Source organism: Alloprevotella rava (genome assembly GCF_014195585.1).
Classification (GTDB): Bacteria; Bacteroidota; Bacteroidia; order Bacteroidales; family Bacteroidaceae; genus Alloprevotella; species Alloprevotella rava.
Genome location: NZ_JACICA010000005.1, coordinates 1 through 115343 on the forward strand (window position 1 = coordinate 1; position 115343 = coordinate 115343).

The window sequence follows — 115343 nt, forward strand, 5'->3', positions numbered from 1 at the left end:
ATTCTTTCAAAGATCACAGTTGACAACCACAAGGAATAACCCCCGTTTCTCGGTTGCGGATGCAAAAGTACTACGAGATTTTGGAATAGCAAAGAGTACGCAGCACTTTTTTTTGAAAAAAGTTTTAGAGTGGAGGATTTAAGGGAGAAAATGACGAGGAGATGTGGTTGGACTGATTGGGCGGAGCGGAGGCGGCGGGAGGCGAAGAGGAGCTACGGAAGGAAAGGTACAGAAGGATTGAGGGGCAGAGTGGAGATGGTGAGAACTCCTATTATATAATAGGAGTGGTGGGTAGCTTTTCTTGATGGATAGATTAGATTTTATCAAGGAAATTCTTACTTTTCGCCGTTGGAGATGGGCGCAAAATTGGAAAGGCGCATGATTTAGGGAGAAATCGAAGGGGCTTGGGCGTCATTACAATAAGGATGTCGGCGGACGCAATAAGGATGTGAGCTGACAGGCTTATGGGAGCCGCGGATACAATAAGGAAAATGACGAAGAAACGAGGAGGCGTTTTTAGGGAAAATAGTGCAGAAAAGGAAGAATCATGTTGTAAATTGCGGTTTTTATGGTGGTTTTGCAAACTTTCTGTCGACTGTGGATGGCGAGAAAGTTTGGATTTTTAGGAAGAAGCAGGATGTTTTGTATTTTCTAGACTGCAACCAGCAGCAAGATTCTGTCAAGTTTTGAGACGGTTGGATAGAATTTAAAAGAAGAGGATAGATTCTTTTCGATACTAGGATGAGCCAGACCAAACAGATTTGTCGGACAAATCAGAAGGAAGTAATGATACAAGAAAGAACACAGAAGAGGAATAAAACGCGTTGATAAAAAGAAAAAATAGAGAAAAGAGATTAAGTAGGTAAACAAAAAAGGTGAGAAGAGACACTTTAGCCAATTCCCACCTTTCCTATTATATATTATGAATAGAGACAGAGATTATTTTCGAAGTTTGCCAAGCAAGCCTCTTCCTAGTTTTTGCTCTTTACGCTCTTTGGTGTAGCCGTAGCCATAACCATAACCGTATTGGCCATAGCCATAGCCATATCCATAACCGTAGCCATAACCTGTTTTACGTGACTTAACATCAGAATCATTAAGCACAAGGCAAAGATTGCGCATCTTCTTATCCTGATACATTTTTTCGAGTTCAGGAAGGAAAGCTTTCTCCTGCACTCCGACACGCAGCACATAGAGAGTAAGATCTGCCACACGATCAACTATGCTCGCATCTGCAACGCCAAAAATTGGAGTAGTATCAAAAATTATAAAATCATACTGCTCACGAGCGATTGCCACCAACTCCTCCAAGCGTCCACTCATCAGCAATTCGGCAGGATTAGGCGGCAGAATACCCGCAGGCAGAAAGTCAACACCCTTCGTAAGACCATCCTTCACAACTATATCCTCAAGACATGTCTGACCATCTTCATCTACAAGCCAAGAAGTCAATCCCGCAGTACGACCAAAATCTCCCGAAAGCGTACGTTTACGAATGTCTGCATCAATTAAGAGGACTCGTTTGTTTGCCATGGCAAAAACTACGGAGAGATTACGTGAAATAAAACTCTTACCGTGGTGCGGTGTAGTAGAAGTAACAACTATCACCTTAGCCGTACGACGAACAAAACTCAGACTAAAGCGCAACATACGGAAAGCCTCCACAATGGGGTCATTTGCCGCACAATGAGTGATAAGAGCATCCTCCGAAGGCGAATCCCAACGAGGTAGCTCACCCACAACGGGTGCTGTAACAATACCTTCGACATCCTGACGACCAGAAATAGTGATATCAAAAAGTTCGCGCACCCAAAGGATCACCGCAGGTATTATCAAACCAACAAGGAAGGCAATAAACATAATTACCACCTTGCGCGGCGACACTGGAGACGAAGATCCCAGCGGATTTTCCACCATGCGAACATTGGCCTCATTGATGGCTAGTTGAAGAGCCACCTCTTCACGCTTATTTAACAAGTAAGTATAAAGAGTTTCTTTGAGGTTTTGTTGACGCTGAATATCGAGTGCTTCCTTAGCAGCCTGAGGAGCATGACCAACTTGCCCCATCAACGATTTTTCATTACTCCGCGCTGCATTAACCTGCATTTCAATTGAGCGCACATAACTACGAACTGAAGAAAGAATACTAGTGCGTTGCGCCGCCAATTGTTTATCAAGATCACGCACAAGAGGTGACTGTCCACTGGAGTTTGCCGCATTTTTATTGCGTTCGTTCATCAGCTGATTATAAGTATCTATCTGTCCGTTAAAGGTAGCCTTCTCCAAATTGATAGCAGGGATAATTTGGTGCTCGTTAGAATTATTCTGAAGAAACTCTTGCAGATAACGCGCCACAGAAAGTTGCGTTTCAAGCTGTAAAGCCTGTTGACGAGCATCAGCACTCTGCGCCGTAACAGTTCCCGCTGCTTGCTGAAAATCTATCACACGATTTTGCTGTTTGAACGATGCCAAGCGATTTTCCACCTGCGTCAGCTCCTGCCCTATAAGGGCTACACGCCGATCAATAAAGTTGGCCGTACTTGAAGCCACTCTATTTTTATTGTCAACAACATCATGCTTGTACGCCTCATAAACAGTATTGAGCAAGTCCTCAGCCCGGGCAGTATTTATATCTTGTGCCGAAAGCACCACAAGAGAAGTCTCTTTATCGTAAGCACTTGCCTTTATCTTTTCTTGATAAATTTTAGCCGCCATCTCAATTGGCAAGTGATGGATCTGAATAGTTTTACCAACGGGAAAACGAGAGAAAAACGTAGTTTTATTAATTGCCAGATCCCCTATAGGCGTTTTTACCATAACACCTGGGCGTACACTAAGATGTTCCTTAAAAATCTTCTTTTTCCCTGTCGATCTATTGTAACAAAGAAAGTCTGAAAGTTTCACAGTACCATCGGCCTGAATCTTCGCCTCAAAGCGCACAAGATTTTCCGCCTTCTGCTGAAAAGCAATCTCAAAAGGACGATCCGTATAAAGCGCTACGGAATGAAGTCCCGCACTCGTTGTGTAATCCACATCAAGTCCCAGACTATCTACAACGCGTGTCATGAGTCGTTCAGAGGTAAGAATAAACATCTCATTCTTGAGATTATCTCCAACACTGATACCATTGAGCTGCATCAATGTATTGAGTCCGTTGTTACGCGCACTGCGCGACATTCCCCCACCACTTCCGCTCTCGTTATCCTCGAAAAGAATGACAGCTTGACGTTGGTAAACGCGCGACTGGCGAGCCTGATAAAGATATCCTAACACCAAGCAAAGTATCACAGAGAGAATAAACCATTTAAGGTTAGCAAGGAACAGTGCCCAGCACATTTTGAACAAAGGAATAAGCTGAATATCCTCTTCCTTATTCGTATTTTGAACGCTTCCAGACATTATTTATAGTTTTCTTTAGAAAAAAATACATTTACAGGTTTGAGCTACAAAAATAAATAAAGGTTTCCACCCACACAAAAATATCTCTTGTATTTTCCCTCTTTCATGACAAGAGACAGGGTATGAAACGAAAAAACACCACAAAAAGACAGAATACACGCCCAAATAGAAATACTCGCAAACTCCACCAAACTACGATCTTCCTTATTGAAAGAAAAGCCCGAATTTGTCATATTATAAATTATTTAGTATGTTTGCTCCATAAAATACGCATTTTATGACCTCTATTTTGATTATTTACACCGGCGGAACTATCGGAATGATAGAAAACCCCGTAACGGGCGCATTAGAAAACTTCGGATTTGACCGCTTCCAAAAGATGGTGCCAGAAGTGAACCGTATGGACTATTGCGTGAAGGCTTTTTCCTTCGACCCGCCTATCGATTCCAGTGACATGGACCCCAAGAATTGGATTGAGATAGCGAAAATAATCGACAAATACTACAACGACTTCGACGGCTTTGTTGTGCTCCACGGCACAGACACGATGGCCTATACCGCCTCGGCTCTGAGCTTCTTGCTGGAGGACCTGTCCAAACCTGTCATTATCACCGGCTCACAGTTGCCTATCGGACAGTTGCGCACGGACGGCAAAGAAAATCTCTTGACAAGCATAGAGATTGCCGCAGCCAAGAACCCCGACAGCACGCCCATAGTTCCCGAAGTCTGCATCTATTTCGACAGCCGACTGATGCGCGGCAACCGCACGACAAAGATAAACGCAGAAGGATTCAATGCCTTCCGCTCCTTCAACTATCCCTCACTGGCTCATGCGGGCATCAATATCAAATACGAGCCACGTCTGATCATGCCGCGCGATTTCTCCCGCCCCCTCAAGCCGCACTACTTGATGGACAACCACGTTATGATTCTGACAATTTTCCCAGGCATACGTAAAGAATTCGTAGAGCATTTTCTCAGCGTCCCCAACCTTCGCGGCGTGGTGTTGAAGACTTTTGGCGCGGGCAATGCCCCACAAAAGCCATGGCTCATTGATTGTCTAAAAAAATTGGACGATCAAGGCGTTGTACTAACCAATATCACACAATGTTCCGAAGGTCGTGTAGAGATGCACCGCTACGAAACTGGCTTGCAACTCCTGCAAGCTGGCGTGATAAATGGCTACGACTCCACGCCCGAATCAATGCTAACGAAGCTCATGTTCCTCCTGGGACACAACTACGACCGCGACACCATCCACAAGCTTATGAACACGAGCCTTTGCGGGGAAATCTCCATCTAATTATTAGTGATGAAAAACCACATACAACAGCAATATTCTCACACAAAAAGGGCGCGCCGCCACGCATGGAACGCCCTCTTCGCCTTATTCGTTCTCCTTTCCTATCCCCTACTCACGAGCTGCGCTGGCAAGCAAGCCGAGACCATCCAAGGGGCAAAAGACGGCGGCATCCAGTACGCCCAACTCCTCAAGATAGAACACGCGGACAGCTTCACCATTTGCGATGTTATGGACGCATGGAATAAAGGACGAACACTCCATCGCTACATTCTCATCCCGCGCTCTTCTCCAACGCCCTCTCAATGTCCCAAAGGCACGATTGTACGTACGCCACTGGAGCGCGCCGTTGCGTTCACGAGCGTCCACGGGAGCTTGCTCTGCGACCTTGGTGCAATGAAGCAGCTCTGCGGCGTGTGCGACTACGACTATATCATGCGCCCCGAACTGCGTCTGGCGGTGACCAACGGAAAGCTCGCAAACATGGGGATGTCCACCCAACCCGATCTGGAAAAGATGATAGCGAGCCATGCAGACGCTCTGCTTGTTTCGCCCTTTCAGAACGCCAGCTACGGCGGTATTGAAAAACTCAACATTCCCCTGATAGAGTGCGCCGACTATATGGAAGCCACGCCGCTAGGGCGGGCGGAATGGATGCGCTTCTTCGGACTGCTCTTTGGGCAGGAGGCCACGGCCGACAGCTTGTTCCAAATCGTGGAAAAGAACTACACCGAGCTAACTGCAACGGTTCAAAAAACCACCACACGCCCCACGCTGCTCATCGACCAAAAGCAAGGCGGCGCGTGGTACGTTCCTGGCGGTAAGAGCTATTTAGGTAGTCTCTACAAGGATGCAGGGGCCAACTATTGCTTCGCCGACAATGCCGAGAGCGGCTCTGTGTCTCTCTCGTTCGAAACCGTCTTTCAGAAAGCACATGCTGCCGATCTCTGGCTCATCAAGAGCGGCGGACCAACGGATTTGACCTACGCACAGTTGCAACAGGACTTCGCGCCCAACGCTCAGTTCAAGGCGTTCCGCGAACGCCACATTTGGTACTGCAACTCTATGAAAGTGCCCTATTTCGAGGAAGCTCCGTTCCGCCCCGACTTTCTGCTGAAAGACTTCATTAAAATTTTCCATCCGGAAATACTGCCCGACTATCAAACGCGGTATTTCTTCCCGATGAAATAACCCTCTTTTTCTTCACCACTTATGCTCGAACAACCGACGCGCACCGCCGACAGCACGTCCCCACAAAGAGACCTCCACGCTCGCAGAATGCGCACCCTCTGGAATGCCGCAAGCGTGGGCCTACTCCTATTGCTCACCGCCGCCAATCTCTTGTATGGCAGCATCGACCTACCGGCGGGTGAAGTCTGGCAGGCTCTGACGGGCAACGACACTACAAGCGCCACGGCTTTCATCGTTTTGCAATCGCGCCTACCGGCTTTGCTCACCGCCGCGATGGCAGGTGCTGCGCTGGCCGTGGCAGGCTTGTTGTTGCAAACTATTTTTGCCAATCCGCTGGCCGACCCGAGTATTCTGGGCGTCAATAGTGGCGCAGGATTGGGCGTTGCCATCGCCATGCTTTTGCTGGGCGGCACGTTCACTGCCGGCGAACTCACACTGAGCGGCTTCTTGCTCACCGTGGTGGCTGCCTTCATAGGAGCCGCCATAGTCATTGTGCTGCTGCTCATCTTTAGTAGGCGGATGCCCGGAACGCTCACACTGCTCATTGCGGGCGTAATGATTAGTTTCATCACCTCTTCGCTCATTTCGCTTCTCAGCTTCTACGCCACAGCACAAGGCGTGCAGAGTTTCATGATTTGGGGACTGGGCAACTTCAGTGGGGTCACGCTGGAGCGACTCCCTCTCTTCGCCACCGTCCTCCTGCTGACGCTCGCCGCCACCATCTTTATGGCTAAACCGCTCAACGCCCTATTGTTGGGCGACAACTACGCGCAAAACCTGGGAACAAACGTAGCAAGCAGTCGCACCATCGTGTTGCTGCTCACGGGCCTTCTAACGGCTGTTGTCACGGCCCTTTGCGGCCCTATCTCGTTCATCGGATTGGCCGTACCCCACGCCGCGCGCCTCACATTGCGCACAAGCGACCACCATCGCCTTTTGCCCGCCACCATGATTTGGGGTGCCAACGTGGCTCTGCTTTGCAATGTCGTGAGTCTGCTACCTGGCGACCGCGGCACACTGCCTCTGAACACGCTCACGCCGTTGCTCGGTGTCCCGATGGTGTTCTATCTGCTGATGAGAAGGAGGTAATGTGCTAATGAGGGCGGCGAAGCGCCGGAATGTGCTAATGTGCTAATGAGCAGAATAAAGCAAACCAACAGCATTCTGAAATTGTAAAAGGATTTCTTACTTTACGCGACGAATACTCGCATGAAAATCAAAAACAAAACAGAGATAGCGAAGAACGTCTCCTCTCAAACAATCTAAAAAAGGGCTCTATCTGTAAATACAATAAGGCTATCGGTCAGCTTCCTTATTGCGTCAGCTGGCAGCCTTATTGCGCCAGTCGACACAATAAGGAAAAACACGAAAAGAACGATGCCTTTCAAGCGCACTTCAATGCGCTTTTTCAAAAACTTCCTTATTCCGCCGGCCACAATAGTAAAAATTGAACATTTTTGTGGGTTCATTTTTTCTCTTCTCCTTCATATTTTCTCGTAAAAACATTTTGCAGCACGCTATTCCCATAATCTCTATTGTCAAGAATAAGGGCAGTAAATAATTCATACAAACACATCCAAAAACAACCTAAATGCAGCCTTCAATCCAGCAAAGACAGCGAGAAACAGAAGAACACAAAAAGAAAAATAAAAGAAGGCAGATGATACCCACAGCAGGAAGTGGAGACTAACTAAAAAGGATAAAAAAAGAGTAGGACGTAAATTTGTATATACCATATTAAATAAGTAAATTTGCAATCTAATAGCTTCATAAGGATACAGAACTTCTCCGGGAAGCGATGTTCCTACTATATGAGCACTAAATAAATTACACCGTGATAGAACCTTTTTTCCAAACACATGAGTACCTCGTCAGTCATTTGAAAACAGTAGTTCGTCGCACATTGATGGACAATATCGACTGGAGTTACCGCATGATAGCCATCCGTGGGCCACGAGGTGTTGGACGAACGAGCTTCTTACTCGAGTATGCCAAGGAATTTTTCGACCCTCAACTACATCAAGCTCTCTATATCAGTGCCAATAATTTCTATTTCCAAGGTCGTGGCCTGCAAGAGCTCGTTCGCGATTTTGTAGACCGCGGCGGCCAGGTTCTGATTATAGACCAAGCTTTCAAACTTCCCAACTGGAAGGACCAGCTGGTGGAGATATACCACGCCTACCCTTATCTGCGCGTTGTTTTCTCAACAACGAGCGTACATGGCGAAGGCGCAAATGCCAACCACGAGCTGGATCGCATCACACGCAGTTATGTGCTCCACGGATTCTCTTTCCGCGAATACATCAACCAGCAGACGGGACTCGAATTGGGTACTTACACCCTACCGCAGATTTTGGAAGAACATGAGCAAATCCTCAAGGCTATCCTCCCCAAAGTACGCCCGCAGGAACATTTTCAGGACTATCTGCACCACGGTTACTACCCCTTCTACCTCGAAAACCGCAATTTCACCGAGGCCCTGCTAAAGGCGATGAACAACATGATTGAAGTGGATGTTCTCTTCCGCAAGCAAGTGGAGTTGAGCTACCTATCGAAAATCAAGAAGTTGCTCTATCTCCTGGCAGCCAACGGCGAGAACAACGCCCCCAACGTGTCGAAGCTGGCAGAGGAGATCCAAACGAGCCGTGCCACAGTGATGAACTATATCGAGTATCTCGAAGAAGCGCGCCTCATCAACACGATTTATCGCGAAGGCAGCGAATATCCCAAAAAGCCTGCCGCCATCTATCTCCACGACTCCAATCTGGTGTATGGTATGCAAGCGCCGGGCATCACAACGCAGAACGTGATGGAAACATTCTTTGTGAACGTGATGTGGCGGCACCACAAAATCAACAGCACCCGCCGCAACGGCGTCTTCCTTATTGATGGCACTACGAACATTTGCGTATGCGATCGTTCACGCCGCGTGAAGAGCGCGCCAAACACATATCTTGCCCGCTATCAGACAGAAGTGGGCCGCGACAACGAAATCCCCATTTGGTTGTTCGGCTTTCTCTATTAGTCTGTACCCATACAGCGAGCCGAGCCTCTTGTGCTCGGCTCGCTAACTCATACATGGCAGTCAGTCTGCCAAACAAACGACAATTCACAATTTATATTTTCTATAACTTATGGCAAAAGAAAAGAAATTTATCACTTGTGACGGTAACCAAGCTGCAGCACATATCGCATATATGTTCTCCGAGGTTGCTGCCATCTATCCCATCACGCCGTCTAGCCCGATGGCTGAGCACGTTGATGAATGGGCCGCACAAGACCGCAAGAACCTTTTCGGCGACACCGTTTCCGTTCAGGAAATGCAGTCCGAAGGAGGTGCAGCAGGTGCCGTACACGGTTCACTCCAAGCTGGTGCACTGACCACTACATTTACAGCTTCTCAGGGTTTGCTCCTGATGATCCCGAATATGTACAAAATTGCTGGCGAATTACTGCCATGCGTTTTCCACGTATCCGCCCGTACGCTGGCCACTCACTCCCTCTGTATCTTCGGCGACCATAGCGACGTCATGGCTTGCCGCCAGACAGGTTTCGCTATGCTCTGCGAAGGCAGTGTGCAGGAGGTGATGGACTTGAGCGCCGTTGCCCACCTGGCAACCCTCGAAGCCCGCGTACCGTTCATCAACTTCTTTGACGGCTTCCGCACCTCTCACGAATATCAGAAGATCGAGGTGATGGATCAAGAAGAGCTCCGTCCGCTCGTAAATCAGAAGGCTCTCTCTGAATTCCGCGCCCGCGCACTCAGCCCTGAACGCCCCGTGGCACGCGGTATGGCCGAGAACCCCGAAACCTTCTTTGCACATCGCGAAGCTTCCAATAAGTTCTACGCTGCCATCCCAGGCATCGTTGAGAAATACATGAAGGAAGTGAGCCGCATCACAGGTCGTGAATACAAACTCTTCAGCTACTACGGTGCAGAAGATGCTACGGATGTTATCATCTGTATGGGATCAGTGACCGAAGCAGCTCGCGAAGCCATCGACCACCTCATGGCACAAGGCCGCAAGGTGGGTCTCATCAGCGTACACCTCTATCGTCCGTTTAGCAAGAAGCACCTCCTTGCAGCAGTCCCCAAGACTTGCAAACGCATCGCTGTGCTCGATCGCACGAAAGAACCTGGAGCAGAAGGCGAACCGCTCTATCTTGACGTGAAGGAAGCCTTCTACGATCAGGAGAATCGCCCTCTCATCGTTGGCGGCCGCTATGGTCTCGGCTCTTCCGACACCACCCCGACAATGATTATCAGCGTTTACGACAACCTCGCTCTGCCTGAACCTAAGAACCACTTTAGCTTGGGCATCGTGGACGACGTCACCTTCGAATCACTGCCTTTGGAGAAAGAACAAGCTCTCGGCGGCAAAGGCATCTTTGAAGCCAAATTCTACGGTCTGGGTGCAGACGGTACGGTTGGTGCAAACAAGAATTCCGTTAAGATCATTGGTGACAACACGAACAAGTATTGCCAGGCCTACTTCAGCTACGACTCTAAGAAATCGGGCGGTTTCACCTGCTCTCACCTGCGCTTCGGCGACACGCCCATCCGCAGCACCTATCAGATCAAGACGCCTAACTTCGTGGCTTGTCACGTTCAGGCATACCTCCGTATGTACCACGTGCTCGAAGGTTTGCGCGACAACGGTACGTTCCTCCTCAACACGATCCATGAGGGACAAGAGCTGGTAGACTTCTTGCCAAACAACATCAAGAAGTACTTTGCTGAACACAACATCACCGTCTACTACATCAACGCTACGAAGATTGCACAAGAAATTGGCCTCGGCAACCGCACGAACACCATCTTGCAGTCTGCTTTCTTCCGCATCACAAACGTGATCCCCGTTGACCTCGCAGTGGAACAGATGAAGAAATTCATCGTTAAGTCCTACGGCCGTAAGGGTGAAGACGTTGTTAATAAGAACTATCAGGCTGTTGACCGCGGTAGCGAATACCAGCAGCTCACAATAGATCCCGCATGGGCAAATCTCCCTGCCGACGCTGAAGAGGTACGCGACGAACCAGCATTCATCAGCAAGATTGTGCGCCCCATCAATGCACAGCAGGGCGACAAACTCCCCGTTAGTGCTTACGAAAGCAGCGTAGACGGTACTTGGGAACAAGGCACTGCTGCTTACGACAAGCGTGGTGTGGCAGCTTTCGTCCCCGTTTGGAAAGCAGAAAACTGTATCCAGTGTAATAAGTGTGCCTTCGTTTGTCCTCACGCAACTATCCGTCCGTTCGTCCTCAACGAGGAAGAGCTCAACGGCTTTAAGGGTACGACGATCGACATCAAGGCTCCGGCAGCTCTGAAGGGTATGCACTTCGTTCAGCAGGTGAACGTGCTCGACTGTCTCGGTTGCGGCAACTGTGCCGATGTTTGTCCAGGTATGCGCGGTAATAAGGCACTCGAAATGGTTCCGTTCGACAGTCAGCTTGACCAGATCGACAACTGGAACTACTGCGAGAAGAACGTAACGTCTAAGCAAAACCTTGTAGACATCAAACAAAGCCCGAAGAACAGCCAGTTTGCTACTCCGCTCTTCGAGTTCTCTGGTGCTTGCTCAGGTTGTGGTGAAACGCCTTACGTTAAGTTGATTTCTCAACTCTTTGGCGACCGTGAAATGGTGGCTAACGCAACAGGTTGTTCTTCTATCTACTCTGGCTCTATTCCTTCAACTCCGTACACAACCAACGAAAAGGGTCAAGGTCCAGCTTGGGCTAACTCACTCTTCGAGGACTTCTGCGAATTTGGTATGGGTATGGTGCTCGCCAACAAGAAGATGCGCGCTCGCATCTCTACCCTCTTGGCTCAGGCTTGCGACGGCGCACCTGAAGAGTTCAAGGCAGCAGCACAGGAATGGGAAGCAGGCAAGGACGATGCAGTAGCAAGTCGCGCAGCAGCCGATAAGCTCCTCCCGTTCATCAAGGCAGGTAAGGAACACGGTTGCCCAGGTTGCGAACAGCTCGATGAGCTCAGCCATTTCCTCACGAAGCGCAGCCAGTGGATCATCGGTGGTGACGGTGCTTCTTATGACATCGGTTACGGCGGTCTTGACCACGTACTCGCTTCTGGCGAAGATGTCAACATCCTCGTACTCGACACCGAGGTTTACTCCAACACTGGTGGTCAGTCATCTAAGTCTACACCTATCGGCGCTATCGCACAGTTCGCAGCAGCAGGTAAGCGCATCACGAAGAAAGACCTCGGCTTGATGCAAGCAACTTACGGCTACGTCTATGTGGCTCAGGTGGCAATGGGTGCCGACCAGGCACAGTGCCTCAAAGCCTTCCGCGAAGCAGAAGCATACCCCGGACCTTCACTCATCATTGCTTACTCTCCGTGTATCAACCATGGCTTGAAGGTGAAGGGCGGTATGGGTCGCAGCCAGGCAGAAGAAGCTCGCGCCGTTGAATGTGGCTACTGGCATCTCTGGCGCTTCAATCCCGAATTGGCTAATGAAGGCAAGAATCCGTTCACGCTCGACTCTAAGCAGCCTAACTGGGACAACTTCCAAGACTTTCTCGACAACGAGGTTCGCTTCTTGTCACTGCGCAAAGCTCTCCCCGCACAGGCCGATGAGCTTTATGCCGAAACGAAGAAAGCCGCTCAGCGCCGCTACGCTGCCTATGTCCGCAAGACTCAAGAGGACTGGAGCAACGAAATCTAATTGACACTCATTCATCCCTTTTATAAAAAGGCGCACCCCTTTATGGGCTGCGCCTTTTTCTTTTTTACATATTTTGTTTCTTGAAAAATATCTTTATTTTTGCGTTTATAAAAGTTCTAGACTTATACCTCTAAGTTAATCTTCTTACTACAATGAAAATACCCAATACTATCTCACATATTCGCACACTAAACAATTCTTTTGAATTCCAAAGCAACGAAGAGCACCAACAAGGTGTTGCTAAAATGGCTGCCGAGTTTGCCGATGCTTTTGGCATGAAGAAATACGGGGAACTCCTTGGACTCTTACACGACAAGGGAAAAGAACAAGAAAGCTTTCAACAACACATCAAGAAAGAAAGTGGCTTTCAACCCAACATCAAAGTGAACGGCAATTATCATCATGCCTATGTGGGAGCACTCCTACTAAAGAAACACTTCTCACGAGTTGCTCCACTCCTCACAAACTGCATTGCAGGACATCATCGCGGTTTATATGACGCTGGCGATGAGAAAGAATTGCTCAAAAACTTGATTCCGCAGGATGTCACGGATGAGGTTCCACAAATAGATATACAACTGCCACAAATCAAACTAGAAGTTGCAGATTTACACCACCTCGAGCGAATGCTGTTCAGTTGCCTTGTTGATGCGGATTATTTGGACACAGAAAACTTTATGCAGCCTGATCAAACACGTTTGAGAGGAACAAAAGCATCTATGTCTGAATTACTCCAGAAATTACAGCTATGGCTCGATACTCTAAAAGAAAAATCAGAAGATACTCCCGTCAATCACATCCGCAATTATGTGCAAGAACAATGCGTTAGTGCCAGCAATGCGGAAGCAGGAGTTTTCAGTTTGACCGTCCCCACAGGTGGCGGAAAGACACTCTCCTCTGTACTTTGGGCCCTGCATCATGCTGTCCGTAACAATCTGCAACGAATCATTATCGCCATACCTTACACAAGCATTATAGTTCAAACGGCTCATGTTCTAAAAAACATTTTTGGAGAAGAAAATGTTTTGGAACACCATTCTAATATTGACTACAGCAACAATAAAGATTCAGAATTAACAAACCGCTTACTGCTGGCAACAGAGAATTGGGACTATCCCATCATCGTTACAACCAACGTACAACTCTTTGAATCATTATTCAGCAATAGGCCCTCCGCGTGCAGAAAACTACACAACATAGCCAAGAGCGTACTGATTCTAGACGAGGTACAAACTTTACCCATCGATTTTCTCCGCCCCATCGTTGACTCTCTCAAGACGCTAAATCGAGTGTTTGGCACATCCATTCTTTTTACTACTGCCAGCCAACCCGTTTTAACAGGAGAGCTCGAAGGAGAAAACACACTCATCAAAATCAAAGGATTCTCTCATATCAAAGAAATAGTCCCTTCGGATGCTAAACTTTATGACAAGCTGCGCAGAGTAGATCTCAAGATTGACGATTCGGCACAAGATTATGAGGAGATTGCAACCCAACTCTCCCAGCACAAACGGGTGCTCTGTATCGTTAATACGCGCAAAGACGCAAAAGAGATTTTTGAACGCCTACCTAAAGAAGGTATTACACTACATCTTTCCCGCATGATGTGCCCCCAGCACATCCGAGAAACAATTGAGCAGATAAAAAAAGCGCTAACGAATGAAGAAAACGAAATTATTCGTGTCGTTGCAACTCAGCTGATAGAAGCTGGCGTTGATATAGACTTCCCCATTGTTTTCCGCCAACAAGCAGGACTCGATTCTATCCTCCAAGCGGCTGGCCGCTGCAATCGGGAAGGGAAAATCAAACGCGGAATTACACATGTATTCAGTCTACAAAAAATCAGTAACTTGCCACGAGGTTTTATTTCTAGAACCAATAGTGCCCGTATGGCTTTAGCGAAAGACTCTGACTGGTTTTCTCCTGAAACTATGCAACAGTACTTTCGCCAACTCTACTCACGCACACAAACATTTGATAGTAAAGATATAAAAAGCCTGCTCTACAACTTCTATTATATGCAGTTTGAAACAGCAGCAAAGGCATTCCAACTCATTGAGGACAATACTATTCCCATCATCATAAATTGGAAAGACAGTCTCAGCCTTATTGACGATGCTGAGAGGTTCACGCCAAGCTATTCACTCATGAAACAACTAGCACAATACACAGTCAGCGTTCGCCAACAAGATTTCAAAAAACTGAAAGAAGCTGGAGCTATAGAAGAACTTTTCCAAAACATTTTTGTTGTTAGAGATAAACTGTTCTATGACGAAAAAGTAGGCCTTATCACCACAAACCACTGGATTGAAGAAATACTAATAAAATAAATAATATGGAATATCACGACAAAGAATTTTGTCTGGAAGTATGGGGACCACTTGCCTGCTTCACGCGCCCAGAACTGAAAGTAGAGCGCGTGAGCTACGATGTAATTACGCCCTCTGCTGCCAGAGCTATTTTCGAAGCTATCTTTTGGAAACCTGCCATCCGTTGGCAAATCACTCGAATAGAAGTGCTCAACCCTATCAAATGGATCAACATTCGACGCAACGAAGTGGGAGCTGTCGCTTCTGCAAAGAAGAATGCTTCCCCTATCTTCATTGAAGAGAAGAGACAACAAAAAAACTCGCTGATGCTGAGAGATGTTCGATACCGACTCTACGCTAAATTAGTTTTTATTCCCAAGCAGAATAGAAAATATCTGGACACACGCAATCCCGAAATAGATAGAGAAGAAGCAGAACTTCTCCACAAAGACGAGAACCCTGGGAAATACAATGCCATGTTTGAAAGACGTGCAAGTAAGGGACAATGCTTTAATCAACCCTATCTCGGCACTCGAGAGTGTGCAGCTTCCTTCCGCCTCGTCCTCCCGGAGTCGGAACAACTCACACCCCCTATTAATGAAACGAGAGACTTAGGATTGATGGTCTATGATAAGGATTTCGAAAACAATCCAGAAGATCCCAATGCTATGTTTTATCGTGCTCGCATGGAAAATGGCGTAATAAATGTTCCACTAAAAGATAGTGAGGAGGTACTAAAATGATTCTAAAAGCTTTATACGACTATTACCAACGAAAATCGGAAGAACTTCCCCCCTTCGGTACCATTTTTCAACAAATCCATTTTATTCTTGTCATCGACAAGGATGGCAATTTTCTTCGCTTTGAAGATAGACGTCTCAATAAAAACGAAGCGTCACAATTTTTAGTAAAGAGAACAGGACAACGGACAAGTGGGATTGTTGCAAAACATTTTTACGACAATATCTCATATGTTCTTGGAAGTTCGATAAAAAAAGAAAAAAAGAATTCAGAAAACAACAAAGCTTTTAGATCTCTTGTAGAGGAGGTTTACAAAAAACTTCCTGAAAATGTAGCAGTAAAAGCTGTATGGAATTTCTACAAAAGAATAGATAACAACCTCAAGAACATCCAAAGAGATCCTTTATGGGTAGATATCATCCAAAATACTCAGCTAGAAAATTTTATTTTTTCATTTTTACTAGAAGGAGACACTAAAATAATTGCTTCTCAAAGTAGTATTATTCAATGTGACATTGGGAATATTGCAACTGACGATAAAGAACAAGTGTGCCTTATTACAGGAAAACGTTGTTTTCCTGTAATAACAACTTCTCTTTCTCCATTGGCAGGTGGGACGGCAAAATTAGTTTCCTTCCAAAAAGACTCTGGTTATGACTCTTACGGGAAAGAGCAAGGAGCAAATGCGCCTATAAGTGTAGAGGCCGAATTTGCATATTCTACTGCACTTAATCACTTGCTAGCTAAAGACTCAAAAAATAAATTTTCCATTGGAGAGCAAACATATATCTTCTGGGGGTCTTCTAGCAGCAATGGTTGTAAAGAAACAGAAGAAAGTTTCTTTACAATGTCTAATCTCAACAACATAGAAGAAGATCCTAACACTCGTATTCTACAAGTTCATAAAGTTTTTACAGGTATTTATTCAGGTTCTATACAAACAGACTTGGATGACAGGTTCTACATAGCAGGACTTGCACCAGGCAAAGCACGCATAGCCGTTGTTTATTGGGCTGGGCTCCCCTTAAAAGATTTTGCTCATACCATACTCCGACATTTCGAAGATATGGAAATTGTTGATGCGCGAAAAGAGAAAAAGCCATACTTAACCCTCAAATCCATCTTGGCCACAGTGACTTTAGGAGGGAAGCTCAAGGATGTAACTAAAAATCTCCCAAACGCAGTAATCAAAAGTATCTTCCAAGGCCTCCCCTATCCTGATACTCTTTACCATAGCTGTCTTCGCAGAATTCGAGCACAACAGTCTGAGCACGATTACCAAAAGACCCATGTTGAGAGCGATAGCTGTCTTCGCAGAATTCGGAAAAAACAGGCTGTAAGCATCACACAAGCTGCAATCCTCAAGGCATACTTAAACCGAAAATACACAAATCAAAAACCTATACAAATTATGTTAGACAAAGAGAACACCAACCAAGGCTACTTATGCGGCCGCTTGTTTGCAGTCATTGACAAACTACAAAATGATGCAAACCACATCCACTCCATCCGAGAGCGCTACATGAATGCTGCAAGCTCCACCCCCGCAACGGTTTTTGCAACCATTCTTAACCTCTCGGCTATTCATGCAAACAACTTAAACAATGAAGGAATTCGTATTTTCTATGACAAACTCAAGCAAGAAATCATCTCTAAGATAGACGCTGATGGTTTCCCAGTCCATCTTGACTTACAAGACCAAGGACGCTTCTTTGTGGGCTACTACCAGCAAATGCAGTCCTTCTTCTTAACAGAAACAAAACAAACTGAAGAATAAACCTAAAACAACTATATAATTATGTCAGAATTAAAAAACAGAATTGATTTCGTTTACATCTTTGATGTACAAGACGGCAACCCTAATGGTGACCCTGATGCAGGCAACCTGCCTCGAATAGATGCTGAAACAAGTTGCGGTATCGTAACAGACGTTTGCCTGAAACGAAAGGTGCGCAACTATGTTCAACTATCAAAGAACTGCACGCAAGGATATGATATTTTCATCAAAGAGAAAGCAGTGCTCAACACACTGATTGATGCTTCCCATGAAGATGAAACAGTTAAAACAGCTGATGCGAAAAGCAAGACAGCAGCAGCTCGGGACGTGATGTGCAGCAAATACTACGACATTCGCACTTTTGGAGCCGTAATGTCTACAGGAAAAAATGCCGGACAAGTTCGTGGCCCTATCCAATTCACTTTTGCACGTTCCGTAGATCCCATTGTTCCAGCAGAACACTCTATTACGAGAATGGCTGTTGCTACAGAGAAAGAAGCTGAAAAGCAAAATGGCGATAACCGCACCATGGGGCGCAAAGCCACAATTCCCTATGGTCTCTATATTTGTCATGGTTTCGTATCGGCCAGTTTGGCAAAACAAACAGGCTTCTCGGAAGAAGACTTCACTCTCTTTATTGACGCGCTCAAAGGAATGTTCGATTGCGACCGCTCTGCCGCACGTGGTTTGATGAGCGCACAGAAACTCATTCTCTTCCGCCACGATTCTGTTTTAGGTAATGCTCCTGCTAACAAACTCTTCGATTTGGTCAAAGTGGAAAGAACCACGGACAATGTTCCTCGCTCGTTCTCTGACTACCAAGTAACGATAGATAAGACTCAACTCCCAGCAGGAGTTAGCATCGAAGAAGTCATCTAAATATATGTACGCAGAAGACGATATGCTCATGTTGTCGGGGATACAGCACTTCAAGTTCTGTCCCCGACAATGGGCTTTAATCCATTTAGAACAACAATGGGAGGACAATCGTCTGACAACAGAAGGAAGCTTGATGCACCGAAATGTGGACGATCCGTTCTACCGGCAGAAATGCGGAGATAACATTTGCTTACGCTCTGTTCATATCGCCTCCAAAGAACTGGGACTATACGGAATAGCAGATGTAATCGAACTTCATCCTACATTCAATGAAACTAACAGCATACAACATCCCAAATATCCTGGACTGTGGACACCGTTTCCTATTGAATATAAACACGGCAAACCCAAAAGAGACGAAACTGATGAGGTACAGCTAACAGCACAAGTGATGTGCATAGAAGAAATGTACCATATTCAGCTACATCAAGCGTACTTCTTCTATGGAGCTATAAAACATCGGCAGGAAATCGAAATAACAGAGCATTTACGAACCATCGTAAGAGAGATAGCAGAAAAGATGCATCACATCTTCAATGAAAAACGCCTCCCAGCTATCAACCTCCAACACCATTGCCAGAATTGCTCACTCAAAAATAATTGTATGCCAAGTTCTGCTAAAGCTACAAAAGTTGCAACCTATCTCAATAAATATCTCTATGAGAAAACTCCTTAACACACTCTATATCACTACGCCAGAGGCCTACCTTAGCAAAGACAGCGAGAATATTGTAGTATCTGTCAAGCAAGAAGAAGTTTTCAGAATTCCCATTATCAATATAGAGAGCATCGTCACTTTTGGCTATATGGGAGCCAGTCCTGGACTCATGTCTCTTTGTGCAGAAAAAGGAGTATCACTCACTTTCCTTTCCCCTGCAGGTCGCTTTATAGGACATTTTCAAGGTCCAACACGGGGGAATGTCCTGCTCCGAAAAGCACAATATCAAAATGCAAACGACGAAGAATGGTCGCTACAAATCTCTCGACTACTCATCGCTGCCAAAATACGAAACTATCGCAACATTGTGCAACGCTGCATACGTGACTATGGCTCATTTCCAGAGATAGAACAAATTTCAAAGACTCTCAACTTCAGGAAAAATGAAGCTCTACAAGCTGATAACAAAGACACACTAAGAGGCATAGAAGGTATTGCAGCTAACGAATACTTTTCCATCTTCCCCAATCTAATTACACAACAAAATGCAGATTTCCCTTTTAACGGCCGAAATAGACGCCCTCCAAAAGATCCAGTTAACACCTTACTTTCTTTTGCATACACTCTTATCGCCAATGACATAAAAGCAGCTTTAGAAAGCGTAGGTCTTGACCCTTACGTCGGTTTCTTCCATGCGCTACGCCCTGGACGAGCAACCTTAGCATTAGACTTAATGGAAGAACTTAGAGCCTATCTTGGTGATCGATTCGTCCTATCTCTCATCAATCGCAAACAAATCACTCGGACCGACTTCCTCCAACAAGGAGAGAATGGTATCCTACTTACCGACAAAGGACGCAAAGTGTTTCTTACAGCATGGCAAAGTCGAAAGCGAGAAACAATCATACATCCGTATCTGAACGAGAAAATAGAAATCGGTTTAATTCCCCATGCCCAAGCTATGCTCCTTGCACGATACATACGCCACGACATCGATAACTACCCCGTTTTCTTAATTCCCTAACACCATGAAACTTCTCATAACCTACGATGTTGAAACAATCACAAAAGAAGGACAGAAAAGACTCCGCCTTGTAGCAAAAGCTTGTAAAGATTTTGGACAACGCGTTCAAAATTCAGTTTTCGAATGCGACGTTGATGAATCCCAATTCGTACTTCTGAAAAATAAACTCGAAAATATAATAGACAAAGAATCTGATAGCATCCGAATCTATCATCTAAAAAATAATTCACAACAAAGCACAATAATTATAGGTAAAATCACGTCTTATAACATAGAAAGTCTCTTGATGATCTAAAATGCGAACCTTATGCTCTACATAAATCATCGCAGTTTCGCAGTCTCAGATTATCAACTACTTAACTTAAAGGAAAAGTCAGAAAGTTTATTCAAAGGAAATCCACACCAATACGTTCGCAAAACGTACCACATATTACCCTGACTTTCAGCCCTTTCCTTTTTATACAGTCGCACCCCGCCTGGGGTGCGTGGATTGAAACTTCACATCGGAGCGCTTTAATTTGGCAACGTCTGTCGCACCCCGCCTGGGGTGCGTGGATTGAAACCAGAACATATCACCTAGGTCAACTATAATATCGCGTCGCACCCCGCCTGGGGTGCGTGGATTGAAACATACCCATGCCCATGCACCCCAATGCTATTCCGAGTCGCACCCCGCCTGGGGTGCGTGGATTGAAACTATTACCCTGCTGCTTCGCTGTGCAACGCGTACCGTCGCACCCCGCCTGGGGTGCGTGGATTGAAACAGTTTTTTGTTTTACTTCCTCATCATTTAGATGTAGTCGCACCCCGCCTGGGGTGCGTGGATTGAAACGACATACTGAAGGGCTGTGAGCGAGCAAGTGAGCGTCGCACCCCGCCTGGGGTGCGTGGATTGAAACTTATACTGGAGCACGACCCCGCACTGGCCGGGAGGTCGCACCCCGCCTGGGGTGCGTGGATTGAAACGGATCAGGGAGGGGCACCAGATGAGAGAGGTGATGGTCGCACCCCGCCTGGGGTGCGTGGATTGAAACAAGAGCCCGGCAATCCGCTTGGTCCCGGCAAGTCGTCGCACCCCGCCTGGGGTGCGTGGATTGAAACTGCGAGATGTCGTAGTAGACAAAGCCCCGTTCCCGTCGCACCCCGCCTGGGGTGCGTGGATTGAAACATGTCCGTGATTTGCTCCAGGAAGAAGCGGGGGAGGTCGCACCCCGCCTGGGGTGCGTGGATTGAAACGAAAAGTACAGTCCTAACGGTGATGACGAGGGAGTCGCACCCCGCTTGGGGTGCGTGGATTGAAACTTCTGTCAGCTTCCAGGTATCCTCAAACGATGTGGTTGCACCCCGCCTGGGGTGCGTGGATTGAAACGAAAAGTACAGTCCTAACGGTGATGACGAGGGAGTCGCACCCCGCCTGGGGTGCGTGGATTGAAACATCATAAATCACACTTTTATCGAAAATAATCACGGTCGCACCCCGCCTGGGGTGCGTGGATTGAAACTTTGACGTACTTAAGAAATACCTTGTCAATCAGTGTCGCACCCCGCCTGGGGTGCGTGGATTGAGGATTCTGGTAGTAGTTTTTATTTCAACTGTGGAGCATTGAAGTATTAGAGAATCTGTATATCATTCCTATGAGCTATCATAAAGATTAGATACTCTGCCAGAAAAACATAGTGCCACTTTACCATGAGTGGCCGCTGTAAGGTTCATATTTCTATTCATTTTCTTGAAAAAATCCCAGAGGCAAAAAAGTATATTATAGATTTCTTCGTCCATATCCTTATTGCGTTTGAGAATACAATAAGGCTGTCAGCTGACATCCTTATTGCGTCAGCCGACGCCCTTATTGTAGCGGAGCAGACAGTAAGGAAGACCGAAGCGAAGAGGATACACCCTCTCCTCCTGTTTTGTTTTCGTGTTGTCACGTCGTCACGTTGTCACGTTTTTGCTATAATGAATTGGAAATGTGCGTATTGTGAGCGTGATAACAGTGTGACAACAAAATCAATAGCGAAATTCATTGTCACGCATTTAAGCAATTATATATCAGCGTGTTTACTTCATACTGACAACGTGACAACAAAATCGGACAGTTTCTCTCGTGGAAGAAAACGTGCTCATATTCCGCAACGCATTCTGTATCATCCCTTCGCTACACACATTCGGTTCGAATTGTAAATTTATGGGGTAAAAAAGAGATAAAAGAGGGTATGGGAGGGGAAGAGATAAAGTTTTTTACGATTTTATCATAGATTTTGTCAACTTTACTTGGCATAATGAAATATAGTATATATATTTGCCTATCCCAACTAAGGTTAACATCTACACAACTACTTAAATCATGCAAACAAAACCGATGCTTTCGTTTCCGAAAGCAGTAAAAAAGGCATTCCGCGACTACGCCATCTTCAGTGGACGCTCGCGCCGCTCGGAATTCTGGTGGTTCGCACTATTCAACACTATTGTGACCATGGGTTTGCAGTTTGCATTTTTCACTATCTCTATTATCACGGGACTTGTTTGGGTAAAATTCCTTGTTTATCTCTATTCTTTGGCAACACTCATCCCTTCCCTTGCCGTTGCGGTGCGCCGCTTACACGACACGGGACGGAGCGGCGGTTGGATTGTCGATCTTTTCTTGTCGACACTTCCAATGATACCTACACTCCCGCTAGCCGTATGGGACGGTCGCATATGGGCGATAGTGATTCTCTCGCTTTGCGCTCTGATCAGCTTTGCGCTCAGTATCACCATCTTGGTGTTCTGCACCAACGATTCGAGTACGTACAGCAATAAGTATGGGCCTTCGCCCAAGTACATAGACTGAACAGTTTTCTCATAATTGTAAGTTTCAGAAAGAGGGGTGCAACGTTTTTTTTCCTACGTTGTGCCCCTCATATTTATCCTAAGAGTGGCAAAAAATGGAGAGAAGAAAAGAACGAGAAAAAACTGACAAAAGAACAAGAGAAAAGAGCTTTTATATGTCAAAATAGTCGGAGAAATACGTTTCAGCGGGAATTCGCGCGCTTTGCACCTAAAATTCTTTAATTCCGCAAAGCAACCACTTTTTTGATGTATTTTTGCGTAAGACTTAACACACACCGAATGTTTCACAGACTTTTTCTATACCTCCCCGCCCTACTGCTAACACTCACCAGTTGCAGCAGTGGCAAAAATCAGCACAATAAAAATAATCTGCAAAGCTCTGCTGACACGGTGGTGGACGATGCGCTCCGCCAGCAGCTGGCCGACTATGTGGAGCAAAAACGGCAAGGTGAGCATTTGGGACTTTATGTCTACGATCTCACGGCCGACAAACCCGTTTTCGGCTATCGCGAACAAGCCCCAATGCCGCCGGCTTCGTGCATGAAACTCATCAGTGGCGTGGCAGCTCTGCACCTGCTCACGGACAAATACCTCTACCGCACAACGCTCTACGTGAAGGGGCGCATCCGCAACGGCGTATTGCAGGGTGATGTAGTGCTGCAAGGCAGTCTCGACCCGCAACTCTACGCTCCCGACCTCGTCATGTTCACCAACGCCTTGAAGCGGCACGGCATCCTGGAGGTGGAGGGCAACGTCCTTTTCTCGCCCGTCCACGATGAAGTACCCACACCCGAGCAACACTGGGGCCCTGGCGATGTGGTGCTACCCCAGTACGGACTCTTCTACCAACCGCGCCCCATCATCTTGCGCCAACTCCACAACGCCCTGCAGCGCGCCGGTATCAGAGTGAGTGCCGAGCGCGTGGGCATAGGCACAGTACCCCATGGAGCGCGCCGAATCTTCCGCTTCAACCGCCAAATGGGCCTCGTCCTTGGGCGGGCATGGCACAACAGTAGTAACACGCAAAGCAGCGGCCTCCTCTACACCCTCGGCTTAGAGTCGTCGCCCAGCGCGTCCGCAAGCCCCGACCGCCACGACCTGCGCCAGCGCGGCGTGGACTATATCCATCGCTTCGTGCGCGAGCAGCTCGACAGCACCGGAACGAATGTCATCCACGACGCCTGCGGCCTCTGCTCCGAAAACCGCGTGACGGCCGAACTCCTCGTTAAGACCCTGCGCTACGCCTATCAGCGGCCCCAGATCTTCCGCATGATGCGTGCCCACCTCCCCATCTCAGGCACCAGCGGCTCTTTCCTCCACATGATGGAACGCAGCACGGCGCGCGGTAAGATTCAGGCCAAAACCGGCACACTCACTCGCCCCTACGGCATCTCCACGCTGTCGGGCTTTTGCCGCGGTCGCAACGGCCATCTCTTGGCTTTCGCCATCCTCAATAGCCAGATGTCCATCCTCGATGCCCGCCCCATTCAGCAACGGCTCTGTGAAATCATGATCCAGTAGGGAGAAGCGAGAAAACGCACAGAGCAGAGGAGCAGTCCCATGGACTGTGCCTAAAAATCCGCCCGCACTGCCGATAGGCTTATTTGGCGTTTTTATCACAATATCGTATTTTTGCAGTCAAACCAATCATTATGTTCGAAATAGAAAAAATAGAGAACCACGTGGAAAAGGCGGTGCTCGTTGCGCTCATCACCAAAACGCAGGACGAACGCCAAGCTAACGAATACCTCGACGAGTTAGCTTTTCTGGCCGAGACGGCTGGCGCGGAATGCGTTAAACGCTTCACGCAGAAGCTCGATGGGCCTCATTCCGTCACGTATGTGGGCAAGGGAAAGCTCGAAGAGATGCGCCGCTGGATCGAGTCCGAACTCGAAGCGGAGCGGGACGTAGACATGGTGGTCTTTGACGACGAGCTCAGCGCAAAGCAGATCCGCAACATTGAGAACGAGCTGAAAGTGCGCGTCATCGACCGAACGCAACTCATCCTCGACATCTTTGCCATGCGTGCCCAGACGGCGAACGCCAAAACGCAGGTGGAGCTGGCTCAATACAAATATATGCTGCCGCGCTTACAGCGAATGTGGACTCACCTCGAACGCCAGGGCGGCGGCTCTGGCTCGGGCGGCGGAAAAGGTTCAGTAGGACTTCGCGGTCCGGGTGAGACGCAGCTCGAGATGGACCGCCGAATCATCCTCAACCGCATGGCATTGCTCAAAAGTCGCTTGTCGGAAATCGACAAACAAAAGCGCACGCAGCGTTCCAACCGCGGCCGCATGATTCGCGTGGCTTTAGTGGGCTATACAAACGTGGGAAAATCCACGCTCCTCAACCTCATGGCCAAGACGGAGGTGTTCGCAGAGAACAAACTCTTCGCCACGCTCGACACAACAGTTCGAAAGGTAGTCATCGACAATCTGCCGTTCCTCCTCTCCGACACCGTCGGCTTCATCCGCAAGATTCCCACCGACCTCGTTGATTCGTTCAAATCCACCCTTGATGAGGTGCGCGAGGCCGACCTCCTGCTCCACGTTGTCGATATTTCGCACCCCGATTTCGAGGAGCAAATCGATGTAGTCAACCGCACACTGGCCGACTTGGGCTGTGCAGAGAAACCTGTCATTATCGTGTTCAACAAAGTGGACGCTTACACCTGGACGGAGAAGGAGGCTGACGACCTCACGCCGGCAGGTAGCGAGAACGTGAGCTTGGTAGAGCTGCAACAAACTTGGATGAACAAGATGGGCGAGAACTGTATTTTCATCTCCGCCCGAGAGCGCCTCAACATCGACGAACTCCGCGACTTGCTCTATAATCGTGTGCGCCAGCTTCACGTTCAGAAATATCCCTACAACGATTTTCTTTTCAATCAGTACGACAGCGAAGGCCGTCCGCTCTGATTCATTCTCTCATATCCCTAAAAGCCGAGCCAGTTTGCAGCACCTTCTCTCGTTTCCGTGCTGCCGCGGCTCGGCCTTTTCCCACCCATTATGCAAGAACAACATTCTCGAACCCAACTCCTCTTAGGTCGTCCAGCCATCGATACGCTCGAAGGTAGCAGCGTGGCGGTTTTCGGTGTGGGCGGCGTAGGCGGCTATGTTGTGGAAGTACTCGCCCGCAGCGGCGTGGGCGAACTCGCCCTTTTCGACAACGACCGCGTGTGTCTCTCCAATGTGAACCGACAAATCGTAGCCCTTCATTCCACTGTGGGGCAATACAAAGTGGATGCGGCCGAGGCACGTATCCGCGACATCAACCCGCATTGCATTGTCCATAAATATCCCACTTTTTATCTTCCCTCAAATGCCGACGACTACGACTTGAGCCAGTACGACTATGTGGTGGATTGCATCGACACGGTCACGGCAAAAATCGAACTCATCAAGCGTTGCCACCAGCTTCATGTGCCTATCCTTTCGTGTATGGGCGCAGCCAATAAAATGGATGCAACAGCCTTTCGCGTGATGGATATTACCAAGACGACAATGGACCCTCTGGCGAAAGTTATCCGCAAGAAACTTCGCACTCTGCGCATACCTCATCTCAAAGTGGTGTATAGCGAGGAGCAGCCGCTCCGTCCGCTCATCGAGGAGATGCCGGTTGCTGCTGTTCAGAACTCCTCCGACACCTCCCCCTGCCTCTCGACAGATGCGGAGATGCCCACCCCCACGGAGCGGCGTACCGTTCCTGCCAGCAACGCTTTCGTACCTGCTGCTGCGGGTCTCATCGCGGGCGGCGAAGTGGTGAAGGATCTCCTCCGTTTGGCCGAAACCTATCGCATCGCGCCTGCCGACATGGCCAACAGCCCTGCTGCCCAAGCTGCAGCCGAACGGGCCAAAGCCCATCGCGAACGTGTCAGCAAAATCCACAACAAAGGAGAATAAAAAAAGCAGCCTGCTTCTCCGACCAGTCTGACTAATCCGACCAGTCGGACCTATCCGACCCGTCTGACAAGTCCGACCCGTCCGACAAGTCCAATTCTTCAAAGCACCAGCTATTCAATAGAAAGCCCCGAGCATTCAGCGAATGTTCGGGGCTAAAATTATGGAGTTGTCAGGGATTACTTGCAGCTGCCGCAAGTGGGCTTGATTTGCTTGAAGAAATCGTTGCCCTTATCGTCGACGAGGATAAAGGCGGGGAAATCTTCCACGCGAATCTTCCACACAGCTTCCATACCGAGTTCGGGATATTCCACACACTCGATACTCTTTATATTATTATAGGAGAGAATAGCTGCTGGGCCGCCAATCGAACCGAGGTAGAAACCGCCGTGCTTCTTGCAAGCGTCGGTCACCATCTGCGTGCGGTTGCCCTTGGCAATCATCACCATCGAACCGCCCATACTCTGGAAGAGGTCTACATAGGGGTCCATGCGGTTGGCAGTTGTCGGACCCATAGAGCCGCAGGCCATACCCTTCGGTGTCTTTGCCGGACCAGCGTAGAGCACGGGGTGGTTCTTCAAATAATCAGGGATACCCTCGCCGGCATCAATGCGCGCCTTGATCTTAGCGTGGGCAATGTCGCGCGCCACAATGATAGTGCCGCTCATGCTCAAGCGCGTGCTTACGGGATATTTAGTGAGTTCTTTGAGCACTTCTTCCATCGGTTGGTCGAGGTCGATTTTCACACCGCCGCCTTCGCCTGCGTTGCGGAGTTCCTCCGGAATCCAACGCGTAGGATTATCGTCGAGTTTCTCAATCCAAACACCGTCCTTATTGATCTTACACTTAATGTTACGGTCGGCCGAGCAACTCACGCCGATGCCTACAGGCAGACTTGCGCCGTGGCGGGGCAAACGAACCACACGAATATCATGGGCAAAATATTTACCGCCAAACTGAGCCCCAAGTCCTATCTTATAGGCCTCTTCGAGCAACTGTTTCTCCAGTTCGAGGTCGCGGAAAGCGCGGCCGGTCTCGTCGCCTGTAGTGGGGAGGTTATCGTAGTAGTGAGTAGAAGCCAGTTTCACGGTCATTAAGTTCTTCTCCGCACTCGTACCACCGATGGCGATACCGATATGGTAAGGCGGACAGGCAGCCGTACCGAGGCTCTTCATCTTTTCAATGAGGAACGGAATGAGCGTAGGCTCGTTGAGAATGGCTTTCGTTTCCTGGAAGAGATACGTCTTATTGGCCGAACCGCCACCCTTCATCACGCAGAGGAATTTATACTCGTCGCCTTCCTCAGCTTCGATATCGATTTGTGCGGGCAGGTTGCAGCGCGTGTTCACCTCCTCAAACATAGAGAGCGGCGCATTCTGTGAGTAGCGGAGATTCTCCTCCGTATAAGTTTTATAGACACCGTGTGCGATAGCCTCAGCATCGTCGAAATCAGTCCAAACGCGCTGTCCCTTTTCTCCGTGAACGATGGCCGTACCCGTATCTTGGCAGATGGGGAGCTGACCCTTCGCTGCGATTTCTGCATTGCGCAGGAACGTGAGTGCCACGTATTTGTCGTTGTCAGAAGCCTCTGGATCGCTCAGAATCTTGGCCACTTGTGCGTTGTGGGCGGGGCGGAGCAGGAAAGCCACATCGCGGAAAGCCTGATTGGTCATGCGTGTCAGAGCTTCGGGTGTTACTTTCAGAATTGTCTTACCTTCGAACTCGCTGGTGCTGACGCCTTCTTTCGTCAGCAGATAGTACTCCGTGTCGTCCTTGCCGAGCTGGAACATAGGAGCATACTTGAATTCCGGTGTTTGTGCCATAATGCTATGAGTTATTTAATGATTATGTTGCTGCGAAATTAAGTATTATAATTCAAATAGGAAAGATGGCGCGGAGAAAAGAGGCAGAAACGCGCAAGTGTACACACAGTAAAGACAATCCGGCAGAAACAACACATCTGTAAAGGCTTTCCCTTATTGTATTTCTGCTTCTCTGAAAATTTTGTATCTTCGCCACCATAATTCATTTAACAAATTACTAAACACCAACAATCTATGAGAAAATTGTTACTCTTGCTGCTTGTTTTGCTGGGCGTCAGCTCGATGCAAGCGCAGGTTTTGCCGTCGTTCTCTACGGCCGACAATCCAGTTTGGTACCACGTTCAGTTTAAGACGGGTTCCAACTGCTTGGCAGACCAAGGGCGCGGCAACGCACTCAAAACTGCGACAAAAGCAAATGTCGATGCACAGAAATGGGCTTTTATTGGCACGAAGGACAACTTCGTGTTGCTCTCCAAGAAAGGCAACTACGTTAATTTCAATAGCTCAAACTTCACCACCTCCGCTACTGGCGTTGCGCTGAAGATGATAGAGAGCACCAACGCTGCGGCTTCCGACTGCTGGGAGATACAGCGCAAGACGTCGTCACAAAGCATGAACCAATGGGGCGGTACGTCGGCTGGCGTGAACCTCGGTGAGTGGACCGCTGGCGACAACAACAATCCCGTTCGTTTTGTGGCTACTGAGGCCAAACTGCCTGTGTTTAGCACCGAAACATCCTCTACTTCCTATTTTGTAAAGTTCTGCCAAGGCGGTGGCTATTTGGCCGACCAGGGTGCAGGCCAGAGCGTGCAAATAGCAGCTGCCGACCCCATACCAACGCAGAAATGGAAACTCGTGGGCACTCAAAGCAACTTCCAACTCGTCAACGAGGCCGGACTCTACGCCTATGTGGACGGAACGGGCAATGCCGCACGCATCAAAACGCGCACCACGCCCGACGCCAACGGCTTCTCTCTGGTCACAACAGGTGTGGCAGCATTTAGCCCCAACTGGGAAATCCATGCCAACGGTATCAGTGGCAACAACGCTTTCAACCAATGGGGCGGTGCGCAACTGGGACATGAGATTGGTTTGTGGGCGGCTAACGATGTGAACAACCCCGTGGAATTTATCCTACCTAAGGACATGACCTACGCTGACTACAAGGTGGAGGGCATCGACCCTGCATCTGTGAGCGGATTGTCCAAACTCACGCTTTGGTACACACAGCCCGCTACGCTCGGCGGAACGTCGAACAACTGGATGGAATACTCTCTGCCCATCGGTAATGGCCAGTTGGGCGCGAGCCTCTTCAATGGCACGTACAAGGACGAAGTACAATTCAACGAGAAAACCCTCTGGAGTGGTTCGAGCACGGACAACGGTAGTTCCTACGGGGCATACCAGAACTTCGGTTCCCTCTTTGCCGAAGATTTGAGCGGAGATTTCGATTTCGGCTCAGATAAGAAAGTGAAAAACTATTATCGTGCGCTCGACTTGACCCGCGCCATTGGTTCTACACACTTTACCAATGCTGACGGCAGCAAGACTTACGACCGCACCTACCTTGCCAGCTTCCCCGACCGCGTTATTGCAGTGCGCTACGCTTGCAACCAACCGGGAAGTCTCTCCCTGCGCTTCACTCTCAAACCGGGCGTAAAGGCCACTCCCTCCTATGCCGACGGCGAAGGAACGTTTAGCGGCAAACTCACCACTGTGACATTCAACGCTCGCATGAAGGTGGTACCCGTTGGCGGTACGATGACCACGGATGCCAACGGCGTGGAGGTGCGCAATGCTGATGAGATTTGCGTGTATCTCGCTGCTGGTACTGATTTCGATGCTTACAAGACTACATATATCAGTAACACCGCTGCTCTTCCCAGCACGATGAAAGAGCGCGTGGACGCTGCCGCACAGAAAGGTATGGCTGCCATCATGACGGATCATATGGCCGACTATCGCAACTACTTCGACCGTGTGGATTTCTCCCTCGAAGGTTCGGAGAATGCTATACCTACCAACAAACTGGTGGATGCTTACTCAGCCGACGCTACTGGCGTGAAGGGTTCTTCTCTCATGCTCGAACAGCTCTACTTTGCTTACGGCCGCTACCTCGAGATTGCTTCTTCACGCGGTGTGGATCTGCCCAGCAACTTGCAGGGTATTTGGAACAACAGCAACACTCCGCCTTGGGCTTCGGATATTCACTCCAATATCAACGTGCAGATGAACTACTGGCCGGCAGAACCTACCAACCTAAGCGAAATGCACCTGCCGTTCCTCAATTATATCACCAACATGGCCATGAATCACAGTCAATGGCAGAAGTATGCCAAAGATGCTGGCCAAACGAAGGGTTGGACATGCTATACTGAGAACAATATCTTCGGCGGTGTAGGTGGTTTCATGCATAATTATGTCATCGCCAACGCTTGGTATGCCACTCATCTCTGGCAGCACTATCGCTACACGCTCGACCGCGACTTCTTGCTCAGCGCCTTCCCCACAATGTGGAGTGCTTCACAGTTCTGGATTGAGCGCCTGAGATTAGCAGCCGACGGCACTTACGAATGCCCCAGCGAATACTCTCCCGAACAAGGTCCTACGGAAAATGCCGTAGCTCATGCGCAGCAACTCGTGGTTGAGCTCTTGCAGAACACCAAAGACGCTGCCGACATTCTGGGCAACGATGCTAATATCTCCGCTGCTGATAAAGCAAAATTGGAAGACCGCTTGGAGAAGGCCGATAAAGGTCTCGCCATCGAAAAATATACGGGCAAATGGGGTTCTCCTCACCACGGCGTGAGCAACGGTCAAGACCTTCTGCGCGAATGGAAATATAGCTCCTACACGCGCGGCGAAGATGGCCACCGCCACCAGAGCCATCTGATGTGTCTCTATCCTTTCAATCAGGTGACACCTGGTAGCCCTTACTTCAAGGCTGCTGTCAACTCTCTGAAACTTCGTTCCGACGAATCAACAGGTTGGTCTATGGGCTGGCGCATCAACCTCTGGGCGCGCGCTCAAGACGGCGACCACGCTCGCGTGATTCTCCACCGCGCTCTGCGCCATGCTACATCGTTCGGCACAAACCAGTACGCTGGCGGTATCTACTACAATCTCTACGACGCACATGCTCCGTTCCAGATCGATGGTAACTTCGGTGCTTGTGCAGGTATTGCAGAGATGCTCATGCAGAGCGCAACGGACACCATCGTAGTGCTCCCCGCTCTCCCCTCTGTTTGGAAGGCTGGTCATATCAAGGGCCTCAAAGCCATTGGTAACTACACGGTCGACATTGCATGGAAGGCAGGCAAGGCCACTCGCATCACGGTGACGAATGTGAAGGGACAAGCCGGAACCGTGAAGTATCCCGGCATTGGTCAAGCCAACTGCTACATCGACGGCACAAAGCAGCCCGCTGGCACAAACAGCAACACCGCTGCTATCCCTGCTCGCCAGGGTGCCGTAGTAGTGTTCGACATCGACGGCAGCTACCAACCCACCGGCGTCAGGCAAGTCACAGAAAATGCGCCGCTCTTCACGGTCGAAGGCCGCACGGTGACCCTCAAAGGTACTGACGTTGAAAGCGTGAGCGTTTACGACCTCCAAGGTCGCAAGTTTGTGCAGACCGCTAAGCGCACATTCACCATTCCGGCCGCAGCAGGCAACACCGTTGTCCTCCAACTGGGCAACCATTCCTATAAGGTGGCTCTCTAAGAGCATCCCACCTCTCAACGCAAAGAGCGAACCCGCCCCACAGCAGGTTCGCTCTTTTTCTATGACAAATGTCCACACGCCATTCTCCATTATGGTTGCTCCACAAAACGCCATCAAGCAGTGCGTGAATATCCTTATTGCTTTGGAAAATACAATAAGCCTGTCAGGCAGCATCCTTATTGCGTCAGCTGACAGCATTATTCTGTCAGTCAGCATCCTTATTGCGTTTGCAGCAATCATTGAAAAGGACGCTTTCTTTTCAAAACAAAAAATCCGCAATACCTGATATAGGCATTGCGGACAAGAAGCTAAGAAGAAATTCTACTCCATCGCCAACACTGTTTTCCCTGAAGAACTGGAGGTAGCTATATGCTGCAAAGCATCATTCGCCTGCTCCAAAGTGAACACCTTATCTATGGTGGGGCGAAGACCCGTTGTCTCGATCAACGCCGTAATTCTTTGGAGTTGTGCACCATTCGACTGGACAAATAGAAAGCTATAAGTAGCTCCTCGGCGCTTGGCCTTTCTGTCCAAACCTGCCCCCACGAGCGCGAACAGCCATTGTTTCCATTTGGGCAAGCCAAAGGCGCGTGCAAAACTGCCGTTGGGCAATCCCCGCAACGATACGATGTGGCCGCCCGTGCGGAGCAGTCCTATCTGCTTATCCAGTTCGCGCCCACCCACACTATCGAGCACATAATCCACACCTTTCAGCTCCACAGCATAGTTCTCCTTGCGATAGTCGAAATACTTGTCAGCACCAAGCGCCAAAACGCGTTCCCTACTGGCAGCATTACCACTGGTATAGACGATTAGTCCCATGGCTTTTGCCAAAGGTATGGCCATCGCTCCAAGGCCGCCAGAGCCACCCGAGATAAAAATTTCTTTCCCCGCCTCAACATGCATCAGCTCCAGAGCTTGATAGGCCGTGAGCGCAGTGAGAGGCACAGCCGCCGCCTCGGTAAAAGTCAGCCCTTGAGGCATTCGAGCCAGCGCATCGGCTGGCACGGCTACCCATCGGGCAAAAGCTCCGATATGCTCTATCGGCATACGGGCATAAACATTATCGCCAACAGTGAAGCCTTCCACCTTTTCGCCGACAGCTTCCACGACACCTGCCAACTCATTTCCCATGGTTAGAGGAAAATGATAAGGAGTCACCATTTTCACTTCCCCGCGGGTGATCAAATTATCCAAAGGATTCACACCCGCCGCCTTGACGCACACGAGCACTTCATTGGACTGTATCGAGGGCTTAGCAAGCTCCACGGTTTCGGTACGTAGGTTGTGCTTGTTATATTTGAATATCTGAATCGCTTTCATCGTTCTTCTATTTTACATTTATCTATCTGCTAAATAAAACGCTATTGCCTGACTCGCAAACAATTCGGCTTTCTGAAAAATTGCCCCATGTCCAGCTCCCTCGTATATGCTAAGTGTGGCATTGGGCAAACGCTCTGCCATGTCGTGGCTTCCTGTTGTGGGAATTGCCATAGAAACAAAAAGTCTCCCTACCGCACAAAGTTCGATATTTCCTTACAAACGATGCAACAAAGGGAAAAACATTTTCAGCGGTCTTAGCTACCGATGGCTCTGTTTATCCGCACCGTGAATATCCTCATTGCTTTGGAAAATACAATAAGGCTGTCAGCTGGCTTCCTTATTGCGTCAGCTGACAGCCTTATTCTGTCAGCCAGCATCCTTATTGTATTTTCGACGGTAATAAATGGGCTGAAAATTCCGCGAAATCTCCCGCGCAATGCTTGTGGTTTCAGTTACGGGTAAGATAGTGAGCTTCCGCTGGAGGCGAGATTTCCACCTTCAAACTACTAATTTATGATGATATAGATGAAGGATTTGGGATGTTCCTTTGGTGGAAAACAGAATTATGACGTATTTTTGCAAACAAACGATAAGAGCCTTGAACAACGAAAGGGGTTCGAGGCTTTATTTTTTAATCGGTAGTATTTCCTAAATACAATGAAACAGCTTTTTATCACCCTTCTACTCCTGACCTGCACAGTGACGGGCTGGAGCAAGACCTTCAAAACCATCAAAACGCCCAAGGTGACGGCTTGCGCAATCCCATTCAAAGAAAAAATCACTGTGCGAGAAGTGGTCTTGACAGATACGGCCACCACGCTTCACCTTTGCATCGAATCGCCCGCGGGAGATCCGTTCATTCTCAACAAGAGCAGTTATCTGAAAGATGAAAGCGGCCACCGATATCCCTTGCGCTCGGCCGAGGGGGTCATGCTCGACCAACCGATTTCTTCTCCTAAAAATGGCCCGACTCAATTCGCCCTACATTTTGCCCCCATGCCGCAACGCGTCGGTATGTTCGACTTCATAGGGGGAGACGACTTCTATTCGTTTATGCTCCTCGGCATCCACGACAAAAACACCCCACTCACCACGCCCAGGCTCGAAGCACTCGCCGAGAGCCATCCCTATGTGCTGCCAACGGAGTGGTTCAAGAACGATTCCATCACCATTCGTGGGCGCATCATGGACTATGATGCCGCAAAATTTGGTTTCAACCACTTAGAATGTTACTACGAAAACATTTTTGAGAAGGAGCAGGGACTACTCATGCTCAATATTGCGCCGGATGGGACTTTCGAGAAAAAATTCCCCGCGTGCTATCCCGTGAGAGAGGCTTTCTTCGCGGGCAATTCCAATATAGCGTTCAGCGAGATACCTTTCTTTGCCCGCCCTGGCGAGACCATCGATGTGACGGTGCAAAAGAACGCGCGCGGACAATATGAGTGCCAGTACAACAACGGGAGTTGCAAAGATGCGGAACGATGGCTCAAAGCGAAACTCCCTTTCAATGGCATCATGAATGCCCTGCGCTATTTCAATGGGCCGTTTAGCCAAGCGCAGCCCCTTGCGGAAACGCTCTGGAAAAATGCGCTAACGCTACTGGCACTTACGAGCGAGCGCGACGGATTCACTCCGATGGAAGAGCAGTTGGCCTTGGCTGATTTGCAAGTGAGCTTTGCCAGTGCATTGATTGAATATGCCATGAACCGTGAGGATGATTTTTCAAAAAAAGCAGAAGCCAACGGACAGAAGGAACCTTCTGGAGCGGACAAAGCCGAAATGGATGCGCTGAACGATCCCAGCAATTTCAAACTCTTATCGCGCATTCCTTTCGACAATCCTATGCTGACGGCCAGTAGCAGCTTCCCCGTCCTCATCAACCGCCTGCGCTTCGCCCCTCCCGTATTTTCAGGGCAGTTTGCCTCCCTCGGAAAAATGGACAGCGTCAAGATAACGGCCAATATTCAGCAGAAAATTCTCAACAACAAGCGCGCGGCACTGAAAAAACTAATGGGTTGCAACGACAGCAACCTGATACTGCAAATCTGCATCTACAAAGACATTCAGGAAAACTTCAAAGAGTGGCGCAACAATGAGGCGCTCATCCTTGGAATACTGGCCGACACAAGCCTCACAGAACAAGAACGCTTGGCCGAGGCGGAAAGCCTGCCCGCGCTCAACAATATGCTATCGCCCTACTTGGAAGTTCTTTCCTCCCCCTTCATCCGTCAACAAGCCGATCTCTTCTGTTCGGCAGCCATGATGGAACAAGACATCGCTACGCCTCTCCCCGCCAACAACGCAGCGGCCGAAAGGATCCGCCAACTATCGGCGCGCTTCCCGGGCCGCTATCTCCTCATCGATTTCTGGGGAATGGGCTGCTCTCCCTGCCGTGCCGCTATCCAGAAGAGTAAGGATTTGCGCGCCAGCATTGCGCAACGCAAGGATGTGAAGCTCATCTTCATCGCTGCAGAGAACACGCCGCAGGGCAGTGAGGCATATAGGAAATATGTGAAAGAATGGCTCGCCGATGAGGAGTGTATCTGTCTTTCGCCAGCAGAATACAACCAACTGTGCGAACTCTTCCGCTTCAACGCCATTCCGCACTACGAAACCATCACCCCTGAGGGCGGTCGCGTTAGAGAAGACCTCAGCATCAACGGCTTCCACAATTTCGACGATGAGTTTGCACGCCTCCAACAACAAGCCCAATCCGCTCAACCCGCCGCTATCGGCGTGCCAGCAGATGCAGTAGAGGGAATGATTATCAACTTCAATGAGAAATAGGATAACTCAAAAAAAGACAACAAGAAAAGGCTTCACCCCGAACGGAGGTGAAGCCTTTTTGTGAGCGGTCTCTGAAGAGTCCGCTTAGAGAATAGAGGTCTCGCTTAGAAGCTTACGCGGAAGCCGAGCTGCATGTGCCAGCGGCTGAGGATATCGCTCTTTGTGAGACGTGGGTTGTTATACTGATAAACCGGCGTATAGTTGCCATCAGCACCCTTCGTCATCTTAGAAACCATCAGCGGAGTTACGTTGTAGACGTTGCTATACTGAGCGCCCCACTTCTTGTTGAGACAGTTGGCGAAGTTCATGATATCGAAGGTGAACTCAAAGTTGCAGATGTTCTTCCAGTAAATCTTCTGACCGAAGTGGAGATCAATCTGGTGTTCCCATTCTGTCATGTTAGAATTACGTTCAGCATATTGTCCGCGGTGGTTCTTAGCGTAGCTGTCGCTTTCGATCCATTTTTCAAAAGCTGCACGGTTTTGATCAGCATCCATAATCACTTTACCCTTCACAATAGTTGGCGCGAAGTTCATCAGCGCGAGTTCGTCCTTCGTTGGGATGTAGAGGAGGTTGTTACCCTTCTGTCCGTCGCCGTTGAAGTCTTCGCTCTCGTTCATTGAGAGACTGTAGCGGCCACCATTAGAACCGTTGTAAACGATACCGATCTGCGTGCTGGTCCAGCCGTTGAGGTATTTGGGAGAAGTCCAGCCCACACGTACCATCACGCGGTGAGGAATGTCGAACTTAGAATAGCCAAGCTCACCCTTACCGTTGGTGTCGCGAGAATAGTTGTACTTCCAGTTAGAATAAGCAACAGAGCTTGTACCATCGTTCACACTCTTAGAGTGTCCAAAGGTGTAGCTTGCTGCGAGGTCAAGGCCGAAGTTGAAAGTCTTTTCAAAGAGCGCGCTGAGGGCGTAGCTGTAGCCGCGGTTCGTATTCTTCAGATTGATGATGCTGTAGTAGTCAGACTTTTCACTGTTGTAGTAAGGAGCAGCAGAGTTCTCTTTGCCAGGCACAGCATAGGTCTTTGCCACTTGATTGATGGCAAGGTTCTCGAAGAAGACGTTGTTCATCGTCTTGCTATAGATGGCCTCGAGCGTCATCTTCACGTCGCCGGGCAGCGTGTGTTCGAGAGCGAGGTTAGAGCGGAAAACCTGTGGGTACTTAAACTTCTTGCTCACTACAGCAATGTCGGGTTTCTGGCTCGTAGCGCTGGCTTTGGCCACATCAGTGAGAACCTGCTGGTAGTTGTTCATACCGGGCACGCTCGTAGAGATAGTGGTAGATTTCATTTCTACACCATTACTATTGAAGGCGTTGCTGAGCCATACGAAAGGCACACGACCGGTGAAGATACCCGTACCACCGCGCAGGAGCGTCTTGTGGTCCGGAGTGAGGTACCAGTTGAAGCCGAGACGCGGACTAACCATGAGTTTCGTACTCGGAACGATACCTACTTGAGCATCCAGATTCTTGCTCTTAGCGTATTGGTTGAAAGTTTCGTTAGCCGTTGGTTTGTTGAACACAGCAGGCAGATCGATACGCAAACCATAAGTCACATTGAAGTTGGAAGTAGCGTTCCATTTGTCCTGAGCATAGAAGCCAAACTGGCCTGCCTTGATGGCTGGAGCAAACTTCGTATCACCGCCGGTGAGAGATGGGTCGGTGTACTTATAGTTGAATCTGTTGGGCTTATCGTTGAGGAAATTGTCAAGACCATCGAAAGTCCAAGAACCATTAGCAGCCTGAATGAAGAGGTTAGAAACCTTGTAGATTTCGTTGTGTGTACCGAAAGTCAGCGTATGGCTACCCAAGTACCAGCTAAGGTTGTCCTCCAGCGTGTAGATGTCTTGGTTCAGCGCATTGGCTGCAGAGCTATATTCTGTACCGATGTTGAGCGTGATACGGGTTGAATTGTCCGCGCTATACACGTTCTGAATCATTGCCGTTGGACCTTGGTAGGGTGACTCGCGGTGGTCGCGCACGAAGCTTGCACTGGCGCGCAACTCATTGTAGAAACTATCACTGATGCGGTTTGTCCATTCTGCAACAATGTCGTTGGTCTTGTTGTTATAGCGGTAGCCCGAATTAGCGAAAAAATAGCTGGTGGCACCAACAGCATAGCCGTCTTTGTAGCTATTATTGTGCTGATAGCGCAGTGTGAGGTGGTTGGTCTCGTTGATATTCCAGTCGATGCGGCTCGTAATGCCGAGGCTGTGGCTCTCAACGTTGCGTGGGCCGAAACTATCACGAATGCCCGTCAGCGCATAGTAGCGGTCCACTACCTGCTGTGCCACATCCGTTGAGATGTATTTCTCGCTATAGCCGGGGTAGATGTTGTTGGGATAGCTCTTTCTCTTGTTTTCTACAGAAGCGAAGAAGAAGAGTTTGTTCTTGATGATCGGACCGCCGAGCGTTCCACCGAAGGTGCGCTCAAACTGATCGGTGAGGGGCACCTTGGCATAGTCGCGCACAGCACTGTACTTGCCATACATGCTCTGGTTGTTGAAGTAGGAGTACGCACTTCCGTGGAAATCGTTCGTACCCGACTTTGTCACTACATTGATACCGCCACCCGTGAAGCCACCTTGACGAACATCATAAGGAGCGATAACCACCTGGAGTTCCTGAACGGCATCCATGGAGATGGGGTTTGCACCCGTTTGTCCGCCGTTGGTACCATCGGCACTCAAACCAAACACGTCGTTGGCCACAACACCGTCGATCTGGAAACTGTTGTAGCGATTGTTAGAACCTACGAAGGAGATACCGCCACTCTTGGATGAAACGGCCATCGGCGTGTTCTTCACAATGCTTGCCACTGAACGATCAATCGTTGGGATGTTCTGCATTTTTTGCAGCGTGAAGTTCTCGCCTGCTCCCGTACGTGTCTTGCGATTGGCCACTACCGTTGCTTCGCCCAAGTCAGTAGATTTTGGCGACAATGAAGCGTCGAGCGGGAACATATTGCCGAGCTCGAGATTGATGTTCTCAAACTTCTCTGCATTGTAACCCAGGTAGTGGATAGCTACGGTGTAAGGGCCGCCCGGACGCATACCCTGAATGGTATAACGGCCATTGGCGTTGGTCACTGCGCTGTAGGTCGTTCCTGAAGGGACGTGAGTGGCCTTTACCACTACTCCTGCAACTGGTTGGTTGGACTCATTCAGGATCTGACCGCCCAATGAGGACGTAGTCACCTGTGCCTGAACGCAAACTGCAACTGCAGGCGTCAAGGCTGCCAACAATACTCTTTGATAGTATTCCATAAGAAATAGAAAAGATTTAGAATGTCCTTTAAAACTTAGAGGGGAAAGGAATTAAGCCTCTCTTGCAGCGGGTTGCTCGAACCTGCCACTTTTCCACGCCGCGAAGTTACGCGTTTTTGTCAGAAATTAAATTCTTTTTGGGCTTTTAACAGAGAAAAAGAGAATAAAGATGCTATTCTTACCCATCAGACAAGTCGGAAACTTACAAATTGTCTGATGCAGTTTGCAGTTTTAAGGGTTTTTTCACTCTTCTGTGACTTTTTGCGCATCCTGCCATTCGATGATGCCGCCTTGGAGGTTGACAACGGTGAACTTTGCTTTGTTTAGGATTTCAGCACCGCGCATACTGCGTTTGCCCGAACGACAATAGATGCCCACGATGCGTTTGCGCGAGAGAGCTGCTTGTGCTTTTTCGAGAAAGTCGGGCTGCTGCACATCTATATTAGTGGCCCCTGGAATGTGGCCTTGAGCAAACTCTTCAGCCGTGCGAACATCCAAAAGCTGTAAGTCGCCGTTTTGCATGAGTTTTTCAAACTCGTTAGCACCAACGCTTTTGACACCTGGAACAGAGACGCTGCAAGATGTGAGAGAGAGAAGCAGCCCCGCGGCTGCAAGAAAGATTTTCATAAATAGCAACAGTTTTTTTGCGCCTCCTATCGGCCGTGCCAATGGTGCGCGTAAGTTTATTAGAGCAAAGATACGGGCTTTTCCTAAATGCTGCCAATTTTTGAGGAAGAAAAGCCGGAGAAACCGTTTACCCCGTCTCCGCGATTAAACATATAACATTAGAAATCAACAGATTAAACACACCCGTCAGCACAATAAGGATGTCAGCTGACACAATAAGGATGTCAGCTGACGCCCTTATTGTATCAGCTGACGCAATAAGGATATTTTTGCCCCTGATATTTCTGCCCACGAAGGCCCACAAAATAAGCGAAAGAGCACAAAAGATATTGAGGGATTTAGCCCTCGAACTTCCAGAAGTGTCCAACTCGTTCTCCCTTCCGATAAGCTCATCAATGGACCATCCGTCACTTTTTTGTGCGCCTTCGCCTTCTTCGCGCCCTTTCGTGGGCTCAATCATACGAGGTCGTTGATCAATATTTTGCTTCAGCAGTACTCCAAGTTCTCTTGGCGTACATAGTCGTCCAGGCGTTTACCGCCGTCGATGGAAGCGATACCTTGAGCAAAGACGCGGACAGAGAAATTGCGCTTCACGAGGTTTTTCAGCGTTTCCAACACACAGTAGTCGCCCGCCACGCCGCAAATGGCCATGGGCCTGTTGGTCGTAATCACCTCGTCGGTCATAGTGGCCAGGCGATACTTGCCGTGGGAGAGTTCGAGGATATATTGGAATGCACCATACTCTTCGGTTTCCTTCACCTCCCCTTTGCGTATCACCTGATAGGGTATGTCGCGCTCCAAGCAGGCTTGCACAAGGCGTGGGTCGATCTGCGCGCCTTGTGAGAAACGTATGCAATGAGGCGGCCACGGCCCGCCTTGCGGAGCGAAGGAGTCGTCTTTGGCTTGGTGCCAGTCAACGGTAAATATCACTTCCGCGATGTTGTTCGCCGTCGAGATAAAGTGGAGGATATGTTCCACCGCTGTTTCCGCCCCTTTCACATAGAGCGTGCCCGCGGGATGGCAGAAATCGTGTTGGCAGTCCACGACCACCAGTGTGATAGGTTCTTCCATTTCTTATTATGTAAGGATTTTTTTCGCCTGCAAATATAGTGGGATATATTCACTTAAACGCCCCAAGGGCTCAAAGTAATGCATAAAAAAGACGACACAAGGATGTCGCCGTATAAAGTAAAGGAAAGGAATCTCTTACAGTATCTCCCGCGCGATGGCAGCACAGGCTTCAGCATCGGCCAAGGCATGGTGATGGTTTTGAAGGTCGTAGCCACAGCGAGCCGCGATGAGATCGAGGGTGTGAGAGCCTTCGGGCCACACTTGTCGGGAGCGCGCGAGGGTGCAATAGAAAGGATAATCGGGGTAGTCCATCTGATAGCAGCGGAATACGGCTTTCAGGCAACTTTCGTCGAAGGCCTTGTTGTGCGCCACAAGCGGCAGCCCCTCTATGCGGGGCGCAATCTCGGCCCACACCTCGGGGAAGAGCGGTGCGTTCTGCGTGTCGGCCTCCGTGAGACCATGCACCTGCGTGCAGAAGTAGTTGTAAACTTCGGGCTCGGGCTTAATGAGCGAATAGAACTGGTCCACTTGAACGCCATTTCTATAAATGACTACGCCCACGCTACACACGCTCGTGCGCTGGTTGTTGGCCGTTTCGAAATCAATAGCTGCGAAGTTTTCCATACGGTCGTTGTCGTTATTCTTCCGTTTTCTGTCCGTCCTCCCAGGCCTGCCATTCGCGCATCGCCTCCTGCCAGTCGGTGGCTTCTCCCGTGTCCACAGCGTCCTGCATTTGCTCGGCCTCCCTTTGTGCCTTGTCGCGCGCGCGTTTCGCCTTCATCGCTTCGATGGTAGCATCGTCGAGCACCTGGATTGCCCCGCGGTCTACGGCAGCCTGCAAATCCTCCTCGCCAAACGCCTTGCCCGGCTCGTTGAAGTCGGAGATGTTGAATTCGTAGTCCACACGCAACTGATGGCGTATGAGCTTCTGCTGATAGCGGTTGCCAGCATTCTTTCTGCGCAACAGCTTACTGATAGCCTTTATTTCCTTTGCTGAAAATTTGTTTCTTCCCATAATTTTTGAATACCATGTTTGGAGCGTTGAGCAGCCCTATCGGAGGGACGGAGAAAAGGCACTTGTCCAAAGTTCTGAGCCACCGTTCTACCAACAAAATACTAAAAAGTCCCAACCGCCCCACACGAGGTGATTGGGAACTTCCGTGCCCGAAGCGGGACTCGAACCCGCACAGCCATTACTGACCAAGGGATTTTAAGTCCCTCGTGTCTACCATTCCACCATTCGGGCAGAACCGGGTGCAAAGATAAGCTATGATTCGGAAACTGACAAATTTTCGGGAGGTAAATTGAGATAACCGTATCTTTATATGATAAATAAGAGGAAAAGGAGTTCTCTTTTCGCTTCTGTTCTAAAATTATCAGAAAAAAGAAAGTAGCCCACTATATGGTTATGGCTACTTTCCTCTTTTACATCAGTTCAGTGAATGGAAAAGCCCATTCATTGCTTGCTCCTTGTCTTTAATGTTGTTCCATTTTGTAGTTCAATAGTAACTTCTACGGGTGGAAGTACAAGAGCAGGATTTGCTGTATAATAGAAATGCAAGAACGAATCATCCCACATCTTTTCTAACACTTGATTTGCTGATAACTTTAGAATCTGCTCTTGATTCATACGCATAAACTTGCTGTCATAATGGTGCTTAAAATAGTCATTGAGTGGAACACTTTTCACTGTCAGTACATCATTGAGCGAACTACCAGCAGGATGTGCTGCGTCCATATTGTCAAGTGCTACGACATTGATACTGCGAATGGGTGTTCCCAATGCTTCCTGTCGGAAGTGTCTTATCTCCTTATTGTATGCCGTATCACCATTAACTTTTGCAATCTGAAGAAAGCCGGGATCATACGTACCGGCGAAATGACTCAGAACAACCCCATCAAAGCGTACTTTCAAACCTTCAGGCGTACCCTTTACAGTCTTAGCAGGTTCTACAACCATGGTGTTGGGCAGCACGTATGAATTAACATAATGCTTACTCTCAGTGTAATCATCCAAATAGAAAAAATCTTTGCAGCCGCTGAATAATACTATCGCTAAAGGAAGTACAATTAAAAGAAATATCTTTTTCATAATTATAAGAATTTAAATGAATAAAAGGAGTTATATATTCACTTAACTTCGAAAGTTAAAGATGAACTTTCGTTATTGAAAGCTTATGGGCTTATACATACTTCAAAAAACGCTGTATATAGTTACCTTTTTGCGAAGGTAGATATTATATGTGTATGTTGCAACATCTGTAATACTTTTTTGTTTATAATCTTAATGTTCTGAAAAATAAAAAGCTATACCCCAAGAATAGAGTATAGCTTTTCAGTAAGTTATTCTACTGATTTATAGATTGTGTATCACAAAGTAAACCCATTAAGTTTTTGCTCAAAATGTCAGTTGGTAATAATCATCGCATTATTGCCGTATTGGATGTGATATTGATAAAGTTTCTTATCCCTGTCACTCTGCGCATTTTCCACCACAATACCTTCGTTGGCAAGGCTGTAGATGCGGTGGCACCTACTGCAATGGACGAGGGTGGCATCTTGCGTGGAAAATTCTAAGGAACGTTGGATGAAAGAAGATGCGTAGCAGTTGGGACATACGAGGTCGTAGGCCACAAGTCCTTTGCCAGAGAGCGTTGCCGTGGGAAGCTGACCCACGATAAAGCCGGCGATAAACTGAGGCATACCGTAGGATTTGTCAGCTGCCGAGAGATTCAGGCGCGACCGCTCGCCCGCGGTGTTCGCATAGTCCACGTAGCTCATACTTCCCGCAAAACGGATGGTGCAGAACACCCCGCTGTTGGGAGCTAAGGCGTGCATCAGAGCGGGAGCTGCTGCCACGTTCGTACAACGATAGAAGGCACGCACGCGAGCATACTCCGGCGTGGACGAACAAGCCGAGAGTAAAAAGAGGACCGCAAGCGTCACCGCCCAACTCCAATGGCGCATCATGGCAGTACGCTCAAGATGTTGGCCAACCCATCGGCAGCCTGCTGGAGAGGCTTTGCCACCATGCCTTTCATAAACATATTGACTTCCGCCCCTACGGTGACGCGGAGTTTGCTGGAGTAAGCATCCGTTGGGAGCATCTGAATCCAGATTGTCAAGGGGATGGGACTGCCTTCGCTCCCCATCTTGACGAGTTTGGGCTCTTCGCGCTCCACCACGCGGAAGGTGATTTTTCCCACAGGCGTTGTGAGCAAGATGGCGTCCTCCGTAAATTCTACGTTCTGAAACTGCTGGCGAGCCTGCTCCAACTTGTCGGCGGGCAACTCTGCCGCCATGCGCTCTTGTACGGCGGGATCGGAGAGACGCTCTTTGATGCCCTCCAGATTGCGTAGGTTGCTGAAACGTTCGTATAGTTGCTGCTGCGGCTGTGCCACATGTTTCACTTCGCTTTCATATTTGCTTAATCCCATATTCTTATTGTGTTTGTTGGGCGGCAAAGATAATAAAAAGATACGAGGAATAAGGAAACGGACACAATAAGCCCCTTCCGCCACTCCATAAGAGCGCGCGGAAGGGGCTATATGACGATAAAGAATTACTCACTCCTCGGGCGAGCCTACCCCGTGGGAGGGGCGGACATCAGAATCTTTCCCGACGAAAGAATGAGGCTGCAATTTATTTCTTGCCCCAGTTGGCGGGGTCTTTGCGCCAATCGTGGAGCAGGGGAACTTGCTGCTCGCTGATATATCCTGTTTGGAGAGCCGTTTCCACCACTGCTTCGTAGTTGGTCAGCGTGGTGAGTTCGACATTAGCCTCCTCGAACGCCTTGCGAGCCACCTCGAAACCGTAGGTATAGCTGGCCACCATGCCGAGCACCTCGCAACCGTGGTCGCGCAAAGCCTGCACAGCCTTCAAACTACTGCCGCCCGTGGAAATCAAGTCCTCCACCACGACAACTTTAGCACCAGGAGCCACTTGTCCCTCAATGAGATTCTGCATTCCATGGTCTTTGGGTTTTGAACGGACATAGCTGAAGGGGAGTCCCAGTTCGTCGGCCACCAGTGCCCCTTGCGCGATAGCCCCCGTAGCCACGCCAGCCACGGCCTCAGCTTCAGGATAAGTTTCGAGGATGAGGCGACACAGTTCGAGTTTGACGAAAGAGCGCACGTCAGGGAAGGCGAGCACTTTGCGGTTGTCGCAATAGAACGGAGAGAGCCAGCCGCTGGCCCAAGTGAAGGGAGCTTCGGGTTGCAGTTTGATAGCCTCAACCTGAAGCAATTTCTGAGCAAAAAGATGTGCGAGTTTTTGCATAACGGATAGTGTTATTAGTGATGTTGAGGCAAAGTTACACAATTTTTCTTAGGAGAGCAGAATATCAGCCTAAGGTGGCGATTCTCTTTTATGGAAACTCCGACGATTCGGATCAGTCGGACGAGTTGGGAGAAACTTTTTCAGAGAAGACAGATGGGGCGGACTATTGGGCGTTTCTCTTTTCTCTCAACGCCTTGACCATGTCCTGAGCAGCGTGTTCGGGAGCGCCGGGTTGCCCGAGAATCTTGGCCATTCGCTCATAGCCCTGCAACTGTGCTTCGCGGCAACTGCCGTTGGGGAGGATAGACTCCAGTTGGTGGCGAACATTCCTAACGTTCATTTCATCGGCTATGAGTTCGGGCACAATCTCTTCGCCGCCCACGAGATTGACCAAAGAGACAAAAGGAACTTTCAAAAAGAGGCGACGCAGTAGGCGGAAGAGCGGGCCTAACTTGATGTAGTAGCACACCACTTGCGGAACGCGGAACAGAGCCGTTTCGAGCGTGGCTGTCCCAGAGGTGACGAGGGCTGCCATCGAGCGCGACAGTAGGGCATAAGTCTGATTCTCTACCAGTTTTACCCTGCTGTGCTCCACGCCCGACGCACTGATGATGCGCTCATAGAAATCGAGCGGCAAAGCCGGAGCAACGGCAATCTCAGCTTGCATATCGCGCTCCGCGAGCACAGGAGCTACCGCCAAGAGCATACGCGAGAGATTGTCCGCCACCTCCTGCCGTCTGCTGCCAGGCAGCAAGGCGAGGGTGCGTCCGTTGGGAGCAGGCTGTCCGTGCTGACGGACAAAAGCATCCACCTCATCCATGGTGGGATTGCCTACATAAGTAATGGGATAGTTGTGTTTCCGTTTGAAATAGTCCACCTCAAACGGCAGGATAGAATAAAGGCGGTCGACATCGCGACGAATGTTCTTGATGCGCCGCTCCTTCCAAGCCCAGATTTTGGGGGAGATATAATAGAAGACAGGGCAGATTTGCTCCGCGTGAACAAAGCGCGCGATGGAGAGATTAAAACCAGGATAGTCCACCAAAATAACCACATCCGGCCGATAAGCTCTAATCTGCTCTTTGCACTGTCGCATCCCGCGCAAGATAGTGCGAGCGTGGAGCAATACAGGAATAAAGCCCATATAAGCCAAGTCCTCGTAGTGGCGCAAGCACCCTGGCGCAACGGCCTGCATATTGTTTCCACCATAATATTGAAACTCGGCTTCGGGATCTTCAGCCTGCAGAGCTTTCATCAAATGAGCCGCGTGTAAATCTCCGCTGGCCTCACCAGCAATAAGGAAGTAGCGCATAAGGGATTTCTTGTTTTCTCGGACAGGTCCGACGGGTCCGACCAGTCCGACGAGTCCGAGGGAAGTTAGAACAGACTTTTCAGCATCGGCATCAAGCGTGTGGCTGTGTTGTCGAGGGTTGTCGGCGTAATAGCTACATAGCCGTGGGAGAGCGCCCAGCGGTCAGTGTCGGTCGCATCAGGCTCTAATTCTTGGCAGTCGCCTACGAGCCAATACCAGTTGCCACTACGCCCAGCATTGTCTAAATCTTTGATATCTTTTTCCCAACGACTTCGCGCCATCCTACAAATGCGAACTCCCTCAAATTTAGGACATTTGGGGAAGTTTACATTCAAACAAGTGAATTCTGGCAGACCCGCCATGAGAGCCTTCATCGTGATGTCGATCAAATAAGGGCGCAAAGGCGTGAAATCAGCTTTTGCACTCATATCACAAAGCGAGAAAGCCACAGCAGGGAGACCCTGCATGGCAGCTTCCTGCACCACGCCCATAGTGCCCGAATAATGAGCGTTTACACTGGAATTGTCACCATGATTTATACCACCTATAACGAGATCTGGGCGGCGTTCGATGTAGCGATTAAGAGCCAGTTTGACACAGTCCGTTGGCGTGCCAGAACAAGCATAAACCGTTAGGCCCGGTTCCTTGCGAATGAGGGCGGCATGAATGGGGTGGGCCGATGTGATGGCAGTGCTGAATCCCGACCGCGGGCCGTCGGGAGCTACCACTAACAAATCGGCCACCGCCTTGAGCGTGTCGATCAAAAAGTTAATGCCACCAGCTTGGTAGCCATCATCGTTGGAGATAAGAATATAGGGTCTATTTTCTGTCATAAAAAAAGAAACAAATCCCGTAAGCGAACCGACGGGCGAAAGGTTATCGTTCCACAAAAAAACGTTGCAAAAATACTAAAAAAGGCTATTATCCATGAGTGTTCCACGATTATTTGTTATTTTTGCGACCTAAATAACGAATTGGAACCCATGGGAAAAATCATCGCAATAGCGAACCAAAAAGGCGGTGTTGGAAAGACCACCTCTTCGATGAATCTGGCTGCCTCTCTGGCAACGCTCGAAAAGAAAGTTCTCCTCATCGACGCTGACCCGCAAGCCAACGCCTCTTCCGGCTTAGGTGTTAACCTCAACGAGATTGACACGTCTATCTACGAGTGTATTGTGAATCGCGGCGACATACGCGAAGCCATTTACACAACCGAAATTGAGGGTCTGGATGTGGTTCCTTCCCATATCAATTTGGTAGGGGCTGAAGTGGAGATGCTCAACTTCAAAAAACGCGAGTTCATTATCTCCGAACTTCTCAATCCTATCAAAGACCTCTACGATTATATTCTCATCGATTGTAGTCCTTCGTTAGGACTGATCACGGTCAACTGTCTCACAGCAGCGGACTCTGTCATCATTCCCGTACAGTGCGAATACTTTGCATTGGAGGGAATCAGCAAATTGCTGAACACAATCCGCATCATCAAGAAGAAACTCAATCCCAGATTGGAGATAGAGGGCTTCCTGCTAACGATGTACGACAGCCGCCTGCGTTTGGCCAACCAGATCTACGACGAAGTGAAGCGCCACTTCCAGGAACTGGTCTTCAAGACTGTTATCCAGCGCAACGTGAAGCTCTCCGAAGCTCCCAGCCATGGTTTGCCCGCCATTCTCTACGATGCAGAATCCACTGGCTCAAAGAACCATTTGTCGCTGGCTCGCGAACTCATCGAGCGAGAGAAACAAACGAGCGAGAACTAATGTTTCCTAAGAAAAAGGCTTATCGGGGCTGTCTGCCTCTTTAGGTCAGTCCGAGATTTGAACAATAAAAAAACAAATGCCAGTACACAAAAAATTTCCCGCATTGGGTCGAGGCCTCGACGCCTTGATTGATACGGCCGACGAAATACACACCAGCGGCAGTTCGTCCATTAACGAAATCCCCGTTGATAAGATTATCCCCAACCCCAACCAGCCTCGCCATGAGTTTGACGAAGATGCGCTGGAGGAGTTGGCAGAAAGCATCCGCCAGTTGGGCATCGTTCAGCCCATCACACTGCGACAGATGGACGACGAAAGCTATGAGATTATCGCCGGTGAGCGGCGTTGGCGCGCTTCAAAGTTGGCAGGTCTTACAACAGTTCCCGCCTACGTTCGCACCGCTAACGACGAAAATATGATGCAAATGGCGCTGGTGGAGAACATCCAGCGCGAAGACCTCAACGCCATTGAGGTGGCGTTGGCTTATCAAAAGCTCATCGAGCAGTACCACCTCACGCAGGAGGAACTGAGCGAGAAAGTGGGCAAGAAGCGGGCCACGGTGGCCAACGCCTTGCGCCTCCTCAAACTCCCAGCCCCCGTGCAGCTGGCTCTGCGCAACAAATCCATCGACCAAGGCCATGCCCGCGCCATTCTCGGTGCCCAAGAGCCCAGCGTGATGCTGAAACTCTTCAAAGAAGTGCAGGAACGAGGCTACAGCGTTCGACAAGTGGAGGAAATGGTAAAGGCCCTCAACGCTGGCGAGACTGTAAAGAGCGGTAGACACCAGTTGCGCAACCGCAACAACCGCTTGCCTGAAGAATACAACGAACTAAAAGGTCGACTCAGCGACTTCTTCCAAACCAAAGTGCAGATGACTTGCTCACAGCAAGGCAAAGGCAAAATCACTATCAACTTCGACAACGAAGAAGAATTGGAGAAAATCATCACCATGTTCGACAAGATGAGAAGTTAGGCCCTTGCCCACTCCTACAACAATGACGAAAACGCTATCGCAATATATCCTCATTATTTTGGTCGCCGCTTTCCTCGCACCTGCGAGGGGAGCGGCGCAAGCGCGTCTTATTGTGGACGACTCCACTAAGGTGTCATCCGTGAAGCCTATCAGCAAAAAAGTCAAGAAGCAGAAGAAAGCCATTGAGGCAGAAATGCTGAAAGGAGAAACCATTGAGATGCTGACCGACACCATTAAGAGGATACAAGAGGCAAAGCTACAAACCGACACGGCACGCCTGCGAATGATGGCCGAAAGCGTCACGAAGGAGAATCTCAAAAAGGCCACAAGAACTGCCTTTGTTCCCGATCCCAAGCGCGCCCTCTGGCTGGCTCTTGTGTGTCCTGGTGCTGGACAAATCTATAATCGCAAATACTGGAAACTACCTATTTTCTACGGTGGTTTCTTGGGTTGTACCTACGCCCTTATGTGGAACCAGCAAATGTATCGCGACTATTCGCAGGCCTATCTGGACATTATGGACAACGACCCAAACACAAAATCGTATCTGAATATGCTTCCCCCCAACTACGATATTACGGGCAGGGAAGAACGCTTCAAAACTATCTTCAAAAACCGCAAAAACCGCTATCGCCGCTATCGCGACATGAGTGCCTTTGCTTTCGTGGGCGTTTACGTCTTGAGCGTGATCGACGCCTATGTAGATGCCCAGCTCTCAGTGTTCGATATTTCGCCCGACTTGAGTATGCAGCTCCAGCCGGCCGTTATCCAGCAGTCGACACCTCTGAGTCGCCAAACCGCCTACGGCATCGGTTGTAGTTTTAATTTCTAACTCCCGCGAACACCTTTACGCTGGGACACCGCCCCTCCAACATCGTGGGGCACATGCTAAAGAACATTATGAACAAAATCAACAAGATATTCCTCACATTGGCTCTGACGGTTCTTCCCGCAGGCCTGACAGCACAAAGCGAAATCACAGTTCACGACTCCATTACGAACAGAGATGAAGTCTTCAACATACCCGAAGGTATGAGTAATAACGAGAGCGCTCAACTTCAGAAATGGTTGGCAAAAAAGTTTCTCTACGTTGACACTACTGCTATGACCTCTAGCTACAACGTTACATACGGCCCAGAGGTGTATCGCGAGCGTCTACAACGCTTGCCCTACAAAATGGAGATGCCCTACAACCCAATCGTACAGAAGTTCATCGACCGCTACACAGAGGAGTTGCGCAACAAGGTGAGCTATATGCTTGGTGCTGGCAACTATTATATCCCTATCTTCGAGGCTGCGCTCGATGCCTACGGCCTACCGCTCGAACTGAAATACCTACCCGTTGTTGAATCGGGTCTCGACCCAACGGCCATCAGCCATGCTGGAGCGGCCGGCCTCTGGCAGTTTATGATCACTACAGCCCGCCGCTACGATCTGAAGATAAACAGCCTCGTTGATGAGCGCATGGATCCCTACAAAGCCAGTTGGGCTGCCGCCAAATACCTCAAAGATCTCTATGACATTTATGGCGATTGGAATCTCGTCCTTGCCGCCTACAACGCAGGCCCTCAGCAAGTGAGCAAGGCCATGCGCCGAACTGGCGGAGAGCGCGACTATTGGAAAATTTATCCCTACCTGCCCAATGAAACACGTGGCTATGTGCCCGCATTCATTGCTGCAAACTACGTCATGAACTACTACTGCGACCACAACATCGCACCTATGAAAAGCCGCTATCCGATACTGACGGACACTGTGCTCATTGACCGCACACTCCATATGCAGCAAGTGGCCGAACTTTGCAAAGTCGACATCGAAGCCGTTCGTGCACTCAATCCGCAGTACAAAACAGATATTATCCCGGGCCTCTCCGCTCTCTCATCGCTCACCTTACCCCAGGAAGCCATAGGAAAGTTTCTTGACTTGCGCGACAGCGTCTACAGTTACCGCGCTGAAGAACTCTTGACGCAGCGCACCGAAGTAGAAGTGGACGAAATAGAGGCGCCGCGCACCACACGCAGTCGCTCCAGCCGTGCAGACCGACAAGAAACAATGCCCTCCAACAGCCGCGAGAGCAGAGCGGAAGTGCGCAGCCATAAGCGTAGCAAGCGCCACAGCAAAGCTGCTGAACGCGACGACCGCCGCAGCAACAGCAAAAGCAGCAAGCGCAAAGGACGCCACAGCAACACAGAACATTCTAAGAAGTCTAAGAGAGCCGAGAGAAACTCCTCTACAACGGTCAAGAAAGGCGATACTCTCTCCGACATCGCTAAGCGCAACAACACCACAGTAGAGAAGCTCAAGAAAAAGAACAAAATCTCTGGTACGACCATCAAACCCGGACAAAAGCTCAAGGTGAAATAAGCAACGCCACAACCACTTCGAGCCATTTCTCCAACCCTTAATTTCGCAATCACGATGACCGACACAATGAAAAAACTTACGCCTCAGGAGCTGAAAGATGAGGAAATGATCAATGCAGCTTTCCAAAAGTTGCTCGATACCTACCTGGCCACAAACCACCGCAAGAAAGTGGAAGTCATCACCAAGGCTTTCAACTTTGCCAAGCAGGCCCACAAAGGCGTGCGCCGACGTTCGGGAGAGCCTTACATACTCCATCCCATCGCCGTTGCGCAGATAGCCTGCGAAGAAATAGGCTTAGGCTCTACCTCTATCTGTGCTGCCCTGCTCCACGATGTGGAAGAGGACACCGACTATACTAACGAGGACCTCTCCAACCTCTTTGGTCCGAAAGTGGCCAACATCGTGGAGGGACTCACCAAAATTTCTGGTGGCATCTTCGGCGACCGCGCTTCGCTACAAGCCGAAACCTTCAAGAAGCTCCTGCTCACGATGAGCGACGACATACGCGTCATCCTCATCAAGATCAGTGACCGCCTCCACAATATGCGCACCCTTTCGTCCATGCTGCCCTCGAAGCAGTACAAGATTGCGGGCGAAACGCTCTACATCTACGCCCCGTTAGCCGACCGCTTGGGCCTCAACAAAATCAAGACAGAACTGGAGGATCTGAGTTTCCGTTATGAGCACCCGGAGGAGTATAAAATGATTGAGGACATGCTGGCATCCACACAGGCCGACCGCACCTCAATCTTCGACAACTTTGTCCCGCCCATCCGCGAGATGCTCGACGACATGGGCTTCAACTATCAGATTCAGCAACGCATAAAGACGCCTTATTCCATCTGGAACAAGATGCAGAACAAGCACGTGGCGTTCAACGAGATCTACGATATTCTGGCCATTCGCATTGTCTACATCCCGCTCAACCGCAAGCAGGAAATCGACGAATGCTTCAGCATCTACGCTGGCCTAACGAAAATCTATCGTCCCCACCCCACGCGCTTCCGCGACTGGCTCTCATCGCCTAAGGCCAATGGTTATCAGGCTCTTCACAACACGTTTATGTCTGCCCAAGGTAAATGGATTGAAGTGCAAATCCGTTCCGACCGCATGAACGATATTGCCGAGCAGGGCTTTGCAGCTCACTGGAAATACAAGGATAAGGATGCCGACTACGACGAGAACGAACTCGACAAATGGCTCGACTCCATCAAAGAAATCCTTGACGACCCACAGCCCGACACGCTTGATCTACTCGACACCATCAAGCTCAACCTTTTTTCTAAAGAAATCCTCGTCTTCACGCCAAAAGGTGAAATCAAGACCATGCCCAACAACGCGACGGCTCTCGACTTCGCCTTCCATATCCATTCCTTTCTCGGCACCCACTGCTTTGTGGTGAAGGTCAACCACAAGCTCGTACCACTGAGCTACCGCCTCAAGAGCGGCGACCAGATAGAGATTCTCACTTCGCGCGAGCAGCAAGTGAAGCCCGAATGGCTCAATTTTGCCACCACGGCTAAGGCGCGCGGAAAGATTCAAGCTATCTTACGTCGCGAGAAACGCGAGAAAATGCGCATCGGTGAGGAACGCCTTGCTGCTTTCTTTAAGGAGCAAGATCTCGAAGCTACAAGTACCAACATCGACCGCCTGCGCCGTTTCCACGAGCTCGCCGACCGCGATGAACTGGCACAGGCTTTAGGGGCAAACAAAATTGAGTTAGGGCAACCCGACGTGGATGTTCTCACCGGAAAAGTCCGCAAAACGGGCTGGCGACGCTATGTGCCGTTCATCGGACCTAAGAAGCAAGCGGAGGTCAACTCTACGGATGTGGAAGACTTCGTCCGCGGTCTCAATCGCAAGCAAACGCTCGTTCTCAACGAGGACACATTGCAGAAATGCGCCATAGCTCCGTGCTGCCGCCCTATCCCTGGCGACGACGTCTTAGGCTATATCACGCCACAGAATACGCTCGAAATTCACAAACGCAGTTGTCCCACGGCCACAAAACTCAAAACGCGCTATGGCAACAACATCATCGCGCTCAAATGGGATACCCACAGAGCTCTCTACTTCCCCGTCTGCATCCACATCAAAGGCGTTGACGACCACGGCGTGCTCTATGCCATTGCCGATGTGCTCCACAATACCGAACTGGACCTTGTGATCAAACACATCTCCATCGACACCAACGATGGTATCTTTGACGGAACAATCGAATTCCTCCTCCACGACACTGACGACGTGAAACAAATCTGCGACACCCTACTCCGCCTTCACTACATCGAAAGTGCTTACCGCGAGGATAAAAAAGACTAACAAATGACTCCCAAACGTTTTCTCTCCACACTATACCTGACTGTGCTGACCCTTGTGGTCATGGCGCAGCCAAAGGCTAAGTATGTGTTCTATTTCATTGGCGATGGCATGGGCGTTAATCAGGTCAATGCCGCCGAAACCTTCCTTGCTGCTCGCGAGGGACGCATCGGTATGAAGCCGCTTTGCTTCACGCAATTTCCCTATCTGGGCCTCGTCTCCACCTATTCTGCCTCCAGCGGTGTTACCGACTCGGCAGCAGCGGGCACAGCCTTAGCGTCGGGCGTTAAGACTAAGAACGCCGCGGTCGGTGTTTTGCCCGACCTCACCACGCCTGTCAACAGTGTGGCTTGGCATGCTCAGCAACACGGGGCAGCTGTGGGTATCGCCACTTCAGTGGGGGTCAACCATGCTACGCCGGCCGTTTTCTACGCCCATGTGCCAGAGCGTCACGCTTACCATGAAATCGGACGACAGCTCACCCTTTCTGGTTTCGACTTCTTCGCGGGTTCAGACATCTTGAAACCTCAATCGAAGAATGGTGGTAAGGATCTCTATCAGCAGGCTACCGACAATGGTTATAAAATTGTGCGCGGCTACAATGAGTTTCTCCAACAGGCCAACCGACAGAAGAAGCTCATCCTCCTTCAGCCGCTCCGCGACAGTAAGCAAAACGACTACGCCATCCCTTACAAGCTCGACCGCAAACCGGAGAATCTCTCGCTGGAACAAATCACGCAAGCGGGCATCCGTTTCCTCTCCGAACGCCAAAAGGAACGCAATGGTTTTTTCCTGATGATCGAGGGTGGCATGATTGATATGGCCTGCCACTCTAATGATGGTGCTGGATTCATCCATGAACTCATCGACATGGACAGCTGTGTCCAGATTGCCTACGAGTTCTACAAGAAAAAGCCCGACTCTACGCTCATCGTTGTCACGGCCGACCACGAAACGGGCGGCTTGTCTCTCGGAAGAGGAAAATACGCCCTACACCTCGAAAAGCTCCTCCACCAGAAGATGAGCTTCTTTGCCTATCCGCGCCATCTGGCTGCTTTGCGCCGCGAAAAGGGCAGCGCGTTCAGCTGGGACATTGTGCGCCAAGACCTCAAAGAAAACTTTGGTTTCTGGGAGGGCCTCGAACTAACGGAGGCACAAACCGAACGCCTCCACAAGGCCTACGAACAACTCGTCGATGACTCATCGGAGAACAAGAAGAGTCTCTACAACTCCGTAGACCCCGTGTCCTATACCGCGAGCCAAATCATGGACGAACACAGCCTCATCGGCTGGCAGAGCAACGGCCATTCTAATGGCTTCGTGGGAGTCTACGCCATCGGGGTGGGCGCAGAGCAATTCGCCGGACAAATCGACAACACCGAGATTCCCCGCAAAATTATGCGCGCCGCAGGCTGGGAATAGAAATATAACTACAACTGCTGATGATGAAAACCGCTCCTCAACTTTCACCCATATTTCCTCGCCGTCGCGAGAAAGAAACGAAGACTTCTAAGGGGCGGCTTTCATCTTTTCTGGCGGCAATCGTTCAAGCAAAAGTTCTTGTTAGCCTTCTTCTCCTACTCCTCTTTGCTAACCCGAGTGGCACAGTCCGCGCCACTTATACCGATAGCAGATCCGCCCAATGGAGCACAGCACCTGTCCATTCTGCCGCGCCGAGAGAACAGGGCAAAGAAATTCCCGCATTCTCCGCCCCCACAAGTGGCAGAAACCTTTCCTGCATCCTCCCTCTTGCTCCCACCGACACAACGCGATGCGACAGCAGCGAAGTGGGCGCACACTCGACCCTCACTGTCAAGCAGCAACCCAACTCTCAAACGGCAGAGAGAACCCTGGCCTTGCGAAACGGCACAACGGCCTACAATGTCAGCCCCATTAGCTGGGACGTCTACCAATATATCGGGCGTGAAACCACCTTTATCACCGACAGGGAAGCCATTACGGACATCTTAGGCAACATCTGCGAGCAGATGAGCATCTCCACACAAGAGGCCACGTGCCTCGAGACCGCCCTCGGACTCAAAAAAGGATCTCTCCAAAAAGGTTTCAAAATCCGCGAAATATACCTCACGGGTATGCCGCCCGAAAGAATCCGCGTTCCCGAACGCGGCAACAAGCATTTCTTGGGCAAAGGGAAAGGCCTCCCCGGCGGCGGCCCTGAACTGGAACTCCAGCCCCGAATCTCGACCAAAGACAATGCGGAAGTCCGCACCATAGCAACCGTAAGCATTCTCAAGCTTTTCTAAAACTATCCCCAAAAGGAAGACACCTCCCCTAATAAAGCCAAGCGTAAATATCCTTATTGCGTTTGAAAATACAATAAGGCTATCAGCTGACAGCCTTATTCTGTCAGCTGACGCCCTTATTGTATCCACGCCGACAAGCGCAAAGGGACTTTGATAGAAGTTTCTTACATTTTCCCCTTACAAGAAACTCATTCCACAAGAAAAAGCTATCGAAAACTGCCTCAAAAGTTCGCCAACGATTCAAGTATTTATTGTCTCAACACATCACAAAACATCCACCATCCTCTCCCATAATTTTCTCGAAGAAAAAGAGCCGTTGTTCAGAGAAACAAATATTTGGTCCATAGCCCTACTTTATCCCACGAATCTTATTACGGAAATCTCATCTTTGTCAAATTAAAACACCCTTTTCAAGTCTTTCTTTATTTTTTTCAAGACGAAAAAATTTGTAGGTATAGAAAAATAGTTATATTTTTGCAGCAGAAATAACATAAAAACTTTTACCCCCCCCCTATAAAAGGACATTTTGCCAAAAAAAATCATAAATATATAAAAAGAGGAAAAAGCAAAAAATAAGACATCAAGACGAAAAAGCAACTCACAAAGCCATTACCGAGACGAAAAAAAATGTAAAAAAACAAACACCTATACATAAAATATTAGTGGTATAAAAATAGACACGAAAAGACAGCAACCTATTACAATTAACAACTTTCTCGATTTATACTGTCTCCTCCTCATAAAAGAAACATAATGATAGCCGAAAAAGTATTCCTTTCCCAGATATAAAATGCTTTATTCTCCCTCAATTTATCATCAGAATATAAATTCATTCAAATCAACGAGTATATGAATAAAATTCGACTTCTATTATTGACATTACTGCTAACAGTAATACCAATGAGTCTTTTGGCCTACACAAAAGATCAGATTGTCACGTTTGAAAAGAATCACTACAGGGTTCTTTCACCGACAGAAAACACCCTCGCTTTTTTGGGTACGGACAATTCGAATACGGGTGTATTAATCATTCCCAGTATTTTCGGTGACGGCCAAGGCACTACGTTTAAGGTCACAGAAATAGAGTATCACCCACTCTACAGATGCAACAACATCACTTCTGTGAAACTTCCAGAAACCATCCAACGGATAGGAGGAGAAGTCTTCAGAGGTGCACAATTAGAGCATATCAATATCCCGAAGAGCGTAACAGAGATTTCATCCTACGCATGGGCAGGAGTTGAACGCGTGCCTCAACATGAGGTGGATAAAAATAACCCCAAGTACTGCTCGGATGACAAAGGTGCACTCTATTCAAAGGACATGGCCACACTTCTTTCCGTACCTTCCAATGTTAATCCGCCGAGTGGAGTTTATACCGTTGACAGTCGTGTGACAAAAATCACAAAACCGACTTTTCGACTAATTGAGGGTCTAACAAAGATTATCTTGCCTAAGAACTTGAAAGAAATCGAAGAGGGCTACCCCACGATTTCTCCAACGAAGACGCTCGAAGCTTTTGAAATTGCAAGCGGAGGGCATACTCCTTTCAAAGTAGAAGCAGGTGTACTCTTCAAGGATACAGTTCTTATGGTCTATCCTCCTGCAAAGCCAGAAGAAAACTATACAGTACCCGACAACATCACGACAATTTCTTCTTATGCTATTTCGAAAACAACGAAGCTGAAGGACATCAACCTCAACAAAGTAACGAAATTAAGCATAGCGTCTATTTTTGCTGCAACGATGCTTCAGAAAATAACCTTGCCTGAAGGCATAAAGAAGTATAATCCTACCACAAAGATGGGTATGTCCGAAGGCTGCTTCGAATCATGTACGAAAGTCACAGAGTATAAAGTTCCCGCAGGAAACACGGATTTCTTAGACGATAGTGGCGTTGTTTATTCCAAGCCGGCAAAGGACGTACTCTATCTCTATCCACCCAACAAGGCTGGCATGACATTTTCTATCCCTTCCTCTGTAAGGACACTGGCAAGTAAATGTTTCCAGTCGGCACAGAACATCACTACGATGCTCATTCCAAAGACTGTGGAAAATTTAAATCAGGAAACTTTCCGCGCTGCGGAAAAACTTGAGACCGTAACATTTGAAGAAACGGCTCAAATTAAAAAGTTTGGATATCACGCTTTTCGTGCATGCAAAAGCCTGAAAACGATAACCTTTCCTAAATCCCTCACTAATATTAACATCTGTTTCAATGAATGTTTTAATTTAGAGACCATCAACATTCCCAACGGCTCACAACTGAAGGAAATAGGCAACAATGCCTTTAGCACCAACATAAAGCTGAAGAATTTCAATTTTCTGGGAACTTGTCCTTTGACAACAATCGGCAACAACGCCTTTGCCAACCTCAAAGAGCTTGAGAAATTCAACTTCCCTAAAACGGTAACGGAAATTAGAACCAATGCTTTCAGCGGCTGCGAAAAAATGGCTACGGCAGAGTTCACGGACGATGCCGAGATTCAAACCATCGGCTCTGGTGCATTTGCCGACTGCGGATTGGTAAACTTCAACGTGCCTAAGAATGTAAACAAGATTGAGCGCGAGGCTTTCCGCAACTGTGCTGCACTGACTACTATCAATGTAACAGAGGCTACAACGGACATCAGTCCTGAGGCTTTCAAAAATTGCTCCAATCTCAAAGCTATCAACGTGAGCAAGAAGAATTCCGTCTACTCAAGTGTTGATGGTTATCTGCTCTCGCAAGACAAGAAGACTTTGATGATTTTCCCTCCAGGAAAAGCCAACGACCGCTTCACCTTGCTACCTCCATCAATCACCTCTATCGGGAAATATGCTTTCTACGACTGCAAGAATCTGAAGAATGTAACCATCCCTAATTTGGTTACCTCCATCGGTGAACGTGCTTTCGGTCTTTGCACTAATCTCAAAACAATCACATTCCTCTGCGATCAAAAAATCAAATCGGATAGCATCAATAAAGAAGAGAATAAGATGTCGTTCGATGATGGAACACAGACAAGTCACAATATGTTCCAAAACATCAATATTCAGGTGCGCAAGGAGAAATTAGATGAATATAATAGCGATCCTTTCTATCAGCAATTTAAGTCTAGACATCCTTCGTTCGAAGTTGAGAAAGAAGAATACATTGTTGTATCAGAAGGTGCTGTGAGTATGCTTAGCACAAAGCGTACTGACGAGACATTTGTTCTGCCAACGGAAATTCCCCATGACGGCAAAAACTACAAAGTGAGCATGATTGGCGACTATGCTTTCCAGCACGTCACCTCTGGCATAAAGGAAGTGGTAGTAAAGAAAGATGTAGAATACATTGGTGCTCAAGCTTTCATCACCAACCGCGCAGACACAACAAGTATCATAAAGAGTGTTTTCTTCATTGAGAGCAATCCCACTAATCAAATGTTGAGCACTACTCGCTTCGATCTCGACCAAACAAACACAAACTACAGCGAGTTTGCTAAAGCTACCAAGATTTATGTAAAGAAAACTGCGCTCAACAAATACAAAGCAAAATGGGCTAAGACTATCTATAAGAAAGAAACCGATAAAGACGAAACAAGTCCTTACGACTTCACCTCACAGCTTGAGTTCAAAATCAAGGATGTCAAAATTAGCAAGAAGTACGGTACTTTCGCTCGTGAGTTCGATGTAGACTTCAGCGACTACTATAATGAGAAGCACCATTCAGCGGTTGCAGCTTTCGTAGCCAGCACTAAAATCTTGGATGGAAAGGGCGACTACGGTACAGCTACTAAGCACGTTCAAATGACGAGTGTTGACAAAAAGGGAGGTTACACAGCTTCTTATTCTTACGTTCCTGCTTATACGGGCGTACTTCTCAAGGTACTCGATAAAGAAGCTACAGATGCTGACTTCTACTACACGATTGGTGAACAAGATCAGCAAGTCTACCATGTCACAAACAACGTTATGACAGGTGTAACTGTAAACCCCATTACCTCTCTCACAGCTACAACTACCGACCCCATTTATGTGATGCAGGGCGGTACCTTCCACAAGGCTGAGAGCAATATCAATAACTTCCCTATCCACAAGGCGTATATGAAGTTCAGCGCTCTGCCCGCAGGCACACGAGTTGTGTTCGATTTTGACGATACCACAACAGGAATTGAGAGTATCGAAAGCATTGATACAGGCAGTTCCAATCGCGCTGCTGATGTTTACTACAATCTGCAAGGTCAGCGCATCAGCAAACCGCAGCAGGCAGGTCTCTATATCCTCAATGGTGCGAAAGTAATAATCAAATAAAGTCACAGAAAACTATGAATAAGAAACAATATATAGCACCTAAAACAACTTCTATTACCTGGTCTGCTGAAAGTTTGATGCTTGTTGCCAGCCCTGGTGTGGGTGGAGGCTACAATCCTGGTGAAGATATCGACACCAGAAAACAAGAGCCTCGTGAAGAGGATAGTGGCTTGCACATCTGGGACAAATATAATTCTCTCTGGGAAGACTAATCATAGAAAAAATCTTTTCTGTAATCATCTCCTTTCATGGGATTTATGATAAAAGCAATTGAAAATAGGGAAAGCTTCACTACTTTCCCTATTTTTATTATTGCTATCTCTAACTTCGCGTATTTTCCTCATTATCACATAAAAAAGTTACGAAAATATTTTGATAAATAAAACATTTTCGTATATTTGCCACAAAGTCATAGCAATTTTATTCACAATTCTTCTTTTTCCAGTACATAACATTACAACGTGTTTCACTCATTACTAATTTTAATAGATACTCTTTCTTCACCTAACTCACGTTAATTTAACAGAACTATCACAAAGTTTACTTTAACAACCCGCTTAAACTCCTAATCTTATGAAAATAAAAATTATTGTAGCTTTTGCTCTCTCCGCCATCTTCGTTATGGCGCAGGCACAAACCGTGGTTGGAAATGATGCAGGCACTCTATTCAAATATGTCATTACAAAACAATATGGTGTGCCCACTATCATAACCCCTCTCACGGATCTTAAGAAGATAACCATCGAACAGGGACAGTTGGTGTTTCACGACAGTACGGGTAAAGTACTTGATCGTGCACCGCTCCACCAGTTAGAATGGATAAGTTTCTATTCCACGCTCACCAGTATCGAACAACCCATAATCGATCCTAACCAGCCCGATATGAAAGAGGAAGATCTTGACGGTGCTGAGGTATTCACGCTGGCAGGCATTAGGATTGTATCCAACTTCAAGCAGTTACCAAGAGGTCTTTACATAGTGAAGCATGGTAACGTAGCGCGCAAACTAATGAAGCGGTAAGCAGAACTCTTTACTATCACTACATCAGTACATTTTGTTCCATTCTAAAGATCTTTTTTTATGAAACGAATACTATTCCTCATTCTGCTCGGCTTTAGCATCCTGCAGATGCGAGCCGAAGATGTAAACCAGCAGCAAGCATTAAGCATTGCCACACGGTTTGCCAGCAGTAATATAAAGGGGCAGAGATCCAAAATCAAGGGGGTATCTGATGCGACAGTTCCACAGCTCACCCTTGCTTATGTGGGGCGTACTTCGCAATCTGCTTCCTCTACTAAGTCCTTTCGTGCGAGTCGTGCAGCAGATGATTCTCCTGCCGCGTTCTATGTTTTCAATCGTGGCGGTGGGCGTGGTTGGATCATTGTTTCGGGCAACGAAGCAACCGTTGATCCCATTCTTGCTTTTTCGGACGAGGGCGATTTCTCCTACGAAACTGCTTCAGAAAATTTGCAGTGGTTGCTTTCTAACTATGCAACTATCATCAACAAGGCACGCGCTGATGGCATACATCCACAATGGGATGCTCGAAAGGCTGTACCAAAGCCACCCACCATCATTGTTAAACCACTTTTACCAGTCAACTACGATCAGTCGACTCCCTATAACGACCAATGTCCTATCGTCAATGGCACGCGTTGCCCAACGGGTTGTGTGGCTACGGCTGTGGCTCAAATTATGCGCTATTGGAAATGGCCTAAACAGGGTATGGGCGAGCACACCAATACTTCAAAAACAGGTGAGCACAGAGACTTTAGACATGCATACGCATGGGATGACAGCAACGAGTCTTTGGCCACTCTAATGGCAGATGTGGGCACCGCAAGTAATATGCAGTATACTCCTACGGAGTCAGGAGCCAAACCTGATGATGCCATGGCTGCGTTGGTACGCTATTTCCGATACAGCGATGAGGTGTATCGGGGTGGTGGCAACAACGATTTGTTGCGACAAGAGTTAGATGCTGGACGCCCCGTATTTTATGTAGGTCACAAATATATTGACATTGAGAATATAAATATCGACAACCTCCCTCAAATTTCTTCGCGCGACAGTCATGCTTTCGTGTGCGATGGGTATGCCGACCAAGACTTTTTCCATTTTAATTTTGGTTGGGGAGGAATTGACAACGGCTGGCATCGTACCAATTTAATTTTGCTAAGGGCTGATGAGTACAGTTTGTGGCTAAGTTCGATGATGAACCTGCATCCTTCCTACAACACTCGCTTTGAGAAGGACGGCTGTCTGTATGAGGTCGTAGATGACACTCATGCCCGTATCATCGATGCAATAGGAACGGAAAATCTTATCATCCGCTCACAAGTGGAATGGGAGGGTAAGACCTATCAGCTACCGACTACCATCCAGGATGGAGTGTTTGGAAATCTTGAAGGAGTGAAACAAGTTGTTATTGAGGAAGGCATCACTGCCATTGCTCCCTACGCCTTTGCCGCAACAAAGATAGAATCGGTGAGTTTCCCCTCTACGCTGACTCATATTGACAGACACGCTTTCCGCGAATGTAATAATTTGAAAACGGTCACTATTCCTTCGCAGACAACAGTAGGTCCCAATGCTTTCTGCGACTGTAAAGAACTGAAAGATATTATTATTGAAGATGGCGTCACTACTATTGCTGATTCGGCGTTTATTAGCTGTGGCGTAGAACGACTTCGCCTACCCAAAGGGATCAAGATAGGTACGAAGGCTTTCGGTATATGTAAGAATCTCCAGAGCATTGAGAATCTAACCTTTATCAAGGAAGTGGGTGAACATGCTTTTCTTTCTTGTCCTATCAATAGTGTGAACGAGCTAAAATTTGAGCAGATAGAGAAGATTGGGGTTGGTGCATTTGAAAACACCAACATTGCTCGGAAGGTTTCGCTGCCCGCTACAACACAGTTTGTTGGAACCCATGCTTTCAGAACAAAATATCCTGGTATGCAGTCCATCTTTGAGGGTTATGTGGTGGATGAAAACAACCCACACCTCCGCCACAGTGCAGAAGGAATGCTTCTTAGCAAGGATGGAAAGGTTCTCTATAGTTGTGCGCAAGGTGAAGTAGTTCCCGAAGGTGTGGAGCGTATTGCAGCTCAAGCTTTTGATCAAAGCATAAATAATATTACGCTTCCCAACACGCTGAAAGAAATCGACTCGTTGGTCTTCCATCATTACGATATTCGCAATATACACATATACGCTACAACGCCACCTCGCATGCATCCCATGGCACTTGCCGGCGGTAAGCCCTATGTCTATACCAAGTTGTATGTGCCAGACGGAGCCTTGGAGGCGTACAAATATGCGCCGATATGGAACACTTTTGGCGAAATCATCGATGATCTCGACACATGTTATACCAAGCCTTTGCCCGCTGATAGCGCACTTGCCTGTCATGCATATAAAAAGAGCGGCAACAAGGAGTTCAGGTACGATTATGATCTGTCTCCCCTCACCATTTATTATGAAAAAGAATTTGAACAATGGGATCAAAACACAGGCACTTATAAAACCGTTTCTGGATACATGATTCGTGGTAATCCTATCAATGGTAATATGTCAGACCTCCTCTGGTATTCTATTGATGAGAGCGCACGCATTAGCTATGTAGTACCCTCTACCATAAAAGACAAAGTCTACTGGATACAAGTCGTAAATGCAGCAGACGAAAAAACTGACTATCCAATCACCCACAAGGGAGAAATATTAGTGCAGGATGGTTGGCTGATCATAAAAGATGCCTCGAGCAAGACCTTAGCCAACTATCGCCTTGCTGAACTACAACATGTGAACTTCGCATGGGGATGGTCACCTGCTATAAGACATTTCACTATGGAATGGGAAGAACACTACAACTTTGGTTATGGCCCTAAGGTGGAGCAAAAAAAACAAAGCTATCCTTATTATCGAGAAAACGACTGGCATCTCAGAAGCAATGAAGAAGGTAAGCGATATCTTACTTTCGGCACCTCTGGTATGGGCGTTGTATTGAGCAATATACATAAAATTAGCTTCCCGCAGAACAAACAGTCAAACTCCGTGCTGGAGAAGTTCCAATATTTTAACCTCATTGATAATGAAGGCAACGAGATAAGTCTACCACTAATCAGCTTCGATGAGCTTAAGTTTGAGGGCGATCTCATTCATTTCCTCGATATGGGACGCACTGTGAATTCCTTTTCTACAACCGAGTTGAAAGGCATGCACTTCTCTAAAAAATCGGCATTAGGATTAGGAATAAACAGCTCGACACGCATAGACGATGAATCACAGCACCTCTATATCCACATCGGAAAAGCATGGAAGGAAGTAGGACTAAGCCGCGCAGGTAAGATCTTCACCGATGGTGCCAGCCTCTTCATAGACAGCATTGCTTATCCGCTGACAGCCATCGATAGTATTACCTTTGAGCGACCTACTGATGTGGAGAATATCGCACAGGGGGCTACGGCCACTCATGCCGTTAGTCCGCTTTGTCCTGAGGTTTCTACGCCCGACTACGCCCTGCGCTTCAGCGCTAGTGCACTCAGCGATAAGAGTTTAGTGAAGGTTACACCTGTCTATCCTTCAGGCCTTGCTGCCATAGAGGGAGTACGTAGTGTCAAGGCATACGACATTACACTAGACCATAGCGGCACGGGACAGAACACCCATAAGTTGCATGGTGTGGTGGAGATACGCATACCATTTACAAAACGTAAGGGTTATGATGTCTTAGCAAGCTATTTCAACGAAGCAGACAGCGTGCGGGCTTGGCGCCCCATCTGCCACCATTACGATAGCGTGCGACAAGAGATGGTCATCCTGAGCAACCACCTTACGCGCTTCGGTATCTTTGATATCGAACACGAGAACTCGCGCAATGCACAGATCAAATACTTCAGTGCTTATGACATTCCCCCATTGGGCGATAATTGGGAAAAGACAGCCAACAATCTGCTGGAATTGGCACAACGCGTAACTGAAAAGCCCGATGAAACGAAAGCCATGTTAGATTGGATGGCTGAAAAATACTCCACAGCCTCTACTTTCGGCTTAGACATGGGTTACAACTTTGCTCAGTCACTGGGTTACAGCAATAAACTGCTTGATGACTTTGAGGATCACATTGCGTTCTTGGGTGCTACGGTTGCGGCCTATCAAGTATATAGTGCAGCCCTGGATGGCAAGATGGAAGAAGTGGCTGGTGGCACAATAAATTTAGCCCTCAATCAAATGACCACTTATGCAGGTAAGTTCTTGGGCGGCCCCATTTGGGCGGCAAGTATGTTCTCTGTGGCTATGATCAATTACAGCCTCAATAAGTTTGGAGAGACCGCATGGCAAGGACGCACCGATAAGTATCGCGCTGCTTACCATCTCTACTATGGTCAGGGAGAACCAGGATATCGCACGCAGGCTGAATGGGTATCACTGCTTTGGCCAGTAGTACACAACAAGCGACTAACCAAGGAACGATTGGATGCAGCCATTGATAATTTGGTGCGCCGCCACTGTGATAAGTTCTGGAGCATTGGAGCAGATGAACAAGCACACTATATTGCCAGTACAGGTTTATGGTGGACAGGCTGGGGAGGATTGAACCCGAAGATGGAGCAAACCATCTCCGATGAGTATCGCTCTGAACTTTATCGCACTGATATAGCAAAGGCAATGGAAACCATCTGCGATAGCATGCGCTACGAGGCTTACGATGAAAGTTGCCGCGCTATGGAACGATACCAAAAGTTGATGAATAAAATCGTTACTATCTCATTCAAGGACAGTTCGCTGAAGAATGATTCATCAATGTATGCTGATTGCACGGTACGTTTTGCCAACCTTCCTGCTAATATCGAGGATCCTCAGTTGTGGGAGACCAAATTAGATAAACAAGGAAAGGGTAAAATCCAGTTCCGCATCTTTGCACAGGTCTACAACAAGATTGAGCCACGTATGGTGGTGGTCGATAGCAAGGGAGAAATCCTAAAACGTCTTGACCTGGAGATAGACTATAAGACTACCGTTGACCTGAGTCAGGACAATACTCTCGGCTTTGATCCTAAGCATCCAGAGGACATGAAACTCAATGTAGTAATGACGCCCGATTCGCTGGCTTGTGAAGAAGGAGTCATCATGCGGGGAGGATATTGGGATACGAACATAGCTACAGGCGAACCACGATTCATAGAATATCAATCTACTTTGCATTGGCTACGCATTTATTTCAGAAATCTCTATGGAGATATAGCGGAACTGATGACAGAATATTCTGAACTATTGGCACAAACCCCATCAGCCAACACACGCATTGATGTGAACGGATTGAGTCTAAACGGCACCTACGATGCCAAGACCAAAACGGGTAGCGGACAGTTCACACTCAAGAGTGACTATGAAACTACCATTGCCACTACAGACGATTGGAAAACCTTCTTATGGGACTTTATAAATGGAAAACTTAAAGACAAGGTTTTTATAGGCATTGAAGAACAAGACGGCAAACCGTTCGCGACTATCAATGCGCTGTTAAGTGGTCAAATGACACATCAGTTGAGCGGCACCTACGAGGTAAGGGAAACAAAGAGTGGCAAAATGGTCTATACCTTTAAGGGCAATGGCACTTATCGCCTAAATGCAAAAGTGCTGGGTGGCTTCGATAATGTAGACTTCGACATGTTCCGTAAGGGAATAAAGCAACCCGAGGCTGAGGTCATCGTTAACGAAAAAACCTACGAAGGTTCATGCACCATTGACCAAAGTTTTGTTTTTGGAAAATAATCAATCACGCTTTTGAAATAAAGAAAGTGTGCCAATAATGCTATGAACTCCGAAAGTCTTTTATTTGACTTTCGGGGTTTTTATAACGTCTACGTAAAAAGAACTGTGTATGAACAACTATCAATATACACATATTGGAAGATGTTTTTGGGTACAGTAACTATGCTATGAGAGAAAACAACAAAAAAGGCTTTATCCTCGTGCCGGAGGTAAAGCCTTTTCATTGATATGATTATATCTATTGTTTAATTTTATGGTAGCTGCTGACCATCAGAAACCGAGGGTGAAACCAATGGCTATGCGGCGAGAATCGTCGGTGCCGGTGGCATCTTGGAGGATGCGGCAGGGATTGTACTTCACATAGAGGCCCACATAGTCTTTGCCCACTTGTCCGATGATATCGGCCGAGAAACGATTGGTGCGAATGTTCTTCATCTTCTCCATAAAGTCGCGGCCGGCAAGGGAATACTCGGAACGCGCCTTAGCTCTCCAAGCGTAGTGGAAGTTGGTGCGCAAACCCACAAACCATTCGTGGCGGAACGTGTAGCGATAGCTGAAACCCAGGTAGTTGGTCGTGAGGAAGAGGCGAGAGAATTTAGGATCCGAACCAGCGGGATAGGCTTCGGGGGCGAGGCCGTGGGAGGCATTTTTGCCGTAGCGCAGCTGCTTGCCTTCGTGGCGCAGTGAGGCGGTGTAGAAACCAGTGTGAATGGTCAGCGCATGGTGGCGACGCTGGAAATTGAGGTTGAGAATGTCGAAGTAGAACTCGGCAGATTTTCCCATCTTAGAGTGCAGTCCGTCGGGCATTCCCGGAGCGGCTACCCAACCCATTGCCAGGCCGAACATACCCAATTCTTTTTGCCATTTGTTGGACTCCCGTTTCTCCTTTTTCTTTTTGCCGAAGAGGATGTTAAAGTCCCAGTTGTCCGAGTTTTGACGAACCACCGATTCAGAGTTTTTGCCCACGGATTTGGAGTAGGAGTAGCGGAACGTGGGGTCTGTGCCGTTGCCAAAGATCTCTACATTGACCACTGAGTCCCGCTCCGTCACCACCACGCGGCGTGCATTTTCCACGGTTGTCACTGTATCGGTCGTCACTTGTGCTGTTGCTGACAGCGTGCCCATGAGCGTCAGGGCAAGGAAAGTTTTGAGCTTCATATTCGTAAGGTTTTGTTGTTATTTTTCTTTGCTTTATTTGCTAAACATCCGTTTGAGTTCAGCCGCTGTGGCTCGTCCCTGCAGATAGATGAGGGTGAGCCGGCCGTCAGAGCCGGTTTGGTTGGAGTTGTTCCGATAGAAGATGTAGCGGTTTTCTCCACCCACGGGCGAGAGTTTGTAGAAACCGTAATAGACATGACCACTCTTCCTCACCTCTTCTTTTGATACAGCATGAGCCGCATCACGAAGCACGGCAGCTTCTATCTGTCGGGTGTCAGCAGCTGAGGGAGTGAGCGAAAGGCTGCGCGAGAGACTCAGTTTGAAATCCTTGAGTCTACTACCCGAAAACTGCACCGAAGTGGCATCTTGGCGGGTGGAGTAGCTACCATCAAAGATGGAGGCGATATTCAGTCCTGTCTGGGCATGGGCGGAAAGCACCACGACCATCAAAGCTATAAAAATCATCAGAATGCGTCGCATGGCTTTATTGGTTTAGCGTGTTAAACATATCCTTAAGCTGGCTCTCCGGCGTGGGCGCATCCATGGGGCTGCTCACGGCCTGCATCTCCTGTTGCATCAGCCTGACCACCTCGTCGGGATTCGTCACCTTGCGCCCATTGACATAGGCGATGCAAACATCGTCCGGGCGAGCCTGCTGAATGGTATAGATACCGCCGAGCATGAGCACCACCACGGCTGCAGCGGCTGCCTGCCATAAACGGACGGAGCGGTGCGACTTGCGGCGCAGTTTGCGCCCCACGGCGGTGAAGCCCATCACGGCGCGCACCTCATCATAGCGAGCATCGGTGGCAAAAGGCCCGGTGATGAGCCGTTGCAGTTCGCGCTCTTCCTCCAGCGTTGTCTCCGCGTCGAAATAGCGACCGACGAGTTCGTCCAAGTTTTTACTATTCATTTCCATAATCTCTTCTGTAAATTTCTCGAATGGTGCGTCGAGCGCGTGAGAGTTGCATCCTAACGGCCGCAGGCTGCATCTGCAAGCTCTGGGCTATGGCGTCGTAGTCCTCACCTTCGTAGTCGTGGCGGCGGAGGATGTCGCGCTGTAGCGGGGAGAGTTCGGAGGCCACGATGCGTTCCACAGCTTGGAAGCGGCTTTCCACATCGGGCGCGTCCTCTTCAGCTCCGTCGGCCTCGGCCAAACTCACACTGGCTTCCCGCTGTTGCTGGCGCAGGTGGTCGATGCTGAGATGCTTCACCGTTGTGGTGAGGAGTCGGCCGGCCTCATCCTCGGAATGCAACGTGGTGCGGCGTGTCCAGAGGCGGACGAAAGCATCCTGCAAAGCGTCATCGGCCGCGCTCTCCCCTACCATGGAGGAGGCCAAGCGTTGCAGCCCTCGCCGGAGGCGCTGAAAAGCTGGGAGGAGTACTTCCTCTTTCGAGCCGTCGCTATTTAGGAACTTCTGAGCCATTCGAGTGGTTGGTTTACATTGTGCTAACGCAGGACATTCGGTTTTGTAACATCAAAAGTAAGATTTTTTTCTTTTATTGGAACTTTCGGGCGGAACGGACCTGCTTGAGGATGAAAAATACAATAAGGGCGTCGGCTGACACAATAAGGCTGTCAGCTGGCTTCCTTATTGCGTCAGCTGACACAATAAGGATATTTTTGAAGAGGTATTTTTTGCCCACGAATGAGTACGAAAAAGGCGAAGAAACACGAATGATTTTTATGGATTAGCTTAGACAATGGTTTTCGAACTGGTCAGAGTTGTCCGACTTGTCCGAGAGCTTAATGAGCTAAAAGATATAGATTTCGTGCTTCTTCGCCTTATTCGTGTCTATTCGTGGGCAGAAGAAAGCAGGGAGCAGAGTACTCCCCCACTACCCCACACTGCCCTCAAGGCTCACACTGAGGAGCTTCTGGGCCTCAACGGCAAACTCCATCGGGAGCTTATTGATGACATCCTTGGCATAGCCATTGACGATGAGGTCGACGGCGTTTTCGGTGGGGATGCCGCGTTGGTTGCAGTAGAAGAGCTGGTCCTCGCTGATTTTGGAGGTCGTGGCTTCGTGCTCCACAACGGCGTTGTTGTGGTGAACATCGATATAGGGAAACGTGTGTGCACCGCATTTATCGCCCAACAGGAGCGAGTCGCACGAACTATAGTTGCGCGCACCCTCCGCATGAGGCCCGCATTTCACGAGTCCGCGATAGGAATTCTGGCTGTGGCCTGCGGAGATTCCTTTGGAAACGATAGTGGAGCGCGTGTTGCGTCCGAGGTGCACCATCTTTGTGCCGGTGTCGGCTTCCTGGTAGTTATTGGTCACGGCCACGCTGTAGAATTCGGCTTGGCTGTTGTCGCCCATCAAGATGCAGGAGGGATATTTCCACGTGATGGCCGAGCCGGTCTCCACCTGCGTCCAAGAGAGTTTTGAATTCTCTCCGCGCAGTTGTCCGCGCTTTGTGACGAGGTTGTAAACGCCTCCCTTGCCCTCGGCATCGCCCGGATACCAGTTTTGAACGGTGGAATATTTCACTTCCGCATCTTTATTGACCACTATCTCAACGATAGCAGCATGGAGCTGGTTTTCGTCGCGCATCGGAGCAGTACATCCCTCCAGATAGCTAACATAGCCGCCGTCGTCGCATACGATGAGCGTGCGCTCAAACTGTCCTGTGTTGCGGGCGTTGATGCGGAAATATGTGGAGAGTTCCATCGGGCAACGCACGCCTTTGGGAATGTAGACGAAAGAACCATCGGAGAAAACGGCACTGTTGAGGGCGGCAAAAAAGTTGTCGCGATAGGGCACGACAGAGCCGAGATATTTGCGGACAAGTTCGGGATTTTCACGGATGGCCTCCGACATACTGCTGAAGATGACGCCTTTCTCGGAGAGGCGTTCCTTGAAGGTAGTTTTGACGGATACAGAGTCCATCACAGCATCTACGGCCACACCGCTCAATGCCATACGTTCTTCGAGGGGAATACCCAACTTGTCGAACGTTCGCATCAGTTCGGGGTCGATTTCCGTCTTGCCGCTCGGTTTTTTCTTTGTCGGGTCGGCGTAGTAAGAGATGGCTTGGTAGTCGATCTCAGGGAGGTTGACATGTCCCCAAGTGGGCTGCTTGAGTGTGAGCCAATGGCGATAGGCCTTCAAGCGGAAGTTGAGCATCCATTCCGGTTCCTCCTTTCGGCGGGATATTTCGCGGATGACATCTTCATTGAGGCCGCTATCGATGATATCTGTCTTAACGTCCGTTGTGAAGCCGTATTCGTATTTTTTCTCGGCCACACTGCGGACGAATTCATTTTGTTCTGCCATAGTGATTGAGTTTTCAACCGGCGTTAATGCTTCTTCGGCTTATCGCTGGTAGTTTTCTTTCGATGAGTGGGCTTTTGCTTGTGGCTAACATCCACCCAGACGGTGTCGCTTGCTGCCTGTTGAGCGCGCAGACTATCGGACTCGGTCGCCGTGGAGGATGCCTCCGTGGAGGCTTGGTCGAACGCCCAGCCGAGGAAGCCTTTGCTGGGAGCGTAAAGGTAGGATGTTGATGTCTTGCTCTCGTCGAGGATGCGGAGACCTCCCATCACGTTGAGGACGCAACTAAGGAGAATGAGGTATTTCACTACGCTAACGCCCACGCCGAGGAGACTGTTGGGGAGTCCGAGGTGCATGCCTTTGAGTGCCTTTGTCACGACCTTTGCCACAAGGCCGAGGGCAATGGGCACGATGATCCAAAGGATGAAGAAAGCCACGAGGCTGGTCATCATGTTGGTCTGACTGCCGTCGACAGTGAGGTATTCGCCCAGCGTGGAGTAGAACGTGGCGGCCACGAACAAGCCGAGCAAGAATCCGCCGGCACTGGCGAGCTGCTTCACAAAGCCGTCGCGCCAGCCGTCGTAGATGGCCCACAAAAGGACTATAAGTAAGAAAATGTCCAACATTGTTGTTCCTATATATATTATATGTGTAGAAAAAACGGATGAAAGGATTGGGAGAGAATCCTTTCCAACCTTTCATCCGTCAGTATATCAAAAACTGTGCTTTTGAACCCGTGGCGCGCAGCTCCCACCTCGCGGGGCAGAGCAGGCGGCAACCCACCAGTTCGCACGCTGTTTACTTCAGTTTCTGCTTGATTTCGATTTCTTCGTAGGTCTCGATGATATCGCCCTCCTTGATGTCGTTGCAGTTGGCAAGGCTGATACCGCACTCGAAGTTTGTGCTCACTTCCTTTACATCGTCCTTGAAGCGCTTCAGGGCGTTGATGGCGCCGGTGAACACTACGATGCCGTCGCGAATGAGGCGGGCCTTGTCGGTACGCTTCACCTTACCGTCGGAGACATAAGCACCGGCCACAATACCCACCTTGGAGATGTGGTAAACCTGGCGCACATCGATGGTAGCAGTAACCTGTTCTTTGACAATCGGCTTCAACATACCTTCCATAGCCTGGCATACATCATCGATAGCGTCGTAGATAACGGAGTACTGACGAATTTCGACACCTTCCTTATCGGCGAGCTTGCGGGCTGCCTGACTCGGACGAACCTGGAAGCCTACGATGACAGCTTGTGAGGCAGCAGCCAGCGTTACATCGTTCTCGCTGATCTGTCCCACGCTCTTGTGGATAACGTTGACCTGAATGGTCGGCGTGCTGAGCTTGATAAACGAGTCGGAGAGTGCTTCGACTGAACCGTCCACATCGCCCTTGACAATGATGTTGAGCTCTTGGTAGTCGCCCTGCTTAAGACGGCGGCCGATTTCATCGAGCGTCAGCATCTTCTGCGTACGGAGATCCTGCTCACGCTGAAGCTGTTCGCGCTTAGTTGTAATCTCGCGAGCTTCTTGCTCAGAGGACATCACGTGGAACTGGTCGCCGGCCTGCGGTGCGCCATTGAAACCGAGGAGCGTAGCAGACATAGCTGGACCTACCTCCTGGATGCGCTGTCCGCGCTCATTGAAAAGAGCCTTCACGCGGCCGAAGCTGGTTCCTGCCAATACGACATCGCCCTGGTGGAGCGTTCCGTTGCTCACGAGAACCGTGGCAGTGTAGCCGCGGCCCTTGTCGAGGGTAGATTCGATAATCGTACCTGTGGCATTGCGGTGCGGATTGGCCTTGAGTTCAAGCATATCGGCTTCGAGGAGTACTTTCTCGAGCAATTCCTTTACGCCGAGGCCCTTCTTGGCACTGATGTCCTGACTTTGGTACTTACCGCCCCATTCTTCCACGAGGAAGTTCATCGCCGCAAGGCTTTCCTTGATCTTATCGGGGTTTGCAGTGGGTTTATCAATCTTGTTGATGGCGAAAACGATAGGCACGTTGGCCGCCACAGCGTGGTTGATGGCCTCCTTCGTTTGCGGCATGATGTCGTCATCGGCTGCAATGATGATGATAGCAATGTCGGTGACCTGCGCACCGCGGGCACGCATGGCCGTGAAGGCTTCGTGACCCGGCGTGTCAAGGAAGGTGATGTTTCGGCCGCTTTCGAGCGTCACGTTGTAGGCTCCGACGTGCTGCGTGATACCACCAGCCTCACCGGCAATAACGTTGGCGTTGCGGACATAGTCGAGCAATGATGTCTTACCATGGTCTACGTGACCCATCACCGTAACAATCGGTGCGCGGGGCTTGAGATCTTCTTCAGCATCCTCCACCTCGGCCACGGCGTCCTGCACTTCTGCACTGACATATTCAGTCTTGAAGCCAAATTCCTCGGCTACAATATCAATTGTTTCTGCTTCGAGACGCTGGTTGATGCTGACCATCATACCGATGTTCATACACGTACCGATAACTTTCGTTACGGGAACATCCATCATCGTTGCGAGCTCGTTGGCCGTAACAAATTCGGTGAGCTTGAGCACCTTGCTCTCTGCTTTTTCTTCCCGACGTAGCTCTTCTTCCTGGGCGCGCACTTGTTCGCGCTTCTCCTTGCGGTACTTAGCACCCTTGCTCGCTTTCGACTTATTAGTAAGGCGTGCGAGCGTGTCGCGTACCTGCTTTGCTACATCTTCGTCGCTAACTTCCTGCTTCACCGGAGCTTTAGCGCGGCGATTGTTCTTCTTGCCGGCACCCTGGTTGTTGCTATTGTTCTTAGCGTTGTTGTTATTGTTGCGATTACGGTTTCCACCGCCACCTTGCTGATTGGCAGCTGCGTTAATATCCACGCGCTGTCCACCACCGATGCGGTTGCGTTTTTTCTTTTCTCCGTTAGCGGTTTGCTGTTTGTTTTCGCGTTCCTTGCGGCGTTCTTCCTTCGTTTTCTTCTTGGGACGCGTGGACGCGTTGATAGCTGCCAAGTCGATAGTGCCGAGCACTTTCGGGGCTTGTAGTTCAGGCGTTGATTTGAGTTCGAACACACCGTCCTTCACTTGGCCTATTTCGCGAGCACGTTCCTCCACGCTGGCTTTCTGCTTCTTCTGTGATTCTGCTTTCTCCTCCACTTTGGGAGCAGGAACTGCAGGAGCTTCTGCAAGCTTTTGTTCGGGCTGTTCAGCTTTGGATTGTGGCTGTTCGGCCTTAGGAGCTGGAGCAGCCTCAGGCTTTTTCTTCTTCACAGGCTTCTCGCCCTTGGGAGCTTCCTTCTGGGGCAGTTCGGCAAGTGTAGCGGCTTTTTGCTCGAGGTCAATCTTGCCCACCACCTTCGGCCCTACTTGTGGGATTTCGGTTTTGATTTCTACCGCCTTCTTGCGTTCTTCCTTGGCTTTCTCCTTCTTCAGCTGTTCCTGTCGCTTTTCTTCCTGTCGGCTTTGGCGCAGTTTTTCAGCTTCGTTGCGGAGGTGTTCATCGGTTTGAAACTCCTTCTTCACCAAGGAGTACTGTTCGTCCGTCAGCTTCGTATTGGGATTTACTTCCTCAAGCTTTTGACCTTTCTTTTCCAGAAAGTCGACGACGGTTTGCAGTCCGACATTAAATTCTTTGATAACTTTATTTAATCTGATAGCCATGCTTATTTGTTAAAATGAGGTGCGGCGTTGCCGCTGGATGTGCTAATGTGCTGCTATTGATGGTTTGCTTTTGCGCTGTGCCGATGCTTAGTAATGTGTTTATGCCTTTGTTCCGAACAAGCCCGCAGGCTCTTACCACATCAGCACATTGGGTTCGTTTGCCGAACCTTACATCAGCACGATGATTGACGTTCTCACGCTCGTTATTCTTCGAACTCGGCGCGGAGTATACGGAGCACGTCGTCGACGGTCTCTTCTTCCAGGTCGGCCTTTTCGATGAGCATTTCGCGAGGAGCATTGAGCACGTCCTTAGCCGTGCGCAGACCGATACCCTTGATAGAGTCGATGATCCACTGCTCTATTTCGTCGTTGAACTCGTCAAGGTAGATATCGTCCTCCTCGGCTTCGTTGCTGTCCGACTCGCGGAAAACGTCGATGGTGTATTCTGTCAGCATGGAAGCCAACTTGATGTTCATACCGCCCTTACCGATGGCCAGACTCACCTCTTCGGGATTGAGATAAACCTCTGCTTTCTTGTTTTCCTCATCCAGGATGATGCGATTGACCTGTGCGGGACTGAGCGCGCGCTGGATAAAGAGGGCGGTGTTCGTGGTGTAGTTGATCACATCGATGTTCTCGTTGTGAAGTTCGCGCACAATACCGTGGATGCGGCTACCCTTCACGCCGACACACGCTCCAACGGGGTCGATGCGGTCGTCGTAACTTTCAGCGGCAATCTTTGCGCGCTCACCCGGGATGCGGGCAATGCGGCGCAGGCTGATAAGGCCGTCGGCAATCTCGGGGATTTCAGCCTCGAGCAGACGCTGCAAGAATGCGGGACTGGTGCGGCTCAGATAGATTTTCGGGTTTCCGTTGGCATTGTCCACGCGGTCGATGACGGCGCGCACGGTATCGCCTTTATGGAAGAAGTCGCGGGGAATCTGCTGGTGTTTGGGCAGCAGGAGCTCGTTGTTCTCATCGTCGATGAGAAGTGTTTCGTTCTTCCAGGTCTGATAAACCTCAGCAGAAACAATCTCGCCCACGCGATCCTTATATTTGTTGTAGAGAGCATCATGTTCGAGTTCGAGAACTTTGCTCGCCAGCGTCTGACGGAGCGTCAGGATGGCGCGGCGGCCAAACTTAGCAAACTCGATGGGCTCACTCACTTCTTCACCCACTTCGTAATCTTCGTCGATTTCGTGGGCTGCGCTCAGCGCAATCTGTTTGTTGTCATCGGTCACTTCGCCGTCGGCCACGACTTCGCGATTACGATAGATTTCGCAGTCACCCTTGTCGGGGTTGACAATCACGTCGAAGTTTTCATCAGAGCCGAAAATTTTGGCGATGACATTGCGGAAGCTCTCTTCGAGAACGCTCACGAGTGTCGTGCGGTCGATATTTTTCGTCTCCTTGAATTCAGAGAATGTGTCGATGAGACTGATTGTCTCAACTTTCTTAGTTGCCATATATTGTTTTATTTTGTTTTTTCTGAGAGAGAGGGGGAAGCTCGGACTGGTCCGACTGGTCGGACTTGTCGGAGATCCTCTTGAGAGGACTGGAGCTCTTGAGAGAACTGCTCCTCTTGATACCAAGAGACTAACAAGCCGCTTGGGGACCTGTTAGTCTACTTGAAATCGATCAGGAGGCGGGTCTCCTTGATGTCGGAGTATGGGAACGTATAGTCCACATCCATCATCTTGGGGCGTTTCTCGCCTTCCAGTTTCTTTTTTTCTTGAACAGTGACCACACAGCTTTCGGGTGTCACTTCCTTAAGTAGGCCGGAAAGTTTTTTTCCTTCACGCGTCAACACTTCCACGCGGTCGCCTTGATGAATTTCATACTGTCGGAGCACCTTGAAAGGCTGACCGATGCCGGCACTGCCCACTTCCAGTTCGAAATCCGCTTCCTCGCGATCGAGATGAGCTTCGATAAACTTACTCAGCTCTACACAGTCTTCAATCCATACGCCGTCCTGGTGGTCGATTTCAACCACAATGCGATCGTCAGTACTAACAGTGAGGTCGGTCAGAAAGTAGTCCTTACCGTCCAACCATTCTTCAACCAGCGATTTTACTAACTTCTTGTCTATCATGTAATAGGGTTGTTGTCCTTAAAAAGAAGTGAGGAACTTTTGCTAAGTCCCTCACTACGACGCCGCAAAATTACGCATTTATAATATAGTCTGCAAATTTTTCGCAAAAAAAGTGCTTTTTCTGCCAGAAAGCAAATCCAAGCACCCCCAAAAGCCGCTCGTCAGTATCCTTATTGTGTCAGCTGACGCAATAAGGCTGTCAGCTGACTTCCTTATTGTATCAGCTGACAGCCTTATTGGATAAATCGGACTGGTCAGACTAGTCAGACTGGTCCGACCAGTCAGAGACCGAGAGAATAAGGCACGACTTCGCCTTTCTCTAAGGATTTTTTCACATCCAGAATGCGCTGGTTGGTACTCCCGCGAAACGGAAGATCTGTATCGCGAAGCGCCTCAACATATCGGCCGTCCACGAGGACATCCAAAAGGCGTAGGAGGGAGAGTTGGGCCTCGTTGCGAATGAGCTGCTCGAAGGTGTAGCCCGTGTAGCACCAAATGGTTTTGTCAGTACGGCTGCGGATGGCTGCGGCCAATTCGCTAAAACCTTCGGGCTGAAACATCGGGTCGCCGCCGGTGAATGTGACGTTGGCGAAAGGATCGCTCTCTATCTCGGCCATGATTTGCTCCGTCGTCGTAGGCGTGCCGCGGTGGATGTCCCAGGATTGCGGATTGTGGCAACCAGGACACTGATTCTCGCAACCAGCACAATAGATGGAGGTGCGGAAGCCCGGACCGTCCACCATTGTGTCGTGCACTATTTGAAGTAGGGAAATCATTGCGCCGTGAGGATTAGTTTTTGCCGTCAGCAGGCGTGTCTACATGTATCACGCGGTCGTGCAACTCGGCAAGCTTTCCAGAATTCCAGCGGTCGGTTGTGCCCACGAGGTAGCCCGTAATGCGCTGCAAGCGATCCACATGTTCGCTGCCACACTTAGGACAAGTTTCCACGTTGGGCTCCGCATTCTCATAGCCACAGTCCATGCAGCGATTGCGGTTGTGGTTCACAGAGCCGTAGCCCATATTGTAGCGGTCCATCATGTCCACTACGCTCATGATCACCTGCGGGTTGTGCGTAGCGTCGCCGTCTATTTCGACATAGAAGATATGTCCGCCGCGCGTCAGGTCGTGGTAAGGAGCTTCCACCTGGGCTTTGTGGAGCGCCGAGCACTTGTAGTAGACCGGCACGTGGTTAGAGTTGGTGTAGTAGTCACGATCCGTCACGCCCTCGATCAGGCCAAATTCTTTGCGGTCGCGCTTGGTAAATTTGCCGCTCAAGCCCTCTGCCGGCGTGGCCAGGACAGAATAGTTGTGCTGATAACGCTCGCTAAATTCGTTTACGCGGTCGCGCATATAGGTCACTATGCGAAGTCCCAACTGCTGGGCTTCTTCGCTCTCGCCGTGGTGCTGGCCGATGAGCGCCTTGAGGCATTCCGCCAGTCCGATAAAGCCGATGCCGAGCGTGCCTTGGTTGATGACACTTTCGATAGAATCCTCGGGCTTGAGGTGGTCGGCATCAATCCAGAGATACTTCATGAGCAGCGGGAACTGCTTTGCCATGGCGGTTTTCTGGAACTGGAAACGCTCGTCGAGTTGGCGTGCTGTCACCTCGAGCATATTGTCCAACTTGGAGAAGAAGGTGTTGATACGCTCTTCCTTATTGCTGATACCCATACATTCGATGGCCATGCGAACGATATTGATTGTAGAGAAGCTCAAGTTGCCTCGCGCCACGCTGGTCTTTGGTCCGAAACGATTTTCAAACACACGTGTGCGGCAGCCCATAGTGGCCACCTCCCAGCGGTAACGTTCGGGATCGTCGGCACGCCAATAAGTGTGCTGATTGAAAGTAGCATCGAGATTGAGGAAATTAGGGAAGAAACGGCGCGCCGTCACCTTGCAAGCCAACTGATAGAGATCGTAGTTGGGATCTTCGGGCAGGTAGTTGACACCGCGTTTCTTCTTCCAAATCTGAATGGGGAAGATAGCTGTCTCGCCATTGCCCACGCCTTCGTATGTACTCTTGAGGATTTCGCGCATAACGCAGCGACCTTCCGCACTCGTATCCGTTCCGTAGTTGATGCTGGAGAACACCACCTGGTTACCGCCGCGCGAATGGATGGTATTCATATTATGAATGAAAGCTTCCATGGCCTGGTGAACACGGTTAACTGTCTTGTTCACTGCGTGCTGACGCAGGCGCGCCTCGCCCTGTAAACCTTCGAGGGGGCGCAGCTCATAATCATCAACGGGAGCATCATACAAAGCAGAGAGTGACTCGCCCGTCAAGGCCTCCAGGTTCTTCAGTTCTTCCTGATAAGTGGAGCGCACGTAGGGAGCCAGATAGAAATCGAAAGCCGGGATGGCCTGACCGCCGTGCATTTCGTTTTGGCAAGTCTCTAAGGAGATGCAGGCCAACACAGCTGCGGTCTCGATGCGCTTCGCTGGACGACTGCTGCCGTGGCCTGCTGTGAAGCCGTGTTGCAGGATGATGTCGAGCGGGTGTTGCACACAGGTCAAACTCTTCGTGGGGTAATAGTCCTTATCATGTATATGGAGCACGTTGTTGCGCACAGCTTCCTGGCTCTCTTCGCTTAGGAGGTAGTCGTCCACAAAGGGTTTGGTGGTTTCCGAAGCAAACTTCATCATCATTCCGGCCGGTGTGTCGGCATTCATGTTGGCGTTTTCGCGCGTGATGTCGTTGTTCTTGGCGTTGACAATACTCATGAAGATGTCGCGCGTCTTTGCCTTGCGCGCTATGCTGCGCTGGTTGCGATAGGCGATATACTTCTGCGCCACGTCCTTGCGCTTACTCTTCATCAGCTCCTTCTCAACCGCGTCTTGAATATCTTCTACGGTCATTTGGCTCTTGCCGCGGAAGTTCACATGGTCTGTGATGAGATTGATGAGGCTTTCGTCCTCACCTTTGTCTGTGTGTAGCATTGCCTTTCTGATGGCTGCCTGGATTTTTTGTTCGTTGAAACCAACGATGCGCCCGTCGCGCTTAACTACAGTTTGTATCATTTCTCTCTGCTGTTTAATGTATTAGCTTATTTCTCAAAGTAAAGTCCGAGCGGATTAACTTTTCAGCGATGCGAATTTACGAAATAGATTTTGAAAATTATTGTTTTGGACAACTTTTTTATTATGCTAATTTTTTAATACACTAATAATCAATAATATAATTTTTATTTTGGAAAACTTTTCTATTTTTTGAACCGACAAGAATTTTCCAAAATAAAAACCAAGGATAATTCTAAAGTATTCTTTTATTCCCATTTCCAACATCTCTATAAGCCCCCTCCGGCAGGCTCTTTGGACACTTTTTCCTCCCCCCTTTCGCTCATCAGTCTGAGCTTTCTTTTCTCGTTTTCTATTATTTTATTGTATCTTCGCGCCCATATAAAAATATATAGGCCTATAATTTCAGGACAACTTCTTAATTTCCTCCGCAAGTGGCGCAGGACGGGCCAGATGAACAAATAATTATTTCTTACATAACAACCACACTAAATGAAACATTTCTTTCTAACACTCCTGTCCATCATACTGGCGCTGAGCGTTGGCACTACTGCCCATGCTCAGACGGGCGAGGCATTGGTCAAGCAGTACTTGCAATCGGGCGGCGTGTTCCGCATCGCGAGCAATCGCACGGCAAACCATGTGATGCAGGAGCACAACGGCGCAGCGAGAACAGCTCCACTCTCCACGACGGACTACTCCCAAGCGTGGGTGCTCCGCAAGTCGGGCAATGGTTTCTACATCCAAAATGCGGCCACGGGCCACTACCTCAAGGAAAAAGACCACCCAACGCCACTCGCCCTTACGAACGACGGCACTCTGTTCTACATCAAATACCGCGCAAACAACACGGGCAACAGCACCTTTGTCACCATCAGCACCAAAGCCGACTTCTCCGACAAATCTTGCCTACACGACGATGAGCAGCACAATGTAGTGAAATGGTATGCAGGAGCTTCGCAGGACAACACGCCGTCCGACTGGACTTTGCAACCTGCCACGGATCTCAATGAGGCTACCATCGTGGGCAACCTCAATCCTGGCTACGTGCCAACGCCGACGGCGAATACTTACTACTACCTCGTGAACAAAAGCTACCCCGACCGCGTGATGACAGAGGCCGTGGGCACATCGACCGTTGCAGCAAAGGCGGTGCAGGCCAACAACTTCGCGCAGATTTGGCAGCTCACCTCAAAAGGCGGAAACAACTATACTCTCACCAATGTCTTGACTGGTAAGCGCGTCAATCATGTAGGAGGACTGTCGCAAGAATATACCACCTCGACCAATGGAGGTGTTTTCACGCTGGCTAAGTTCAACGACAAATGGACTGCCACCTACACACTGGCCGATAAGGGTACCACGCGAGGCCTCCACTGTTCAGAATCACAGGGCTATTCCGTTGTGGGCTGGCACACCAACGCCGACGCCACAGGATGGTACTTCAAAACGGCTACCGTTGATCCTTCCGCTCTGGCTGCCGCACAGGCTGAATACCAGTCGCTGAACAATCTGCAAACAAATACCGCGGCTTACACCACAAAATTGGCGAAGTATTTCACCGATGGTTCGTGCTCCGAACTCAAAGCTCCCTACTCCACCATGTCTGCCGCCAATCTGACAACAGCGCTGACGGCCGATGGCTTCCCCGAAACCATTCGTCAGATGGTTCTCAAAGTGAGAAACAACAGTTGGGAGGTCTACAAGGCTGGTTGGGACAAAACGGAGAAAACCTTCCGTGTGGGCACTTACAAGCCCTATAGCTATGGTGGCTACGATGGCTGGGCTAAAATCCTAAAACTGGACTACAGATTGGGCCAACTGACAAACCCCACGGGTATCAGCGTGAAAGAGTACGACGTCTTGCAGGTCTATGTCGGTAGCATACCGACCGGACAGAAAGTGAAGCTCGAAATCGTGGGCGAAGGCTCAGCCACGGGTACACAGATAGGACTTAAAGAAGGCTACAACGTGATCTCTTCACCAGCAGAAGGCACCGTCTTTGTCAACTACGATGTGAACAATATCATCAATCAGAACACTTTCACGCCGCTCAGCACTTACGCCCCCGTTAAAGTACACATCGAGGGCGGCACAGTAAACGGCTACTTCGACCTGACCCGTGGCGACAACGATACGGATTGGGCTAATTTGCAGCAATATCTGCTCAAAGGCAGCAGCGTCTTAGACCTCAAGACGGAACAACTCATCTTCCACATGAACAAAGACCGCGTGACGAGCGCTTGCCCTACGGAGATGAAGAAACTCCTTACTGCCTGGAACACGCTCATCGACTGGGAGCGCGAGATGATGGGACTGGAGGAATACAAAGACTATTTTAATAGTATGCTCACTTGTACGAGTATCAACAGCAGCTATATGTTTGCCACCAACTACGGCACGTACTACGAGAAGAGTACGTTGAACACCATCATGAATGCTAACCAAATGACCACCAGTGGTGGTGCACTGTGGGGCCCGGCCCATGAAAACGGCCACATCCACCAGAAGCTCATCAACATGATTGGCCAAACGGAAATTTCCACCAATCTCTTCTCCAACATTGCCGTATTCCGCCAAGGTCACAACACGAGTCGCGCAACATCAACTGCCACAACGCTGAAGAACATGGCCAATGGCGTGTTCTGGAACGACCGCGGCCTCTGGGAACGTGTCCATCTCTACTATCAGCTCTATCTCTTCTTCCACGCCACAGGTAAGGACACATCCTTCTATCCGAACCTCTTCAAGGCTTTCCGCAAAGGTCCTGAGCTCAATCAGCGTGCCGAAACTTTCGTGCCGGCTACGGAGGATTATCTGCGCTTCTATGAAACGGTATGTAAGGTCAGCGGCTACGACATGACGGAGTTCTTCCAAGCCTACGGATTCTTTGAGATTCCGACGATGCAAGAGTACACACTGAATGGTACCACACAGAAGGCCTACCATGTGGGGGACTACTCCAACTACTACATCACGATCACGCAGCAGATGATTGACGAATCCAAAGCGCGCGTAAAGGCGATGAACCTCACCAAGAACGGCGGCAACGCTGCCTTTATCGAGGACCGCATCACTGCCCCCTTGGCCACGTACGAAGGCCACCTGCCGGGCGAACTGAAAACGGCATTCAGCGACGAAGAGGAGAACCTCATCGGCAAGCATGGCGATGTGGGTCAGTACACCAGCTTCGACCAACCCTGCTCTGCCTACGAGTTCACCACATCAGTCACCGATCCCAGAGCTGTCCAGGCTGTGGGCACGGGCGCAGTAGGCTTCAAAGTCTACGACAAAGACGGCAACCTCGTTTTCATGGCTAACACCAACAAATTCACGCTGCCGGAGAGCCTCGTAGGTCAGCCCTACACCATCAAGGCAGCCCAGGGCAACGGCGAAGATGTGCTCATGACGAAGGGCGAAGACCGCAGCACCATCACTTGGAACGTGGTGGACAATAAGAACAATATCCTCCACACGTTCACCACTAACGACCTCACAAAGGGCTCTACTGTGACGACCTATCCCGCGGATATGCAGGCCTACACAAAACGCTTTGTAAACTACATTCCTGCAACGCCCAACGTGGTGGCTAATGGTCATACAACGGTCTCGGTGAGATACAATTTCACAGGTCCTTTCCAGCCGAGCACTACAACCGATTTGCACTACTACCACCTGAAGGTGCGCGATGGCTACATCAACTACACGACGAAAGCTCCCTACCTGCTCACCCCTGCCCCAAGTGCTACGAACAACAGTCAATGGGCGTTCATCGGTAACCCCTTCGAGGGCTTCCGCATCCTCAACGCGGCAACGGGTACGCAGCAGTTCCTCACCTTCGGCACTACCTACAACGGCGGCAACCCTGTTATGGGCACTGCGGAAGACTGCTGGGAAATCATCGCCAACCAGAACGACGCTTCCGGCAAAAGCTTTAGCATCAAGGTGAAGGACAAAAACTGCTATTTCAACAAGTACGCCAACGAGGGCTACTTGAAATATTGGCAAGCATCGGCAAACGATGATACCGGCTCTAATGTCACTGTCGAGGCTGCTTCAGCTGCCGAGGAATTCAACGGTTATTTCCGTCTGAAGAACAGCCAGAGTAATAGATATATTGCGTTGGGCGCTGACGGCAACTTCTCCGCAACGAGCAACAGACCCTTTATGAACCCCTCCAATGTCTTCTTACTCGAACAGAATACGGATGGCACCATCCGCATGAGTCATGGCAACCGCTATGTGGCTAACAACACGTTCAAGGCCACAGATGCGCAGGAACAGGCCTATCCCATCCTCCTGCTTCGCACAAGCGCCAACACCTATGCCATTTATGCCAAGGACGGCCACGGTTTGGGCAACAGCTATTGGCAGAACAGCAGTGCAAGCGGAGCAAGTCTCAGCTTCCAAACGGGAGATGCTGGTGGTTCGAAATGGAAACTCGAACCAGCCACTACGCTCATCCTCCCGCTCATCCCCTTCGAGAATGCGGCTTACAGTACGGCGTACATGCCTTTTGCCTACACCGTGGACAACGGCGTAACGGCCAACATCATCAGCCTTGCAGGCAGCACGGCCAAGACTACGGCCATCACCACCGTCCCAGCTCACACGGGCGTTCTGCTTATCAGTCCGTCGGACGAAGTCACCATGGCCACGCTCAACATCGTTGCTCCAGCTCCGGAACTCACGCAGACCAATGTTTTGACAGGTACTTACACGCCGCAACTGGCTGATGGTTCGCAATACACCTTTAGCGCTGGTCCGGACCAAGTTCGTCGCTTAGGCTTCTACATCTACACTGCTGGTGCGCCGCTCAATCCTTACCGCGCCTACATCTCTGCCGCTTCTGCCTCTGGCGTTCGCGCTTTCCTCCTCGACCCACAGACGCTCACGGGCATCACATCTGCCACCGAGGACAACACGCAGAAGGACATCTACGACCTCCAGGGTCGCCGTCTCGACAAGGTGAGCCGTCCTGGCCTCTACATTGTGAATGGTCAGAAGCAACTGAAACGCTAAAGTCTCCATCTCGTCCTTTCCCAAAAGGGAGAGGCACATAAAAACGCTTATAACAACAGCAGCCACGCAAATTCAAAACATTGCGTGGCTGCTGCTTTTTTCAAATCCTCCCCTCACAAAGAAATTTTGAAAATAGCCACTTTTCCGTACCTTTGTCCCAACAACCCCCAAAACTGCAAACATCATGAAACAGCGCACACACATTTTTCTTTTGCTGTATCTCTCCCTGCTCTGCCTCCCAGCCATGGCGCAGCATGATATTGAACCAGTTTCCATAGTCCCTGATAAATTCATCGCTATCGACTCCATCGAGCAATGCGAACCGGAAAAACAAATCTCCAGCGATAGCCTACGCCTGCGGGTAGCAGAAAATCCACAAAACGACGAAGCGTGGCTCGATTTGGCCAATGCCTATATCAATGAATCTGCCGACTCCGCGCTCATCACTGAGGCTCTACTGAAGAGCATTTCCCTTACCCCCGATTCTGAACAGCAGAAGATAGAGGAGGCAGCATGGTATGCCCACTACTTCCTTACGGGAACGAAGTCTTCCTTAGTCTTAGAACAAGCTTTGCAACGCCTACCGCTCAACGTAATCATACGCAGTTATTTGGCTGCGGCTCGCTTTTCCAACCAAGACTACGACCTCGCCGAACAGCTCGATTCCATCAACTACGCCTATATTCTCCATCATCGCTCGGATGATTTCGTGGATGCACTAAGAGGGGCGGCCAATCGCGTGGCAGAACATGTTTCGGAGAGGACGATAGATGCGGCCACCTGCTTTTATCGCGCGTTGCAACGCCGCAAACTTCTCAATGCAATCATCCCAAATTCAGAAGAGGCAGCACTTCTGGGAACGGCCTATCTCCAATTTGCGCCCTACGCCAACGACTTCTATGCGGCAGAAAATGAAGCGCGTCAACGAGCCGGACAGCAAACAGAGGATTTCACCACAGCACTTGTTGATTCGGCGCTTACGCAATTCCTTTTCAACGATACGATAGACATCGTCGATGCTTCCGCCTATTTTTTCAGCCAATGGAATAATTTCGACAGCCGTGTACAAAAGATCGCCGAAGAATGCTTTATATACTACACCGATAAGTATCCCTTGATGTTCAAATGGTTTCTGTTGGAGGGCTTCGTTCTTCAAGAGCTCCACAACTATACACAGGCGTCGCGCTATCTATCAAAGGCTTACTATCTCTGTCCTACGGGCAAAATAGCCAGTCAGGCGGCTTTCAACTACTACTTGGACAATCAGCAAAAAAAAGCCATAGAGTTTACAATGAAAGCCATTGCCCACTTGAAACACGATGGCTACGAACGCTTCAAAATGTATCAGTTTTTGAGCAACCTCTACGGCGACATGGGCAACTACCGCGCAGCGATTGCTGCCCTCAATAAAGCCTTGAAAATAGAGAGCGACTATGTCAACATCACTATGTTGACTACGGCATATTACCAACGCGCCATTTTCCGCGTCTACCAAGGGCATGGCCGCAATAAGAAACTCAACACACAGGCCTTGGCCGACTTGCGCGAAACCTTCCTGCATGGCCATGAAATCTACAATGCCCACCGCATTCTTTTATGGTACGGATGGCTGCTCGACCAGCCCCACAACCCTCTCCCTACCGATTCCGTCAGCCGGCTGCTCCAAGACAGTTGCCGCATCTGGGCTTGCTCTCCCGAAGGCGACATGATCGCCACCCAAATCCTCGCCCGCCATTTTTGGGGCGATTCAGCCCTCGCCCGTCAAGAGATGGACACCCTCATCAGCGAGCAGCCTACCTACCTCGACCTCGGTGAAGCTGCCTGCTTCTATGCACTCCAAGGCGACACAAAAAAAGCTGAAGAAATTCTCCAGCAAGCCATCGAAGATAAATGGATTTCTAAAACTGCCGTCCAGCATCATCCCTGGCTAAAATCGCTCAAAACATCCGTCTCTTCCTCACATCGTCATAAGCGCTAAAAGCCTCCGTAAATATCCTTATTGCGTCAGCTGACGCAATAAGGAAGCCAACTGACGCAATAAGGATGTCTGCCGACAGCCTTATTGTATTTTGGAGGACAAGTCAGAGGCATCAGAGAAATCGGACTTCTCCGATCGGTCCGATTGGTCCGACCAGTCCGATTCCTCAAGCAACTGCTGCTTTTTTTAGGCAACAAAAAAAAGTCGCCATCTTTCGATGACGACTTCCTATTTTCTTCAGTCGGGGTGACTGGATTCGAACCAGCGACCACACGCCCCCCAGACGCGTACTCTAACCGGGCTGAGCTACACCCCGAAGAAATAGCTTGCGGAACTTATATAGGGGATAGTTCCTTTTAGCGAGTGCAAAAGTACCATAAAGAATGGTACGAACAAAATAAAAATTCAACTTTTTTCCATAAAACCGCTTTTTTCGCCTAACTTCGCCCCTACACATATCTTTATTCTCATGGTCAAGATAGAAAACAAACACCTCATCGCTACCTTTTCGGAACAGGGCGCAGAGACAACAAGTTTGAGAGATGCCCAGTCGGGGCGAGAATACATTTGGCAGGGCGACCCCACTTTTTGGGGTGGTCACAGCCCCATCCTTTTCCCCATCACAGGCGGCCTTTGGAACGGAGAAAGCCGCATTGGCGACCGTGCCTACAACATTCCGAAGCATGGTTTTGCCAAGAAAATGACATGGCAGGTGGGAGAACAAACGGCAGAGAGCGTGACATTCTTCCTCGAAGATACGGAGGTCACGCGAGAGGTATTCCCCTATGCGTTTCGCCTCGAAGTGTGTTACCGCCTCGATGGGCGCACACTGAAAGCCGACTTTAAGGTAAAAAATAAGGGCACAGAACCTATGTTTTTCCAAGTGGGAGGACATCCGGGACTGAATCTGCCGGACTATAAGGCGGACGGTGGCGTTAGTGGCTATATCCGTTTCACGGGTGAGGCCGACCATCTGCTCCGCGCAGGCGAACAAGGTTGCATCATCATGGACGGAACAACGCCGGCCCACTACCCCATTCCGCTAACGGAAGAAGGCCTCGTGCCGGTGTGCGTAGACACTTTCAGCAACGAAGCCCTTATCTTGGAGCGTCAGGTGGAGGCTGCCACGCTGCTCGACATGGAGAAGCGTCCCGTAGCCACTGTACGCAGTACGGCTCCCGTCTGGCTTTTCTGGTCGCCACAAGGCATCCACAGTCCGTTTGTCTGCTTCGAACCGTGGTACGGCCTACCCGATTTACAGGGATTCAGCGGCCCTATCGCGGAACGTGCCTTCATCCAGCAGGCCGAAGGCGGAACGACATGGACAGGAGGGTATGAGGTAGAAGTATAAAAGAGAAATTGCTCACTACACTTTTTTTCCAAGGGCGGAGGCAGCCAGCGCGCGTGCTTCTGCCCTTGCTGGTTTTCCGGTGGCGGTGAGTGGCAACCGCTCCACCCGCACATAGTGGCGCGGACATTCGTAGCGCCCGAGGTGCTCACGACAGTAGCGCGCCACAGCAGCCTCATCGGCTTCGCCGGCATAGAGCAGCGTGACGGCTTCGCCATATTTCTCATCGGGCACGGCGGTGATCTGAAACGGCACCTCCAAGGCGGCGAGGCGGCGTTCTATCTCCTCCGTTTGCCACTTGATGCCGCCCGAACATATCACATTGTCCTTGCGCCCCAAGATATGGAACGTGCCGTCGGGGAAGAGTTCGGCGCGGTCGTTGGTCTCAAGCGGTGTGGGACAAACTGCGGGGGCATCGATGCGCAAACAACCGTCCGGCGTGAGGGAGAGCGCAACGCCGTCGAGGGGCTTATAACGCTCATCAGCCGCTGGCCCATTCAGGCGGCGCAGAGCCACATGGGATAGCGTTTCCGTCATGCCGTAAGTGCTCCAAACGGGATGGGGAAAATCGCGTAGCTCTTCGGCCAGCGCCCCACTGATGCTGCCGCCGCCAATGATGAGTTGGCCCACCTCGCGAAGCAGGGCGCGCTCACGCGGCACTTGCAGCGTTTCGAACACCTGCATCGGGGTCATCGCGGCAAAGGTGGGCGCAGTGGTCAGCGTCTCAAACGGATGGGCGGAGGGCTTGACCACCACGAGGCGCAAGCCATGGGTGAAGGCACGCACGCAGACCATTTTTCCCGCGATGTAGTCGAGCGGCATACAGAGCAAAGCCGTGTCGCCCTCCTTCAAATCTAAGAAACGGCAGGTCATGTCGGCACTGTGGCGCATCCGTTCTTTCTCCACGCGCAAGAGCTTTGGGCGGCCGGTTGAGCCAGATGTTTTCACCTCCAACGTGGGGGCTGCACTCTCCCATTCGTGCCGAAATTCGTCCACTTGTTTCCGAAACGCTTTTGTCCCGAAATCCTCCATCCAGAGCCTTTCGCCACGTATCTGCAAGGTAGTGGCCTCAAAATTGTTGGTGAACAACTGCCCCGTGCCTAAACCCTGATGACGAACGGGCATAGGTGGCAACTGGCTCACCCATTGCGCCAGCGCGTTGAGCCCTACATTGCTCTCCAGCGCACTCGTCACCCAGTAGCCCACCCCGCATTTGTCGGCCTCCATCATCCATTCCTCGCAGCCGCTGAAGCCTCCGTGGAGGGAGGGCTTAAGGACGATGTACTGCGGGCGTATCTCGTCGAGCAGTCGCTGCCGCATAACGCGGTCGTTGTTACCGATAAGTTCCTCGTCGAGGGCGATGGGCAACGGCGTATTGCGACAAAGTGCGGCCATCTCCTCCCATTGGTTTTGCCGAATGGGCTGCTCGATGCTGTGGATATGGTAACGGCTCAGCTTTTCCAATCGGCGTGGCGCTTCGTCCACCGAAAAACCACCGTTGGCATCGACGCGCAGTTCGACAGTTTCGGGCGAGAAGCGGGCACGCAGACGACGGATAAGGTTCTGTTCACTCTCGAAATCGATAGCCCCAATCTTCAGTTTCACACAACGGAAGCCCTCGCGGAGTTTTGCCTCCATTCGTTCCATCATCTCGTCGTGCGAGCCCATCCAAACAAGACCGTTGATGGGAAGTCCTTCCGCACCACGCGTGAAAGGCGTGTCGTAGAGCTGGAGATAATGCCCCGTGAGCGAGGCTTTGGCAGAGCGAAAGGCAGTTTCGAGGCCAAAGAGGATGGACGGGTAAGGGCGGAGCGCCTCCATATCGAGCCGTCCAGCCGCTACCACCTCGCGACAGATGCGCCGCAGCGTTGCTTCATAATCACCGTTGTAATCGCAACTCAAATCGTGGAGCGGGGCGCACTCTCCCAGACCGCGAGCCACACGTCCCTCGACTTCATAGGTGAGTTCGAGATACCACACCTTCCGCTCTTTGTAAACGCCGCGCGAAGTACCCGCCGGTTGCTTAAAACAGAGGGTGCGCGGAATGATTCTGATGTTCATGGGAGTTTGTCTTAGAAAGAAGTTCTCGGACGGGTCGGACCAGTCAGACCCGTCTGGCCTGTCGGAGAACCACAGCCGTTTGTTGGTCGCCTTATTAAGGCAGTTTCGGGAATTTCTTGAAATCGGGCTTGCGTTTTTCGAGAAATGCGCGCCCACCTTCGTGCGCCTCATCGAGCATATAATAGAGCATGGTGGCATCTCCCGCGAGTTCTTGAATACCTGCTTGTCCGTCGAGCTCGGCATTTAGGCCGGCTTTGATCATGCGCAAGGCCAGGGGCGAGTGCTCCATCATCTGCTCCGCCCAAAGCACCACTTCGTTTTCCAGCTCCTCGAAAGACACCACTTTGTTTACCATGCCCATGCGTTCGGCTTCTGCGGCCGAGTATTGGCGGCACATAAACCAGATTTCGCGGGCTTTCTTCTGTCCCACGATGCGTGCCAAATAGGACGCACCAAAGCCAGCGTCGAACGAGCCTACTCGCGGGCCTGTTTGTCCAAAAATGGCGTTGTCCGAAGCTATGGTGAGGTCGCACATGAGGTGGAGAACGTGGCCTCCGCCAATGGCGTAGCCGTTCACCATCGCAATGACGGGTTTGGGCAAAGAACGTATCTGTTTCTGCACGTCGAGCACATTGAGACGAGGCACGCCGTCGCCACCGACATAACCGCCGCGACCTTTGACATTCATATCGCCGCCCGAGCAGAAAGCCTTATCGCCAGCACCCGTCAGGACAACGACACTGATTTCGGGATTCTCCCGACAGATACGAAAGGCATCGCTCATCTCCCCCACCGTTAGCGGCGTGAACGCATTGCGCCAGCGAGGCCGGTTAATAGTGATTTTGGCGATGCCATTATACATTTCAAACAATATCTCCTTATACTCTTTCAAGGAGGTCCATTCTCTTGTCATATTATATAGAGGTTTTATTTTCTTATTGGGAGTTGGGAGTTTTCGGACGGGTCGGACCAGTCGGACGGGTCGGACTGGTCTGAGAACAGCCTTCGCGGCCGGTTAGTTCACAAAAAGCTCCAAAATTTGCGGCCTATCGGCAGGAGCTGTCAGCAGGCGGTGGAGGGCAGCAGCTGCCTCGGACGGCGTGGCGGCATGGAGGTAGCCGCAGTTGTAGCTTAGGCAGATGCCCTCAGCTGTGGCACAGTTGCGCCCCGCAATATATTCTTCGTGAGCCGGCGAGTCGGACAGTCCCGGCAGATGGCGAAAGATGCCACCCCCACCGTTATTGAGGAGCACCACTCGCAGGCGACCGTCGAGACGAGTATTCCAGAGAGCATTCACATCGTAGAAGAAACTCAGATCTCCGATGCAGAGGAGAGCCGTTCCCTCGGCGCGGAGCGAATAGCCCGCAGCGGCGGACATAGACCCCTCAATGCCGTTGACACCTCGGTTGCAGAGGATGGGAAAGCGGCCGCCGTCGAAGAAAGGTTGGGCATTGCGCACCACACTACTATTGGCCAAGTGGAGCGAACCGATACCGTGTTGCTCCACTGCCTCGGCCACAAGTTGCAGGGCCGTTGTGTCCGTCAGTTTCTTTATTGTGTCGCGCCGCAGAACCTTTGTGTCAGCTGACGCCCTTATACTGTCGACTGACGCAATAAGGGTATTTTCGAGCAGCGCGTTGATGCGGACCACCGCCTCCTTCCGCTCCATCGGTGCAGCGTGGATTTGCGCGAGGAAGTCGGCGAGTGTCGTGCGACAAATGCGGTGGAGGTGGAAGAAAGTATCGGGCATGGCGTCCGTCGGCTCTATGCGAATAACGCGCAGGTCAGATTGTAGGCGCAAACGTTCCTTCACATTCTTATTGATCAGATTGTCCCCGGCCGAAATCAGCAGGTCGATGTCGGAGAGTAAGTCTAAGTGGCCATTACGCAGAGCGTTCATGCGCTCCGTTCCGGGGCAGTTGCTGAGCAATTCGGGGAGGACGACGACGCGCCCGCTCTTTGCCAGCCGCAGCACCTCCTCCGAAACGTTCTCCCTGCTTTGCCCAATGAGCAAGGCGGGGCAGCGCGCGGCGGCCACCTCCTGCAACGCCGCTTCTAAGTGGGCTGGAGCGAGGCGGAAGTCCTCCAGAACGAGGCGTTCCTCGGGCAAACGCTCCTCCTCGAAGCGGAAGAGCGGCGGCGTGAGCGGGATGTTGACATGCACAGGCCGTCCACCATGGCGGCGCGTTGAGAGCAGCGCCTCGTTCATAAGGCGGTTGCAATGCCAAGCGTCGGCCTCACTGCGCAACTCTGGCAACTGAATCGTTGGCGTATAGGGCTGGAGCGCGCCAACCTGCGGCAGCGTTTGTCCGTCCAGCTGACCGAGGAGCATCTCTGGGCGGTCGGCCGACACCACAAGGAGCGGCACGTGCTGATAGTAGGCCTCAGCCACGGCAGGCAGCACATTGAGCAGTGCAGAACCGGAAGTGACACACACCACTGTGGTGCGCCCCGTTCGGAGGGCGATACCGAGCGCCACAAAGCCGGCCGAGCGTTCGTCCGTTACGGGCCACACGCTCAACTGCGGTTGGCAGCAACAGAGATTGTGCACCAACGCGCCATTGCGAGAGCCGGGACAAACCACAGCATCTGAAACGCCAAAAGAAAGAAGAAGGGAGGTGAAAATCGAAGCAGCACTCCGCCCCGTGTCCTCGTCTGAGGGGGAGGTCGATGAAGGAGAGACCGAAGTCGCGGAGGCTTCGGCGGATAGTTTTCCTACACTGCTATATTTTTTTTTCATTTGTATCGTTCGTTAGCCTAAAGAAGGTTATCGGTAGCCCTGTTTTGCTTGCCAACAGCACTATACGGCGCGGGGCTTTTCGCCTGAAAGAACAACGGAGATGGGCGCTGTGAGATGCTCGAGCGGAGCTGCCATTTTGCGCTGCGTTTCCAGCCATTCGTCCTCTTCGTTGCTCTCGGGGAGAAGTCCGCCGCCGGCGTGGAAACGCAGGAGGGAGGGCATCACTTCCAGGCAGCGCAGATTGACATAAAGGCGCGTTTCATGGAGCAGATGGAGCGGGCCGCAAAAACCGGCATAGTAGCGGCGCGGCTCTGGTTCATATTCGAGGATGGCTCTGCGCGCGCGCTCCGTTGGCACACCACATACGGCCGGCGTGGGGTGTAAGTGCGAAAGCACAGTTCCTACGCCCAATCCAGCGGGAAGTAGGAAGCGGAAATCCGTTTCGAGGTGACAAATCGCCCCTACCTTGCGCACGTATGTCTCACTCTCCTCCGGCTCAACGCCCAACTGGCGGAGCTGTTCGCGAACATACTGCGCCACGAGGCGTTGCTCGCGGCGATTTTTCTCGCTCCACGCGTTGAAGGGTACACACGCTCCGTCCGCACAGGCCATAGTGCCGGCCAACGCCATCGTCTGCCACGCGCCGTTTTCGTGCGTAAGCAGTCGTTCGGGCGTGGCTACCAGCCAGCAGTCCGTTTGAGGGGTTTGAAAAAGCGACACAAAAGCATGGGGATGCGCCGCACACGCGGCAAAGAAAAAACGTTCTAACGCTTCGTTAGAAAGAGGAGGAATGGGCATTGTGGCCGTGCGCGCCAGCACCACCTTATCGCACTGGCCCGTCCGCAGCACTTGCTGCATGGCGCGAAAGGCTTGTCCGTAAGTTTCGCGGTTCTCGCTGCGCCGCGCCGCAGGCAGCACGAAGATAGCCCCCTCGGGCACAACGCCTTCCCGCACCTCTTCGGGTTCGAGCAAGACAATGGGCGTTGTTTCGTTCGGCGTGAAAGGCGCGATGAGGAATCCCATTCGCCCGTCGGCTTCTTCTACCGACGCCAATGTCCCCACTGCTCCCTCGCGGAACAGTCGGACATACGAGCGCTTGCCCGGCAGACGATAATAAGCAAAACTTGGCATGTCGCGAAAGTACGAAAAAAGCGCAAGAGTAGGGCATAATCTCGCGTTTTTTAGTTGCGCCCAACGCTTTCAGACACCGCCTTACGACTTTCAGCCATGAACTTTCCAGCCGAAAAGAGATGGAAAAGAGAGAAAACACACAGATTTGAGAAGAAGTGGGAGGACATGAAAAAAGCCACAAACTTGTGCTGAATTTTGCAAAAGTTTGTGGCCAAAATTTATAGCGAATTATGCACTTTCACATTTATAGTCCGTTCTCACTCAAAGGGCCAAGGCAGGATGCCATAGGTGCGAGAAATTTTAGCAATGCGCAGGCTGATTGTTCCATTGTTATTCCTGAAAAACTGAAGACAATAAGAATAATAGCCAACAGATGTTGATGTCCAGTAGTAGCCGCTCGAACCGACAGATTCTAACTTCGCAGGAACAAAGGAAGAAGAGGCTATATAATCCCCTGCTGTCGGCAAGTAGAAATAGTTGGCCGTTTCACTGGCCGAAAGCACGCTCTTGTCAATAGAGTTCTTTTGGTAAGGATATTCGATGTTTAGCACATCATAGTTAGTTCCATCGGGCGCCGCAGTACTCATCGCAGCGAGGGTTGTAGAGTTTTCGGCCGCTATCACTGCTTTTTTCTTCAACCACAGCCCACCTTTTCGGAGATGTCCCATAGAAAACCATAGCTCATCGCCATCCCAGTGTGGATTTCCCTTTTCAGCATACCAGCGCATGAGGTTGACATTGGGCGTAGCTTTGAAGCGGTCCGTTTTGGGTGCTATCTTATTGCTGCCCGCATCGGCATACCATCTGAGGCGATCGCTGGGTATCGGTTGTCCCGAATGGCTTTCGCCGTTCATTGTAGGCTGCCAAGGATCGGTAGAATCCCACTCGTGACCACTCCAATAAGGCTCTTTGGCATCCCACATGGAATAGTCGCGAGCACCATATTCTTTCAGTTTGAGATTTGCCGAAAGGTCGTAGTAAGTATTAGCGGCGTAGTTGAACGATGGGAAACGCTTGGTGATAGTGCCTTCAATGTTGTCAACATTATCCTTGAGCCAGAAGCGCACTTTGAGACGGTGCGTGCCAGGCTTGATCACCATGTAAGCACCATTAAGAGAGCGATCGGGCGTCGTATTTGTCAGGAGGAAACCATCGGCGTATGCGCCCGTACCTTTGGTGGTCAGAACGATAGTTTTAGAATTGCCGTTGCCCGTCAGACTATTTGTTGTGGGATCAAGCGTGTAAGTGCCAGCCACTTCATCCTCTGCCAAAACTTCTATCTTCGTCAGCGTGCAGCGCTGCAGAACGGCATTGGTCGTATAGGGCTGAAAAACGAGCATTGCCGCCTGATGGTTGAGACGGAAGTCGAACTCATTGGTTGTGCCGCGGCGCGTGGCATCGGCAATACCGCAGTCGCCAGCGTCTCCGATGTGTACGGTGGTATTAGGCGATGTTTGCGTTTGCGCAGTACTGATACTGACTTGGTCGTTCGTACCGTTCTTTCCGGCGTAGTATATCTTATACGTGTTGCTGGCTGTGAACGTTCCGGGTACTTTGAATTCGAACGCAGCGGAATGGGCATGAGCGGCATCGACTGCATTGCTGCTCCGTTGCCACTGGCCGTTGTCGTCCTTCACAAAAATGCGGTCGCCCTCTTCCCAGAAGAAGTTGCCCGTGGTGTAGTCCATGGAGGTGTGGCGGCTGGAGGAAGTCGTCGGCGTATCGTTGGTGGCAGGTGTTCCCGCCACGAAAGTTGTCAGCACTTTTGAGGCATTGCCGCCGGGAGTAGCGGGCGTGATTTCCTCGCTGCTGCAAGCTGCCAGCAGGAAGATGGCGCAAAAGAGCGCAGCAATTCCGAGGAATGTTTTATTGGAGAGTTTTATCATGATCTTTTTGCTATAATTCGGTTTCTCTATTTTGTTGTTCACACGCTTCAGTCTTCCCAGAGCTGAGAAGCATTGCCAGCGTTCCATCGTTGTTGCCGCGTATCCTCGGCTTCAGGGCCTGTTCCGTGTTCCCCAGAATTGTGCTGGCCTGTACCGGGCGACATATTCATCAGTGGGGTTTCCTCACAAAAGGAATAAACGGCGATAACGGGTGAGGTATACGTTTTCTTTCTCATGATTATTTCTTTTACCATCTGTAATAACACTATTTATTGATAGATATAAGGGAAATGTAGTTCTGTATTTTTCTTGCAAGAGGCGGAGCACGCTTTGCTCAAGCCTTGAGCGGAGAAACTTTCTCATTTCCAGCTTAAAAGCGCGCAAATATATGGGTTATTCTTCACCAAGCCAAATAAAACAGTGCGAAATCTTCATTTCTGCTATTTAGAAATAAAGATTTCGCACATTTTGTAAGACATAGTTAGCGACTTTGTGCTATCTCCCCACTGCCGTAGCAGCGATGGTGCTGGGCGTCATAGAGGCAAGCAAACTGACCTGGGGCGATGCCCTGGACATCTTCGGCGGAGACGATTTTATAGCGCCCGCGACTGACGAGGAGACGGCCGGGGGTGAACTCGGGAGTATGGCGCACCTTGAAAGTAATGTCGTATTCACCGTCCGCCGCAAAGGGGTTGAGCGTAAGGAAATTGGGCTGGCTCACGAAGAACTCGCGCCCGTAGGCAGCTTGCGTTTGGAAACCGTGGGACACATAGATGATGTTGCGGCGAATGTCTTTGCCCACCACGTACCACGGGCCGCCGCCGAAGCCGAGGCCTTTGCGCTGACCGATGGTAAAGAACCAATAGCCGGAGTGCTTACCTATGATGTTGCCGGTTTCCTTTTCCACCACGAGGCCTTCTTTCTCGCCGAGATATTTCCGTGCGAGTTCAGAGAAGCGTATTTTCCCCAAGAAGCAGATACCCTGGCTGTCGTGGCGATGTGCCGGTGCGAGGTGTTCGCGTTCGGCAATGTCGCGCACTTCCTCCTTGAGGAGATGGCCGATGGGGAACATGATTTTACGCAGTCCGAGGTTGTCGAGCTGTGCGAGGAAGTCGGTCTGATCTTTCACAGGGTCGGGACTGGTAGTGAGCCACACGTTGCCGTCGGCGTCTCGTTCCGTTTGGGCGTAATGCCCCGTAGCCACGCGGTCGTACTCATGTCCCACGCGCTGTTCGAAGACCCCGAATTTGATGTATTTATTGCACATCACATCGGAGTTGGGCGTCAGTCCCGCCTTTAGGCGATCCACGATGTAGCCCACAACATATTCCCAGTATTCCTTTTGCAAATCAATCAGATCGAGGCGACACCCGTATTTTCGTGCCACGGTCGACGCCATTTCCCAGTCTTCCTCAGCAGAGCAGTCCCACTCTCCTTCAGGTCCTGAACCAATTTTGATATAGAAAAGGTCGGGCGTGATGCCTTGTTCTTTCATCAGATGAACGGCCACGGCACTGTCCACTCCACCACTTATCAGTCCGGCATATCTCATAATTCGTTGTTTTAGGGTGCAAAGATAATAAAAAGACGGGAGGAAGGGATAAAGCCCCCTCCACCTCCCCCATGAGGGGGAGTGCTCGGCTGCCACTGGTTTGGGGCTCGGACTGGTCGGACTTGTCCGACCAGTCTGACTTGTCCGACACCCAATCCCCCAAGAGAATCTCCGACAAGTCCGACTAGTCCGACCAGTCCGAGCCTTCCTACTTGTCCGACCTCCAATACAATAAGGCTGTCAGCTGACACAATAAGGATGCTGGCTGACACAATAAAGGTGTCAGCTGACAGCCTTATTGTATTTTTCTTTTTGTATCTTTGCAACGTGAAATACGGGCACTTCATCGTGCCAGCAAACGTTTGTTTTTAGGATGGAAGTCTTTAAGGTATCGAAAATATGAATATGGACGAGGTCATAGGTCAGGAGGGTGTGAAACGCCTCTTACTCCGCCAGTTGGAGGAAGGACGCGTGCCCCACGCACAACTCTTCTGCGGCCCTGCGGGAAGCGGAAAACTCCCCATGGCTTTGGCTTTTGCCACGGCGCTGCTCTGCCAACAACGCCAGGGACTTACGCCGTGCGGACATTGTAACGACTGCGCCATGACGGCCCACTTCGCGCACCCCGACCTCCACTTCATCTTCCCCATTTTCAAAAAGAGCTCCAGCACCACAGCCGTCAGCGACACCTTTATCTCTGAATGGCGCACACTGCTCTCTGAAACGCCCTGGATCAGTCGAGACACATGGAACAACCGCCTCGGCATCGAAAATCAGCAACCTGAAATCTACGAAAGTCAAAGCACAGAAATCATACAGAAACTCAGTCTTGTGGCACAAAAAGCCGGCGGCTACAAAGTCGTCATCGTATGGCAAGCCGACAAGATGAACCTCTCCTGCTCCAACAAACTCCTCAAAACGCTCGAAGAACCCATCGGGCGCACGGCTTTCATCCTCGTGAGCGACCAGCCCGAAAAGCTCCTGCCCACCATCCTTAGTAGGGTGCAACGCATCGACTTCCCCGCGCTCCGCCAAGAGGACATAGAGCAGGCGCTCTGCCGCCAGCGTGGCCTTCAGGAGGCCGACGCGCGCACCATAGCCCGCAGCGCGAACGGCAACTACACTCTCGCGCTTCAGCAGCTCGGAGTGAACGCCGACGCGGCCATGTATTTCGATATGTTTGTACTCCTCATGCGCCGCTGCTATATGCGCGACATCAAAGAGCTTTCGCGCTGGAGCGAAACTGTGAGCACCTGGGGACGAGAGCGTCAGAAACATTTCCTCGACTACTGCCAGCGACTCATTCGCGAGAACTTCATCTACAACTTCCGGCAGGCGGAACTCAACTACGAAACGCAAAAGGAGGCCGACTTCAGTCGCAACTTCGCGCGCTTCATCAATGAGCGCAACGTCATCGGTATCATGGACGAATTTTCGTTGGCACAGCGCGACATAGAGTCCAACGTTAATCCGCGCATGGTCTTCTTCGATTTTTGCTTAAAGCTTATCGTATTACTGATTAAGTGAATGTGCTAATCTGACGCGAGCAAGCTCGCTGATGTGCTAATGTGCTAATGCAGATGCAAGAAAGCAGGGAATGGATAGACAAAATAATGACACAATCTGACGCGAGCAAGCTCGCTGATGTGCTAATGTGCTAATGCAGATGCAAGGAAGCAGGGAATAAAAAAACAAAATAATACAAGCAACAACAATATAACGCCCAAACACACCTTTATCTATTATGGAGAATACAGGAAACCGGATTGTGGACCTAAGCTTTGAGTTCGCTCTGAATGTCATTAAGTTCACAGAAATTTTGGAAGACCAACGCATCTATCGCTTGGCCGACCAATTGTGGAGATCGGGAACATCTATTGGTGCAAATATCGAAGAAGCACAATGTGCTGAGACGCGGCTCGACTTCATTCACAAACTCAAAATTGCCGCTAAGGAATGCGAGGAGACAAGCTACTGGCTGAAAATTTGCAGCCGACACGAACGCTACCCCTTCGATGAATCCCTTTGGCAACAAAACGAAGAAATCAAACGAATACTGAGCGCCATCATCGGCACCAGTCGTAGACATCTTAATAATAGGAATAGAAAACAATAAAAATAGTGCACACGGCGATCTGACGTTTCAGCTTTAAGATAAGTGCATAAAGCAACAGCAACCGCGGCCACACATTGGCACATCAGCGAGCTGGCTCGCGTCACATTAGCACATTAGCACATTGACAAAGATGCAACACGAATTTGAAACAACGGAATGCTTGCGAGGCATCTGCGCCGAAGGGTGCGGACGGCAGGACAAGCAGCTCAATACATACGACTACCTGGCCGATGTACCAGGCAATGCCGAACTCTCCGATATGGTGGAGGTTCAATTCAAAAATACGCGCAAGGGATACTTCCGCAACGACAATCACCTCGACCTGACAAAGGGCGACATCGTTGCCGTGGAATCTGCGCCAGGTCACGACATCGGCGTGGTCACACTAACGGGACAGCTTGTGCCCTTGCAGATGAAGAAGGCCAACCTCAAGCCGGAGAACGACATCAAGCGCGTGTATCGCAAAGCACGCGAGACAGACATCGAGAAATGGAACGAATCCAAGGCGCTGGAGGAGAACACCATGATTCGCTCCCGACAAATTGCGAAAGAATTAGACCTGGACATGAAAATTGGCGATGTGGAATACCAGGGCGATGGGAATAAAGCCATCTTCTATTATATCGCCGATCAACGCGTGGACTTCCGCAAGCTCATCAAGGTCTTGGCCGACGAGTTTCATGTGCGCATCGAGATGAAACAAATAGGTGCGCGTCAGGAGGCAGGACGCATCGGTGGCATTGGCCCTTGTGGGCGCGAACTCTGCTGCGCCACCTGGATGAAAAACTTCAACAGCGTGAGCACAACTGCGGTGCGCGTGCAGGACATCTCCCCAAATCCGCAGAAACTGGCGGGACAGTGCGCCAAACTGAAATGCTGTCTCAACTACGAGGTGGACACCTATATGGAGGCGAGTCAGCAACTGCCCGACCGCCGCATAGAGCTGGAAACGGCCGATGCTACTTTCTATTTCTTCAAAGCCGATATCCTGGCGGGCCTCGTGACTTATTCGTCCGACAAACGCCTGGCGGCCAACCTCACGGTGATAACTACCGAACGCGCCAAAGAGGTAATGGACATGAACAAGCGGGGCGAGAAACCGCTACAACTCGCCGAGGAAACGGCAGCTGAACCGAAATGTCCCGTGGATCTCGTGGAACAGGAGAGCCTCACCCGCTTCGACCGTAGTCGCAACAAGCGCCGCGGCGGCCGCAATAAGTCCATGGGCGAACGCCCCAACAACGGCGGCGAAGCGCGCCAGGCCGACAAACGCCCCAATAATGCCCCCAACAAGCGGGTGGCAGAGGATGGCAACCGCCCTACGGACAATGCCAACCGCCCGGCAGAGGCTGCCCAAGCCGACAGGCGGGGCGAGCAACGCCGCAATAACCGACCGCGCCCCGACCGTCGTAACAACCGGCCGCGCGGACCACAGAACCGAAACAACCAAGCTGCCGACAACAATGCTCTGCAAGCCTAAGAAGCTCTTCGTTGGCCTCGCGCCGCTCTTCGTTCTGCTGCTCCTCATCCTTGGGAGCTGCGGGCAACGCCGCGTGGAAACGTTCAGCTTCCGTGCCACGCCCGTGGACGGATGGGAAACAACGGATTCGCTGGTCTTTCCCATCGACAGCATCCACCAATCTGGCCGCTACCGCCTCAGCATCGGCGTGCGCACATCGGCCGCCTATCCCTACCCCTTCCAGACCCTGGCCTTGAATGTCACCACCCGACTGCAAGGAAGAAAGGTGGAGCGCGACACGGCCCTTTGCCATCTCACCAACAAAGACGGCGATGTCAACGGACAGGGCGTGAGTCTCTACCAATACGAGTTTCCCGTTTGTGAACTGCACCTCGAAAAAGGACAGAAAGGTACTATCACCGTGCAGCATCTCATGCGCCGCAATCTCCTCCCTGGAGTGGCCAACGTGGGGATACGCCTCGAGCTCATCCCCTGACCCTTGAAAACGCCAACAGAGCGTTTCGACAAAAAAAATATTCATGAAGTCCGCGCGACTTCCTCAATCATAACAAAGAATCATTCCTCATTCACACAACAATGACAACTGCTGATTATCTGATTATCTTCAGTAAAATCCTGGGAGCACTGGCTCTACTCATCTATGGTATGAAAGTAATGAGCGAGGCCCTTCAGAAAATGGCCGGCTCGCAACTCCGACACATCCTCGGAGCCATGACAACAAACCGCCTGACAGGTATGCTCACGGGTACGTTTATCACCTGCGCCGTGCAGTCCTCTTCGGCCACCACCGTGATGACTGTGTCCTTCGTCAATGCCGGACTTCTCACGCTGGCACAGGCCATCTCCGTCATCATGGGTGCCAACATCGGTACGACGCTCACGGCTTGGATCATGTCCCTGGGCTACAATGTCGACCTCACCATGGCCGTATTCCCCGCCTTCTTTGTGGGAATCATCCTCATCTACTCCAAACGATACCGCTACATTGGCGACTTCCTCTTCGGTATCGCTTTTCTCTTCTTCGCCCTTGTTCTGCTGAGCGGCGCGGGTACTGACCTCGATCTTCAGCACAACCCCGACGCCATCAACTTCTTCAGCTCCTTCGACATCAATAGTCGCTGGACCATCTTCCTCTTCCTCTTCATCGGTACGATCATCACCTGCCTCGTGCAAAGCTCTGCAGCCGTCATGGCCATCACCATCCTGCTCTGCTCCACAGGTGTGCTACCCATCTATCTGGGCATAGCGCTCGTTATGGGTGAGAACATCGGCACAACGGCCACAGCCAATCTCGCCGCACTGGGAGCTAACACGCAGGCGCGCCGTGCAGCCCTTGCCCACCTCTTCTTCAATGTCATCGGCGTCGTATGGATCATGTGCCTGTTCTATCCTTTCGTGGACATGGTTTGTTCCGTTGTGGGCTACAACCCCGCCGACACCACCATCAGTGTGGCACAGCGCGCGGCCATCCTCCCCATCGTGCTGGCTGCCTTCCACACAGCGTTCAACGTGACCAACACGGCCCTGCTCATCGGCTTCATCCCGCAGCTCGAGCGCCTCGTATGCTTCGTTCTTCCCGTCAAGGAAACTGGCGAAGAGGAGGACTTCCGCCTGCGCTTCATCCAGGTGGGCATCATGAAAACGCCCGAGTTGAGCGTGTTTGAGGCACAGAAAGAAATCTCCAGCTTCGGCGAGCGCATACAGCGTATGTTTGGCATGGTGCAGGATTTGCTCCACGAGCAGAACCACGAAACCGCCGCTAAAATCGTGGAACGCATCAAGAAATACGAGGTCATCAGCGACAGCATGGAGATTGAGATTGCCAAATACCTCGACCAAGTGAGCAACGCCCATCTCAGTGATGACACGAAGATGAAAATCCGCAATATGTTGCGCGAAATCAGCGAGATAGAGAGCATCGGCGACAGCTGCTACAACCTGGCACGCACCATCTCCCAAGGCCGCAACACCAAAGAGCAGTTCACACCTGAACTGCGCGAGAACATTCTCCAGATGTTCAAGCTCACCAACGACGCCTTAACGCAGATGAACTACACCTTCCAGCACAACCGCGAAAAGGTGGATGTGAACAAATCTTTCGAGATTGAAAACGACATCAACAACCTGCGCGAACGTCTGCGCGACCAGAACATCGACAATGTCAACGAACATAAGTATTCCTACGACCTCGGAACGGCCTACATCGACATTATCCAAGAGTGCGAAAAGCTCGGCGACTATGTCATCAACGTGGTGCAGGCCCGCATGAATCTGAGAAGGTAATAAAAGGAGAGGAGGCCCACTCCAGCAAAGCTCAGACAGGTCCTGATTCTTCAGACTGGTCCGACCAGTCCGATTTCTCCCCAAAAGGCCCTCCGACTGGTCCGACCAGTCCGACCAGTCAGATCCCACCAAAAATGCAATAAGGCTATCAGCTGACGCAATAAGGCTATCAGTTCACAGAATAAGGCTGTCAATCGACAGCCTTATTCTGTTTTTGCGCAGAAGCTCTTTCAGCCAAAGAAGGCACACAAAAAATCTCCGATGAGTCGGACGAGCCGGACTAATCGGAGATGTAAGCAAGTGGTAGCCGAGTACTCCCCCTCATGGGGGAGGTGGAGGGGGCTCTCTGGAGGGCGGTAGCCTTCCTTTTCCCTTTTTCTTATTTTTTATCCACCAAATATTCTGCAATCTGGACAGCGTTGAGGGCTGCGCCTTTGCGGATTTGGTCGCCAGTGAGCCAAAGCGTCAGGCCGTTTTCGTTGGCCAAATCTTTGCGCACACGGCCCACGTAGATATCGTCCTTACCGGCACTCTCGAGCGGCATGGGATAGACGTAGTTCTGCGGGTCGTCGACGAGCGTCACACCGGGAGCAGCGGCGAGCACCTTGCGGGCTTCCTCCGCTGTGATGGGGCGTTCCGTTTCGAGCCATACGCTTTCGCTGTGGCTGCGGAGCGAACTGATGCGGACACACGTTGCGCTGGTCTGCACATCGCTGTGCATGATTTTGCGCGTCTCGTGGTACATTTTCATTTCCTCCTTCGTGTAGTCGGTTTCTGTGAACACATCAATTTGCGGAATCACGTTGTAGGCCAGCTGGTGGGGGAACTTCTTGATGGTCTCCACCTTGCCCGTCTCCAAGAGCTCTTTGTACTGCTGCTGGAGTTCGGCCATGGCGGCTGCACCCGCTCCGCTCGCGCTCTGGTAGGAGGCAATGTGGATGCGGCGGATGTGGCTGAGTTGTTCGAGGGGTTTGAGCACCACTACCATCATGATGGTGGTGCAGTTGGGGTTGGCAATGATGCCTCGGGGGCGGTTGAGCGCGTCCTCAGCGTTGCATTCGGGCACTACGAGGGGCACATCCTCGTCCATGCGGAAGGCGCTGGAATTGTCGATCATGATCGCGCCATATTTCGTGATGGTGTCGGCAAACTCCTTCGATGTGCCTGCTCCGGCACTGGTGAAGGCGAAGTCTACACCCTTGAAGTCGTCGTTGTGCTGCAAGAGTTTCACCTCATATTCCTTACCCCGAAATTCATATTTCGTTCCTGCACTGCGAGCGCTGCCGAAGAGCAGGAGTTCGTCAATGGGAAAATTACGTTCGGCCAAGATGCGGAGAAGCTCCTGACCCACGGCGCCGCTGGCACCAACGATGGCTACTTTCATACGTTTATCTTTTATTATAGTATTGTTGACATATCTCTCAACGGCATTTGTGCTACATGGAAATAGTCCAAAGCCGTTTGTGGGCGCAAAAATAGAGATTTCAGCGGGAAATGCAGGGACTGTTGGGAGAAAATTAGGTATCTTTGCGCCCATAAAATTTAGAAAGTCCCCACAGTGATCAACTCTCTGAGCGAATACTTCCCCATTACCGACCCAACGTGGATATTTTTCATCGTCCTAAGCATCATCCTCTTAGCGCCGATGGTGTTGGAACGCTTGCGCGTGCCGTCGATTGTGGGCATGATTCTGGCGGGCATCGCCATTGGTCCTCACGGTGGCGAAGTGCTCAATCGCGACGCGTCGTTTGAGCTCTTCGGCAAGGTGGGACTTTATTATATCATGTTCCTTGCCTCTTTGGAGATGAACCTCCAGGATGTGGAAAAAATTCGCTGGAAGGCCCTCGTCTTCGGCTTGCTGACGTTTGCCATCCCGATAGTGATGGGCACGGCGGCCAACCTCTGGATTTTGGGTACAGCGGTGGCCACGGCGGTTTTGATGGGTGCGATGTACGCTTCCCATACGCTGCTGCCCTACCCCATTGTGTTGCGATACGGCGTGGCGCAGCGACTGAGCGTTAACCTGGCTGTGGGGAGTACCATCGTGGCCGACACGCTCACGCTCCTTGTGCTGGCCGTAGTGGGCGGTATCTTCAAGGAGCACACCACAGGGCTCTACTGGGTTTGGCTCGTGGTGAAAATCATTCTCATTGGTGCGTTCATCGTCTATGCCTTTCCGCGCGTGAGTCGGTGGTTCTTCCGCCGGGTCAACGACGGCGTGGTGCAATACATCTTCGTCCTGGGCATGGTCTTCTTAGGCGCGGGCCTGATGGAGATTGTGGGCATGGAAGGCATCTTGGGAGCTTTCCTCGTGGGCTTCGTGCTCAACAAACAAATCCCAGCCACCAGTCCGCTGATGAACCATATCGAGTTTATCGGCAACGCATTATTTATCCCCTATTTCTTGATTGGCGTGGGCATGCTCATTGATGTGCGCGCGCTCATGGACCTCCGCGCCGTGGAGGTGGCAGTGGTGATGATTGTGGTGAGCATCATTTCAAAATGGGCAGCGGCTTTCGCAGCGCAACGTCTTTACGGACTCTCCAAGCTCGACCGCCGACTGATGTTCGGCCTTACTACGGCGCGCGCGGCGGCCACACTGGCCATCGTCTTGGTGGGCTATCGCATCATGATGCCCAACGGGGAGCGACTCTTCGGTGAGGAGGTGCTCAACGGCACGATGATTCTGATTTTGGTGACGTGTATTTGCAGCTCGTTCACAACGGAGAGTGCCAGCCGGAGTTTGGCGGCCTCTTCGCCAACAGTTGGGCAGAAAACCCACACGGAAGACCGCCTGGTCATCGCTCTCTCCAATCCTGACACGGTGGATCCGCTGGTGAATCTCGCCTTGATGCTGCGCCGTCCGAAATCGGCTCTGCCTCTCTCGGCCGTCAACATTGTGTTGGAGGGCAACGAGGAGCGACAACGGCAGGGGCGCAAGGACCTGGAGCGCGCAGCGCATATCGCGGCGGCGGCCAACGTGAGGATGCTGACCCACAGCCGTTGGTCGGTGAACGTGGTGTCGGGGTTGACGCACGCCATGAAGGAATTGGACGCCAGCGACCTTATCATCGGTCTCCACCAGCGGGCGCGAATCTTCGAGAGCTTCTTCGGACAGCTCTCCACCGACCTCGTGAGCTCCGTCGACCGCCAGATTATCGTTTACCGCGCTTTCATACCCATCAACACGGTGCGACGCATCCACCTCGTAGTGCCGAAAAAGGCGGAATATGAGCCTTACTTCGGACTCTGGGCCGAACGCATCGCACAACTCTCGGCACAACTCAGTTGCACGGTGGAGGTTTACAGCGGACAGATCACGCTCAACGCTGTGGAGGAGTATTGGAAGAAAAATCGCCTCAATGTGGCGGCACAATATCATGTGTACCATTCCTGGAAGGACTATCTGCCATTGGCGCACAACGTGAAGAACGACCACCTGGTGTGCTTCGTCATGGCGCGTCAGGGCAACATCTCGCGCCACCATTATATGGAGCAACTGGCCACGCAGCTGGAGCGTTATTTCTCCTCGCGCAACCTCATGCTCATCTATCCTGCTCGCTATCGCGGTACTTATGGCAATACCAATGTGCTGGTGGCGAAGTAATTGAATATCGGAGAAGTCGGACCAGTCAGACCCGTCCGACAAGTCCGACCAGTCAGACTCTCTCTTACTAAAACAAAATCTAAATATGAAACGTGCTTTTCGTCTTTTTCTTTATCTCCTGAGCGTCCATGCGGCGGCTCTGGCGCTGCTCAGCGTGCTGCGCTTGGTGCTCTATATTGTGATGAGTGAGCAGGTAGGGCCTGAGGCCGCATCGGTTTGGCCGGCTTTCCTGCGCGGCGTTTGGTTCGACAATGTGGTGGCTTGCTATGTCATGCTGCCAGCACTCGTTGTGGCCCTGGTGGCTACGGCGGTGGGCTATTTCCGTCGGCCGCTGCTGCGGGGCTTGAACGTGTGGTTTGGCGTAGCTTATAGCCTGGTGCTGATGTGCTCCGCGGCCAATATCCCCTACTTCGCCTATTTCTCCCGAACGCTCAATTCGAGCATCTGGGAATGGAAAAGCTATGTGGGACAAACGGCCGGAATGGTATTCGGCGAGGCGTCGTGGCGCAAATATATCCTGCTCTACATCGTCCTTGTGGCACTCTTCTCCCTCCTGCTGTGGTGGCTGGGAAGGCGCACGGCGCGGCAACTTGAACGTGTGCCGGCGCGGGGCAGATGGAAAGGCGTGGCACTACTCTTGCCGCTCATCGGACTCTGTCTCTTTGGCATTCGCGGCCGCATGGGCTACAACCCCATCAAGGTGTCGGCGGCCTACTATTGCGACAACGCCATTCTCAACCAGTTGGGCATCAATCCGGCGTTCTGCCTACTGCGCTCCACGCTCGACGATGCGCGGCCGGAGAACCAACGCCTCCACCTCATGGACGACAATGAGGCGGTACGCAACGTGCAGGCATATCTCGGACGAGAGGGACTACCAGGCGATTCGCCCCTGGCGTGTCGCATACAGCCCGAAGGAGAGCCCACGGGAAAGAACGTAGTGGTGGTGCTGATGGAGTCGCTAAGCGCGAAACTCATGGGGCGCTTCGGCAACCCCGACCATCTGACGCCACACCTCGATTCGCTCTATCAGCATTCGCTCAGTTTTGCCAATTTCTACTCGGCAGGAAATCATACGAACAACGGAATTTTCTCTACATTCTACGGTTTTCCCAGTATCTTGAAACGGAACGCTATGAAAGGCTCGGTAGTGCCGCGCTACGAGGGACTGCCCACCGTTCTGCGCGATAAGGGCTACAGCACACTGTTCTTTATGACCCACGAGGCGCAGTACGACAACATGAACGCGTTCCTGCGCACCAATGGCTTTGAGGAGATCTACTCGCAGGAGAACTACCCGCGCGAAAAAATTGCCAACCACTTCGGCGTGGCGGACGACTATCTATTCTCCTACGCCTTGCCCATCCTGCGGCGCAAAGCCGAGAGCGGCCGGCCTTTCTTTGCCACACTGCTCACCATCTCCAACCATCCGCCCTACATCATCCAGCCCTATTTCCACCCGCGCCACAAAGATCCGGAGCGCGCCATTGTGGAGTATGCCGACTGGGCGGTGGGCGAATTTATGAAAGCTGCCGCGCGCGAACCGTGGTTCAAAAACACCATCTTCGTTTTCTTGGGCGACCACGGAAAGAAGCTCGGCGCCGACGGCTATGAGGTGGAGGAGAGTTTCAACCACATTCCGCTCATCATCTACAACAGCGGCCTACCTGCGGAGGAGCGCCTGGATTTTGCAGGTCAAATCGATGTTGGTCCAACCCTCCTGGGTATGCTCCGCCTGCCCTACGTGCAGCGCAACTTTGGTATCGACCTCCTGCGGGAGCGTCGGGAGATGATGTTCTACTGCGCCGACGAGGTGATGTGCGCACGCGATGCCAACCATCTCTATATCTACAATCCCTCTGCCTCTCGCGATTTCTGCTACGATACTTCGCGCCCCGGTTTCCACCCCACAAAGATGTCCGCGCCCTATCAGCGCCTCAAAAAATATCTCTTCTCCAACTTGCAGGCAAGCGAGAAGTTGAGGTAGAGGAGGAAGGCTTTGAGAAGGCTTTCCATGCCTCACAAATACCCTTATTGCCTCGGCTGACGCAATAAAGAAGTCAGCTGACAGCCTTATTGCGCTGGCTGACACAATAAGGAAATATTCGCCGTTTTTCAACCCACGAATTTTCACAAAAGGGGCGAAGAAACACAAATTCAGAGTCCCCTCCATCTCCCTCATAAGTGAGAGTGCTCAACCTTGGTCCTCGGACTTGTCAGACTATTCAGACTGGTCGGACTGGTCTGAAAATAAAAAAGGCTACCAAACGCAAGTGGCAGCCGAGCACTCCCCTCTCATGGGGGAGATGGAGGGGGCTTTGAGAGGGCGGTAGCCTTTTCTTCTTTCGCCTTTATTTTTTCTTTTTCCTATTTCGTCATCTCCTGACACACTTTGTCTTGGAAGCGACGGGCTTGGCTGCTTAAAATTGTGCCTTGATTGAAGAGGGCGAAGGCGAGGTGGTGGCCGTTGGCAGCTTGGGCGTAGCCGCAGAGGGTGCTGACGCCTTCGAGCGTGCCTGTTTTGGCGCGAACGTTGTCATAGGCCGTGCCTCCGCGCATGCGGCGGCGGAGCGTGCCGTCCTGGCCTGCGATGGGGAGCGAGGGCAGGAGGTGGTTGTAGATGTCCTGGTGCTGATAGGCATAGCGCAGGAGGCGGAGGAGGAGTTCGGGAGAGGCGTAGTTGTAGAGCGAGAGGCCGCTACCGTCGGCAAACTGATAGTGGGCGGGGTCGAGACCTATGAGGCGCACGAAGCGTTGGAGGCGTTCGGTGGCGCGGCGGCGGTCGGCGTAGGCGCGGCCGGACTGTGCGCCCACTTGATAGAACATGGACTCGGCGTAGAGGTTGTTGCTCTCTTTCATCATGCGAAAGAGGATTTGATCGATGGTGTGTTTGCGGGTGACGAGGGTGGTGACATTTGCCCCGATGCGCCCGCTGAGGATGTTACCTTCTACCACGATACCGCCCTCGGCGAGGAGTTCAGCGAAATGCTCTGCAAAGGTGTCCTTGCCGTTGAAAAGCAGCGGCGTGAGCACCGGGTTGTCGTCGTCCCAGCACCAGCCCCAGCCGTACTTTTGGGTGTCTTTCATCGAGAGGTCGAGGATGATGTTTCCGCGCAGGGTGTCGATGCCTTGTTCGCGCACGGCGTTGACGAAGGCCAGTAGGTCGTCGCGACTAAAGAGGGGGTCGAAACCGGCGCGTACGTAGAGATTGCCGGTGAGCACGCGCTCCGCAATGGTGCCGTCCATGAGCAGCGAGGTGGAATAGTTGTAGTCCACGCCGAGTTGGGAGAGTGCGGTGACGGCAGTGAGGAGTTTCTGACAAGAGCCAGGGCGCATGGTTTGCTGTTCGTTGTAGCGAAAGAGGGCCGAATCGGCCGTGAGGTCATAGACATAGATGCCCACCTGCGTGCGCTGCAAGAGTTCGTCGGCGAGGAGGCGCTGCAAGCGTTCTTGCAGTGTGCCCGTCAGCAGGGTTTCCGCTGTCGTGTCCACCTCAAGAGAGTCGACAGCTAGCGTGTCCCGCTCCTGCGCCATGGACAGCAGTGGGACGAAGAATAATAGGGTAAGGAGTTTCCGCAACACAGTCCTTTCTTTTTCTATTTCGCGGCTGCAAAGATACTGCAAAGCCGCGGGAAAGCAAAGGGGCGAGGATTTCTTGAGAATCGGACGAGTTGCTTGAGGGTAGGACTGGTCAGAAATTCTCTGAGGGCTCAGACCAGTCGGACTGGTCCGACCCGTCCGACCCTCAAGCAAGATGCGGCTGCCTCAAAAAAAAGTCCCGCACCTCACATTAGGGAGGCACGGGACAGTTTATCTTAAGCACGAAGAATCGGCTTAGATTCCGAGTTTAGCTTTGACTTTTGCAGTTACATCTTCGCTCACAGCGGTGTTGATGAATACGCTATTGGCGCGAGCAGTTGCCACGTCCATGATGTAAACGTAGTTGCCCTCTTTTGCAACGGCCTGAACGGCGTCGAGAACTTTCTGCGTGATGGGCTGCATCTTCTGCTGCTGTGCTTCTTGGAATGCCTTAGCATTGTCCTGGCGAGCCTGCTCGAGTTTGTCGCTCATCTGCTGGAGTTCCTGCGCGTAGCGGTCTTTGATGTTCTGCGGCGTATTAGCATTTACTTCTTTGCTGTACTTGTCGTACTTGGTTTGCAGCTCCTTCTGCATATCGTCGAGGTTCTTCTGATACTGCTGACCGAGGTTCTGAAGCTCTGTCATGGCCTGCTTATAGGCGGGCAACTGGCTGGCAGTAGCTTCGAGGTCGAAGTGAGCAAACTTTTGAGCGTTGATAGTGAGCGGTGCGAGGAAGAGCACCAGCATTAAAAGTTTTTTGATCATAGCTTTATTTTCTTTTTGTTATTGATTTCGCGGACGAATTTAGCGAATTTAGTTGGAATAGCCTAATTGGCTCAACACTTCGTTAGAAATATCAATGGAAGGGCTGGCAAAAACGATGCCGGCAGTGTCGCTGCTGCGGTCGAGGATGAGCTGGAAGCCGCGGCGTTGTGCGATGGCCTTTATCACGTTGTAGACCTCGTCCTGAATAGGAGCTATGAGGCTTTGGCGCTTCTTATAGAGTTCGCCTTCCGGACCGAAATATTTCTTTTTCAGTTCGCTGGCCTGCTTCTCTTTGTCGACGATAGCCTGCTCGCGCTCTTTCTTCTGCGCATCGCTGAGGAATACGGCCTCGTTCTGGTAGTTCTTGTAGAGGGTCTTGCTCTCTTTGTCGATGGCTTCCACCTCGGCCTGCCATTTTTTGCTCACTTGATTGAGCTGTTCGTTGGCGCGCTCGTATGCGGGGATATTGCCCATGATGTATTCCATATCAATGAGGGCGAACTTCTGGGCTTGTGCGCTGAACGTGAAAGCTACGGCCAGGAGCAGGAGTGATAAGATTCGTTTCATATTCGTGAGATTTTTTGAGGGGTTGTTAGAATTCCTGGTTGAGAATGAAGTGGAACTGGCTGCCACCGATCTTCTGACCGCTCGTATTCTTGCGTTGGAAACCGTATGCCCAGTCGATGCCGAGCATACCCACCATCGGGAGCATCAGGCGCACACCGAAACCAGCACTGCGCTTCATGTTGAAGGGATTGAACTTGTGGACATCCGTCCATGCGTTACCGCCTTCGAGGAAACCGAGCACAAAAATGTTGGTCTGACCTTCGAGGAGGAGCGGATAGCGGAGCTCGAGGGCCATGCGGCTATAGGCGTAGGCGTTGTTGCCGTTGTCGCCAGCGATAGAACCGTTCTCGTAGCCGCGCAGGCCGATGGTTTCTGTGGAATAGCCATAGGAATAGCCGGACATACCGTCACCGCCCACATAATAGGCCTCAAAAGGCGATTTCTTATAGCGGTTGTATGCGCCGAGCAAACCGAATTCCATGCGCGTCATGAGGACGGGTGCTTTGATAGCTCCGGTGAGCGCGGTGAAAGTGCGGAGTTTGAATTTCCATTTGTTGTATTCCACCCAGCGATACTTCTCTTGCATCTCTTTCTGATACGTGAAGCTCTTGTAGTTGGCGGCCAGGTTCTTGTAGTCCTTGCCGTCCCAGAGAGAGTAAGGCGGCGTGAAGGCAACGCTCAATTCGAGTTCCGAACCGCGGCGCGGATAGAAGGTGTTGTCCGTTGAGTTGCGGTTGAGAGCGAGGCTGATGTTGAAGTTGTTACAGTTACCATCGTGGATGATGAAGTACTGCCACGACTTGAGCATATAGCGCGTGTAGTTGAACTGTGCCGTAAAGGAGAAATAGTTGTCGGGCCAGCGCAAACGCTTACCGAAGCCCAAGGACAGGCCGAGGAGCTTCACGTACTTGTCGGGGTCGTAATAATTCGTGTAGTTATAGTAGTTGGAATTATTGCCGTAGCCGGAGAGATAGTTGTAGTAATAGTTGTTGTAGTAGCTATTATTGTAGTAGCTGGAGTTCATGTCGCTCTGCTTCGAGTAGGACAGCGAAACGGAGAACTGGTTGGGGCGTTTGCCGCCAAACCAGGGGTCGAGAAACGAGAGCGAATAGGCCTGGTAGTAAGTACCGTTGGTCTGCACGTTGAAAGCGAGCGTCTGTCCGTCGCCCTGCGGGATGAAACCGATGTGGCGATTGCCCTTGGAGAAGAGGTTGCCTATGGAGAAGTTGGTGAACTTCACGCCGGCTTGTCCCACAATGCCCGTGGGTCCCCAACCGATGGAGAGCTGCAACTGGTCTCCACCTTTCGACACGAGCGGATATGTGATGTCCACGGTGCCGTTATAGGGGTCGGGCTTGATGCCTTTGTTCATACCGCTTTGCAAGGCTTCGGCGTCGAACTGGTTCATCTGTGCCAGCGCCATGACGGTGCGTTTGATGGCCTCCATGCTGAAGAGGTCGCCGGGCTTGGTGAAGAGCTCGCGGCGCACCACGTTTTCGTAGACGCGGTCGTTGCCCGTGATGTTCACGCGGTTGAAGCGCGCTTGGCGACCCTCCTGGATACGAATTTCCAGGTCGATGCTGTCGCCCACCACGTTCACTTCGGCGGGGTCGATGTTGTGGAAAACGTAGCCGTTGTTGTAGTAGAGATTGCCCACAGCGTCGTCGTCCTCAGAGACGCGCTTCTGGAGCAGCGTTTGGTTGTAGACATCGCCTTTCTTCATCTGCAGGATGCGCTCGAGGATTTCGGTGTTGTAGACCGTATTTCCCACCCAGCTGATGTTGCGAATGTAGTATTTCTGTCCCTTGCTCAGGTCGAGGTACACATCCACATGGCCGTCGTCCACCTTTGCCACGCTGTCGCTCTTGAGCACTGCGTCGCGGTAGCCCCAGGCGTTAAGACGCTTCACCACGTTGTCTTTGTCCTCGCCGTACTTTTCGGGGAGGAATTTCTTCGATTTGAGGAAGTTGAGGAGTGTGCGCTCATGGGTTTTCTTCATAGCGCGCTTGAGTTTGGAGGCTTCCTTGGGCGTCACGCCGGAGATATAGATGCGGTTGACGTGGATTTTGTTGCGCTTGTCGATGTCGATATTCACCAGCACGCGGTTGTCGGCCGTGGCGTCCTCTTTCTGTCGGATGTCAACTTCGGCGTCCTTGAATCCCTTCTCGTCGAAGTAGCGCTTGATGATGATCTTAGCGCGGTTCACCATATCGGGCGTAATCTGGCTGCCGTTTTGCAGGCCGAGGCGCTTCTCGAGGTCTTCGCGTTCCGACTTCTTCACACCATCGTAAGTGATGGCGCTGATGCGCGGTTGGGCGGTGAGATGAACGTGGAGATAGATGCGGTTGTCCACGATGCTATCGGCCGTGATACTGACATTGGAGAAGAGTTTCTGCTGCCA

77 protein-coding genes, 2 tRNA genes and 1 CRISPR repeat array (1 of these 80 running past the window's edge) are annotated in these 115343 nt (G+C 50.6%); of the genes, 40 read left to right on the forward strand and 39 right to left on the reverse strand.

Annotation, left to right across the window (positions count from 1 at the left end):
* Window positions 1-939: 939 nt before the first annotated feature.
* Complete coding sequence (locus FHS60_RS05560; protein ID WP_183696159.1) at window positions 940-3399, reverse strand: GumC family protein; 2460 nt, start codon at window positions 3397-3399, stop codon at window positions 940-942.
* A 277-nt stretch (window positions 3400-3676) separates the two neighbouring features.
* Here FHS60_RS05560 and FHS60_RS05565 point away from each other — a divergent pair, with 277 nt between their 5' ends.
* The 16 genes from FHS60_RS05565 to FHS60_RS05640 all read left to right on the forward strand — a co-directional run bounded on the left by FHS60_RS05565 (window position 3677) and on the right by FHS60_RS05640 (window position 26696).
* On the forward strand, window positions 3677-4702 hold the full coding sequence (locus FHS60_RS05565) for an asparaginase (protein WP_183696162.1): 1026 nt from the start codon (window positions 3677-3679) through the stop codon (window positions 4700-4702).
* Between the two features lie 9 nt (window positions 4703-4711).
* Window positions 4712-5890 (forward strand): ABC transporter substrate-binding protein, encoded by a 1179-nt coding sequence (locus FHS60_RS05570; RefSeq protein ID WP_183696165.1) that lies wholly within the window; start codon window positions 4712-4714, stop codon window positions 5888-5890.
* An 87-nt stretch (window positions 5891-5977) separates the two neighbouring features.
* Window positions 5978-6979: an iron ABC transporter permease gene (locus FHS60_RS05575; protein ID WP_183696497.1), complete on the forward strand. Its 1002-nt coding sequence runs from the start codon at window positions 5978-5980 to the stop codon at window positions 6977-6979.
* Between the two features lie 745 nt (window positions 6980-7724).
* The gene (locus tag FHS60_RS05580) at window positions 7725-8915 is read left to right on the forward strand and encodes an AAA family ATPase (RefSeq protein ID WP_183696168.1); all 1191 of its coding nucleotides are present in this window, start codon (window positions 7725-7727) and stop codon (window positions 8913-8915) included.
* 109 nt (window positions 8916-9024) lie between these two features.
* Entirely contained in the window at window positions 9025-12576 is a 3552-nt protein-coding gene (gene nifJ, locus FHS60_RS05585; protein ID WP_183696171.1) for a pyruvate:ferredoxin (flavodoxin) oxidoreductase, read from the forward strand.
* 152 nt (window positions 12577-12728) lie between these two features.
* Window positions 12729-14906 carry a CRISPR-associated helicase Cas3' gene (gene cas3, locus FHS60_RS05590; RefSeq protein ID WP_183696174.1) on the forward strand — a complete coding sequence of 726 codons (2178 nt, stop codon included), beginning with the start codon at window positions 12729-12731 and terminating at the stop codon, window positions 14904-14906.
* Window positions 14907-14911: 5 nt separating this feature from the next.
* Entirely contained in the window at window positions 14912-15628 is a 717-nt protein-coding gene (gene cas5c, locus FHS60_RS05595; RefSeq protein WP_183696177.1) for a type I-C CRISPR-associated protein Cas5c, read from the forward strand.
* Entirely contained in the window at window positions 15625-17403 is a 1779-nt protein-coding gene (gene cas8c / locus FHS60_RS05600; protein ID WP_183696180.1) for a type I-C CRISPR-associated protein Cas8c/Csd1, read from the forward strand. Before cas5c ends, cas8c begins: the two co-directional genes overlap by 4 nt.
* Before the next feature lie 21 nt (window positions 17404-17424).
* Window positions 17425-18282, forward strand: a complete 858-nt coding sequence (cas7c, locus tag FHS60_RS05605; protein WP_183696183.1) for a type I-C CRISPR-associated protein Cas7/Csd2 — start codon at window positions 17425-17427, stop codon at window positions 18280-18282.
* 4 nt (window positions 18283-18286) lie between these two features.
* The gene (gene cas4, locus FHS60_RS05610; RefSeq protein WP_183696186.1) at window positions 18287-18958 is read left to right on the forward strand and encodes a CRISPR-associated protein Cas4; all 672 of its coding nucleotides are present in this window, start codon (window positions 18287-18289) and stop codon (window positions 18956-18958) included.
* Window positions 18942-19964, forward strand: a complete 1023-nt coding sequence (gene cas1c / locus FHS60_RS05615) for a type I-C CRISPR-associated endonuclease Cas1c (protein WP_183696189.1) — start codon at window positions 18942-18944, stop codon at window positions 19962-19964. The genes cas4 and cas1c overlap by 17 nt, the downstream gene beginning before the upstream one ends.
* A 4-nt stretch (window positions 19965-19968) precedes the next feature.
* Window positions 19969-20259 carry a CRISPR-associated endonuclease Cas2 gene (cas2, locus tag FHS60_RS05620; protein WP_183696193.1) on the forward strand — a complete coding sequence of 97 codons (291 nt, stop codon included), beginning with the start codon at window positions 19969-19971 and terminating at the stop codon, window positions 20257-20259.
* A gap of 169 nt (window positions 20260-20428) precedes the next feature.
* A CRISPR array of direct repeats spans window positions 20429-21533; the repeat unit is 33 nt; unit sequence GTCGCACCCCGCCTGGGGTGCGTGGATTGAAAC.
* A 776-nt stretch (window positions 21534-22309) separates the two neighbouring features.
* A complete protein-coding gene (locus FHS60_RS05625) occupies window positions 22310-22795 on the forward strand; it encodes a DUF805 domain-containing protein (RefSeq protein WP_221189642.1) in 486 nt (161 codons plus the stop codon).
* A gap of 278 nt (window positions 22796-23073) precedes the next feature.
* On the forward strand, window positions 23074-24315 hold the full coding sequence (locus tag FHS60_RS05630) for a D-alanyl-D-alanine carboxypeptidase/D-alanyl-D-alanine-endopeptidase (RefSeq protein WP_183696196.1): 1242 nt from the start codon (window positions 23074-23076) through the stop codon (window positions 24313-24315).
* A gap of 131 nt (window positions 24316-24446) precedes the next feature.
* Window positions 24447-25712: a GTPase HflX gene (gene hflX, locus FHS60_RS05635; RefSeq protein WP_183696200.1), complete on the forward strand. Its 1266-nt coding sequence runs from the start codon at window positions 24447-24449 to the stop codon at window positions 25710-25712.
* 90 nt (window positions 25713-25802) lie between these two features.
* Window positions 25803-26696: a tRNA threonylcarbamoyladenosine dehydratase gene (locus tag FHS60_RS05640; RefSeq protein WP_183696204.1), complete on the forward strand. Its 894-nt coding sequence runs from the start codon at window positions 25803-25805 to the stop codon at window positions 26694-26696.
* Between the two features lie 176 nt (window positions 26697-26872).
* On the opposite strand, the gene FHS60_RS05645 is transcribed toward FHS60_RS05640, so the two are convergent.
* Window positions 26873-28516: a fumarate hydratase gene (locus FHS60_RS05645; RefSeq protein ID WP_183696206.1), complete on the reverse strand. Its 1644-nt coding sequence runs from the start codon at window positions 28514-28516 to the stop codon at window positions 26873-26875.
* A 234-nt stretch (window positions 28517-28750) separates the two neighbouring features.
* Between FHS60_RS05645 and FHS60_RS05650 the strand changes: the two genes are divergently transcribed.
* Window positions 28751-32239 (forward strand): glycoside hydrolase family 95 protein, encoded by a 3489-nt coding sequence (locus tag FHS60_RS05650; RefSeq protein ID WP_244957442.1) that lies wholly within the window; start codon window positions 28751-28753, stop codon window positions 32237-32239.
* Window positions 32240-32300: 61 nt separating this feature from the next.
* Entirely contained in the window at window positions 32301-32525 is a 225-nt protein-coding gene (locus FHS60_RS05655; RefSeq protein ID WP_183696209.1) for a hypothetical protein, read from the forward strand.
* A gap of 35 nt (window positions 32526-32560) precedes the next feature.
* On the opposite strand, the gene FHS60_RS05660 is transcribed toward FHS60_RS05655, so the two are convergent.
* Window positions 32561-33562 (reverse strand): NADP-dependent oxidoreductase, encoded by a 1002-nt coding sequence (locus FHS60_RS05660; protein WP_183696212.1) that lies wholly within the window; start codon window positions 33560-33562, stop codon window positions 32561-32563.
* Window positions 33563-34219: 657 nt separating this feature from the next.
* Here FHS60_RS05660 and FHS60_RS05665 point away from each other — a divergent pair.
* Window positions 34220-36352: a TlpA family protein disulfide reductase gene (locus tag FHS60_RS05665; RefSeq protein ID WP_183696215.1), complete on the forward strand. Its 2133-nt coding sequence runs from the start codon at window positions 34220-34222 to the stop codon at window positions 36350-36352.
* Window positions 36353-36456: 104 nt separating this feature from the next.
* On the opposite strand, the gene FHS60_RS05670 is transcribed toward FHS60_RS05665, so the two are convergent.
* The 12 genes from FHS60_RS05670 to surE form a co-directional block, all read right to left on the reverse strand.
* Window positions 36457-39627 carry a TonB-dependent receptor gene (locus FHS60_RS05670; protein WP_183696218.1) on the reverse strand — a complete coding sequence of 1057 codons (3171 nt, stop codon included), beginning with the start codon at window positions 39625-39627 and terminating at the stop codon, window positions 36457-36459.
* Between the two features lie 243 nt (window positions 39628-39870).
* Complete coding sequence (locus FHS60_RS05675) at window positions 39871-40254, reverse strand: rhodanese-like domain-containing protein (RefSeq protein WP_183696221.1); 384 nt, start codon at window positions 40252-40254, stop codon at window positions 39871-39873.
* Between the two features lie 486 nt (window positions 40255-40740).
* A complete protein-coding gene (locus FHS60_RS05680) occupies window positions 40741-41325 on the reverse strand; it encodes an isochorismatase family protein (protein WP_183696224.1) in 585 nt (194 codons plus the stop codon).
* 135 nt (window positions 41326-41460) lie between these two features.
* The gene (locus FHS60_RS05685; RefSeq protein ID WP_183696227.1) at window positions 41461-41949 is read right to left on the reverse strand and encodes a 3'-5' exonuclease; all 489 of its coding nucleotides are present in this window, start codon (window positions 41947-41949) and stop codon (window positions 41461-41463) included.
* Between the two features lie 13 nt (window positions 41950-41962).
* Entirely contained in the window at window positions 41963-42340 is a 378-nt protein-coding gene (locus tag FHS60_RS05690; RefSeq protein WP_183696230.1) for a hypothetical protein, read from the reverse strand.
* A gap of 146 nt (window positions 42341-42486) precedes the next feature.
* A tRNA-Leu gene (locus FHS60_RS05695) sits at window positions 42487-42571 on the reverse strand.
* 210 nt (window positions 42572-42781) lie between these two features.
* Window positions 42782-43417 (reverse strand): hypothetical protein, encoded by a 636-nt coding sequence (locus FHS60_RS05700; RefSeq protein ID WP_183696233.1) that lies wholly within the window; start codon window positions 43415-43417, stop codon window positions 42782-42784.
* Window positions 43418-43731: 314 nt separating this feature from the next.
* Complete coding sequence (locus FHS60_RS05705) at window positions 43732-44295, reverse strand: hypothetical protein (protein ID WP_183696236.1); 564 nt, start codon at window positions 44293-44295, stop codon at window positions 43732-43734.
* Window positions 44292-44762 (reverse strand): hypothetical protein, encoded by a 471-nt coding sequence (locus FHS60_RS05710; protein WP_183696239.1) that lies wholly within the window; start codon window positions 44760-44762, stop codon window positions 44292-44294. Before FHS60_RS05710 ends, FHS60_RS05705 begins: the two co-directional genes overlap by 4 nt.
* 205 nt (window positions 44763-44967) lie before the next feature.
* Window positions 44968-45603 carry an orotate phosphoribosyltransferase gene (gene pyrE, locus FHS60_RS05715; protein ID WP_183696242.1) on the reverse strand — a complete coding sequence of 212 codons (636 nt, stop codon included), beginning with the start codon at window positions 45601-45603 and terminating at the stop codon, window positions 44968-44970.
* Between the two features lie 163 nt (window positions 45604-45766).
* Window positions 45767-46915, reverse strand: a complete 1149-nt coding sequence (gene lpxB / locus FHS60_RS05720) for a lipid-A-disaccharide synthase (protein ID WP_183696245.1) — start codon at window positions 46913-46915, stop codon at window positions 45767-45769.
* A gap of 65 nt (window positions 46916-46980) precedes the next feature.
* A complete protein-coding gene (surE, locus tag FHS60_RS05725) occupies window positions 46981-47748 on the reverse strand; it encodes a 5'/3'-nucleotidase SurE (protein WP_183696247.1) in 768 nt (255 codons plus the stop codon).
* A gap of 150 nt (window positions 47749-47898) precedes the next feature.
* Between surE and FHS60_RS05730 the strand changes: the two genes are divergently transcribed.
* The 11 genes from FHS60_RS05730 to FHS60_RS05780 all read left to right on the forward strand — a co-directional run bounded on the left by FHS60_RS05730 (window position 47899) and on the right by FHS60_RS05780 (window position 67650).
* Complete coding sequence (locus FHS60_RS05730; protein ID WP_009348083.1) at window positions 47899-48678, forward strand: ParA family protein; 780 nt, start codon at window positions 47899-47901, stop codon at window positions 48676-48678.
* Window positions 48679-48754: 76 nt separating this feature from the next.
* Window positions 48755-49651: a ParB/RepB/Spo0J family partition protein gene (locus tag FHS60_RS05735; protein WP_183696250.1), complete on the forward strand. Its 897-nt coding sequence runs from the start codon at window positions 48755-48757 to the stop codon at window positions 49649-49651.
* Window positions 49652-49673: 22 nt separating this feature from the next.
* Entirely contained in the window at window positions 49674-50483 is an 810-nt protein-coding gene (locus FHS60_RS05740; protein WP_244957443.1) for a DUF5683 domain-containing protein, read from the forward strand.
* Between the two features lie 68 nt (window positions 50484-50551).
* Window positions 50552-52015 carry a lytic transglycosylase domain-containing protein gene (locus FHS60_RS05745; protein WP_244957444.1) on the forward strand — a complete coding sequence of 488 codons (1464 nt, stop codon included), beginning with the start codon at window positions 50552-50554 and terminating at the stop codon, window positions 52013-52015.
* 54 nt (window positions 52016-52069) lie between these two features.
* Window positions 52070-54334 carry a RelA/SpoT family protein gene (locus FHS60_RS05750; protein ID WP_183696258.1) on the forward strand — a complete coding sequence of 755 codons (2265 nt, stop codon included), beginning with the start codon at window positions 52070-52072 and terminating at the stop codon, window positions 54332-54334.
* Between the two features lie 3 nt (window positions 54335-54337).
* Window positions 54338-55753, forward strand: a complete 1416-nt coding sequence (locus tag FHS60_RS05755) for an alkaline phosphatase (protein WP_183696260.1) — start codon at window positions 54338-54340, stop codon at window positions 55751-55753.
* Window positions 55754-55773: 20 nt separating this feature from the next.
* Complete coding sequence (locus FHS60_RS05760) at window positions 55774-56595, forward strand: hypothetical protein (RefSeq protein ID WP_183696263.1); 822 nt, start codon at window positions 55774-55776, stop codon at window positions 56593-56595.
* Window positions 56596-57444: 849 nt separating this feature from the next.
* Window positions 57445-60873, forward strand: a complete 3429-nt coding sequence (locus tag FHS60_RS05765; protein WP_244957445.1) for a leucine-rich repeat domain-containing protein — start codon at window positions 57445-57447, stop codon at window positions 60871-60873.
* Between the two features lie 14 nt (window positions 60874-60887).
* Window positions 60888-61085, forward strand: coding sequence for a hypothetical protein (locus FHS60_RS05770; RefSeq protein WP_183696266.1), 198 nt, complete (start codon window positions 60888-60890; stop codon window positions 61083-61085).
* Window positions 61086-61446: 361 nt separating this feature from the next.
* A complete protein-coding gene (locus FHS60_RS05775) occupies window positions 61447-61893 on the forward strand; it encodes a hypothetical protein (RefSeq protein WP_183696269.1) in 447 nt (148 codons plus the stop codon).
* 60 nt (window positions 61894-61953) lie between these two features.
* Entirely contained in the window at window positions 61954-67650 is a 5697-nt protein-coding gene (locus tag FHS60_RS05780; RefSeq protein ID WP_183696272.1) for a C10 family peptidase, read from the forward strand.
* A 270-nt stretch (window positions 67651-67920) separates the two neighbouring features.
* On the opposite strand, the gene FHS60_RS05785 is transcribed toward FHS60_RS05780, so the two are convergent.
* The 11 genes from FHS60_RS05785 to FHS60_RS05835 form a co-directional block, all read right to left on the reverse strand.
* Window positions 67921-68808: a hypothetical protein gene (locus tag FHS60_RS05785; protein ID WP_183696275.1), complete on the reverse strand. Its 888-nt coding sequence runs from the start codon at window positions 68806-68808 to the stop codon at window positions 67921-67923.
* Between the two features lie 33 nt (window positions 68809-68841).
* Window positions 68842-69288, reverse strand: coding sequence for a DUF6108 family protein (locus tag FHS60_RS05790; protein ID WP_183696279.1), 447 nt, complete (start codon window positions 69286-69288; stop codon window positions 68842-68844).
* Between the two features lie 4 nt (window positions 69289-69292).
* A complete protein-coding gene (locus FHS60_RS05795) occupies window positions 69293-69721 on the reverse strand; it encodes a hypothetical protein (protein WP_183696282.1) in 429 nt (142 codons plus the stop codon).
* Window positions 69714-70235, reverse strand: coding sequence for an RNA polymerase sigma factor (locus FHS60_RS05800; RefSeq protein ID WP_183696286.1), 522 nt, complete (start codon window positions 70233-70235; stop codon window positions 69714-69716). Before FHS60_RS05800 ends, FHS60_RS05795 begins: the two co-directional genes overlap by 8 nt.
* Before the next feature lie 412 nt (window positions 70236-70647).
* On the reverse strand, window positions 70648-72090 hold the full coding sequence (gene sufB / locus FHS60_RS05805; protein ID WP_183696289.1) for a Fe-S cluster assembly protein SufB: 1443 nt from the start codon (window positions 72088-72090) through the stop codon (window positions 70648-70650).
* 23 nt (window positions 72091-72113) lie between these two features.
* Complete coding sequence (locus FHS60_RS05810) at window positions 72114-72713, reverse strand: CvpA family protein (RefSeq protein WP_183696292.1); 600 nt, start codon at window positions 72711-72713, stop codon at window positions 72114-72116.
* A 172-nt stretch (window positions 72714-72885) separates the two neighbouring features.
* On the reverse strand, window positions 72886-75717 hold the full coding sequence (gene infB / locus FHS60_RS05815) for a translation initiation factor IF-2 (protein WP_183696295.1): 2832 nt from the start codon (window positions 75715-75717) through the stop codon (window positions 72886-72888).
* A gap of 203 nt (window positions 75718-75920) precedes the next feature.
* Entirely contained in the window at window positions 75921-77183 is a 1263-nt protein-coding gene (gene nusA, locus FHS60_RS05820; RefSeq protein ID WP_183696298.1) for a transcription termination factor NusA, read from the reverse strand.
* A 158-nt stretch (window positions 77184-77341) separates the two neighbouring features.
* Window positions 77342-77809, reverse strand: coding sequence for a ribosome assembly cofactor RimP (gene rimP, locus FHS60_RS05825; RefSeq protein ID WP_183696301.1), 468 nt, complete (start codon window positions 77807-77809; stop codon window positions 77342-77344).
* Between the two features lie 281 nt (window positions 77810-78090).
* Complete coding sequence (nrdG, locus tag FHS60_RS05830; protein ID WP_183696304.1) at window positions 78091-78585, reverse strand: anaerobic ribonucleoside-triphosphate reductase activating protein; 495 nt, start codon at window positions 78583-78585, stop codon at window positions 78091-78093.
* 13 nt (window positions 78586-78598) lie between these two features.
* Complete coding sequence (locus FHS60_RS05835) at window positions 78599-80830, reverse strand: anaerobic ribonucleoside triphosphate reductase (protein WP_183696307.1); 2232 nt, start codon at window positions 80828-80830, stop codon at window positions 78599-78601.
* 489 nt (window positions 80831-81319) lie between these two features.
* Between FHS60_RS05835 and FHS60_RS05840 the strand changes: the two genes are divergently transcribed.
* Both FHS60_RS05840 and FHS60_RS05845 read left to right on the forward strand, forming a co-directional pair.
* On the forward strand, window positions 81320-85849 hold the full coding sequence (locus FHS60_RS05840; protein ID WP_183696309.1) for a M60 family metallopeptidase: 4530 nt from the start codon (window positions 81320-81322) through the stop codon (window positions 85847-85849).
* 184 nt (window positions 85850-86033) lie between these two features.
* A complete protein-coding gene (locus tag FHS60_RS05845) occupies window positions 86034-87827 on the forward strand; it encodes a hypothetical protein (protein ID WP_183696312.1) in 1794 nt (597 codons plus the stop codon).
* 241 nt (window positions 87828-88068) lie between these two features.
* Here FHS60_RS05845 and FHS60_RS05850 read toward each other — a convergent pair.
* Window positions 88069-88143 (reverse strand) — tRNA-Pro (locus tag FHS60_RS05850).
* A 153-nt stretch (window positions 88144-88296) separates the two neighbouring features.
* Between FHS60_RS05850 and FHS60_RS05855 the strand changes: the two genes are divergently transcribed.
* Complete coding sequence (locus tag FHS60_RS05855) at window positions 88297-89178, forward strand: aldose 1-epimerase family protein (protein ID WP_183696316.1); 882 nt, start codon at window positions 88297-88299, stop codon at window positions 89176-89178.
* Between the two features lie 15 nt (window positions 89179-89193).
* Here the strand turns inward: FHS60_RS05855 and FHS60_RS05860 are convergent, their stop codons facing one another.
* The 7 genes from FHS60_RS05860 to mnmA form a co-directional block, all read right to left on the reverse strand.
* Entirely contained in the window at window positions 89194-91236 is a 2043-nt protein-coding gene (locus FHS60_RS05860) for an enolase C-terminal domain-like protein (protein WP_183696319.1), read from the reverse strand.
* A 94-nt stretch (window positions 91237-91330) separates the two neighbouring features.
* On the reverse strand, window positions 91331-92149 hold the full coding sequence (gene menB / locus FHS60_RS05865; RefSeq protein ID WP_183696322.1) for a 1,4-dihydroxy-2-naphthoyl-CoA synthase: 819 nt from the start codon (window positions 92147-92149) through the stop codon (window positions 91331-91333).
* Between the two features lie 102 nt (window positions 92150-92251).
* Complete coding sequence (menD, locus tag FHS60_RS05870; protein ID WP_183696325.1) at window positions 92252-93976, reverse strand: 2-succinyl-5-enolpyruvyl-6-hydroxy-3-cyclohexene-1-carboxylic-acid synthase; 1725 nt, start codon at window positions 93974-93976, stop codon at window positions 92252-92254.
* A 60-nt stretch (window positions 93977-94036) separates the two neighbouring features.
* Complete coding sequence (locus tag FHS60_RS05875; protein WP_183696328.1) at window positions 94037-95107, reverse strand: chorismate-binding protein; 1071 nt, start codon at window positions 95105-95107, stop codon at window positions 94037-94039.
* Window positions 95108-95364: 257 nt separating this feature from the next.
* The gene (locus tag FHS60_RS05880) at window positions 95365-96993 is read right to left on the reverse strand and encodes a hypothetical protein (RefSeq protein WP_183696514.1); all 1629 of its coding nucleotides are present in this window, start codon (window positions 96991-96993) and stop codon (window positions 95365-95367) included.
* 47 nt (window positions 96994-97040) lie between these two features.
* A complete protein-coding gene (locus FHS60_RS05885) occupies window positions 97041-97229 on the reverse strand; it encodes a hypothetical protein (RefSeq protein ID WP_183696331.1) in 189 nt (62 codons plus the stop codon).
* A 245-nt stretch (window positions 97230-97474) separates the two neighbouring features.
* Window positions 97475-98545: a tRNA 2-thiouridine(34) synthase MnmA gene (mnmA, locus tag FHS60_RS05890; RefSeq protein ID WP_183696334.1), complete on the reverse strand. Its 1071-nt coding sequence runs from the start codon at window positions 98543-98545 to the stop codon at window positions 97475-97477.
* Window positions 98546-98944: 399 nt separating this feature from the next.
* On the opposite strand from mnmA, the gene holB reads away from it, so the two are divergent.
* The 5 genes from holB to FHS60_RS05915 all read left to right on the forward strand — a co-directional run bounded on the left by holB (window position 98945) and on the right by FHS60_RS05915 (window position 104424).
* The gene (holB, locus tag FHS60_RS05895; RefSeq protein ID WP_183696337.1) at window positions 98945-100072 is read left to right on the forward strand and encodes a DNA polymerase III subunit delta'; all 1128 of its coding nucleotides are present in this window, start codon (window positions 98945-98947) and stop codon (window positions 100070-100072) included.
* Window positions 100073-100289: 217 nt separating this feature from the next.
* Entirely contained in the window at window positions 100290-100661 is a 372-nt protein-coding gene (locus FHS60_RS05900) for a four helix bundle protein (RefSeq protein ID WP_183696340.1), read from the forward strand.
* A 130-nt stretch (window positions 100662-100791) separates the two neighbouring features.
* Window positions 100792-102141, forward strand: a complete 1350-nt coding sequence (locus FHS60_RS05905; RefSeq protein WP_183696343.1) for a PSP1 domain-containing protein — start codon at window positions 100792-100794, stop codon at window positions 102139-102141.
* Complete coding sequence (locus FHS60_RS05910; protein WP_183696346.1) at window positions 102125-102616, forward strand: gliding motility lipoprotein GldH; 492 nt, start codon at window positions 102125-102127, stop codon at window positions 102614-102616. The genes FHS60_RS05905 and FHS60_RS05910 overlap by 17 nt, the downstream gene beginning before the upstream one ends.
* Before the next feature lie 101 nt (window positions 102617-102717).
* Window positions 102718-104424, forward strand: coding sequence for a Na/Pi cotransporter family protein (locus FHS60_RS05915; protein ID WP_183696349.1), 1707 nt, complete (start codon window positions 102718-102720; stop codon window positions 104422-104424).
* Window positions 104425-104803: 379 nt separating this feature from the next.
* Here the strand turns inward: FHS60_RS05915 and FHS60_RS05920 are convergent, their stop codons facing one another.
* Window positions 104804-105808 carry an aspartate-semialdehyde dehydrogenase gene (locus FHS60_RS05920; protein WP_183696352.1) on the reverse strand — a complete coding sequence of 335 codons (1005 nt, stop codon included), beginning with the start codon at window positions 105806-105808 and terminating at the stop codon, window positions 104804-104806.
* Window positions 105809-105982: 174 nt separating this feature from the next.
* Here FHS60_RS05920 and FHS60_RS05925 point away from each other — a divergent pair, with 174 nt between their 5' ends.
* Window positions 105983-108031 (forward strand): cation:proton antiporter domain-containing protein, encoded by a 2049-nt coding sequence (locus tag FHS60_RS05925; RefSeq protein ID WP_183696354.1) that lies wholly within the window; start codon window positions 105983-105985, stop codon window positions 108029-108031.
* 85 nt (window positions 108032-108116) lie between these two features.
* Window positions 108117-110018, forward strand: coding sequence for an LTA synthase family protein (locus FHS60_RS05930; RefSeq protein WP_183696357.1), 1902 nt, complete (start codon window positions 108117-108119; stop codon window positions 110016-110018).
* Between the two features lie 380 nt (window positions 110019-110398).
* Here the strand turns inward: FHS60_RS05930 and dacB are convergent, their stop codons facing one another.
* The 4 genes from dacB to FHS60_RS05950 all read right to left on the reverse strand — a co-directional run.
* The gene (gene dacB / locus FHS60_RS05935; RefSeq protein ID WP_244957446.1) at window positions 110399-111655 is read right to left on the reverse strand and encodes a D-alanyl-D-alanine carboxypeptidase/D-alanyl-D-alanine endopeptidase; all 1257 of its coding nucleotides are present in this window, start codon (window positions 111653-111655) and stop codon (window positions 110399-110401) included.
* Between the two features lie 210 nt (window positions 111656-111865).
* Window positions 111866-112375, reverse strand: coding sequence for an OmpH/Skp family outer membrane protein (locus FHS60_RS05940; protein ID WP_183696360.1), 510 nt, complete (start codon window positions 112373-112375; stop codon window positions 111866-111868).
* 48 nt (window positions 112376-112423) lie between these two features.
* Window positions 112424-112942 carry an OmpH/Skp family outer membrane protein gene (locus tag FHS60_RS05945; protein ID WP_009348028.1) on the reverse strand — a complete coding sequence of 173 codons (519 nt, stop codon included), beginning with the start codon at window positions 112940-112942 and terminating at the stop codon, window positions 112424-112426.
* A 25-nt stretch (window positions 112943-112967) separates the two neighbouring features.
* A protein-coding gene (locus FHS60_RS05950; RefSeq protein WP_183696364.1) for a BamA/OMP85 family outer membrane protein crosses the window boundary here: on the reverse strand, window positions 112968-115343 show its 3' portion. It continues 264 nt past the right edge of the window; only the last 2376 of its 2640 coding nucleotides appear in the window; its start codon lies off the right edge, out of view — the gene reads right to left on this strand; it ends in the stop codon at window positions 112968-112970.

What these genes read in the sequence shown, in the direction of transcription:
- FHS60_RS05740 (WP_244957443.1), top strand. Translation starts at nt 49,674, where the DNA reads ATGACGAAAACGCTATCGCAATATATCCTCATTATTTTGGTCGCCGCT.
- FHS60_RS05575 (WP_183696497.1), top strand. Translation starts at nt 5,978, where the DNA reads ATGCGCACCCTCTGGAATGCCGCAAGCGTGGGCCTACTCCTATTGCTC.
- FHS60_RS05930 (WP_183696357.1), top strand. Translation starts at nt 108,117, where the DNA reads ATGAAACGTGCTTTTCGTCTTTTTCTTTATCTCCTGAGCGTCCATGCG.
- cas2 (WP_183696193.1), top strand. Translation starts at nt 19,969, where the DNA reads ATGAAACTTCTCATAACCTACGATGTTGAAACAATCACAAAAGAAGGA.
- rimP (WP_183696301.1), bottom strand. Translation starts at nt 77,809, where the DNA reads ATGATAGACAAGAAGTTAGTAAAATCGCTGGTTGAAGAATGGTTGGAC.
- infB (WP_183696295.1), bottom strand. Translation starts at nt 75,717, where the DNA reads ATGGCTATCAGATTAAATAAAGTTATCAAAGAATTTAATGTCGGACTG.
- cas5c (WP_183696177.1), top strand. Translation starts at nt 14,912, where the DNA reads ATGGAATATCACGACAAAGAATTTTGTCTGGAAGTATGGGGACCACTT.
- FHS60_RS05705 (WP_183696236.1), bottom strand. Translation starts at nt 44,295, where the DNA reads ATGATGCGCCATTGGAGTTGGGCGGTGACGCTTGCGGTCCTCTTTTTA.
- FHS60_RS05675 (WP_183696221.1), bottom strand. Translation starts at nt 40,254, where the DNA reads ATGAAAATCTTTCTTGCAGCCGCGGGGCTGCTTCTCTCTCTCACATCT.
- FHS60_RS05905 (WP_183696343.1), top strand. Translation starts at nt 100,792, where the DNA reads ATGCAACACGAATTTGAAACAACGGAATGCTTGCGAGGCATCTGCGCC.
- FHS60_RS05855 (WP_183696316.1), top strand. Translation starts at nt 88,297, where the DNA reads ATGGTCAAGATAGAAAACAAACACCTCATCGCTACCTTTTCGGAACAG.
- nusA (WP_183696298.1), bottom strand. Translation starts at nt 77,183, where the DNA reads ATGGCAACTAAGAAAGTTGAGACAATCAGTCTCATCGACACATTCTCT.
- cas1c (WP_183696189.1), top strand. Translation starts at nt 18,942, where the DNA reads ATGAGAAAACTCCTTAACACACTCTATATCACTACGCCAGAGGCCTAC.
- FHS60_RS05565 (WP_183696162.1), top strand. Translation starts at nt 3,677, where the DNA reads ATGACCTCTATTTTGATTATTTACACCGGCGGAACTATCGGAATGATA.
- FHS60_RS05735 (WP_183696250.1), top strand. Translation starts at nt 48,755, where the DNA reads ATGCCAGTACACAAAAAATTTCCCGCATTGGGTCGAGGCCTCGACGCC.
- FHS60_RS05795 (WP_183696282.1), bottom strand. Translation starts at nt 69,721, where the DNA reads ATGAATAGTAAAAACTTGGACGAACTCGTCGGTCGCTATTTCGACGCG.
- FHS60_RS05790 (WP_183696279.1), bottom strand. Translation starts at nt 69,288, where the DNA reads ATGCGACGCATTCTGATGATTTTTATAGCTTTGATGGTCGTGGTGCTT.
- FHS60_RS05900 (WP_183696340.1), top strand. Translation starts at nt 100,290, where the DNA reads ATGGAGAATACAGGAAACCGGATTGTGGACCTAAGCTTTGAGTTCGCT.
- FHS60_RS05885 (WP_183696331.1), bottom strand. Translation starts at nt 97,229, where the DNA reads ATGAGAAAGAAAACGTATACCTCACCCGTTATCGCCGTTTATTCCTTT.
- cas8c (WP_183696180.1), top strand. Translation starts at nt 15,625, where the DNA reads ATGATTCTAAAAGCTTTATACGACTATTACCAACGAAAATCGGAAGAA.
- pyrE (WP_183696242.1), bottom strand. Translation starts at nt 45,603, where the DNA reads ATGCAAAAACTCGCACATCTTTTTGCTCAGAAATTGCTTCAGGTTGAG.
- FHS60_RS05915 (WP_183696349.1), top strand. Translation starts at nt 102,718, where the DNA reads ATGACAACTGCTGATTATCTGATTATCTTCAGTAAAATCCTGGGAGCA.
- mnmA (WP_183696334.1), bottom strand. Translation starts at nt 98,545, where the DNA reads ATGAGATATGCCGGACTGATAAGTGGTGGAGTGGACAGTGCCGTGGCC.
- lpxB (WP_183696245.1), bottom strand. Translation starts at nt 46,915, where the DNA reads ATGCGCTACTTCCTTATTGCTGGTGAGGCCAGCGGAGATTTACACGCG.
- menD (WP_183696325.1), bottom strand. Translation starts at nt 93,976, where the DNA reads ATGAAAAAAAAATATAGCAGTGTAGGAAAACTATCCGCCGAAGCCTCC.
- menB (WP_183696322.1), bottom strand. Translation starts at nt 92,149, where the DNA reads ATGACAAGAGAATGGACCTCCTTGAAAGAGTATAAGGAGATATTGTTT.
- FHS60_RS05750 (WP_183696258.1), top strand. Translation starts at nt 52,070, where the DNA reads ATGACCGACACAATGAAAAAACTTACGCCTCAGGAGCTGAAAGATGAG.
- nrdG (WP_183696304.1), bottom strand. Translation starts at nt 78,585, where the DNA reads ATGATTTCCCTACTTCAAATAGTGCACGACACAATGGTGGACGGTCCG.
- FHS60_RS05840 (WP_183696309.1), top strand. Translation starts at nt 81,320, where the DNA reads ATGAAACATTTCTTTCTAACACTCCTGTCCATCATACTGGCGCTGAGC.
- cas7c (WP_183696183.1), top strand. Translation starts at nt 17,425, where the DNA reads ATGTCAGAATTAAAAAACAGAATTGATTTCGTTTACATCTTTGATGTA.
- FHS60_RS05645 (WP_183696206.1), bottom strand. Translation starts at nt 28,516, where the DNA reads ATGGCACAAACACCGGAATTCAAGTATGCTCCTATGTTCCAGCTCGGC.
- cas4 (WP_183696186.1), top strand. Translation starts at nt 18,287, where the DNA reads ATGTACGCAGAAGACGATATGCTCATGTTGTCGGGGATACAGCACTTC.
- FHS60_RS05660 (WP_183696212.1), bottom strand. Translation starts at nt 33,562, where the DNA reads ATGAAAGCGATTCAGATATTCAAATATAACAAGCACAACCTACGTACC.
- FHS60_RS05785 (WP_183696275.1), bottom strand. Translation starts at nt 68,808, where the DNA reads ATGAAGCTCAAAACTTTCCTTGCCCTGACGCTCATGGGCACGCTGTCA.
- FHS60_RS05650 (WP_244957442.1), top strand. Translation starts at nt 28,751, where the DNA reads ATGAGAAAATTGTTACTCTTGCTGCTTGTTTTGCTGGGCGTCAGCTCG.
- FHS60_RS05710 (WP_183696239.1), bottom strand. Translation starts at nt 44,762, where the DNA reads ATGGGATTAAGCAAATATGAAAGCGAAGTGAAACATGTGGCACAGCCG.
- sufB (WP_183696289.1), bottom strand. Translation starts at nt 72,090, where the DNA reads ATGGCAGAACAAAATGAATTCGTCCGCAGTGTGGCCGAGAAAAAATAC.
- FHS60_RS05760 (WP_183696263.1), top strand. Translation starts at nt 55,774, where the DNA reads ATGATGAAAACCGCTCCTCAACTTTCACCCATATTTCCTCGCCGTCGC.
- FHS60_RS05875 (WP_183696328.1), bottom strand. Translation starts at nt 95,107, where the DNA reads ATGCCAAGTTTTGCTTATTATCGTCTGCCGGGCAAGCGCTCGTATGTC.
- FHS60_RS05920 (WP_183696352.1), bottom strand. Translation starts at nt 105,808, where the DNA reads ATGAAAGTAGCCATCGTTGGTGCCAGCGGCGCCGTGGGTCAGGAGCTT.
- FHS60_RS05670 (WP_183696218.1), bottom strand. Translation starts at nt 39,627, where the DNA reads ATGGAATACTATCAAAGAGTATTGTTGGCAGCCTTGACGCCTGCAGTT.
- nifJ (WP_183696171.1), top strand. Translation starts at nt 9,025, where the DNA reads ATGGCAAAAGAAAAGAAATTTATCACTTGTGACGGTAACCAAGCTGCA.
- FHS60_RS05700 (WP_183696233.1), bottom strand. Translation starts at nt 43,417, where the DNA reads ATGAAAAAGATATTTCTTTTAATTGTACTTCCTTTAGCGATAGTATTA.
- hflX (WP_183696200.1), top strand. Translation starts at nt 24,447, where the DNA reads ATGTTCGAAATAGAAAAAATAGAGAACCACGTGGAAAAGGCGGTGCTC.
- FHS60_RS05625 (WP_221189642.1), top strand. Translation starts at nt 22,310, where the DNA reads ATGCAAACAAAACCGATGCTTTCGTTTCCGAAAGCAGTAAAAAAGGCA.
- FHS60_RS05690 (WP_183696230.1), bottom strand. Translation starts at nt 42,340, where the DNA reads ATGGGAAGAAACAAATTTTCAGCAAAGGAAATAAAGGCTATCAGTAAG.
- FHS60_RS05770 (WP_183696266.1), top strand. Translation starts at nt 60,888, where the DNA reads ATGAATAAGAAACAATATATAGCACCTAAAACAACTTCTATTACCTGG.
- FHS60_RS05775 (WP_183696269.1), top strand. Translation starts at nt 61,447, where the DNA reads ATGAAAATAAAAATTATTGTAGCTTTTGCTCTCTCCGCCATCTTCGTT.
- FHS60_RS05940 (WP_183696360.1), bottom strand. Translation starts at nt 112,375, where the DNA reads ATGATCAAAAAACTTTTAATGCTGGTGCTCTTCCTCGCACCGCTCACT.
- FHS60_RS05730 (WP_009348083.1), top strand. Translation starts at nt 47,899, where the DNA reads ATGGGAAAAATCATCGCAATAGCGAACCAAAAAGGCGGTGTTGGAAAG.
- FHS60_RS05560 (WP_183696159.1), bottom strand. Translation starts at nt 3,399, where the DNA reads ATGTCTGGAAGCGTTCAAAATACGAATAAGGAAGAGGATATTCAGCTT.
- FHS60_RS05780 (WP_183696272.1), top strand. Translation starts at nt 61,954, where the DNA reads ATGAAACGAATACTATTCCTCATTCTGCTCGGCTTTAGCATCCTGCAG.
- cas3 (WP_183696174.1), top strand. Translation starts at nt 12,729, where the DNA reads ATGAAAATACCCAATACTATCTCACATATTCGCACACTAAACAATTCT.
- FHS60_RS05655 (WP_183696209.1), top strand. Translation starts at nt 32,301, where the DNA reads ATGACAAATGTCCACACGCCATTCTCCATTATGGTTGCTCCACAAAAC.
- FHS60_RS05945 (WP_009348028.1), bottom strand. Translation starts at nt 112,942, where the DNA reads ATGAAACGAATCTTATCACTCCTGCTCCTGGCCGTAGCTTTCACGTTC.
- FHS60_RS05765 (WP_244957445.1), top strand. Translation starts at nt 57,445, where the DNA reads ATGAATAAAATTCGACTTCTATTATTGACATTACTGCTAACAGTAATA.
- holB (WP_183696337.1), top strand. Translation starts at nt 98,945, where the DNA reads ATGAATATGGACGAGGTCATAGGTCAGGAGGGTGTGAAACGCCTCTTA.
- FHS60_RS05860 (WP_183696319.1), bottom strand. Translation starts at nt 91,236, where the DNA reads ATGAACATCAGAATCATTCCGCGCACCCTCTGTTTTAAGCAACCGGCG.
- FHS60_RS05810 (WP_183696292.1), bottom strand. Translation starts at nt 72,713, where the DNA reads ATGTTGGACATTTTCTTACTTATAGTCCTTTTGTGGGCCATCTACGAC.
- FHS60_RS05685 (WP_183696227.1), bottom strand. Translation starts at nt 41,949, where the DNA reads ATGGAAAACTTCGCAGCTATTGATTTCGAAACGGCCAACAACCAGCGC.
- FHS60_RS05745 (WP_244957444.1), top strand. Translation starts at nt 50,552, where the DNA reads ATGAACAAAATCAACAAGATATTCCTCACATTGGCTCTGACGGTTCTT.
- FHS60_RS05880 (WP_183696514.1), bottom strand. Translation starts at nt 96,993, where the DNA reads ATGATAAAACTCTCCAATAAAACATTCCTCGGAATTGCTGCGCTCTTT.
- FHS60_RS05845 (WP_183696312.1), top strand. Translation starts at nt 86,034, where the DNA reads ATGAAACAGCGCACACACATTTTTCTTTTGCTGTATCTCTCCCTGCTC.
- FHS60_RS05570 (WP_183696165.1), top strand. Translation starts at nt 4,712, where the DNA reads ATGAAAAACCACATACAACAGCAATATTCTCACACAAAAAGGGCGCGC.
- FHS60_RS05630 (WP_183696196.1), top strand. Translation starts at nt 23,074, where the DNA reads ATGTTTCACAGACTTTTTCTATACCTCCCCGCCCTACTGCTAACACTC.
- FHS60_RS05910 (WP_183696346.1), top strand. Translation starts at nt 102,125, where the DNA reads ATGCTCTGCAAGCCTAAGAAGCTCTTCGTTGGCCTCGCGCCGCTCTTC.
- FHS60_RS05665 (WP_183696215.1), top strand. Translation starts at nt 34,220, where the DNA reads ATGAAACAGCTTTTTATCACCCTTCTACTCCTGACCTGCACAGTGACG.
- surE (WP_183696247.1), bottom strand. Translation starts at nt 47,748, where the DNA reads ATGACAGAAAATAGACCCTATATTCTTATCTCCAACGATGATGGCTAC.
- FHS60_RS05800 (WP_183696286.1), bottom strand. Translation starts at nt 70,235, where the DNA reads ATGGCTCAGAAGTTCCTAAATAGCGACGGCTCGAAAGAGGAAGTACTC.
- FHS60_RS05680 (WP_183696224.1), bottom strand. Translation starts at nt 41,325, where the DNA reads ATGGAAGAACCTATCACACTGGTGGTCGTGGACTGCCAACACGATTTC.
- FHS60_RS05640 (WP_183696204.1), top strand. Translation starts at nt 25,803, where the DNA reads ATGCAAGAACAACATTCTCGAACCCAACTCCTCTTAGGTCGTCCAGCC.
- FHS60_RS05755 (WP_183696260.1), top strand. Translation starts at nt 54,338, where the DNA reads ATGACTCCCAAACGTTTTCTCTCCACACTATACCTGACTGTGCTGACC.
- FHS60_RS05835 (WP_183696307.1), bottom strand. Translation starts at nt 80,830, where the DNA reads ATGATACAAACTGTAGTTAAGCGCGACGGGCGCATCGTTGGTTTCAAC.